At 65.9% G+C, this 99,574-nt stretch carries 91 protein-coding genes (1 of these 91 only partly in view); 50 read left to right on the plus strand and 41 right to left on the minus strand.

The window, feature by feature from the left end; translation table 11 throughout:
* Window positions 1-1,323, minus strand: the 5' portion of a protein-coding gene (locus tag C566_RS20545; protein WP_018772639.1) for an ABC transporter ATP-binding protein. It extends 570 nt beyond the left edge of the window; the window shows 1,323 of its 1,893 coding nt (coding positions 1-1,323); the start codon lies at window positions 1,321-1,323; the stop codon falls past the left edge of the window.
* Between the two features lie 207 nt (window positions 1,324-1,530).
* Here C566_RS20545 and C566_RS0101945 point away from each other — a divergent pair, with 207 nt between their 5' ends.
* The gene (locus C566_RS0101945; RefSeq protein WP_026266281.1) at window positions 1,531-1,842 is read left to right on the plus strand and encodes an MmcQ/YjbR family DNA-binding protein; all 312 of its coding nucleotides are present in this window, start codon (window positions 1,531-1,533) and stop codon (window positions 1,840-1,842) included.
* Window positions 1,843-1,962: 120 nt separating this feature from the next.
* On the opposite strand, the gene C566_RS0101950 is transcribed toward C566_RS0101945, so the two are convergent.
* The 5 genes from C566_RS0101950 to C566_RS0101970 form a co-directional block, all read right to left on the minus strand.
* Window positions 1,963-2,589, minus strand: coding sequence for a malonic semialdehyde reductase (locus tag C566_RS0101950; protein WP_018772641.1), 627 nt, complete (start codon window positions 2,587-2,589; stop codon window positions 1,963-1,965).
* A gap of 59 nt (window positions 2,590-2,648) precedes the next feature.
* Window positions 2,649-4,178, minus strand: coding sequence for a bifunctional 3-(3-hydroxy-phenyl)propionate/3-hydroxycinnamic acid hydroxylase MhpA (gene mhpA / locus C566_RS0101955; protein ID WP_018772642.1), 1,530 nt, complete (start codon window positions 4,176-4,178; stop codon window positions 2,649-2,651).
* Between the two features lie 61 nt (window positions 4,179-4,239).
* The gene (locus C566_RS0101960; RefSeq protein WP_043465906.1) at window positions 4,240-6,129 is read right to left on the minus strand and encodes an acyl-CoA synthetase; all 1,890 of its coding nucleotides are present in this window, start codon (window positions 6,127-6,129) and stop codon (window positions 4,240-4,242) included.
* A gap of 5 nt (window positions 6,130-6,134) precedes the next feature.
* Complete coding sequence (locus tag C566_RS0101965) at window positions 6,135-7,073, minus strand: fumarylacetoacetate hydrolase family protein (RefSeq protein ID WP_018772644.1); 939 nt, start codon at window positions 7,071-7,073, stop codon at window positions 6,135-6,137.
* Window positions 7,070-8,212, minus strand: coding sequence for a VOC family protein (locus C566_RS0101970; RefSeq protein ID WP_018772645.1), 1,143 nt, complete (start codon window positions 8,210-8,212; stop codon window positions 7,070-7,072). The genes C566_RS0101965 and C566_RS0101970 overlap by 4 nt, the downstream gene beginning before the upstream one ends.
* Window positions 8,213-8,342: 130 nt before the next feature.
* On the opposite strand from C566_RS0101970, the gene C566_RS0101975 reads away from it, so the two are divergent.
* A complete protein-coding gene (locus C566_RS0101975; RefSeq protein ID WP_018772646.1) occupies window positions 8,343-9,059 on the plus strand; it encodes a TetR/AcrR family transcriptional regulator in 717 nt (238 codons plus the stop codon).
* Between the two features lie 45 nt (window positions 9,060-9,104).
* Here C566_RS0101975 and C566_RS0101980 read toward each other — a convergent pair whose 3' ends face one another.
* The 3 genes from C566_RS0101980 to C566_RS0101990 all read right to left on the minus strand — a co-directional run bounded on the left by C566_RS0101980 (window position 9,105) and on the right by C566_RS0101990 (window position 15,205).
* Window positions 9,105-10,331 carry a right-handed parallel beta-helix repeat-containing protein gene (locus tag C566_RS0101980; RefSeq protein ID WP_155846709.1) on the minus strand — a complete coding sequence of 409 codons (1,227 nt, stop codon included), beginning with the start codon at window positions 10,329-10,331 and terminating at the stop codon, window positions 9,105-9,107.
* Window positions 10,332-10,500: 169 nt separating this feature from the next.
* The gene (locus tag C566_RS0101985; RefSeq protein ID WP_026266282.1) at window positions 10,501-11,547 is read right to left on the minus strand and encodes a zinc-binding dehydrogenase; all 1,047 of its coding nucleotides are present in this window, start codon (window positions 11,545-11,547) and stop codon (window positions 10,501-10,503) included.
* Window positions 11,548-11,983: 436 nt separating this feature from the next.
* Entirely contained in the window at window positions 11,984-15,205 is a 3,222-nt protein-coding gene (locus tag C566_RS0101990) for a bifunctional cytochrome P450/NADPH--P450 reductase (protein WP_018772649.1), read from the minus strand.
* A 242-nt stretch (window positions 15,206-15,447) separates the two neighbouring features.
* On the opposite strand from C566_RS0101990, the gene C566_RS0101995 reads away from it, so the two are divergent.
* Window positions 15,448-16,065: a TetR/AcrR family transcriptional regulator gene (locus tag C566_RS0101995; protein WP_018772650.1), complete on the plus strand. Its 618-nt coding sequence runs from the start codon at window positions 15,448-15,450 to the stop codon at window positions 16,063-16,065.
* 153 nt (window positions 16,066-16,218) lie between these two features.
* On the opposite strand, the gene C566_RS0102000 is transcribed toward C566_RS0101995, so the two are convergent.
* Window positions 16,219-17,124, minus strand: coding sequence for an amino acid-binding protein (locus tag C566_RS0102000; RefSeq protein ID WP_231386228.1), 906 nt, complete (start codon window positions 17,122-17,124; stop codon window positions 16,219-16,221).
* A 243-nt stretch (window positions 17,125-17,367) separates the two neighbouring features.
* Between C566_RS0102000 and C566_RS0102005 the strand changes: the two genes are divergently transcribed.
* A complete protein-coding gene (locus C566_RS0102005) occupies window positions 17,368-17,982 on the plus strand; it encodes a TetR/AcrR family transcriptional regulator (protein WP_018772652.1) in 615 nt (204 codons plus the stop codon).
* Window positions 17,983-18,061: 79 nt separating this feature from the next.
* Window positions 18,062-18,751, plus strand: coding sequence for a nucleoside/nucleotide kinase family protein (locus C566_RS0102010; RefSeq protein ID WP_018772653.1), 690 nt, complete (start codon window positions 18,062-18,064; stop codon window positions 18,749-18,751).
* Between the two features lie 180 nt (window positions 18,752-18,931).
* Here the strand turns inward: C566_RS0102010 and C566_RS0102015 are convergent, their stop codons facing one another.
* From C566_RS0102015 to C566_RS0102030, 4 genes are all read right to left on the minus strand, one after another.
* Complete coding sequence (locus tag C566_RS0102015) at window positions 18,932-19,777, minus strand: alpha/beta fold hydrolase (protein ID WP_018772654.1); 846 nt, start codon at window positions 19,775-19,777, stop codon at window positions 18,932-18,934.
* 75 nt (window positions 19,778-19,852) lie between these two features.
* Complete coding sequence (locus C566_RS0102020) at window positions 19,853-20,470, minus strand: RraA family protein (protein WP_018772655.1); 618 nt, start codon at window positions 20,468-20,470, stop codon at window positions 19,853-19,855.
* Window positions 20,467-21,129, minus strand: coding sequence for an RraA family protein (locus C566_RS0102025; protein WP_018772656.1), 663 nt, complete (start codon window positions 21,127-21,129; stop codon window positions 20,467-20,469). The genes C566_RS0102020 and C566_RS0102025 overlap by 4 nt, the downstream gene beginning before the upstream one ends.
* Entirely contained in the window at window positions 21,129-21,797 is a 669-nt protein-coding gene (locus C566_RS0102030; RefSeq protein ID WP_018772657.1) for an RraA family protein, read from the minus strand. The genes C566_RS0102025 and C566_RS0102030 overlap by 1 nt, the downstream gene beginning before the upstream one ends.
* Window positions 21,798-21,876: 79 nt before the next feature.
* Here C566_RS0102030 and C566_RS0102035 point away from each other — a divergent pair, with 79 nt between their 5' ends.
* Window positions 21,877-22,758, plus strand: coding sequence for a LysR family transcriptional regulator (locus tag C566_RS0102035; RefSeq protein ID WP_018772658.1), 882 nt, complete (start codon window positions 21,877-21,879; stop codon window positions 22,756-22,758).
* Between the two features lie 88 nt (window positions 22,759-22,846).
* Here the strand turns inward: C566_RS0102035 and C566_RS0102040 are convergent, their stop codons facing one another.
* Window positions 22,847-23,401: a putative immunity protein gene (locus C566_RS0102040; RefSeq protein ID WP_018772659.1), complete on the minus strand. Its 555-nt coding sequence runs from the start codon at window positions 23,399-23,401 to the stop codon at window positions 22,847-22,849.
* A gap of 417 nt (window positions 23,402-23,818) precedes the next feature.
* Between C566_RS0102040 and C566_RS22870 the strand changes: the two genes are divergently transcribed.
* From C566_RS22870 to C566_RS0102055, 3 genes are all read left to right on the plus strand, one after another.
* The gene (locus C566_RS22870) at window positions 23,819-24,751 is read left to right on the plus strand and encodes a hypothetical protein (RefSeq protein WP_196802319.1); all 933 of its coding nucleotides are present in this window, start codon (window positions 23,819-23,821) and stop codon (window positions 24,749-24,751) included.
* A gap of 32 nt (window positions 24,752-24,783) precedes the next feature.
* Window positions 24,784-25,038, plus strand: a complete 255-nt coding sequence (locus tag C566_RS23430) for a DUF1801 domain-containing protein (protein WP_442852613.1) — start codon at window positions 24,784-24,786, stop codon at window positions 25,036-25,038.
* Between the two features lie 566 nt (window positions 25,039-25,604).
* Window positions 25,605-25,994, plus strand: coding sequence for a hypothetical protein (locus C566_RS0102055; RefSeq protein ID WP_018772663.1), 390 nt, complete (start codon window positions 25,605-25,607; stop codon window positions 25,992-25,994).
* A 100-nt stretch (window positions 25,995-26,094) separates the two neighbouring features.
* Here the strand turns inward: C566_RS0102055 and C566_RS0102060 are convergent, their stop codons facing one another.
* The 3 genes from C566_RS0102060 to C566_RS0102070 all read right to left on the minus strand — a co-directional run bounded on the left by C566_RS0102060 (window position 26,095) and on the right by C566_RS0102070 (window position 29,123).
* Window positions 26,095-26,985, minus strand: a complete 891-nt coding sequence (locus C566_RS0102060) for a phosphotransferase (protein ID WP_231386229.1) — start codon at window positions 26,983-26,985, stop codon at window positions 26,095-26,097.
* Between the two features lie 568 nt (window positions 26,986-27,553).
* The gene (locus C566_RS0102065) at window positions 27,554-28,102 is read right to left on the minus strand and encodes a TOPRIM nucleotidyl transferase/hydrolase domain-containing protein (RefSeq protein WP_018772665.1); all 549 of its coding nucleotides are present in this window, start codon (window positions 28,100-28,102) and stop codon (window positions 27,554-27,556) included.
* A gap of 79 nt (window positions 28,103-28,181) precedes the next feature.
* On the minus strand, window positions 28,182-29,123 hold the full coding sequence (locus C566_RS0102070) for an AraC family transcriptional regulator (protein WP_018772666.1): 942 nt from the start codon (window positions 29,121-29,123) through the stop codon (window positions 28,182-28,184).
* 273 nt (window positions 29,124-29,396) lie between these two features.
* Here C566_RS0102070 and C566_RS0102075 point away from each other — a divergent pair, with 273 nt between their 5' ends.
* The 7 genes from C566_RS0102075 to C566_RS0102105 all read left to right on the plus strand — a co-directional run bounded on the left by C566_RS0102075 (window position 29,397) and on the right by C566_RS0102105 (window position 36,715).
* The gene (locus tag C566_RS0102075) at window positions 29,397-30,743 is read left to right on the plus strand and encodes an ABC transporter substrate-binding protein (protein ID WP_018772667.1); all 1,347 of its coding nucleotides are present in this window, start codon (window positions 29,397-29,399) and stop codon (window positions 30,741-30,743) included.
* Window positions 30,744-30,769: 26 nt separating this feature from the next.
* Window positions 30,770-31,738: a carbohydrate ABC transporter permease gene (locus C566_RS0102080; protein WP_018772668.1), complete on the plus strand. Its 969-nt coding sequence runs from the start codon at window positions 30,770-30,772 to the stop codon at window positions 31,736-31,738.
* Complete coding sequence (locus tag C566_RS0102085; protein WP_026266287.1) at window positions 31,735-32,652, plus strand: carbohydrate ABC transporter permease; 918 nt, start codon at window positions 31,735-31,737, stop codon at window positions 32,650-32,652. The genes C566_RS0102080 and C566_RS0102085 overlap by 4 nt, the downstream gene beginning before the upstream one ends.
* Before the next feature lie 50 nt (window positions 32,653-32,702).
* On the plus strand, window positions 32,703-33,764 hold the full coding sequence (locus C566_RS0102090; protein ID WP_018772670.1) for an NAD(P)-dependent alcohol dehydrogenase: 1,062 nt from the start codon (window positions 32,703-32,705) through the stop codon (window positions 33,762-33,764).
* A 25-nt stretch (window positions 33,765-33,789) separates the two neighbouring features.
* On the plus strand, window positions 33,790-34,758 hold the full coding sequence (locus C566_RS0102095; RefSeq protein ID WP_018772671.1) for a carbohydrate kinase family protein: 969 nt from the start codon (window positions 33,790-33,792) through the stop codon (window positions 34,756-34,758).
* Between the two features lie 77 nt (window positions 34,759-34,835).
* Window positions 34,836-35,867 carry an NADPH:quinone reductase gene (locus C566_RS0102100; RefSeq protein WP_026266288.1) on the plus strand — a complete coding sequence of 344 codons (1,032 nt, stop codon included), beginning with the start codon at window positions 34,836-34,838 and terminating at the stop codon, window positions 35,865-35,867.
* Window positions 35,868-35,941: 74 nt separating this feature from the next.
* Window positions 35,942-36,715 carry a type 1 glutamine amidotransferase domain-containing protein gene (locus C566_RS0102105; protein WP_018772673.1) on the plus strand — a complete coding sequence of 258 codons (774 nt, stop codon included), beginning with the start codon at window positions 35,942-35,944 and terminating at the stop codon, window positions 36,713-36,715.
* An 82-nt stretch (window positions 36,716-36,797) separates the two neighbouring features.
* Here the strand turns inward: C566_RS0102105 and C566_RS0102110 are convergent, their stop codons facing one another.
* Together C566_RS0102110 and C566_RS0102115 are read right to left on the minus strand one after the other, a co-directional pair.
* Window positions 36,798-37,937, minus strand: a complete 1,140-nt coding sequence (locus tag C566_RS0102110) for an amidohydrolase family protein (RefSeq protein ID WP_018772674.1) — start codon at window positions 37,935-37,937, stop codon at window positions 36,798-36,800.
* Window positions 37,937-39,310: a glutamine synthetase family protein gene (locus C566_RS0102115; protein WP_018772675.1), complete on the minus strand. Its 1,374-nt coding sequence runs from the start codon at window positions 39,308-39,310 to the stop codon at window positions 37,937-37,939. The genes C566_RS0102110 and C566_RS0102115 overlap by 1 nt, the downstream gene beginning before the upstream one ends.
* 262 nt (window positions 39,311-39,572) lie before the next feature.
* On the opposite strand from C566_RS0102115, the gene C566_RS0102120 reads away from it, so the two are divergent.
* Window positions 39,573-39,992: a nuclear transport factor 2 family protein gene (locus C566_RS0102120; protein WP_018772676.1), complete on the plus strand. Its 420-nt coding sequence runs from the start codon at window positions 39,573-39,575 to the stop codon at window positions 39,990-39,992.
* Between the two features lie 57 nt (window positions 39,993-40,049).
* On the opposite strand, the gene ligD is transcribed toward C566_RS0102120, so the two are convergent.
* Window positions 40,050-41,294 carry a non-homologous end-joining DNA ligase gene (gene ligD / locus C566_RS0102125; RefSeq protein ID WP_018772677.1) on the minus strand — a complete coding sequence of 415 codons (1,245 nt, stop codon included), beginning with the start codon at window positions 41,292-41,294 and terminating at the stop codon, window positions 40,050-40,052.
* 48 nt (window positions 41,295-41,342) lie between these two features.
* Between ligD and C566_RS0102130 the strand changes: the two genes are divergently transcribed.
* Window positions 41,343-41,735: a VOC family protein gene (locus C566_RS0102130; RefSeq protein ID WP_018772678.1), complete on the plus strand. Its 393-nt coding sequence runs from the start codon at window positions 41,343-41,345 to the stop codon at window positions 41,733-41,735.
* A 23-nt stretch (window positions 41,736-41,758) separates the two neighbouring features.
* Here C566_RS0102130 and C566_RS0102135 read toward each other — a convergent pair whose 3' ends face one another.
* Together C566_RS0102135 and C566_RS0102140 are read right to left on the minus strand one after the other, a co-directional pair.
* Complete coding sequence (locus tag C566_RS0102135) at window positions 41,759-42,796, minus strand: LacI family DNA-binding transcriptional regulator (RefSeq protein WP_018772679.1); 1,038 nt, start codon at window positions 42,794-42,796, stop codon at window positions 41,759-41,761.
* 153 nt (window positions 42,797-42,949) lie between these two features.
* Entirely contained in the window at window positions 42,950-44,398 is a 1,449-nt protein-coding gene (locus tag C566_RS0102140; RefSeq protein ID WP_018772680.1) for a sugar porter family MFS transporter, read from the minus strand.
* A gap of 298 nt (window positions 44,399-44,696) precedes the next feature.
* Between C566_RS0102140 and C566_RS0102145 the strand changes: the two genes are divergently transcribed.
* Complete coding sequence (locus C566_RS0102145; protein WP_026266290.1) at window positions 44,697-45,740, plus strand: Gfo/Idh/MocA family protein; 1,044 nt, start codon at window positions 44,697-44,699, stop codon at window positions 45,738-45,740.
* Between the two features lie 15 nt (window positions 45,741-45,755).
* Here C566_RS0102145 and C566_RS0102150 read toward each other — a convergent pair whose 3' ends face one another.
* The gene (locus C566_RS0102150) at window positions 45,756-46,340 is read right to left on the minus strand and encodes an HhH-GPD-type base excision DNA repair protein (protein ID WP_018772682.1); all 585 of its coding nucleotides are present in this window, start codon (window positions 46,338-46,340) and stop codon (window positions 45,756-45,758) included.
* 104 nt (window positions 46,341-46,444) lie between these two features.
* Here C566_RS0102150 and C566_RS0102155 point away from each other — a divergent pair, with 104 nt between their 5' ends.
* Together C566_RS0102155 and C566_RS0102160 are read left to right on the plus strand one after the other, a co-directional pair.
* Window positions 46,445-47,908, plus strand: coding sequence for a protein adenylyltransferase SelO (locus tag C566_RS0102155; protein WP_018772683.1), 1,464 nt, complete (start codon window positions 46,445-46,447; stop codon window positions 47,906-47,908).
* Window positions 47,909-47,920: 12 nt separating this feature from the next.
* On the plus strand, window positions 47,921-48,244 hold the full coding sequence (locus tag C566_RS0102160) for a hypothetical protein (RefSeq protein ID WP_018772684.1): 324 nt from the start codon (window positions 47,921-47,923) through the stop codon (window positions 48,242-48,244).
* A 30-nt stretch (window positions 48,245-48,274) separates the two neighbouring features.
* Here C566_RS0102160 and C566_RS0102165 read toward each other — a convergent pair whose 3' ends face one another.
* Window positions 48,275-48,613 (minus strand): hypothetical protein, encoded by a 339-nt coding sequence (locus tag C566_RS0102165; protein ID WP_018772685.1) that lies wholly within the window; start codon window positions 48,611-48,613, stop codon window positions 48,275-48,277.
* A gap of 123 nt (window positions 48,614-48,736) precedes the next feature.
* Between C566_RS0102165 and C566_RS0102170 the strand changes: the two genes are divergently transcribed.
* Both C566_RS0102170 and ppsA read left to right on the plus strand, forming a co-directional pair.
* Complete coding sequence (locus C566_RS0102170; RefSeq protein ID WP_018772686.1) at window positions 48,737-49,555, plus strand: pyruvate, water dikinase regulatory protein; 819 nt, start codon at window positions 48,737-48,739, stop codon at window positions 49,553-49,555.
* A gap of 151 nt (window positions 49,556-49,706) precedes the next feature.
* On the plus strand, window positions 49,707-52,112 hold the full coding sequence (ppsA, locus tag C566_RS0102175; RefSeq protein ID WP_018772687.1) for a phosphoenolpyruvate synthase: 2,406 nt from the start codon (window positions 49,707-49,709) through the stop codon (window positions 52,110-52,112).
* A gap of 129 nt (window positions 52,113-52,241) precedes the next feature.
* Here ppsA and C566_RS0102180 read toward each other — a convergent pair whose 3' ends face one another.
* On the minus strand, window positions 52,242-52,931 hold the full coding sequence (locus C566_RS0102180) for an HAD family hydrolase (RefSeq protein WP_018772688.1): 690 nt from the start codon (window positions 52,929-52,931) through the stop codon (window positions 52,242-52,244).
* A 272-nt stretch (window positions 52,932-53,203) separates the two neighbouring features.
* On the opposite strand from C566_RS0102180, the gene C566_RS20555 reads away from it, so the two are divergent.
* A complete protein-coding gene (locus tag C566_RS20555) occupies window positions 53,204-54,124 on the plus strand; it encodes a VOC family protein (RefSeq protein ID WP_331271111.1) in 921 nt (306 codons plus the stop codon).
* Here the strand turns inward: C566_RS20555 and C566_RS0102190 are convergent.
* Entirely contained in the window at window positions 54,093-54,872 is a 780-nt protein-coding gene (locus C566_RS0102190; RefSeq protein ID WP_018772689.1) for an ion transporter, read from the minus strand. The genes C566_RS20555 and C566_RS0102190 overlap by 32 nt on opposite strands.
* A 399-nt stretch (window positions 54,873-55,271) precedes the next feature.
* Between C566_RS0102190 and C566_RS0102195 the strand changes: the two genes are divergently transcribed.
* Genes C566_RS0102195 through C566_RS0102205 form a run of 3 tightly spaced genes read left to right on the plus strand, consistent with a single transcriptional unit; the run spans window position 55,272 to window position 59,358 of the window.
* Window positions 55,272-56,396 (plus strand): S-(hydroxymethyl)mycothiol dehydrogenase, encoded by a 1,125-nt coding sequence (locus C566_RS0102195; protein WP_018772690.1) that lies wholly within the window; start codon window positions 55,272-55,274, stop codon window positions 56,394-56,396.
* Window positions 56,393-57,013, plus strand: a complete 621-nt coding sequence (locus C566_RS0102200; RefSeq protein ID WP_018772691.1) for an MBL fold metallo-hydrolase — start codon at window positions 56,393-56,395, stop codon at window positions 57,011-57,013. Before C566_RS0102195 ends, C566_RS0102200 begins: the two co-directional genes overlap by 4 nt.
* The gene (locus C566_RS0102205) at window positions 57,010-59,358 is read left to right on the plus strand and encodes an FdhF/YdeP family oxidoreductase (RefSeq protein WP_018772692.1); all 2,349 of its coding nucleotides are present in this window, start codon (window positions 57,010-57,012) and stop codon (window positions 59,356-59,358) included. Before C566_RS0102200 ends, C566_RS0102205 begins: the two co-directional genes overlap by 4 nt.
* A gap of 164 nt (window positions 59,359-59,522) precedes the next feature.
* On the opposite strand, the gene C566_RS0102210 is transcribed toward C566_RS0102205, so the two are convergent.
* Genes C566_RS0102210 through C566_RS0102225 form a run of 4 tightly spaced genes read right to left on the minus strand, consistent with a single transcriptional unit; the run spans window position 59,523 to window position 65,418 of the window.
* Entirely contained in the window at window positions 59,523-62,030 is a 2,508-nt protein-coding gene (locus C566_RS0102210; protein WP_018772693.1) for a GcvT family protein, read from the minus strand.
* A 22-nt stretch (window positions 62,031-62,052) separates the two neighbouring features.
* Window positions 62,053-63,051 (minus strand): formyltetrahydrofolate deformylase, encoded by a 999-nt coding sequence (gene purU, locus C566_RS0102215; RefSeq protein ID WP_018772694.1) that lies wholly within the window; start codon window positions 63,049-63,051, stop codon window positions 62,053-62,055.
* Window positions 63,052-63,074: 23 nt separating this feature from the next.
* Window positions 63,075-65,033: a BCCT family transporter gene (locus C566_RS0102220; protein ID WP_018772695.1), complete on the minus strand. Its 1,959-nt coding sequence runs from the start codon at window positions 65,031-65,033 to the stop codon at window positions 63,075-63,077.
* Between the two features lie 34 nt (window positions 65,034-65,067).
* Window positions 65,068-65,418: a bifunctional 3-phenylpropionate/cinnamic acid dioxygenase ferredoxin subunit gene (locus C566_RS0102225; protein WP_018772696.1), complete on the minus strand. Its 351-nt coding sequence runs from the start codon at window positions 65,416-65,418 to the stop codon at window positions 65,068-65,070.
* Between the two features lie 249 nt (window positions 65,419-65,667).
* Between C566_RS0102225 and C566_RS0102230 the strand changes: the two genes are divergently transcribed.
* The gene (locus tag C566_RS0102230) at window positions 65,668-66,903 is read left to right on the plus strand and encodes an NAD(P)/FAD-dependent oxidoreductase (RefSeq protein WP_018772697.1); all 1,236 of its coding nucleotides are present in this window, start codon (window positions 65,668-65,670) and stop codon (window positions 66,901-66,903) included.
* 82 nt (window positions 66,904-66,985) lie between these two features.
* Window positions 66,986-68,122, plus strand: a complete 1,137-nt coding sequence (locus C566_RS0102235; RefSeq protein ID WP_018772698.1) for an aromatic ring-hydroxylating oxygenase subunit alpha — start codon at window positions 66,986-66,988, stop codon at window positions 68,120-68,122.
* A gap of 57 nt (window positions 68,123-68,179) precedes the next feature.
* On the opposite strand, the gene C566_RS0102240 is transcribed toward C566_RS0102235, so the two are convergent.
* Together C566_RS0102240 and C566_RS0102245 are read right to left on the minus strand one after the other, a co-directional pair.
* Window positions 68,180-68,989 (minus strand): IclR family transcriptional regulator, encoded by an 810-nt coding sequence (locus C566_RS0102240; protein WP_018772699.1) that lies wholly within the window; start codon window positions 68,987-68,989, stop codon window positions 68,180-68,182.
* A gap of 179 nt (window positions 68,990-69,168) precedes the next feature.
* Window positions 69,169-70,524, minus strand: a complete 1,356-nt coding sequence (locus C566_RS0102245; protein ID WP_018772700.1) for a LuxR C-terminal-related transcriptional regulator — start codon at window positions 70,522-70,524, stop codon at window positions 69,169-69,171.
* A 135-nt stretch (window positions 70,525-70,659) separates the two neighbouring features.
* Here C566_RS0102245 and hxlB point away from each other — a divergent pair, with 135 nt between their 5' ends.
* The 12 genes from hxlB (at window position 70,660) to C566_RS0102305 (ending at window position 81,345) form a co-directional block, all read left to right on the plus strand.
* Window positions 70,660-71,262 (plus strand): 6-phospho-3-hexuloisomerase, encoded by a 603-nt coding sequence (gene hxlB / locus C566_RS0102250; protein ID WP_018772701.1) that lies wholly within the window; start codon window positions 70,660-70,662, stop codon window positions 71,260-71,262.
* Window positions 71,263-71,321: 59 nt separating this feature from the next.
* Window positions 71,322-71,945 (plus strand): 3-hexulose-6-phosphate synthase, encoded by a 624-nt coding sequence (gene hxlA / locus C566_RS0102255; protein WP_018772702.1) that lies wholly within the window; start codon window positions 71,322-71,324, stop codon window positions 71,943-71,945.
* Window positions 71,946-72,135: 190 nt separating this feature from the next.
* Window positions 72,136-72,339: a hypothetical protein gene (locus C566_RS0102260; RefSeq protein ID WP_043435465.1), complete on the plus strand. Its 204-nt coding sequence runs from the start codon at window positions 72,136-72,138 to the stop codon at window positions 72,337-72,339.
* Window positions 72,340-72,465: 126 nt separating this feature from the next.
* On the plus strand, window positions 72,466-73,071 hold the full coding sequence (locus tag C566_RS0102265; protein ID WP_018772704.1) for a DUF1326 domain-containing protein: 606 nt from the start codon (window positions 72,466-72,468) through the stop codon (window positions 73,069-73,071).
* A 105-nt stretch (window positions 73,072-73,176) separates the two neighbouring features.
* The gene (locus C566_RS0102270; RefSeq protein WP_155846712.1) at window positions 73,177-73,839 is read left to right on the plus strand and encodes a DUF2182 domain-containing protein; all 663 of its coding nucleotides are present in this window, start codon (window positions 73,177-73,179) and stop codon (window positions 73,837-73,839) included.
* Window positions 73,840-74,151: 312 nt separating this feature from the next.
* Window positions 74,152-75,213, plus strand: coding sequence for a hypothetical protein (locus tag C566_RS0102275; RefSeq protein ID WP_026266293.1), 1,062 nt, complete (start codon window positions 74,152-74,154; stop codon window positions 75,211-75,213).
* A 124-nt stretch (window positions 75,214-75,337) separates the two neighbouring features.
* Entirely contained in the window at window positions 75,338-77,332 is a 1,995-nt protein-coding gene (locus C566_RS0102280; protein ID WP_018772707.1) for an aconitate hydratase, read from the plus strand.
* A 6-nt stretch (window positions 77,333-77,338) separates the two neighbouring features.
* Window positions 77,339-78,424 carry a DUF3616 domain-containing protein gene (locus tag C566_RS0102285; protein WP_018772708.1) on the plus strand — a complete coding sequence of 362 codons (1,086 nt, stop codon included), beginning with the start codon at window positions 77,339-77,341 and terminating at the stop codon, window positions 78,422-78,424.
* A 207-nt stretch (window positions 78,425-78,631) separates the two neighbouring features.
* Window positions 78,632-78,940, plus strand: coding sequence for a hypothetical protein (locus C566_RS20560; RefSeq protein WP_018772709.1), 309 nt, complete (start codon window positions 78,632-78,634; stop codon window positions 78,938-78,940).
* 74 nt (window positions 78,941-79,014) lie between these two features.
* Complete coding sequence (locus C566_RS0102295; protein WP_018772710.1) at window positions 79,015-79,530, plus strand: hypothetical protein; 516 nt, start codon at window positions 79,015-79,017, stop codon at window positions 79,528-79,530.
* Between the two features lie 129 nt (window positions 79,531-79,659).
* On the plus strand, window positions 79,660-80,931 hold the full coding sequence (locus C566_RS0102300) for an MFS transporter (protein WP_018772711.1): 1,272 nt from the start codon (window positions 79,660-79,662) through the stop codon (window positions 80,929-80,931).
* A gap of 96 nt (window positions 80,932-81,027) precedes the next feature.
* Window positions 81,028-81,345, plus strand: a complete 318-nt coding sequence (locus C566_RS0102305; protein ID WP_018772712.1) for a hypothetical protein — start codon at window positions 81,028-81,030, stop codon at window positions 81,343-81,345.
* Here the strand turns inward: C566_RS0102305 and C566_RS0102310 are convergent.
* On the minus strand, window positions 81,290-83,050 hold the full coding sequence (locus tag C566_RS0102310) for an alkaline phosphatase D family protein (protein WP_018772713.1): 1,761 nt from the start codon (window positions 83,048-83,050) through the stop codon (window positions 81,290-81,292). The two genes, C566_RS0102305 and C566_RS0102310, sit on opposite strands and share 56 nt — an antisense overlap.
* 71 nt (window positions 83,051-83,121) lie before the next feature.
* Window positions 83,122-83,901, minus strand: coding sequence for a potassium channel family protein (locus C566_RS20565; RefSeq protein ID WP_018772714.1), 780 nt, complete (start codon window positions 83,899-83,901; stop codon window positions 83,122-83,124).
* 198 nt (window positions 83,902-84,099) lie between these two features.
* Here C566_RS20565 and C566_RS0102320 point away from each other — a divergent pair, with 198 nt between their 5' ends.
* From C566_RS0102320 to C566_RS0102330, 3 genes are all read left to right on the plus strand, one after another.
* The gene (locus C566_RS0102320; protein ID WP_018772715.1) at window positions 84,100-84,951 is read left to right on the plus strand and encodes an MIP/aquaporin family protein; all 852 of its coding nucleotides are present in this window, start codon (window positions 84,100-84,102) and stop codon (window positions 84,949-84,951) included.
* A 36-nt stretch (window positions 84,952-84,987) separates the two neighbouring features.
* Complete coding sequence (locus tag C566_RS0102325) at window positions 84,988-86,889, plus strand: primary-amine oxidase (RefSeq protein ID WP_026266296.1); 1,902 nt, start codon at window positions 84,988-84,990, stop codon at window positions 86,887-86,889.
* Between the two features lie 90 nt (window positions 86,890-86,979).
* Window positions 86,980-88,191, plus strand: a complete 1,212-nt coding sequence (locus C566_RS0102330; RefSeq protein WP_018772717.1) for an alanine racemase — start codon at window positions 86,980-86,982, stop codon at window positions 88,189-88,191.
* Window positions 88,192-88,194: 3 nt separating this feature from the next.
* On the opposite strand, the gene C566_RS0102335 is transcribed toward C566_RS0102330, so the two are convergent.
* The 3 genes from C566_RS0102335 to C566_RS20570 all read right to left on the minus strand — a co-directional run bounded on the left by C566_RS0102335 (window position 88,195) and on the right by C566_RS20570 (window position 90,708).
* Window positions 88,195-88,479 carry a hypothetical protein gene (locus C566_RS0102335; protein WP_043465938.1) on the minus strand — a complete coding sequence of 95 codons (285 nt, stop codon included), beginning with the start codon at window positions 88,477-88,479 and terminating at the stop codon, window positions 88,195-88,197.
* Between the two features lie 488 nt (window positions 88,480-88,967).
* Window positions 88,968-89,648: an FMN-binding negative transcriptional regulator gene (locus C566_RS0102340; RefSeq protein ID WP_018772719.1), complete on the minus strand. Its 681-nt coding sequence runs from the start codon at window positions 89,646-89,648 to the stop codon at window positions 88,968-88,970.
* Between the two features lie 61 nt (window positions 89,649-89,709).
* Window positions 89,710-90,708 (minus strand): DMT family transporter, encoded by a 999-nt coding sequence (locus tag C566_RS20570; RefSeq protein ID WP_081627229.1) that lies wholly within the window; start codon window positions 90,706-90,708, stop codon window positions 89,710-89,712.
* On the opposite strand from C566_RS20570, the gene C566_RS0102350 reads away from it, so the two are divergent.
* Entirely contained in the window at window positions 90,707-92,122 is a 1,416-nt protein-coding gene (locus tag C566_RS0102350) for an aminotransferase-like domain-containing protein (RefSeq protein WP_026266297.1), read from the plus strand. The two genes, C566_RS20570 and C566_RS0102350, sit on opposite strands and share 2 nt — an antisense overlap.
* Window positions 92,123-92,137: 15 nt before the next feature.
* On the opposite strand, the gene C566_RS0102355 is transcribed toward C566_RS0102350, so the two are convergent.
* Both C566_RS0102355 and C566_RS0102360 read right to left on the minus strand, forming a co-directional pair.
* On the minus strand, window positions 92,138-92,542 hold the full coding sequence (locus C566_RS0102355) for a type II toxin-antitoxin system VapC family toxin (protein ID WP_018772723.1): 405 nt from the start codon (window positions 92,540-92,542) through the stop codon (window positions 92,138-92,140).
* A gap of 33 nt (window positions 92,543-92,575) precedes the next feature.
* Window positions 92,576-92,914 (minus strand): YnfA family protein, encoded by a 339-nt coding sequence (locus C566_RS0102360; protein WP_026266298.1) that lies wholly within the window; start codon window positions 92,912-92,914, stop codon window positions 92,576-92,578.
* Window positions 92,915-93,137: 223 nt separating this feature from the next.
* Between C566_RS0102360 and ribA the strand changes: the two genes are divergently transcribed.
* From ribA to C566_RS20575, 5 genes are all read left to right on the plus strand, one after another.
* Window positions 93,138-95,066 carry a GTP cyclohydrolase II RibA gene (gene ribA, locus C566_RS23300; RefSeq protein WP_018772725.1) on the plus strand — a complete coding sequence of 643 codons (1,929 nt, stop codon included), beginning with the start codon at window positions 93,138-93,140 and terminating at the stop codon, window positions 95,064-95,066.
* A 43-nt stretch (window positions 95,067-95,109) separates the two neighbouring features.
* The gene (locus C566_RS0102370) at window positions 95,110-95,907 is read left to right on the plus strand and encodes a dioxygenase family protein (protein ID WP_018772726.1); all 798 of its coding nucleotides are present in this window, start codon (window positions 95,110-95,112) and stop codon (window positions 95,905-95,907) included.
* A gap of 118 nt (window positions 95,908-96,025) precedes the next feature.
* The gene (locus C566_RS0102375; protein ID WP_018772727.1) at window positions 96,026-96,883 is read left to right on the plus strand and encodes an SDR family oxidoreductase; all 858 of its coding nucleotides are present in this window, start codon (window positions 96,026-96,028) and stop codon (window positions 96,881-96,883) included.
* Between the two features lie 100 nt (window positions 96,884-96,983).
* On the plus strand, window positions 96,984-97,490 hold the full coding sequence (locus C566_RS0102380; protein WP_018772728.1) for a universal stress protein: 507 nt from the start codon (window positions 96,984-96,986) through the stop codon (window positions 97,488-97,490).
* A 272-nt stretch (window positions 97,491-97,762) separates the two neighbouring features.
* Window positions 97,763-98,896: a hypothetical protein gene (locus C566_RS20575; protein ID WP_155846713.1), complete on the plus strand. Its 1,134-nt coding sequence runs from the start codon at window positions 97,763-97,765 to the stop codon at window positions 98,894-98,896.
* A gap of 60 nt (window positions 98,897-98,956) precedes the next feature.
* On the opposite strand, the gene C566_RS20580 is transcribed toward C566_RS20575, so the two are convergent.
* A partial coding sequence (locus C566_RS20580; protein WP_043465671.1) for an NAD(P)/FAD-dependent oxidoreductase occupies window positions 98,957-99,574 on the minus strand: 618 nt, incomplete at its 5' end.

Consider the following 99,574-nt stretch of genomic DNA (forward strand, 5'->3'; position numbering starts at 1 on the left):
GTAGAGGCCACCGATCACGGACAGGAGGGTCGACTTGCCGGCGCCGTTGTCACCGAGCAGGGCGATCCGCTCGCCAGGGGTGACGGTCAGGTCCACGTCGGTAAAGACCGGGCCGCGGCCGGTGCCGTAGTCCAGCACGACCTTGCGCAGCTCGATGCGGCCGTCGGCGCGGGCCGGCAGCGGCTCGTCGGTGCCTTGGTGGTCGGTGGGCTGGTCGAGGATGTCGGCGATCCGTTGTGCGGAGGCGGCGCCCTGGGTGAAGCTGGGTGCCAGCTTGGCCAGAGACTTCATCGGCGAGAGCATGGTCTTGAGGTAGCTGGTGACGACCACCAGCACCCCGACCTGCCACCAGCCGTTCAGCGCTCCGTAACCGCCGACGAACAACACCAGCGCGGTGCCCACGGCGGCGACCAGTTGCAGGGTGGGGGAGAACTTGGCGCTGATCTTGACCGAGCGCAGCGACAGGCCGAGCACGTTGTCGTTCTGCGTGGCGAACCGCTGGTCTTGCACCCGCTGGCTGCCGAACGCGTGCACGGTGCGGATGCCCATCAGGGATTCGGTGACGAGCCCGGTTAGGTAGCCGGTGGCGGCGCGCTTGCGACGGGCATACTGCCGGGTCAGGCCGGCGAAGTGGTTGGCGGTCAGGAACATCAGCGGGGCGACGACGAGTCCGATCAACCCGAGGCGCCAGTCCACCGCGACCATCACGGCGGCGGTACCGGCCAGGGTGAGCACGGACGGGACGAGGTCGGTGCCCACATCCCGCAGGGTCGATTCCACCGTTGACGTGTCGGAGACGACCCGGCTGGTCAGCTCGCCAACGTTCTGCCGGTCGTGGAAGGCCATCGGCAGCCGCTGGGTGTAAGCGAACACATCCGCGCGGATGCGCGAGGTGATCCGCTGGCCGGACCCGTTCATGTACATGTCGCCCAGGTAGGAGAACATCCCCGCGGCAGCGGTGATCACCACCACGGCGCTCGCCGCGACCAGCAGCATCGCCATCGACGAACCGCCGAACCACCCGGCGACGGTGTGCAGGATCCCGCTCTTGCCCTGGCCGTTGCCTTGGCCCTTGTCCTGGAGCAGGTCGTTGATGACCAGCGCCAGCGGCCAGGGGGCGGCCAGATTGGCGGCCATTTGCCCGCCGTTCATCAGCACGCCCAGGACCAGCGACTTTCGCTCCGCCCGGCCGTAGTCCTTGAACCGCCACAACTCGCGCAGAGTGCTGAGATCCCAGCGCGAACGCCCACCGGCGCCGTGTCTTTGGGGTGCGTCGGCGTCTTCCGGGTTCGATGGCAGATCGTTCGTGGAGTGTACGGTCATAGGTTGCTCCTCTGTACAGGGCGGTATGGGCAACGGCGTCGACGATGCGGGATGCACCGCAGAAACATACGTTGTATGGTAGTTCAACCATACAGCGTATGGAAGGTGGGCCGCAATACCGACCGCCTGTGGGCGAAGCAATTCTTGGGGGTCTTCCGAGGGAGGGCAGACGTTGCCCGGCCAGGGGCTCCGGTGCCACAGTGAACCATGGCCACAGAGGAAGATGTTCGGCAGATCTGCCGTGGACTGCCGGGGGTTAGCGAGCGGTCCAGCTGGGGCCGGCCGGCGTGGTTCGGAAAAACCCTGATGGCACGCATCTGGGAAGATGGCGTCCTCACCGTGAAAACCGAGGAGCGGGAAGCGCTCGCAGGGACCGGCCCCGGCACCTACTTCTGGACGCCCCACCACGAACGGTCACCGAAACTGGTACTGGTCCGCTTGGAAAGGATCGACGTCGAGGAACTGGACGAGCTGCTTCAGGAGTCGTATCGCATGGCTGGCGGGGGAGCAGGCAGGTAGGCGCCGGGCCGCCGGTGCCAAAGCACGGGCTCCCCGACGGGGCCTGTGCTGCACAAAAGGCAGGGTTTCTTCTTCGCTGCGGCGAAGGAGAAATCCCTGCCTGTTGGGGAATGCGGCCAGTTAGACGGTTCGTACGGCGATGTCGGCGGAGAGGCGGGGCAGCCGTGGGAACCAGGCGTCCTCGCCTGGTTCCCCGACGTTGACCACCATGAACGCCCGGTGTGTCGTGCCGGCGTTGAAGTCAGCGTCGACGCCGGCGGCGTCGAATCCACCCATGGGGCCTGCATGGAGTCCGACTGCGCGTACCGCCATGATGAAAATTCCGGATTGGAGCCATGCGTTGTTTTTGCCGATTTCAGCGCGCATGGTTGTGTCGCCGTCGAACATTGCTTTGCGTTCGGGTGCGGGTGGGAAGAACGTCGGGAAATGTTCGTGCCAGTCGCTGTCGTAAGACAGCACCGCAACTGCCGGGGCGGTGCGGGTCTTTTCCTGGTTACCTTCGGCCAGGTGCGAGGCAAGGCGTTCGCGGCCTTCGGATGACTGGACCCAGGTGATGCGCAGCGGCTGGTTGTTCATCATCGTGGGGCTCATCTTCGTCAACTCGTAGATCGCGGCTAACGTGTCGGCTGAGACGGGTTTGGAGGAGAAGCTATTGGCGGTCCGCGCTTCGAGGAAGAGCCGTTGGGTGCTGTCGAAGTCGATGGCGAGATGGTCCTCGTCTGTGGCTGCGGTTGTTGTGGGGTTCATGGTGTTCCTTTGATGTTCGGGTATGGGAGCGGTTGATCCCGCGGGGTGTGACGCCGACCTCAGCCGGGTCTCACCTTGGCGGAGTGGAACGACGGCAGCCGGGTGAGGCTCCCGGCGACGGAGGCGGAGGTGAACATCACGGCGCGATCCGGGCGGACAACCGCAGCAGCGATCCGATGCCGGACGAGCCACTGGTGGAGCTCGGATCCGGGGTCGGGGACGACGGGCGACGCGCCCTCGTGCAGGATCTGTTCGCGCTCCTCGGCGGTGATCGCGTGAGCTAGCAGCGCGAATCCGTTTCCGGCGACGTCATCGAATCGCTTGGCGTCCGGGGTATCCGAGGTGCGGGAGTTGGGGCAGATACGTCCGACGGCGGACGTGCGGGCGAGTGCAGAGAGCTGAGAGCCGAGGGGGTTAGCTGTCCATGACTGTGCGGGAAGGCCCGCCACGAGGTGCAGGCCCGGAGCGAGGAACCGCCGCAGGGCCGTACCGATGCGACCACCCGCGGTCATGGTGAGGCCGAACAGCTTTGCGACGGTGATGGTTCTTCTCGCGTGCCGCTTGCGCTCGGTCTGGTAGCTGGCCAGCGTGGTTGCGGGGAGGTCGCCGGCGAGAACAGCGGCGAGCTTCCAGGCCAGGTTCATCGCATCTCGGAGTCCCGCCCCCATGCCCTGGCCGATGAAGGGAGGACTCAGGTGAGCGGCGTCGCCGAGGAGGAAGACCCGGCGGTCGCGCCACTTGTTGGCGACCTGGGCGCGGAAGGTGTAGTCGGCGACCCGGATCACGCGCAGATCGTCCGCCGGGACGTCGCCGGTCCACGGCCGGATCAGCTGATGGAGCGTATCCATCGTCGCAAAGTCGGCGGCAGTCTCGTTGGGCAGCAGCCGGAACTCCCAGCGGTAGCGGAGCTCTCCGACGCGCATGTAGGTGCCGGCGCGGTGGGAGTCGCAGAGCTGGTGGATGCCTTCCCACTGGTTCAGTTGCGCCGAGGTGTCGACGTCGACAACCAGCCAGCGCTGTTCGAAGCCCAGGTCCTCCATCTCCGCGCCGATGGCGCCCCTCACCATGCTGCTGGCACCGTCGCAGCCGAGGACGTGGCTGGCACGGACTGACTCGCGTGCGCCTGTGGCACGATCCGTGAAGTCCACCTGCACTGCCGCGTTGCCTTGGGTCACGCGGAGAACCTCGACATTTTCTCGCAGGGTCACCGTAGGCATGATCCGGAGGTTGTTGCGCATGAGCTGCTCGAGGTCCGGCTGGTCAAACATGTTCGCCTGGGGATAACCGTGGGCGCCGCCGTCGGCCGGTCGCTGGAACTCCGCGAGCACCCGGTGGTCGGGTGCGAGCAAACGTAGCCCGTGTGCAGGGCGGCTGAGCCCAGCGAATTGCGTCCCCACGCCTAGACGGTGGAGGATGCGGTAGACCTCGTCGTCGAGATGCACCGCCCGTGGTAGCGGGTAGACGCCCTCCCGTCGTTCCAGGACGAGGCACTCGACGCCGTACTGGCCGAGTAGGGTGGCGACAGCCAGTCCGGACGGGCCGGCGCCGACGACGACCACGGGCGCCGCGCCGTCGTTATGGGCGCTCATACTATTGCCGCCGTAGCGAGCATGATGAAGCATCCAACCAGCGCTATCGTGAGGATGACGATCATCGTTCCGCCTTTCGTGCGGGCCGATGCGTGATCCGCCATCGGACGCCGTATTCGTCCAGGGCGCACTTGACGGCCGCATGGGATGCCTCGTCAGCACTCACGGTGACGACTATCGTTCCGTCCTCAATCTCGGTCTCCACGGCGTGGACGGCTGCTGTCTCCCGCAGGGCCTCACCCAGCGCTACCCTGGTGGCGTCCGCCCGGAGCGCGAGCTTGTAAAGTTTGCCGACGGCGGTGACCGGAAGCTGGTCGACGACTGTGACCGACTTTGGCGAGGACGCCCGTTCCCCGACCCGGTCATCCGCCCAGCGGACCAGGTCCTCGGACCTGGTGGTTGCACCCGCGGCCAAGGTTACGTAGGCGACAGGTACCTCTCCCGCATACCGGTCGGGTCTGCCGACCGCAGCCGCGCCGGTCACGTCCGGGTGGGTGAGGAGGGCGTCCTCGACGATTGCGGGGTCGATGTTGTGGCCGCCTCGGATGATCAGATCTTTGGCGCGACCGGTGAGCTGGACGAATCCGTCCTCATCGACCTGCCCGAGGTCGCCGGTGTCGAGCCAGCCGTCCCGCAGTTTTCCGAGGCCGTCGAGCAAGGGGCCGCCGGGGCCGCTGCCGATGACATAGCCGGGAAAGACCGTCGGGCCCTTGATCACCAGCTGCCCGCTTCTGCCCGGTCCCACATCATGCCAGTGCCCAGCGTCGTCGACGTGCACCGCCTTGATCTCTTGGTAGGGCAGTCGGGCGCCGAGCGAACTCCCGGTGGCGCCTGGGAAGCTCCGTACGCTTACGCATGTGGCTTCCGTCAGGCCATACCCTTCAATGAGGGCGACGCCGGTGGCTGTCTCGAAGCCAGCACGCACGGCCGCGGGCAGGGGACTGGCTCCGACCATGGCGTGGCGCAGGCTGCTGATGTCGGCATTGACTTCAGTCGCGGCGAGCGTGGCGTAAACGGTAGGGACGGCGCTCATGGCTGTAAGCCGGTGGTGCTCGACGAGCTTCCAGAAGACGCGGTAGAGGGCAGGGTCGCGGTAGCCCAGCGGTCCGGACCACACGACCGTCTGGCCCTTGAAAAGGGGGGCGAGGACGGTCACCACGAGGGCATTGACGTGGAACAACGGCAGGGCGGCGAAGTACACGGCGTCCTCGTCGGGGAGGTCGTTGGCTGCGAGCATCCAGGCGTCGGCGACCTCGTTGGCTTGGGTGTGTGCCGCCAGCTTCGGGGTGCCGGTCGTGCCGCCGGTGTGGAAGAGTGCCGCAAGATCGCCTGGTCCCGGCTGGACACCGTGGAACTGTTCGGATGACGCGTTTGCTGCCCGACGTCTCAGGTAGTCCACGCTTGCGGATCCGACTCTCGAGGCCGGGCCGGCGGATGCCTGCCCGGTTGGTGACATGAGGAGCACGTAGTCCAGCAGGCCCTTCTTCGCGAGGCTGAAAGCGGCCTCGGTGACGACGGGATCGAGATCGGGCCCGGCCGCCACCAGCACACGCGCGCCCGAGCGCTGGAGCAGCTCGGCGATGTGGTTCTGGGCCAAGCCGGGATTGATGGGGACGGCGATGCCGGCAGCCTGGGCGGCGAGGGTCGCGGAGATGAGCTCCTGGCAGTTGGGCGAGAGCAAGGCCACGGTGTCGTGGCGGCCGACCCCGATTTCTGCCAGCAGGTTCGCCATCCGGTTCACATCGGCGAGAAGCTCAGCGAAGGTCAGCTTGACGGTTTCCTGCCAGCGCTCGGTGTTGGCGAGTACTGCCGCCGCCGTCCGATCCGGCCACAGCCGGGCGGCTCGGCACAGCAGCTCGTATGTCGATGCCGGAAGCCCGCGTTCGGAGAGGGGGGTCCTCTCGATGTCGACAATGTCATCTGGGCTCGAGTACCGCGGCCAGAGAGGCATGCCGTTCACCGGCTGTTCCTCACGGTCGTGCGCTGGCGCCCCAGATCGATCTTCCCGTCGTCGGTACTGACGTCGATCTCGATGACGTCACCGCTCTTGAGGTACTTTCGATTGCGGCCCTGGGCCTTGAAGAACAGGCGCCACTTAGTGGCCGGGGGCAGCAGATTGCTGATGATCTCGACTGGCTTCGGTGGTGCGCTCAGTGCGGTGCCCACAGGGGTGCCAGTCAGGACCAGGTCGCCGGGGGAGAGGTGCTGGAAGCGGGTGAGAGCCTGCAACGCCTGGACGGGGAGGTAGATCATGTCGGCTACCGTCATGTCCTGGCGGATCTCGCCGTTCACCCACAGCCGCAGCCGCAGCTCAGCAAAGCGGTTCCAGTCCTCGGCGTCGAAGAGCACGAGCGTCGGTCCGGTGGGCGTGAAGCTCGGGTAGGACTTGGACTCGTAGAACTGGGTCTTCGGGAGTTGCAGGTCGCGGGCCGAGACGTCGTTGGTGATCACGAGCCCAGCGACGTGATCGGCGATCGTCTCAGCGGTGATGACGGAGCCGACCGGGGTCTCTTGGCCCATCACGAGACCGATCTCAGCCTCGTAGTCGAGGAACCGAACGTGCGAGGGCCGGACGACGTCGTCATGGGGCCCGCTGATCGAGCCCGAAGACTTGCGGAAGAATGTCAGTGGGATCTTCTTAGGATCCAGGCCGGCGTCGCTCACGTGTGAGGCGAAGTTCGTCATCTGGGCCACCACGCGGCACGGCACTGTGATCGGCGAGATGAGGTCGAGGCTTTCCACCGGCACAGTTTCGCCGCCGCCGATCGCGGCGTGGATGGCCGCCCGATCGGCGATCAGCTCGCCGGTGGTGGTCGCAGGAGTGGCGATACGGGCGGCGCCGGTGGGCGTGTGGACCCACCAATCGTCGGCGGTACGCAGGATGGAGACGGTCATGAGGTGGCTACTTTCATCAGGCCGCGCAGGCGCGTGAAATCGAACTCGTTGTCGTCGCGGAGCGCGGAGACCATCGAGGCCAGCTCACGCAGCGACTCTCGGCCAGGGGCCATGCCGAGGAAGTCCTTGGTCGCCGGAGGACCCCACTGGGCGAGATTGGAGGCGGACATTTGTGCCCAACCGGGCTCGAGGGTGCAGTCGAACATGTCCCCATCGGTGAAGTGCTCGACCAGGAAACCGTTGGGATCCCGCCAGTAGTCGAAGATTTGGCTGCCCTGGATGTGGCGGCCGATCCCCCACGAACGGTGGTACCCAAGGTCGTTCAGCAGCTCACCGCCGGCGGCAAGGGCATCGAGGTCAGCGACCTGGTATGCCGAGTGCACGTAGCGATTCGTCGGTCCCAGCGTCATGGCGATGGTGTGATGATCGGTCGGTGTCGAACCCCGGTCGCAGCGGATGAAGCTCATTGTCGGACCGCGTTCGCGCTGGCCCGGGTAATAGAGGAAATCACTGACGATCAGGCCGAGGTGCTCCAGGTACCAGTCGAGCGTTTCACGGTACTTTGTGCTCTGCAGCACGACGTGGCCGAGGCGCTGGACCGTCGCTGGTTGCCGCAATGGCCGCTGGGTCTGGTTGGCCCGCGCCAGCCCGTGGCCGGTGTTGAACGTGAGGGGCGTCTGGGCCGGCAGCGACGGGAGTTTGTGCGTGTCTGCGACGACGCGAATCGCAGCGCCGCTCGGATCCACGAGGTCGACCCCTATGCCACCGATCGTCTCCGGTAGCTTTTTCGAGGTCGCGCCCGTCGCGCCAGCCAGGCGAAGGACGTCCGAGGCCGCGGCCGCTGTGAACGCGGCACCCAGGTATTGCGACCTCGGTCCGCGCCGTACGATCACGCACGGCGCCCCGGTGTCGGTGCCTCGCAGGTGCAGCTCGTCAGGGGTGCGCAGGCTGGTGGCGAAGCCGAAGGCGTGCGCGAAGGTCTCTGCAGCGAGCAAGTCTGGTTTCTGGAACTCTAGCCAGGCGATGTCATGCACCTTGATGATCGGGTTTGCCGCCCGTCCGGGGTGCTCGCCTCGCAGCGCCCCGTGCTCACTGTGCAGGTCGCTGTGGATCCCGGCGTGGTCATGGTGGTCATTCATGGATGTCCTCACTTTCTGAATATATGTTCTGTTATGAAGATATCGTCAGTCAAGAGGAGTTGAAGATTTCTTCACTATTGTTGGTGCGCTGGTAGGATTGCGATGACCGGATGACTTCAAGGAGCCAGTGATGACCCAAGCCCCAGCCTCGTCCCCGGAACCCACCCGGTCGCATCGGCGGAAGGCGCAGACTCGCGCCGCACTGGTCCGCGCAGCACAGTCCTTCCTGGCTCAAGGACAGACCAACACGCCGGTGCTGGAGATCACTCAGGCCGCGGATGTTGGGATCGGCTCGTTCTACAACCACTTTGCGTCGAAAGACGAGCTGTTCGAGGCGGCGGTCGAGCACGTCATGGACCTCCTTGGTGCTGTCCTCGACGAACTCACGACGGACGTTGACGACCCGGCCGTGGCGTTTGCGACCAGCTTCCGGTTGACCGGTCGCTTCCACCGCCGTGAACCTCAGCTCAGCAAGGTGATCCTGCACAGCGCCCTCGACCTCCTCGGCGCGCAGAAAGGACTGACGCCGCGGGTCCGGCGTGACATCGAGGCGGGCATCGAGTCCGGTCGGTTCACGATGACGGACGTCGACGTCGCCGTGGTGTGCGCCGTCGGCGCGGCAACCTTTCTTGGACAGCTCATCCATGCCGAACCGGACCGCGACGACGCCGAGGCGACGGATCGGGCGGCCGAGGCGCTGCTGCGAATGCTGGGTGTGCCTGCCAATGAAGCGCGTGCAATATGTCGCAGTCCACTCCCCGAACTCCATACTGCCGGGCTGCGCGGTGCCGTCGACGAGCGCGGTGCCGTCGACGAGGTGACGGCGAACGGAGGCGCTGCCCGCTGAATTGCCCGACCTCGGGATGACGACGGAACGCGACCGACGGCCGGGCTAATTGCGCTCTGGATCCTCGGGTGCTCTCCGGGATTCGAGTTTTTGAAGGCCGTCCGCAAATTCGCAGTTGTGAATTAAGAGTTCGGTGACGTCAAACCCGCTCATTTCCTTACTGCCTGCAAATATGTTCTTGTCGAACGTGCAGTTCATGAATGACAGGGATTTGGGCCGCTGATACGTGGCGAAGCTAAAGCTGCCGTCTTCAAATCGGCAATCTTTAAAGGTCAGGGACACGGCGTCGCGGCTTTGTTCCAAATTTTCAAATGTTGTTCCGCTGAAAGTGCATCGGCTGAAGTCGATTCGACCGTGACCGCTGCCGTTTTCGTCGACACTGTATCTGATGGTGCCGCCATGAAACACGGAATCCTGGAACAGAAGATTGCCCATATCCAACTGCAGATCGGTCAGGTCGACGCTGCCGGCGGCCATGTACCATCTGGTCATGAACCCGATGTCATAGTCTCCACGGTCCTCGGCGCGGACGCCCCGGAGGTCCAGCTGTGCGCCATTGACGTATAGGTCGGGAATGTTGGACGGAGCCTGATAAGCCATGTTGATGTGCAGCCCCCAGTACCGTCCCTCCGCGAGCCCTGCTTTTAGGCGGCCGAGGATGGTCGCGGTAATGACAGAGCCTACATCCGAAAGATTATCTCTGTCCTTCTTCGCCAATCTTAAAAATTCAGTCAAAAGACTTACACAGTTTTGCCGCTCAACTTCGTTGCGCTGCGCCCACCATTCATCGGTCAGGGACTCGATTGAATGGACGCCAGCAATGGCGAGGGGGAGTTTTTTGCTCCCGAGCTGTTCTGCTGCAAGTGAGTAACGGTCCCTAAGGTCGGAGACCACCTGGGTATCGTGCTGCCGTTGCTGTAGTTCCAAAAGGCTGTTAGTAATCGAGAGGTTTTCCTCTGTCGCTCGTTGACGCCGGTAGGTGAGTAGGAGCGTCACACCAACACCGAGCGCAGCCGCTGCTGTCACGGCGTTGCGAAGAATGCCGGCCTGTTGATCAGCCGTCAGCGTCTGCTGGTGGCCCAGGGGTGTCAGGCTCTGCGTGGTGTAGGCGGCGAAGACGTAGGACAGCGCCGAGATCAAGGCCAGAGAGGCGAGAAATCCGAGAAGGACCAGCCCCCATAGGCTGACTTTTTCCTTCGGAGCAGCCGTCGGTGACTCGCGGCGTTTCCAATACATGGCATCCTCTGTTGTCTCGAATGTTGAGCGGTTCACAAGGTCTATATGTGCGCTGAACAAGGTTCGTTGCTGCCTCGGTGACGCTTACGTGGGGCTGAAGACCTGGGATGAAATGACAGTCCACGAGACTGGCGCCGGCGCTCCCTCAAGCGCCGGCGCCCACTGGCTCCTGCCGAGGTGGTCTAGATGAACTTCTGTTCGCTTGTCAGGGCACCAGGATGAGGCGGATCGGGTCGCCGATCTTGTTCGCCAGCCGGTTCACCGCGTCGGCGGCCTCGGCGAGCGGGAAGTGGTCGGTGATCGAGGGGGCGAGGTCCAGGCGACCCACCTCGGCCAGCCGAACCAGCTCGCTGACGGACTCGGGGGTGCCACCGTAGTGTCCGCGCACCTGCTTGCCGAGGTAGTTGAAGGTCAGGCCCTCGGTGATGGTGAGGGGCCTTGGGCTGATGCCGACCAGGATGAGGGCGCCGTTGAGGCCGAGTACGGAGGCGGCCTGCTCCCGGACGGCGGGCACGCCGGCGCAGTCGAAGGCGAAGTCCAGGCCACGTCCGCCTGTGGCTGTGCGGATCTGGTCGACGAAGTCGTCGGCGGCAGGGTCCAGGGCGAAGTCTGCACCGAAGGCCAGGGCACGCTCGCGGGCGCTGGGCAACGGGTCGACGGCGATGACCGGCGCGGCGCCGGCCATGCGGGCGACGCGGACGTTGTGGGCGCCGACTCCGCCGACGCCCCAGATGCCAACGGACTGCGCGGGGCGCACCCCGGCGGTGGCAACGACGGCGGCGTAGGGGGTGGAAACCGCGTCGGGGATGATCGCTGCCTGATCGAAGGGGAGGTTGTCGGGGATGGGGATGAGCGTGTCCTCGCGGGCGACGGTGTACTGTGCCCAGCCGCCGTCGTAGTCAATGCCGGCGGTGAGCATCTGGGTACAGGGGCGGTGGCGCACGCAGCCGGTGCACTGGCCGCAGGTCTTGCCCGCCTCAAGGGTAACGCGGGTGCCGACGGTCAGGCCGCGCTTGAGGTCAGGGCCGAGGGTGTGGATCACACCGGCGACCTCGTGGCCGACGGTGACTGCGTCGGAGGTGGCGAACATCGGGACGAGCGAACCGTCGAGTAGGTGGACGTCCGACAGGCAGACACCTGCTGCCTTCACCTCGATCAGGATTTCACCGGGGCCAGGAACGGGGATGGGAACCTCCTCCACGGCGAACTTCTTGCTGTCCAGGTGGAAGCGTCCGGCGAGCATGGTAGGCATGGTGATCTGCTTTCTCTGAGCGGCAATTCCTGGCCAATTGGGCCGATGGCTGCCGTGTGGTTGTGGTATTTCGCAATTGGGTGGCGGCCGGGAGGGTGCGGTGAAGGGTCTGCCGCACCCTCCCGGCGTCTGGGGATCAGGCGAGGGTGTAGGCACCGCCGCTGTTTTCAGTCAGGTGCGGTGTCGCAGTACCAGCCGGCCCAAGGCGCATGGGTCAGCTCGCAAGCCCGCCGGTGCTCAAGGTGGGCGGGCGAAAGTTGCGGTGGCGGTAGAGGTGTTGCGTTGGTTTTGCCGGTGGCTGTCAGGATGCCTCCTTGAGGGGCGGCCGTGGCCTGGGTTTCCGTCGCCATGGTGACTCCTTTGTTGACGTGCTGGTCTCGGTAGTTGCAAGTCGGGCCCTCGGTGATGGTGACGGGCCTGCGGTGGGCGGGGGGTATCAGGCGAAGACGTCCTGCTGGTAGCGGGCATCGGCCTCGAGTTGGGCGAGCCACTGCTGGGCGGCCTCGTCGTCGCTGCCGGTCCGTTCGCGGTAGATCGCCGCGAGGGCATCGCGTACGGCGGGCGCCATGCGTCGGCCGTCACCGCAGACGTAGATGTGCGCGCCGTCGTCGATGGCCTGCCACACCGTGTCGGCGGCGTTGGCGATGGCGTTCTGCACGAACCGGGCCGGGTGGCCCGTCACCGCGGAGTAGGCGGTGTGCACCTCGGCGATCCCGGCCTGCTCCCAGTCCTGCATCTCCTGCCGGTAGAAGTAGTCGTGCTCCGGGTGGCGGCAGCCGACGAAGACCTGCGACAGACCCACTTCGGTGCCGTTCTCGTGCTGCGACGCGCGTTCCTCAAGGAAGCCGCGCAGTGGCGCGATGCCGGTGCCGGGGCCGATGAGGATCAGCGGCGTGGCAGGGTCGGCCGGCGGGGCGAAGGTCGGGGAGGGCACGCGCACGTAGCCGTAGAAGACGTCGCCGGGCTCCAGGCCACCGATGTAGGAGGAGCACGTACCCCGGTACTGGCCGTCACCGGAGAGGGCCGGGCCTTCCAGCAGGCCCACGGTCAGGCGTACGTGGCGGGGGTTGGCCAGCGGGGCGGAGGAAATGGAGTAGAACCGCGGGCGGATCGGGCCCATCATGTCCAGGAAGACCGCCAGCGGCAGCTCGACCGCCCGGAAGCGCTCCAGAAGGCCCAGCACGGAGACGCGCTTGCCCAGGATCTCAGTCTTATAGCGCTCCTCGGCTTCGGCAGTGTCGGCCGTGTAGGCCTGCAGCTGCGGCCGGGTCCATGGGCACTGGGTGTGCTCGGCAAGCGTCTGCATCTGAGAGCGGGTGGCCACGTCCTGCAGCTCCAGGAAGTCGGCGAGCAGCAGGCCTGCGGTCACAGGGGTGCCCACCGGGAGATGGGTGCGGCCGCCGTCGGGCTGCACCAGGCGCAGGACCTGATCGCGGTCGACGCCGAGCCGCGCGAGGGCGCGGTTCACCAGGGCCGGCTCGTTCTTGGCGAAGACGGCCAGGTGGTTGCCGGTCTCGTAGGTGACACCCTCCGGCAGCCCGATCGTGATGGACTTCGCCGACGGCCGCGGGGGCTCGAGGCTGAAGTCCCACAGGCCGGTCGCGTCGGCCACGAGTTCCTCGTTGGCCACCACCGTGAGGGGGTAGGCCTGCTCGGAGACGATCGCGGGGCGCACGTCCGCCTCGGTGAGCAGCTGCACCTGGAAGCGCGGGCTGTTCGCCTCGGAGGTGTCGGCGGCGTACTCCTCGGCCAGGGTGGCCCACAGGGTTTCCATCCACCGGGTGGCCATGCCGTCGAAGTCACCGGCGGCATCCGCGGCGCCGCGCTCGATGACGGGGGTGGCGCCGGCGGCCAGCAGGCCTGCCTCGATCCGCTTGGGGAAGCCCTGATAGGTGGCCACCCACTGGGTGTTGCCGGCCCCCAGCAGCGCGAACCGCACGTTCGACAGAGAACCCTCCGGGAGGCCGGAGGCGAGCAGGTCGTCGAAACGCTGAGCGTTGTCCGGGGCCTTGCCGTTGTAGCTGGAGGCCACCACCACAAGCAGGCCCTCGGTGGGCAGGTTGTCGACCAGCTCGTCCAGACCGACAAGAGTGGTGCCGAAGCCGGAGCGCTCACTGCGGTCGGCGATGGTCCGTGCCAGGTCCTCGCACGAGCCGAGGCTGGAGCCGTAGGCGATGGTCAGGTTCACCCCGACACCGCTGACCGCGGCCTGCGCCCGCGTGTCTTCGGTCTGCAGGTCCACTGCGCCGAACACGGTCCGCTCGTGCTCCTGACGGGACCGCACCTTCAGTTCGAAGCCGCCGGGCTTGCGCGTCAGCGCCTCCTTGACGTCCATCCTGTAGTCGTTGGTGTCGGCGAACTTGAACTTCTGCAGCACCAGCGCGAGGGCCAGGCGGGCCTCGGTGAGCGCGAACTGCCGGCCGATGCACGCACGCACGCCGTTGCCGAACGGCTTGTAGGCGTGCGGGTGGTGGTTGCCCCGGTTCTCCGGCAGCCACCGGTTGATGTCGAACTCCTCGGGCCGGTCCCATGCTTTGGGGTGGGTGTGCAGGGGGCCCTCGAGGATGTTGACCCGCGCTCCCTTCTTCAGCTCGTAGCAGCCGCCGATGACGGTGTCCTCCAGAGGGGACTTGCCGATCATTGGGATGGGAGCCCACAGGCGCAGGGTCTCCTCGAGGATGCGCGGGATCACGTCCATCTGCATGATCGTGTCGTAGTCCGGGACCGTGTCGCCCGGCAGCAGCCGGTCCACCTCGGCGTAGGCCTGGGCCAGCACTTGCGGGTTGCGCATCAGAGAGTACGTGGCGAACGCCAGCAGACCGCTGGTGGTCTCGTGACCGGCGATCAGGAACGTCACCACCTGGTCACGGACGTTGTCGTCGTCCAGCCCCCTGCCGGTCTCCGGGTCAGTGGCCTCCAGCATCAGGCCCAGCAGGTCATCCTCAGCGGTGCTCTTCCCCTCACGGCGCTCCTTGATCACCTTTTCGACCAGGTCCCGCATCAGCTGGATGTTCGCGCGGTACTTCTCGTTATCGGCTTTGCGCAATTTGGTCATCATCGGCAGTTCCTGCGTGCGCCGCAGCGATTCAACCAGCGCCTCCAGCAGCGCGTTGAGGAAGGGGTGCAGATCCTCCTTGGCGAAGGAGTCGAACCGGTAACCGAACCCCGACAGGGCTATGGTGTCCAGAGTCAGCCGGGTGTAGTCGTCGGTGATGTTGACCGACTGGCCCTCTCTGCGCTCCCACTTGCCCACCAGGTTCTGGGCGATCTCCAGCATCTGCCCGTAGTAGCCCTTCATGGCACGCTGGCTGAAGGCCGGGAGAAGGACTCGATGCGCCATGCCCCATTCCTCCTCGTGCTGGTGGGCCGTGAACAGGCCGGCGCCAGTGAAGTCCCGGACATGGGCCAGTGGCGTCTTGTCGATCTGCTTGAAGAACCGCGTCTCGTCGCAGACCTCGGCCACCAGGTCCGGATCCCAGACGAAGATCTGCTCAATGTCGGCGATCTTCATGCCGTAGAGCCCCTCGGGGAACTGCTTGGTCAGTTCGCCGAAGTACTCCACCGGATTGGTGCTGGGGATCTGCGGCGTGTGGCCTAAGAGCGGGACCCCGCGCGGAGACGGGATCGGTCGCAGGTCGTTCTCGGACTGTGTGGTCATGGGTTGCTCCTTTGAACAGGGCGGGGATGGGCAATTGCGCCGGCGATGCGGAGATGCGCCGCAGAAACATACGCTGTATGGAAGCTTAACCATACAACGTATGAAACGATGGTCGCAACCCTGAATTTGGACGCCTGCGTCCCCCCGCATGGCCGAGGTTATTTCCATACGCTGTACGAATTTGATAGTGTCCGGGTATGGAAAAGACGAAGAGTTCCCCGCGGGGGACCAGGAAGAGAGAGGTGCCTCTGACCGAGGCCGGGATCTACGCCGCCGCCCTGCGGCTCATCGACGCGGACGGGGTTGAGGCGCTCACGATGCGTAAACTTGCCACCGCGCTCGATGCGAACCCGATGTCGCTCTACTACCACGTGCCGAACAAGGACGCCGTGCTGCGCGGTGTTGCGAGAATGGTCGGCGCCCAGTTCCGCACCGTGACGCTGGAGGACGCTCCCTGGCAGGAGCGCATCCGCCTGCTCGCCACGGAATTCCGGACGCTGGCGCACCGCCACCCCAGGTTCATGGGCTACTCGTTCAGCCTCCAGTCGGACTTCATCCAGCCCGACGACCCGTTCTGGAGTGAGCTCACCGCGATCCTGGACGCCGCAGGGGTGCCGCACTCGGAGCTCTCTCAATTCACCGCTCTCGTGGGCTTCGCCATGAACGGTGTCCTCACCGCCGAACTCACCGGCGCGCTCCACCGGTGGTCGAGCCTTAACCCCCCCAGTGTCGGCGAAGATGGGCTCACCCCTCCAGGCCGTGACGAGAACCGCGTCTTCCACCTGGCGCTGGACACAATCATCATGGGCCTGGAGGGCCAACTCGCCGCCGTCTCTACGGGCCGCGGCGCCGACCATTGATGGTGCGGTTCTGCAGTGTTGCCGCGATGGAACTCGCTGGCAGGCGTTGCGGGCCGATGTGGAAGATCCATCAACGGGGGGACGACGGCGGTGCCGCAGATCTCGCGCTCCTTCGATGCGGTTCCCGCCGCGAGGACGCAGCCTCCCGGTTTTCTAATGCCGGGGCCGTACCGGGTGTTTTCGTGTCAATGCAGTGAGCTGGGCGAGCTCGGCTAGCCGGTGGGCACGGGCGGATTCGGCCGGGGTGAAGGGCGTCCGGGGACGGGAGAAGCCGAGCGGTCCATGCCGGGGGGATGGTATTTTCAGGACGGTCCCATCACACGCCGGTTGGCTGTCGCCGCTGGGAGCCTTGACGGGTTCGGCGTCGAGCAGTTCGGCGACCGCGAGTTGGAGTTCGCCCGGGTCCTCCACGACCCGCAGGGCCAGGGCAAGGGCCTTGGTCTGGCCGTCCGCCACGGTCAGGGCTGTCGCCGACCATGCTCGGACATCCCGTCCTCCGCCGCCCGCGGTCGCAGCGAGCAGTTCCGCGTGGGTGACATGATCGGGCGCGGAGACGACCAGCTCGTCCAGCATCCCGCCCGCAACGGTGTGATTCCGGCGCACGAGGATCTCGGCGTCGACGCGGGAGATGGCGTCCACCAGTTTCTCCTGGGCTTCGTTGCTGTCATCGATCAGGGTGCGGACCCGCCACAGGGCTGCAGAGTTATGCAGCCGGCGCCGGTGGCGCAGGGCCGGTGCGTGCAGCCAGGCCCGCAATGCGCGCCGGACAGAAGGCTCGGCGACCCAGATCACCAGTACCGTGGCCGTCAAGGTCAGGACCAGTACCTTCAGAACATCAGGCAGTGCCGCGTTCACTACAGCGGCGTGAACCAGCAGCTCAATTGGCAGCATGGCTGTGACGTTGGCCAGGGTAAGGCGAGTCTTCGAGGGGTGGGGCAGTTGGCCGCAGGAGTCGCACAGCAGCGCCTTGATGGGGTTCGTTCCAGGCGTTGGGGTGGCTGGGCTGTGGACGCGCGGAGGCTGGCTGAGTGGGAGGTCGTTCGTGGAATGTACGGTCATAGGTTGCTCCTCTGTATAGGGCGGTATGGGCAACGGCGCCGGCGATGCGGATGCACCACGGAAACATACGGCGTATGGAAGCTCAACCATACAACGTATGGATTGATGGCCGCAATCCGGAGCCATGCGGGCGATTGTCATTCCACCCCGGGGCGAGGCCATTTTTCATACACTGTATGAATCTGGTACCGTCCGGGTATGGAAAAGGCGAAAAGTTCCCCGCGGGGAACCCGGAAGAGAGAGGTGCCTCTGACCGAGGCCGGGATCTATGCCGCCGCCCTGCGGCTCATTGACGCGGACGGGGTCGAGGCGCTCACTATGCGCAAACTCGCGACCGCGCTCGATGCGAACCCGATGTCGCTGTACCACCACGTGCTGAACAAGGACGCCGTGCTGCGCGGTGTGGCCAGAATGGTCGGCACCCAGTTCCGCACCGTGGCGAGGGAGGACGCTCCCTGGCAGGAGCGCATCCGCCTGCTCGCCACGGATTTCCGGACCCTGGCGCACCGCCACCCCAAGCTCATGGGCTACTCGTTCAGCCACCAGGCGGACTTCATCCAGCCCGAAGACCCGTTCTTGGTTGCGCTCACCGCGATCCTGGACGCCGCAGGGGTGCCGCGCTCGGAGCTCCCGCAGTTCACCGCTCTCGGGGGCGTCGTCATCACCGGAGTCGTCACCGCCGAACTCAATGGCGCGCTCCGCCGGTGGTCGAGCCTCAAACTCCCCACTGTCGGCGAAGACGGGCTCACCGTTCCAGGCCGTGACGTCCGCGTCTTCCGCCTGACGCTGGACACGATCATCATGGGCCTGGAAAGCCGACTCGCCGCCGACGGTGACTTCCAGGGCGCCGACCATTGATGGTGCAGTCCTATAGCGTTGCAGCCACAGAGCGCCCGTGGTCAGGCGGGTCCCAGGCCAGAGGAGGAAAGAAGAAGCGATGAACACTCCATTGCACCTGCGCTGGGACGAATCGGGCCGGCAGCAGCTCCTCGCCCGGGCTGAAGCGTTGCTCGAGCGGCGCGGACGGTGCCTGCTTGGAATAGCCGGGGCCCCTGGTGCCGGAAAATCCACCATCTCTGAATGGCTGCTGGAGCATCTGCTCACCAACCATCCCCGGCAGGTCGCCCTGGTCCCCATGGACGGATATCATCTGGCGCAGGCGCTGCTCGAGTCCCGCGGGCTGGAGCACCGCAAGGGCGCTCCGGACACTTTCGACGGTGTCGGCTACGTCGCGTTGCTCCGCCAGCTGCGCTCGGAGACTTCGCGGGAGATCTTCGCGCCGGTCTTCCGCCGCGAAGTCAACGACGCGATCGCCGGGGCCATCGCCGTCCCGCCGGAAATACGCCTGGTCATCACCGAGGGCAACTACCTGCTCTTTGACGAGGCCCCATGGAACGAGGTCGCATCTCTCCTGGATGAAACCTGGTTCGTGGAACTCGACCAGGGCGAACGCCTGCGCCGGCTCACCGCCCGGCACCTGAAGTTCGACAACGACGCCGCCATCGCCGAATGGCGTGCAACCGGCAATGACGAACGCAACGCCCGCCTGGTAGCAGCAGGAAACCAGCGGAGCACACTCGTCATCGAGCACACACCCGCGACCGTCTCGGCGTCCGGCCTCGAATAGCCGGAAACCGCGCTCCGGCTTGACGGTGGCCGGGTTTCCAGCATTCTCTTGGCCTGTAGCAAGGAAGCGTTCGCGGCCAGGCACGTGAGGCCACGGTGGCGACCAAGTCCGCGTCGCTACCTTGGTACCACGCGCCAATGGCGCCGTCGGCTTCCTGCTGGAAAGCCATCTGTTGTCCAACTATGTCTTGGGCGACGGACGCAAGGGCTGATTGACGGACATGCTCCCAGCGGGGGCCTGGAAGGTGGCGATCCGTCGCCACATTTCCGGGGCGTTGGAGTACATGGGGAAGTGGCCGCTGTGCGGGATTTCCGCCAGCTCGACGCCGTTTGAGGCCAGACGGGGGAGGTAACTCAGGGTGTTGTTCTGTTCGCCGTACATGAACATCCGGGGGAAGGGCAGGGCCAGGAATTTGTCCATCAGGTCTGCGTGGTCGGAGAGTTCCACCATGGATTCAAAGATTCCGCGGACGGCACCGGCGCGGACTTTGTAGCGGACACTGCTGGCGTACAGCGGGCTGGAATAGAAGGGCGCCGCCCAGTTCCGGGCGATGAAGTCCTCCATGAACTGGTCCGGGTCCTCGTGCGGGTGAAGGAAGATCTGGCGGCTGAGGAAGCAGTCCTCAGGTGCGACGTTTCCCTCGATGTCGGTGAAACTCGCCACGCGTCCCGCTTCCTGGTGTGCGAGCATCAGCGACGTCAGTCCGCCCATGGAATGCCCCACCAGGTCGAACCGTTCAATGCCCTGTTCGGCGAGTGCTGCCAGGGCTGTTTTGACCAGGAACGGGATGGAGATCCGGTTCAGGTCGGAGCATCCGGACTCTCCGCAGCCAGGGGCGTCGTAGGCGAAGATCGGTCTGCCGGCGAAGGCCGGGTGCAGCGCGGCGTCGGCGTAATCCTCCTTTGTGGAGCCGAAGCCGTGCAGGAACACGAGGGGAAGCCCGGTGCCCTGCCGGCTGCTGCAGGAAAGATGCACTTGGGTGCCGTCGATCGTCAACGGCATCCAGTGCCTCGTCAGGGTGTTCATTATGGTCAAAAGTTCTTCCTTGCAATGGACCGGGGGAGCGTTCGGTGTGAAGGTCCCCCGGGGTCCAGAAACGATTTAGCGGGAGGTGAAGGTGCCTTCGGCCCGCAGGTTGTAGAGCTCTAGGGTGGTTTTGCCAGCCCTGATCTCGGCAATGATCCGCTGCTCATCGGCGACGCGCTGGTCGGCGCGGCTGATGATGGCTGCGGCGGAGTCCTGGGGTAGCACGACGACGCCGTCGGCGTCGCCGACCATGATGTCGCCGGTGTGGACCACGATGCCGCCAACCCGGACGGGGGAGCGCAGGTCACCGGGGTAGTCCTTGACGGTGCCGACGACGGTGACGTGCCGGGCGAAGACGGGGAAGTCCATGGCGGCCATCTCTTCGGAGTCGCGGACACCGCCGTCGACGATGAGCCCGGCGATGCCGCGGTGCTGCGCAGCGACGGCGAGCACTTCGCCCCAGTGGCCGAAGGGCGCGCCCTGAAGGTCCACCACGAGTACGCTGCCGGCAGGTGCGGCGAGGACGGCGTTGTGGAGGGCGAGGTTGTCCCCTCCGATGCCGCGGACGGTGAACGCCGGCCCGGCGACTTTTGCACCGGGCCAAGCAGCGCGCAGGCCCGGGTCGCAGGCGCAAGGCAGCTTGGCGGCTTCGTACAGGGTGGCTGCGGAGTGTCCTCCCGCTGCGGCGCTCATGCTTTCCTCCACTGGAGGTCGTGGTAGCCGAGGTCGGCGCGGGCCTGGACCAGTGTGGATCCGGCCTTAACGGCCTCGATGATCCGGGCCTCGACGTCTTCGATGCGTTCGGCGATCTCTGCGATCTCTTCTGCGCGTGCCGCGGGAACGGCCAGGGCGCCGTCGGCGTCGCCACAGATGATGTCCAGCGGGGAGATCTCGACGTCGTTGATGGTCACCGGGGCGTTGACGGCGACGAGCCGGACACGGTCCTTGCCGGTGCGCATGAACCGGCCGCGGCTGAACAATGGGTAATTTTGCCGGAGGGCGGCGTTCAGGTCGCGGCAGACGCCGTTGATGACGGTCCCGCCGATGCCGCGGGCGGCGGCGATCTCGGTCATGATGCCGCCCCAGACGGTGACGTCGGTGCGGGCGTGGTTGTCGATGAGCACGATGGCGCCGGGCGGGACGTCGTCGAGGAAGTCGCCGACGCTGCCGCGTTCGGAACCGGCGGCTTCGTACTGGACGGTGAAGGAGGGGCCGCCGATGCGGAAGTTGTACGTCAGCGGGGCCAGTCCGTGCAGCGTGCCGTGAATGCCGAGGGAATCCATGGCGTCGGAGATGGACGCCGTGGGGATCGCCTTCAGGCGGGCCGCGATGTCGGAGGTTGCGGTATTCATCAGTGTTCCTCAGTGGCTCCGGCCAGGCGCGCATCGCGCATGGCTTCATGGAGGGCGACGCCGGCACGCAGGTCCGCGGCGATGCCGCGTTCCCGCTCTGCCACGGCCTGAGCGTTTTCCAGGACTTCGTCGGCGAAGGCGCGGGGCACCACCACGACGCCGGTTTCGTCAGCGAACACCACATCCCCTGGGGTGACGGTAACGCCGCCAAGGCGGACCGGTTCGCCGGTGGAGCGCTGCTGCAGCCGGCCCCGGGCGGTAGCCGGGATCCGCCCCTTGGAGAAGACCGGGAAGCCCATTTCGCGGGCTTCGCTAACGTCGCGGCAGGCGCCGTCGGCCACCACGCCCCGGACGCCGTTGAGTGCCGCGCCCAGACTCAGGAGTCCGCCCCAGCAGGAGACGTCGGTGCGGCCTTCGTTGTTCACCACGATGACGTTCTCGTCCGAGGCCGCAGCGACGGCTGCGGAGCCGATATGTGCGCCGAAGGGCCCGGGGACGTACGGCTCGAGCTGGACGGTGACGGCAAAGCCAACAATTTTGGGATGGCCCCAGACCGGCAGGAAACCGGCCTGCCCCGACGGAAGGTCCAGGGCGTCCAGGGCGTCCGAGACGGCGGCGGAATCAAGCTCCGCGTAACCGGCAAGCAGGGAAGTATTTGAATCGGTCATGCTTCAAGTAGACCGGACGAGGTTGATAGAGTGAAGGTCTAATCCCGTATAGCTGGTAGACGAAGGGCGACTAGATCCATTGGTCGAAGTAAGGCAGGCCCGCTACTTCATCGCCGTAGCCGAGGAACTGAATTTCAGCCGCGCGGCCGACCGGCTCAAAATGTCACAGCCGCCTCTGAGCCAAGCCATTCTCCAGCTGGAACGCCAGCTGGGCACCACGTTCCTCAACCGGTCAAGCCGGAGCGTGCAGCTGACCGAAGCCGGGCGCCTGTTCCTGGAGCAGTGCAGGCTCCTGGTGGGGGCATCCGAACGTGCCCATGAAGTGGCGGCGCTGGCCAATGGGGGACTGACAGGCACCCTCCGCATCGGTGCGGTAACGTCGGCGTTCAGCGAAACGCTGCCGCAAATCCTGCAGCGGTTCCGCGCCACCCGGCCGCTCGTGAAACTGCAGGTGCAGGAGATCGACTCCCACCACGGGCGCGACGCGCTCGAGCGAAGGGAATTGGACGTTGCCATCATCCGTCAGACCGTGACGGGCCGGCGCCTGAAGTCGGTTCCGCTACGGCGGGACCATTTTGTGGTCGCCATGCCCGAAGACCACAGGTTGGCGGGCGGTGAAGGACCGGTCAGCCTCGCCGAGTTCCGGGACGAGCCATGGGTGTGGCTGCGAAGGCCCATCTCCCCAGACTACCATGACGAACTCGTGGCAGCCTGCCGGCAGGCAGGTTTCAGCCCCGAGGCCCAGCACTACGCCAACTCCATCAACTCCCAACTGGCCATGGTCAAATGCGGGCTGGGAGTAACACTCGCACCCGAGTCCTCTGTCAGACAGCAACCCCAGGACCTCGTCTGGCGGGAGCTGCGCAGGCGCGTCGACCTGGTGGAGCTCTCCGTCGTGGTCCGCTCGGGCGACCACGAACCTCTCGTCGAACACTTCATCGCCTGCTCCGCCCCTGATTGATCAGGTCAGTACCTGTATCGTCCTTTCCCGCAGCGCCAGTGCGGGCAGATGGTGCCGCAGTAGGGGACCCGGCTGGCCGGTGGCAGATTCAGCTGGAGGAGGCAGTCCGGTCGGGGCGGGCCAAGTCGGCCTGGATCGTGCGGATGATCGAGGCGAGGATTCCGGACGTCAGAAGTCCTGGCCCCAGCGGACCGGCGGAATTCCCGCCCAGCGGTGGCAGGCGCCGGAGCGCGGACCGAGCTTCGGCGCTCATGTGCTCGAGTTGCCAGTGGACCTCGTCGTCGATCGTCTGGGGCCGATCGGGCGCCGCCAGTCCGGCCGCTTTCGCGGCATACGCGGCTGCTCCCAAAGCGTGCGCTCCCATGTGGGCGACGGCGGCGGCTTGCGCGGCAGACCGGGCGGCAGCCACCGCGGCAGGGCGATTGACCTCGTGTGCGGCACGGCCAGCCACAAACCGCCGGCGGATCTCTTCGGCGGCACTGAGCTCACCGCGAGCGAAAGCCCGGGCTCGGGCGATGGCGTCGCGGGGGCGATCATCTGCCGGCGCCTCTGCCTCAAATAGGGCCACGACCCGCTCGCAGTCTGCGGCCCAAGCCGCGATGATACGGCGCTCGGCCTCGCTTAGCGTCTGCGGAGAAGCCATACCAGTACCGTACACACGGCTCACAGACCGATCGGCTTAAGGGCAGTGCGATGCGCGCGAATCTCGATCTCGATACTTGGGCATGTCTGGACTCTCGGCCGGAACCCTGGACGTGACTTGCGTGTGCCGGACCCTCCTCCTACGCAATGCGGCCTGTTCCGGTCCACGTGCGGGGACTTGCGTGGCTGCATGAACAGCCGAATATGGGCCTTTGGACGACTGAATCCAGCACGCGGAGAGGCTGCGCTGGAGGTCTCTACCGGGCGGGTCGCAACATGGTTTCCGATCGGATTGCGACAGAATCGGAATCGGGTTCACCGAATGTTCAGCCTGTGGACCCACCGACGGTAGCGGAAACTCCCAGGCTGGCCATAGTCGACTTGATTCGATCGACCGCCACGACGAAAGCGGGTCATTGTGGGCATCTTCAGGAAGAAGTCTCCCGAACCGGAAACGCCTGATTCGCACCTTACTTTCTTCACGGTTTCAGGCGCCAACTATTTCCGAACGATCACGCGCGAAGTTTTCGCCGAGATGGGACTCGAAGTCCATGTTCAGCCTGGTCACGCTGTCGATGACTCCGGGCGTGAATTCGGATTTTGGAATGTGGCCACCGCTTGTGCTGACCAGCCGCAATCCGTGTGGCGGGACCTGATACGCGAACATCTTCAGCGCGTTCTGGCGGGCTTCGACGGACCCGATCCGTTCGACATCCTTGACCCTGCTGATGTAGCGAGGCAGACTTTCGCACGCCTTTATGATGAAGCGAGCGTGCCAGGGATCGACGGCTACCCGCATAGGGAGTTCGCGCCGGGCATCGTCGAGATGATCGCGCTCGACCTCCCGGACACAGTTTCGGTTTTCAGTCACAACAACGCAGACAAATTCGGCGGGTTCGGAGCCCTCAGAACCCAGGGGATTGCGAACCTTCGCGGGCTGGAAGTCGAAAAACTCGAAACCCTCCCTGCGCCGGGAGGGGGCTCGTTCACAGCTTTATTAGGTGAATCTGTCTATACCGCGAGCCGGGCTCTGCTTCTTCCTGACTTGGCCTCAGACCTTATGGGCAAGCGCGTCCGAGAAGAGTTCGGCTGGCTAATGAGCGTCCCGAATCGAAACCAAGTCGTTTGGCACATCATCGAAGACGCCACCGTCATTCCAGCGGTTAACGGAATGGCCCGATTCGCCGCCATGGGATACAGCGATTCACCTACACCGGTGAGTCCGCACGTCTTTTGGTGGAACGGGACGAGCTACGAGCAACTGACCGAGGTGTCCGACGATGGTGGCCTGGCGATACGAGTAAGTCCAGCATTCCAGGCCGTCCTGGAATCGATAACTGCGGACAGATAGAGACTTCCCCGAGGAGTCCGATACGGCGCTCAGTGAAGTGGGGCATGTCGTACTACGGTGTGGGCGATGGGTGGTGCTTCAGCGGCGGCGGTTTTGTTGGCCACGTCAAGCTCATGTTTGTTAGTGGCGCGGCGCTCGAGCCTGTACCGCCGGTGACACCGGTGGGGATGGGTAAGTCGACGCGGGGTGTGGAGCTCGAATCCATGGACGACGTCGACGAACGCCAGATCGCGGCGTGGATGAAGCAGGTCGCGTCCGTGCCGGGTGTCGGGGGCAAGAAGCGTTGAACCGGAGGCTTACTCCGGGGCCGCGCAATGCGAACCGCGCACAGCCTCACCTTTTAGTCGCTGGGTAATGTCCCACGCACGAGTCCCTCGCACTGGTGCGCACCGTGACCGCTTTCGTACCGGAACCACCACCCAAGAACTCTGGCCCGAAACCGCCAGGCCGACGTCAGTCCGGCTCGTGCAGGGGGTCGACGAATGGCTCATGCTCATCTCCACAGGACAAGCCATCGGCATGTCCTCAGAGGCCACCGCTGCACAGAATCCACGACCCGGCATCGCGTACCGGCCCGTCCGCGATGCCCCGCCAATCTCCGTGTTCCTTGCCTTCCGGCGCGACGATCCGTCAGCCCTCGTCGCAGACTTTGCCGCCATGCCCAGGAGGTTTTCTTATCCTGAGGACCCGGCTCAAACGGTGCCGAGTCCGCAGTGATTCAGCGTGGACCAAAGGCCGAGACTTTGAATTGTTCCGCCAAAAGTACACCGCACTTTCGGTGAGGAATGGGAGGATAATTCTGCCTACTGGTCAGGTCCAGAAGTTCAGCCGGGACCGTCAACGGAGAGATGACATGGGTGATTTCATCGCTTACCTTGATACCTCCGACGTCCGGGCGGGCAAACTTGAGGAGCTCAAGGCAGCCATGGCCGAGCTCGCCGCGTTCGTTGAACAGAATGAGCCGCAGATCATCTCCTACTGCGTCTGTTTCTCAGAGGACGGCTCCGTCATGAGCGTCCTGCATTTTCATCGTGACGTAGCCTCGTTGGAGCTGCACATGAAGGTGGCGGGTCCCAAGTTCGTGCCAGTGGCGCCGCTCATCAAGCTAAGAACGATCGAGGTATTCGGCCGACCAACCGAGGACCTGGTGGCGCAACTTCGAGCGAAGGCACAGCTCCTCGGCTCCGGAACCGTCATAGTCCGTGACGTTCACGCCGGCTTCGCCCGGTTTACCCGCGGCTAGCCTTCTCTGCCGTACCGGTTCCTGTCCGGAACGGGGATCGACTGGCGCCGCTGGGCAGCCCGCCGTCGGTGCGGGAGATGCCGTCATCTGGCTGGGTCACTCACTGTCTCAACTCCTGCGCGGCCCGTTCCGCAAGCACGGCGATGGCCAGGGAGAAGCGGCCAGGTAACGGAGAAAGTGCCACTCGAAGCCAGATGACGTCCGAGTACGCATCGAACCGGACCGGACTGACGTGCAGTTCCTCGGCGACGGCCAGCACCTGCGTGTGAGCCGTCAGATATCGTGCGCGCGTCATGCGGTTGTTTCGTAGATGAAGTTCCAGGCGGACGTCCAGGCCGGCCAGATCCCGGGCGGCCTCGTGCCGGGCCGTACTGTCAAAGTCCAGCAATCCGGGCGGGATGTCGCCGTCAGGAACGATGATTTGCCTGTCGTAGAGGTCTCCGTGGGCCCATACCATCGGGTCCGGTGCCGTCCGAAGCAGGTTCGTGGCCACTCGTTCTGCGGCGGCGCGCAAGGCATCGCGCTGAGACGACAGCTCCGGGACGTTTTCATTGTGCCGCAACCAGTCGTCCACCCGTCGCCACATCTTTGTGACTTCCCATTGCGGTGGGCGGAGCGGAAGGCTATCAAGGACGCTTTGTGCTGCGGGACCCCGGGAGCCGTTGAGTTCCGCGACCCAGGCGCGCGACCATTTCTCCCACGCCCTGGCGAACGCTTCATCGCAGCCGGCGCCCTGCTCCCGGCCTAGCTCGTTCAGAGTCGGTCCCGCGATGGCGCTGAAAACGATGACGTCCGCCCGGGAGCTCTGACGGAGCATTCTGGGTGTTGTGAAGTTGCCGTCCAGGAGGACGTCCATTTGTGCGCAGCGCTCGGCCGGTACGACGGCGCCGCCGGGCCCGAAGATCTTTATGTAGCAGCCATCCGCCCGGACGACCGCTTGGCGGGAGGGCCAATACGAAATCAATTCACCCTTCTGTGCTTCCTCCCGCAAGGCGGGCAGTCCCGGATCGTCCAGCGGGAGGAGCTCGAACTGCCCCTGACGCAGATGGGCTCCCCGGACGCCGGGCCGTCCCGGTGTCAGGACTTCCAGGACAAATTCTCCTGGCGTCTTGTCTGGCCACGCCCGCTGTACCATCCAGGATGTGCCGGTATCGTCGTCGGCAGTCGCCGGAACGGGGGAGGGCCAGTCCATGGAATCAATTCCAGGATCCGGCGGAGGTACCATGCTCCGTCCATCCATGCCCCCTCCTCGCCATGCGCAGGCGCTTCCGGCGCAAGCCGGTTCGTGCGTCCAGCATGAACTACAACAATGAGGCGCGGATGAAACGTTCATGAGGAAAATTTCATCAATGCTTTTTCCCGTCCGCTCCGCGTCCCATAAGACAGTCCTTGGACTCTTGCGGTGATTGCGACACTTAGCGGATGGGTTCCGCTGTTATTTGGGTGTTCGACGACGGCGGGCAGGGGCGTGCCTTGATCACCGCGAAGGCGTCGGGGGCGCCTCGGCATGACGTGGCTGGACACGTTGAAGGCATTCGACCGTTTCTTGGGCGGCAGGATCACAGTGAGAATGATGCAACGAGGCGGGCGAGTGGCGGAGGCGCATGTCCGGCCGGCAGCGCGTTGACCAGCAGTGGCGCGTAGCGGACCTTGTTGCCGCTGCGTCCTCCGAAGAACCGGCGTAACTGCGCCGGTATTGGCCGCTGCCGCAGGGACGGCTGGCGCTGGAGGAGCCGGAACGACGCGAGCTCGCCTTGAGCAGCGATGACTTTGAGCACGGCATCGATTCCCAGGCAGCGGATGAGTTCGTCCTCCAGATCGGCGTGACAGACATGGAACCCAAGCTTGGCCAGCGAACCGGACCCGATCCCTGCCCGGCCGAGCGCGCGTGCGATGCCACGAGATTCCCCTGCATCACACAGGCCCAACAGCCGGTGGCCTGCGCCATTCGGTCCGTAGCGGTCGAGGAAGTGGACGATGCTGGTCGCGCCGCCCATCGGTACGACCGACACCCGCAAGGCTGCCAGGTCGTAGCCAAAGCGAAAGGCCAGCGTCTCAACCGCCAGCCGGTCACTCTCACCCTCGACCAACACCGTCGTCGCCTGCATAAAACTAGTATGTCGAACGCCCAGCCGCGGCGGCTCGTGTCATCGAGCGGTGCCGCTCGGGTACCATTCCCCGGGACTGTCAGTTCTGCGTTCGCTGGCGGTACTGCCGCGGGGTTTCGCCGGCGTCGTTGAGGAAGTGACGGTTGAAGTTGGACAAATTGGAGAAACCCACTTCGTAGCAGATATCGGAGATGGGTTTGTCGCTCAGCTCCAGCAGCCGGCGGGCGTGGGCCAGGCGAAGTTTGCGCACCAGATCACTGAAGTTCTGGCCGGTGGCGCGCTTGAAATACTTCGAAAATGTCGGTTCCGACATGCCCACCAGCGCCGCCGCTTCGGACATCTTGACACTGCCGGCGTGGTTGCTGAAAACGTACTCCAGGACGATATCGACGACGGCCGCAGCCTGGCCGTCAAGTTGCGGCCTGAACCATTCTTCAGCAAGGTAGCGCCGCTCCACTTCTGGCGCACGGGCCAGTGTCGCCAACAGCTCAAAGAGATGCTGAAGCCGCGCCAATCCGGTGGAGGTGCCCATTGCCTCGATGCACGCCGCTGCCGTCTCGGCTGAGCGGCCAAGGAATTCGATTCCCCGGGCGGACTGTTCCAACAATGGCCTGACCTCGGCCATCTCCGGGACAATGGATGCGGCCTGCTCGACCCACTTCCCGTCGAACTGGATGATGGCGTCCCGGTTCTCCAGTATTTCGCCGGGTTCAAGGTCGCTGACCCAGTCGTGGGGGAGCCCGGACCCGACGAGGGAGACGTGGCCGGCTTCGAACGTGCCAATGTGGTCTCCGACGATGAACTTTCCGGTGCCCTTCCGGATGAGGTGGACCTCATACTCTGGGTGGTAATTCCACCGTGCCACGGGGCTCGGGTAGTCGTGCTGGTGCCACCGAACCGAATGGTGCGGGTCCTCCGGGATGACCTCCCGGTTGGCCCGCATGCCCAGCAGCCTCTCAGCCAACCGTGCGGCGGCACTGTCAGGGAGGTCTGCTCCGTTGGCGGGATCCGCCGTGCTCATCGTGGTTCTCCCTGCGTTGGGGTTATGAAATCTGGACAGCGCTTTGGTTGCCTTCTCCCAGAGTAGCGCCCACCCTGAGAGCACTCAGGAAAATTAGTATCAGAATTCAGCAACCACGGCGCTAGTTGTGCCTTATCCCACAGGCCTAATCTTGAGGGACATCGACGAGGTATCCGGCTTCCAGCCCCTTCGTCCCGCTCTCGGCCCCGCACCCCCGACGCAGCAGTCGGAGCAGGGCAGCATCGCACCCCCTGAAGAACAAAGGAGTCCTAAATGCGCGCAAAAACACGCGCCGCCGCGTTGGCCGCAGGCGCCCTGTGCGTGGCACTCAGCACCTCGGCCTGCGCGGGCGCCGGCGGCGGCAACTCCGCAGGAGACCCGAACAGCATCAACGTCCTGATGGTCAACAACCCCCAGATGGAGGACCTGCAGCGGCTCACCGCGGAGAACTTCACCAAGGAAACCGGCATCAGGGTCAACTACACCGTCCTGCCGGAAAACGACGTCCGAGCCAAGATCAGCCAGGAGTTCTCGAGCCAGGCCGGCCAGTACGACATAGCGTCGCTGTCCAACTACGAGATCCCGTTCTATTCCGCCAACGGCTGGCTTGCGCCTCTGGACAACGTTGCCAAGGACGCAGCGTTCAACCAGGCGGACATCCTGCCGGCCTATACGGCGTCGCTGACCGGCAAGGACGGCAAGCTCTACGGCGAACCTTTTTACGGCGAATCCTCCTTCCTGATGTACCGGAAAGACATTCTGGCCGCCAAGGGACTTTCGATGCCGGAGAATCCGACGTGGGACGAAGTCGCAGCCGTGGCGGCCAAGGTCGACGGCGCCGTCCCCGGCATGAAGGGCATCTGCCTGCGCGGCCAGCCCGGCTGGGGCCAGGTTTTCGCGCCGCTGACCACGGTGGTGAACACCTTCGGCGGAACATGGTTCGACAAGGACTGGAACGCGAAGGTCGACTCTCCGGAGTTCACCGCGGCTGTTGATTTCTACACCAAACTGGTGCGCGACCATGGTGAGGCGGGCGCCGCCCAGGCAGGATTCACCGAATGCCTGAACAACATGAGCCAGAGCAAGGTCGCCATGTGGTACGACGCCACCTCCGCGGCCGGCGCCCTGGAAGCCGAGGCCTCTCCTGTGAAGGGAAAGATCGGTTACGCGCAGGCTCCGGTCAAGGAAACCAAGTCCTCGGGCTGGCTATGGACCTGGTCCTGGGCTATGCAGGCGGCCTCCAAGAAACAGGACGCTGCCGCCAAATTCATCGCCTGGGCCAGCTCGAAGAAGTATGAGGAACTGGTCGCCTCGAAGCTCGGCTGGTCCAAGGTCCCGTCCGGCAAGCGCATCTCCACCTACGAGAATACCGAGTTCCAGCAGGCCGCACCGTTCTTCAAGGCCGAACGCTTTGCCATTGAGAACGCCGATCCGACCAACCCCGGTGTCCAGCCGCGGCCGGCGGTCGGCATCCAGTTTGTCGGTATTCCCGAGTTCGCCGCCCTGGGCACCAGGGTGTCCCAGGGCGTGAGCTCCGCCATCGCCGGCCAGGGCTCGGTCGCCGACGCGGTGGCCAAGGGCCAGGAAGCCGCACAAAAAGTCGGCGACAAGTACAAGTAACCACAACCCAACCGCAGGAGAACATTATGACTACCGCAACGGCGCGCGTCTCCCGGCACGGGAGCAGCACAGCCAAACCTTCCAAGAACACCAGGGCGCGGGAACGTGCAGTTTCCTGGGCACGGCGGGCACCGCTGCTGCCGGCCCTGATCTTCCTCATCGTCGTCACCCAGCTTCCGTTCGTGGTGACCCTGATCATTTCGTTCATGAACTGGAACAGCCTGAGCCCGGACACGACCGGATTCGCCGGGTTCGAGAACTACATCCAGGTGGTCACCGACCCCTACATGCTCCAGGCAATCCTCACCACCATCGTCGAGACCGTCTCGGTGGTCCTGGTCAGTCTGGTCCTCGGACTCGGGCTGGCCCTGCTCCTGGACAAGAAGTTCATCGGCCGCGGACTGGCCCGGACCCTGCTAATCGCACCCTTCCTCATCGTTCCGGTCGCGGCGGCGCTCATCTGGAAGCACGCCATCCTCAATCCCGTCTACGGCCTGATCAACGGCTCCCTCACCTGGATCTGGTCGCTCTTCGGCTCCGACAACCCGCCGCAGCCGGATCTGCTGTCTTCGGCGCCCCTGATGGCCATCATCGTCTCGCTGGTCTGGCAGTGGACCCCGTTCATGATGCTCATCCTGCTCGCCGGCCTGCAGTCCCGTCCGATGGACACCGTCGAAGCTGCCCAGATGGACGGCGCCACTCCCTGGGCAATTTTCCGCCACCTTACCCTGCCGCACCTGCGCCAGTACCTGGAACTAGGCGGACTGCTCGGGGCCATTTACATCGTGCAGAACTTCGACGCCACCTTCGTCATCACCTCCGGAGGCCTGGGCACGGCCAACCTGCCCTACGCCATCTACGAGACGTTCTACTACGCCAACGAATATGGCCTGGCCTCAGCGGCCGGCGTCGTGGTGGTCATCGGCACCATCATCGTGGCGACCTTCGCACTCCGCACCGTATTCTCGCTCTTCAAGAAGGAGGCAGCACGATGAGCACCCTCACCCCCGCCGGGCCCAGGTCATCAGTCCCCGCCCCGTCCACCCCGACCACGGGATCACGACGTCGAGGCAAGTCACGCATGGACCCCACCCGCAACAACACCGCCGCCGGCATCGCCGCCTGGCTGCTGGCCCTGCTGTTCGCGGTGCCGGTCCTGTGGATGATCCTGACCTCGTTCCACTCCGAAATCGACGCCGCCACGAACCCGCCGTCCATCGCCGCCGACCTCAACCTGGATGCCTACAAGGAGTTCTTCGGCGCAACGTCCGGCGTCAGCCCCTGGCCCTCGCTGATCAACTCCGCCACCGCCTCGATCTTCTCCACCGTCCTGGTCCTGCTGCTGGCCATCCCCGCCGCGTACGCCCTGTCGATCCGGCCGGTGAAAAAGTGGACCGACGTTCTGTTCTTCTTCCTCTCTACGAAGATGATGCCCGTGGTCGCCGCAGTCCTGCCGCTCTACTTGTTCGCCAAGACCGCCGGCGCGCTGGACAACATCTGGTTCCTGGTCCTGATGTACACCTCGATGAACCTGCCCATCGCCGTGTGGATGATGCGGTCCTTCCTTGCCGAAGTGCCGGTCGAAATGCTCGAGGCTGCCCAGATCGACGGCGCCACCTTGCTGCTCACGCTCCGCAAGGTCATCGCACCCGTGGCGATGCCCGGCATCGCCGCGACCGCCCTGATCTGCTTCATCTTCAGCTGGAACGAACTCCTCCTGGCCCGGGTCCTCACCGGCGTCGTTGCCGGCACCGCCCCGGTCTTCCTCACCGGCTTCGTTTCGGGCCAGGGCCTGTTCATTGCCAAGGTCTGCGCCGCCGCCGTCGTGATCTCCCTGCCGGTGCTGTTCGCCGGTTTCGCAGCACAGGACAAACTCGTCCAGGGCCTCTCCCTGGGCGCCGTGAAGTAGCGCCGTCATATAGCCCGCCACACCTCTTCGAACCGCAAAGGATTCCTCCGATGACCACATCAACCGCCCAGTCCCGCACCCCCGGGCATCCCGAAGTGCCGGCCACCATGCGCGCCGCCGTCCTCAAACGCCAGGGCGACATGGCCATGAAGGCCCTGCCCGTCCCGCAGCTGGACGCGGACCAGGTCCTCGTCCAAGTCGCCGCCGTCGGCGTGTGCGGCAGCGACGTCCACTACTACGAACACGGCCGGATCGGCGACTACGTCGTGGACCACCCGCTGATCCTCGGCCACGAACTCTCCGGACGTATCGCCGCCGTCGGCAGCGACGTCGACCCCGCCCGCATCGGCCAGCGGGTCGCCGTCGAGCCCCAGCGGCCCTGCCGCACCTGCAAGCAGTGCAAAGCCGGACGCTACAACCTCTGCCCCGACATCGAGTTCTACGCCACGCCGCCGATCGACGGGGCCTTCACCGAATATGTGAGAATCCAGAGCGACTTTGCCTTCGACATCCCGGACAGCGTCAGCGACGAGGCGGCAGCCCTCATTGAACCGCTCTCCGTCGGCCTCTGGGCCTGCGAACGCGCCCAGATCAAGCCGGGCAGCCGGGTCCTGATCGCCGGCGCCGGCCCCATCGGCATCATCGCCGCCCAAGCCGCCCGCGCCTTTGGCGCCACCGAAATCTACATCAGCGACATTGCAGAGGACCGGCTGGCTTTCGCCCTCCAACACGGCGCCACCCATGCCTTGAACGCCTTGACGGACAGTGTCGAAGGGCTCGACGTCGATGCCTTCATCGACGCCTCCGGCGCCCCGCAGGCCGTCCGTTCCGGGATCAAAGCCGTTGGACCGGCCGGCCGGGTCATCCTGGTAGGGCTCGGGGCCGACGACGTCGAACTCCCCGTCTCCTACATCCAGAACCGGGAGATCTGGCTCTCCGGCGTGTTCCGCTACACCAACACCTGGCCCCTGGCCATCCAGCTCATCGCCGACGGAAAGGTGGACCTGGACATCCTGGTCACCGGCAAATTCGCCCTCGCCGAATCCGAAGATGCGCTCCAGGCCGGCAAGCAGCCCGGCCAGCTCAAAGCCGTGGTCTACCCGGGCCGCTGAGAAGAAGACTGCGAGGAAAGCAGCTATGCCAGCAAGTGAAACCATGGTGATCGTCATCGGCGAATCACTCGTCGACATCATCAGCGACCCCCGCCGGCCGGAAAAGATCCAGGCCCATCCCGGAGGGAGCCCGCTCAACGTGGCGGTGGGGGCGGCCCGCCTGGACCTGCAGACGACCCTGGTGACCCACTACGCCGAGGACCGATACGGCCTGATGATCGATCAGCACCTCCGGTCGAACAACGTCCGGGTAATTAACGGAGGGACCTCTGCGACGTCGACGGCCCTCGCGGCCCTGGGCACTGACGGTGCCGCCCACTACACCTTCTCCATCGACTGGGACATCAACGGGGCGTCCCTGCCCGCCCTGGCCGCCGTTGAAGGCTCCACCCACGTCCACACCGGATCGATCGCCACCATGCTCAGACCGGGGGACAAGGCCACCTTGGCCTTGGTGAAGGCCGCTCGGAAGCACGCGACGGTCAGCTACGACCCGAATTGCCGGCCCGCTATCAGTCCGGACGTTGCGGAGGCGCGTAACCGGGCGGAACTGTTCGTGACGGCCAGCGACATCGTCAAAGCCAGCGACGAAGACTTGAGCTGGCTCTACCCGGACCGGACCCCGGAGCAAACCATGGCAGCATGGCTGGAACTCGGCCCCGCGATCGTAGCCCTGACACGCGGCGCCTCCGGCCCAGTCGTCCTGGCCCGCCAGGGCAGGGTGGAGATGGCCGCCGTACCCATCACTGTGGCGGACACCGTTGGGGCAGGCGACTCCTTCATGGCAGGCCTGATCTCCGGACTGTCCCAACTCGACGCGCTCGGCGCCAGCGGCAGGCAACGACTCGAAAACCTCACTCCGGATGAGATGAATGCCCTCGCCGCGTACGCCAACCGCGCCGCGGCCATCACCTGCTCCCGGCAGGGCGCCAATCCGCCACGGTCCGCCGAGCTCGGCCCGATGCCCGTCCCGTCAGCTGCCCAGCAGGCCTGATCACGCAGCCGCTCGATAGCATCACCGTTTCCGCGCACGGCGGGAATTTTCGGTGAGGGCCGGTGTTTGGTCTGAGTATGAAAGCAATCGTGTACCGTGCCACCGGCGATCCGTCTGTTCTCGAGCTCGTCGACCGCGAGATCCGCGACCCGGGGCGCGGGGAGGTGCGCGTGCGGATCATGGTCTCCGCGGTGAACCCCACCGACTGGAAGTCGCGCCGCGGCGCCAAACCGGGCGAGGCCTTGCCCTTCGCGGAGGTCGTGCCGAACCAGGACGGCGCCGGAGTGGTGGACGCCGTCGGACCCGGCGTCGAGCATCTCGATGTCGGTGACAGGGTCTGGCTGGCCCTGGCCGCCTACCAGCGCGCCGACGGCGGGACAGCGCAGGAGTTCGCCGTCCTGCCAGCCGAGCGGGTTTTTCCGCTGCCGGAGATCGCCGGGTTCGAGCTCGGCGCAAGCCTGGGTGTTCCCGCAATCACCGCCCACCGGGCCCTGACCATCGCCGAGGACGGCCCGCGGCGGCTGGACCCGGGAGCCTTGGACGGCAAAGTTGTCCTCGTCGCTGGAGGGGCAGGCGCCGTAGGCCATGCGGCGATCCAGCTAGCCAAGTGGGCCGGCGCCGCTGTGATCACGACCGTGAGCGGTCCGGCGAAGGCTGCGCTGGCCACGGCTGCCGGCGCCGATCACGTCATCAATTACCGGGAAACCAACGCGGCCGCGGAGATCCGCCGGATCGCTCCTAACGGCGTCGACCAGATCGTGGAGGTGGCACCCGCGCAGAACTCGGAACTGGACCTGGCGGTGATCCGCAACCGCGGCTCCGTCGCCGTCTACGCCAACAACGGCGGCGATCAGGTGAGCCTGGACGTGCGCCGGCATTTCAGCCTCAACGTCCGCTACCAGTTTGTGCTGCTCTACACGGTTGGTATGGCGGCTGTGCAAGCCGCCGCCGAGGACATCAATGCGGCCATCGCCGACGGCGCCCTTCCGGTGGGAGAGGCCGCGGGCCTTCCGCTGCATCGCTTTGACCTGGCTGACACGGCGGCGGCCCACACGGCCGTGGAAGAGGGCATCGTCGGCAAGGTGCTGATCGATGTGTCAACGAACTAGCCGACACCGTTTCGGGCGCTGAGGGCCCGAAGTGGGCTGGGCGTAGGGTGGAAGCTGGACGAAAGGAAGAATTCATGAAGAAAATCCTCATGGTACTGACCAGCGTTTCCGAGATCGGCGATACCGGAGAGAAGACCGGCTACAACGTGGCCGAGGCCGCACATCCGTGGAAGGTCTTCAAGGATTCCGGGCATTTCGTCGACTTCGCGTCCATCCAGGGCGGCCAGCCCCCGCGCGACGAGGTGGACTCGGAAGATCCCATCCAGGTCGCCTTCACGGAGGACGAGACCACGCGCGCCGGTCTCTATAACACTGCCCGCGTCGACGTCGTTGATCCCGACCAGTACGACGCCGTCTATCTCGTGGGCGGCCACGGCACCATGTGGGACTTCCCGGACAGCAAAGGCTTGCAGGATCTGGTGGCCAGCGTCTACAACGCCGGCGGCCTGGTGGGCGCGGTTTGCCACGGACCGGCCGGCCTGCTGAACGTGGAATTGAAGAACGGGCTTCGCCTTGTCGAGGGCCGTAAGGTGGCCGCCTTCACCAACGACGAGGAGGTAGCTGCGGGGAAGGACAAGGTCATTCCGTTCTTCTTGGCCGACCGGCTTGAGGAACAGGGCGCCACCCACGTCGCCGCTGCTGTCTTTGAGGAGAAGGTTGTGGTTGACGAGCGGCTGGTGACCGGGCAGAACCCGGCCTCAGCCGCCGGCGTGGCCAAGGAGATGGAGAAGCTCTTCGCAGAGGTCATCCACCAGGAAAAGGCCGAGGAAAAGCACGACGCGGAGGCTCTTCGCGCCGAGAAGGACGCCGAGAAAGACGCCAAGAAGGCGGCAGACACCGAGCACTAGCGCAGCCGTTGAGTGACAGCAAAACCCCTCGTCAGAGGGGTTTTTGCTTTAACGTGTGGACAATGACCGTGGTGGAGTCCCGTTACGGCAGTCCGTAGACCCTTCGGGCGTTCTCCCGCGCGACAAGCTCCACAACGCGGCGGGCATCGGCGTCCGACCACTCGTCGTCGTCAATCCACTGGCCGAAGATGGCTGCAATCGCGTTGCGCCACAGCCGCGCGCCGAGGTAGTGGAGCTCAGCCGGGCCGATGGCATCGGACGAGTAAAGGATCTTAGTGAAGGGGGCGAGTTCGAACGAGCGCGCGATGAGGCTCCGGCTCCGGACTCCGACGTGGTTCACCGCCAGGCCGACGTCGAGGTAGACGTTGTCGAAGGCCTGGGCGAGATAGCCGGCCTCACGCTCGAACGGGTAGCAGTGCAGGAGCAGGACGGGGACCCTGCTGGCTTGAACCGACCGGAGAAAGTCGAGCAGAAGCAGGGGGTTCGCCCGGTCAAGGTCCAGCTCCCGGTCCCCGAACCCGACGTGGAGCTGGAGTGGAAGCCCGAGCGAGATGGCGCAGTGCAGGCCGAAACGGATGAGGGTGAGGTCATCAAGACGCACCGGCCCACCGGACTCGATCCGCTGCCGCCACCGCTTCGCGGACTCAGCCACGTTGCGGTCGGCCGGCCGGGAGAGGTCGTGATTGAAGCCGGCCCGGTAGGCCAGAACCGACTTGGCCCCCACGACAATCCGGGGGCGGCTGGCCAGCAGCGCGGTGAACGCCTCCACGTAGTCGCCCGGATCCTGGCCGGATTGGATCAGGGTTTCGGCGAGGGTTTCCAGGCGTACGATCTCGCGGACGGTGGCCCCGGCAGTTTCCGCCATCCCGGGTGGATCGAGCATGGCCCCGGTGTTGAATCCGGCGTCGATGAGCCAGTGACTGACTCCGGCTGCCCGGGTCATCCGTCGGCTGATTTCCAGTTCGCCGAGTTCGCTGCGGCGCCGCCAGTAGAGCTCGGGCGAGACGTGCCGGGGCAGGTCGATGATCTCGGCGCACCAGCGGCGGAGGGCGAAGCCCAGTTGGGAGTCGTAGGCCGCCGACGGTTCGGTGAGGGGCTCGCTGTTGGCCTCGTTCAGCGAATTCTGAAAGCGGGTTTCGTCGCCGTCGACCCCATACGCGCCGTGAACGTGATGGTCGATGAGCCGTATGTCTTCGACAAATCCGGCGAACGACGTTCCCATCAGATCGACCAGGCAAGGCGGAATAGGGCCGCGAGTTCCTTGGGGTCCCGGGCCCCGTGGGTCTCCTGCTCATGGCGCCGCACCGCAACGGTGGCGTCGACCACCTCATTGCCCAGCAGTCTTCGGGCGGACGCGGAGTTTTCCAGGGACGTGATGATTTCCGACGGCGAGTCCGAGACGGTGCCGATCCCTGCGGCCTGCCTTTCCGCCGCGGAGAGGCGGCTTGGGTCGCCGGTAACTTCAGCAGGCAGGCGGCTGCCGCTCGTGATGCCCTCGAGAGCCAGGGCCAGGATGGCGGCGGAGGCCAGGTACACGTTGGCGGACCCGTCGATGACCTTGACTTCGACGTTGGCCCCGTGGGGATTGCCCACACCGCCGTCGATGAAACGGACGGATGCTTCACGGTTTTCCAGGCCCCAACACAAAGCGGCACCCGACCACGCTCCGGGCGTGAGCCTGATCCCGGACAGGATAGAACCGGTGAGCAGTCCCTGCACCTCGGGAAGCCCTTGGATGATGCCCCCGATCGCGGCCCCGCCCTCCTCGGTGATGCCGTACGGGCCAGGGCCGCCGCTGAAGAGGGGTGCTCCGCCACGGGAGAGGGAGAAGTGCTGGTGGGCGCCACTGCCAACCGAACCGGGGAAGGGGGCGGGAGAGAACGAGGCCTGCAGCTTGTGGGCACGGGCGACCCTGCCGACAATGATCTTGGCCAGCACCACGGTGTCCGCTGCCGCAAGCGGGTCTCCCGGGGCAAGGGAGAGCTCAAACTGGTTGCGGCCGTATTCCGCGTGGAGCTGTTCAACCTGAGCGCCCGAATCCTCCATGGCGGCCAGCAGGTCGGTGAGGAATTGCTCCCGGTCAAGCAACCCGGTCAGCCCGTACGGGGCCCAGGGGGCGTCGTCGAGCGCCGTACCGTCGGCGGCGACAAGCACGAACTCCAGCTCGTGGCCCACGAGTGCCCGATAGCCGGCGGTTGCGGCCCGCTCCTGGACTCGGGCCAGCGTGCCACGCGCGCAGGCCGGATCCCGGCTCCCATCCTGGCGGAACATGTCTGCGGGAGCCCACGCCAGGCCTCCGCCGAGACTGCGCAACCCCGTGGGATCGATCCTCAGGCGCAGGTCGCCGACGGCGCTGATGCTGTCGGTGAAGGCGATGGCGCCGTCAATACAGAAGACATGCCAGACCGGAGCGGCACCCATGCCGGCCCGGTGGAAGGCGCCGAGCCGGGCCACCGGGACACTCTTGGCAAGGGTGATTCCGGCCGCGTTCACCATCGTTCCGATGACCAGACGAACGTCGGCCTGTTGGAGCCGGTCCGCTGCCGCATCGAGGTCGGCCGCGTCGAAAGCGGGGAAGCCCGAGCCATCGCTCATAGGGATATTCTGCACCTTCCTCGCGAGCACGGAAGGCACAGCAGGAGCGATCCAGCTGGCCAAACAATCGGTTTGTGCTGCTGGAAGAACGGGGGAGGGAAGGTTGAACCGATGCGACCCGCGGTCCGGCTCCACTATGGCCAGGCCACGCCAGCCCTTGTGGCCACCACGAGGCAGGCTTAGGATGGCGGGGCCGCGATGGCCTGGACGGCGATGGACCTATCCGGCCGTTGACGGACAGTGTGCCCTTTGAAGGTCCGACGTGAGCGAGCGGGATGACTTCATGGCCTGGGTTGGCTCGCGTCTCAAAGACGCCGAGACCGCCCTGCATAACGGCGATGCCGCGCCGCGGTTCGCCATCTGGTCACGAAGAGAGCCCGTCTCCGTGCTCGGCGCGTGGATGTCCGGCAGCGGTGCCGAGGACGTGGGGCACATCTTCCGTCAACTGGAAGCATCGTTCTCGCATTGCACGTCATACACGCACGAAGTGATTGCTGCCGACGTGATCGGGGACATGGCCTATACCGTCGGCTACGAGCATACAAGCGCCTCGGTGAACGGAGAGCCCAGGGACTACACGCTGCGCGTGACTCAGGTCTACCGGCGCGAGGATGGCGAGTGGAAGGTCGCCCATCGCCACGCAGACACGCTGGCGCAGCCGGACAAGCCTCAGGACGCCTGAGCGCAGTCCGGTGGTGTCAGGAGCCGGTGTCAGGAGCCGGTGGTCAGGACCCAGTGGTCAGGACCCCGGGCGCCCGGGCCACTCTTTGCCCGCCCAGGGGTCGTAGTCTGCGATGAGGTCCTCCTGTGGCAGACGCTCCTTTTCCGGGACATGCTGCAGGTTCACCCGCACCCGGTACCAGAGCGAACTCGAACCCCGCATTCCGTCGACGAGTATGTCAGCGGGGTGCAGGCTCGGCAGGAGGTCCGCGTGGCGGGTCTTCCATTCCTCGAGCGCCGCCAGCGCCTCGGGCTTGGTCTTGGTCCGTGCCACCTCGATGAGCGGCATCACCGACTGCCGGCGGCCCAGCCCGTCGCCGCCGCGCGGTGGCTTCTCGGCGGGGCCGAGCTCGGCAGCCAGGGTGATGAGTCTGTCGAGCGCCCCAACCGCGTCGTCGATCCCGGCATGGGGGTCGCCCATCGCTGCGTAGCGTTCAAGCACCGTGGGCACCGTGAATTGTTCCGGCCGGGTGGAGGTAACCTCGTCCCACGTGAGCGGAGTCGAGACCCGGGCGTCGGGCAGGGGCCGGATCGAGTATGCCGATGCCACGGTGCGGTCCTTGGCGTTCTGATTGAAGTCGACGAACACACTCTCGCCGCGCTCCTCCTTCCACCACCGCGCGGTGGCGAGGCCCGGAGCGCGGTTCTCGACCTCGCGGGCGAGGGTCTCGGCGGCGAGCCGCACGTCGCTGTATGACCACTGGGGCGCGATGCGCACGAGGATGTGGAGTCCCCGCGAACCGCTCGTTTTCGGCCACCCCACCAGTCCCACGTCGTCGAGCACCTCCCGCGCGACATAGGCGACGTCAACGATCTGCGCCCACTCGACCCCCGGCATCGGGTCGAGGTCGACCCGGAGCTCGTCGGGATGATCAAGGTCCTCGGCACGCACGGGGTGCGGGTTGAGGTCCAGGCATCCGAGATTCACCACCCACGCCAAGCCCGCAGCATCCCTGATGACGGCCTCCTCGGCTGATGTGCCTGACGCGTAATGCAGCGTCGCCGTGTCGATGAAGTCGGGGTGGTTTTCGGGCACGCGCTTCTGAAAGAACGGCTCGGCACCGATCCCCTTCGGGAAGCGCTTGAGCACCATGGGCCGTCCGCCTGCGCCACGCAGCGCACCGTCGGCGACGGTGAGGTAGTAGCGGACCAGGTCGAGCTTGGTCAGCCCGGGTTCGGGGAACACCACCTTGTCCGGACTCGAGATGCGGACCTCGTAGCCGCCAATGGTGAGGATCTCGGCGGGGGCCTTTGACGGGTTCATTCCGCCACGCTAGTTCCGGCCGGCTGCGCTTGGGAATAGCATTCCGGCATGGACGCCAAGTTATTCGCCTATCTCAGCTACAGTGACGCACCCGCAGCCCTGGACTGGCTCCAGGAAGTGGGCTTTGACCTCATTCACCGGCTGGACGGCGCTGCAGGGACGGTGCTGCACGCCGAGATTTGCATGGGGGAGGCCGTGCTAATGGTGGCAAGTAACGACGCCGAGTACCGGCGGCCGCCACTTGTCGGTCGATCGACCGGCCAGGGACTATATCTGCTGGTTGAAGACGTCGACGCATTTCATCAGAAGGCCCTCGCCGCGGGCGGAACCTCAGTGATCGGGCCCGAAGACACCCAATGGGGCACGCGGCGCTGCCGGGTGCTCGATCCCCAAGGACAGGAATGGAGCGCCGGCACCTACGAGCCCGGAAAGGGCTCGTGACTCATTCTTGCTCCGGCCGCCAGTCAGGTGTGGGCAGGGGGAGCGGTGGTGTTTCGAACGACGAGGCGCGGGACCAGCACGTCGGTGCGTGGCGGCAGGGAGGGGTCGGCGATGCGGGCGAGGAGAAACTCCGCGGCGCGGATGCCTACGTCCCGGCTGACCGGGTCGACGGTGGTCAGAGAGACGTGCCGGATCCCGGCGAGATAGGTGTTGTCGTATCCGACCAGTGAGAGCTGTGCCGGGACGCTGATGCCATGCTCGTCGGCGGCTGAGAGCGCACCGACGGCGAGGATGTCGTTGGCGGCGAAGACCGCTGAGGGGGGTAGGCCGCTCTCGATAAGGCGGCTCATTGCCTCAAAGCCGGAATGTTCACTCAAGTCCGTGGCTATCACCCGGATGTAGTCCTGCAAGCCGTGGCGGGTCATCGTGTCCCTGTAGGCGTCGGCCCGCACGGCAGCGGACCCGGTGGGGGCGGTGAGGAACGCAATGTCGCTGTGGCCGAGTCCAATCAGGTGTTCGACGGCCATCCGGGCGCCGGCGGCGTCGTCGTTGGTGACGCGGTCCGCCGCCGGGAGGTCGAAGGCGCGCGTGCCGGCGACGACGGCTGGCGTGTGCAGTGTGGCGCGTGTGAGGTCTTCATCGGGGTTGAAGTCTCCGGCGATGACGAGGCCGTCGACGCGCAGTTCCATGAAGGCGGACACCGGGCTTTCCCCCGGGCGGGCCAGATAGCGGGGATCGCCGAGGACCATCCGAAGGTTCTGTTCCCGGAAAATGTTCTGCATGCCGTCGAGGAGCTCCACGAACCAGGGATTGGCGAGGTCGTCCAGCAGGACTCCCACTGTTTGCGTCCGTCCGCTGGCGAGCGAGCGGGCCGCATTGCTGGGCCTGTAATCGAGTGCGGCTATCGCGGTGGCGACAGCGTCTCTTTTTTGTTCACTCACCTTGGGTGAACCCCGCAGCACCAGGGAAACGAGTGCGCGTGATACGCCGGCTTCGCGCGCCACATCCTCAATGGTGGCGCGCTTGGCCGCCCCATGCTGGTTCAGTTCGCTCCTGGACAAATGGCCTCCTGCCGGCAAGCGTACCGCGGGAAACACAGCAGTTCCGGCCGCCGCCCCCATGGGCACGCGCACCGGTTCCGCTGCTGCCTGACGCCGGCCGCATGCCGGTCCCGTGGGGAGGTATCGGCGGCTACGGCTGCGGACGTTCAATTCTCAGAGGGATACCGCCTTCTCGCCAGGTGCCGCGGGAGGCGCGATGATTGGGATGCCTCCGGTGCGGAAGTGCACCTCCAGTTCTTCCAAGGATTGCCCCTTCGTCTCCGGCACGAATTTCGCCACGAAGATCAGGGAAACAATGTTCACCAGCACAAACACGGTGAACGTCCCCGTTGAGCCCAGGGCGACGACCAGGATCGGGAACAGGAAGGAGATTGCCGCGTTCACGGTCCAGAGCGCGAACACCGCAATGCCCATCGCGAAGCCGCGGATGGCCAGCGGGAAGATCTCGGAGAGCAGTAGCCACACGCAGGTGCCGATGAAGCACTGCACGAAGGCCACGAACAGCATCATCGCCGCCAGAATGGTGTAACTGACGAGGTCCGACTGGGGGAGCGTGAAGACGACGGCGAGGAGTGCCTGCGAAGCCACGACCCCGGAGAAGCCAATGACCAGCATGCGGCGGCGCCCGACGAAGCCCAGCAGCCAGATGCCCAGGACGGTCATCAGCACCGACGTCACACCGACGGCGATGGTAGCGACGAGCGAGGCGCTCACACCGAGGCCGCTGCGCTCGAGGATCGTGGGGGCGTAATAGTTCACGGTATTGATGCCCGTCGCCTGCTGGGCCACGGCGAGCCCGATGCCGACCCAGAGAAGCCGGCGCATCCAGGGATTGTTCTTCAGGTCGCGCCAGGCACTGGAGCGCTCATTCCGGGCAGTGGTCGCGGACTCGACGATTTCCTTGTACTCGAAGGCGGCTTCCTCCGGGCTGCGGCTGAAGTTGAGGATGCGCCGGCTCTCGTCGAGCCTGTCGCGGATCGCGAACCAGCGTGGTGATTCGGGCAGGGCGAGCATGCCGATCAGCAGTGCGATGGCGGGGATGGACGCAACCCCAAGCATGATGCGCCAGACCTCAGAGTCGTGGATGACGGCGTCGAGGAGTGCGTTGATGGCAAAAGCAAGCATCTGGCCGGTAACGATCATCAGTTCGTTGATGGTGACCATGCGCCCGCGCAGATGTGCGGGCGCCATTTCTGCCAGGTAGAGGGGGCACGTTACGGCGGCGGCGCCGACGCCAAGACCGAGGATGACGCGGGCCACGACCATGAACCCAACCGTCGGTGCGATGGCGCAGCCTATCGCCCCGACGAGAAAGAGCAGCGCGCAGACGAGCAGCGTGCCGCGCCGCCCGAGCTTATCGGCGAGCTTGCCGCCGCTCAGCGCGCCCACCGCGGCGCCGGGAAAGAGCAGTGCGCTGACGACGGTGGCCTCTTCGACCGGGCTCATGCTCAGGGAGTCCTGCATGTAGAGCAACGCACCGGAGATCACTCCGGTGTCGTAGCCGAACAGGAGTCCGCCGAGTGTGGAGATGACGGTGAGACGGGCGAGATACCCGCGGTGTTTCGAGCCCGATGCGGGCGAGCTTGCTGTGTGCAACGACATTGTTGACTTCCTCGATTCGGCCGACCTGAACGGCGGACTTTGAATTGGGAGCGTTCCCGGGAGTGTGCTGGATCACGCACCTTCAACGTTAGAGCGCTCTAACAGCCTCGTCAATAGTTTGTATTGACATGCGCTCAAGGTATCCACCGGTGCCCTGGAGTCGGACGGCTATGGGCGAACCCGTGATTTCCTCAGGGGCTTTTCCCGAATAAACCGGTTTGTTATTATGTCAGGACAAATCTAGGAAAGGGGCAGTGACTCTCATGCGAATCGATGTCAACACCATGGCGGCCCGCACATGACCGGGATCTCCTCACTCCCGGTGTCCCGGGTCCCGGATTCCCGAGCCGCACCCCCGCTCCGCTGGGGGATTATGGGTCCCGGCTGGATTGCGGAGCGCTTTACGGAATCCGTCCAGGCGCACACCTCGCAGGTGATTGCCGCAATCGGGTCCCGCTCGCTGGACCGTTCCGAAGCCTTTGCCGGACGGCACGGCATCACCGCTGCCTTCGGCAGCTATGAGGAGCTGGCGGCCGCCGACGTCGACATCGTCTACGTGGCCACGCCGCACAACTTCCACTACGAGGCCGCCCTCATGGCGCTCGACGCCGGCAAGCACGTTCTGGTCGAAAAGCCCATCGGCATCAACCGCGCGCAGGCGGCCGGGATCGCCAAACGGGCCGCCGACGCCGGTCTGTTCGCCGCCGAAGCCATGTGGACATTTTTCCTGCCCAAGTTCGACGTCATCCGACAAGTGCTCGACTCCGGAATGCTCGGGGACCTCACTACGGTCTTCGCCGAATATGGTGAGCACTTTGACCCCAGCCACCGGATCTTCGACGCGGCGCTGGCGGGCGGGCCATTGCTGGACCTGGGCACCTATCCGCTCTCACTCATCACGTCCGTCCTGGGCGAACCGGACCATCTCCTGGCGCTCGGTGAACCGCATGTATCAGGAGTCAATGCCCAGCTTTCGGCCGTCATGTCCTTTGCCGGCGGACGCCAGGCCATGATGAACACGCAACTGCACAACTTCACGCCGACGTCGGCCACCATTGTGGGCACCGAGGCTTCACTGACAATTGACGGGCCCTTCAACATGCCAGGCAACTTCAGTGTCCGCTTCCCGGACGGCACCCGGCTGGTCTATGAGGAGCCGGCCGGAGCGCACTTTGAGGGCCTGCACTACGAGGCTGCCGCCGTCGCGCGTGCCATTGCGGCAGGGCAGCTGGAGGTTCCACAGCGGCCGCTCGCCGAATCCATCGGGACCATGGCCGTCGCCGACGCCATCAGGAACCAGCTCGGAATCGTGTTCCCCGGCGAATCCATTGGAAGCCTTTGATCCAGGCCCTCCGAATCAGCGCTCGGACGCCTTCGCGGCTTTGATGGCGGCCTTGGCTGCCTGCTTGCTGGCGCGCACTCTTTTCAGCGACTCGGGGTCCACGATGTCGGCGACCGAAAGAAATGCGCTCTCCTGGCCATAGGGGCCGGCAGCCTCACGCCAGCCTTGCGCCTGCAGGCCGCACTGCTTCCCGAGCAATGCAAGGAAGATCTTTGCCTTTTGCTCACCGAAGCCGGGCAAGCCCTTCAACCTTCGCAGCACTTCCTGGCCGTCCGGGTCGTCCTGGTTCCAGATGGCAGTTGCGTCCCCATTCCAATCGCGCTCTACGGTCGCGGCGAGGTCCTGGACCCGGCTGGCCATGGAGCTAGGGAAACGGTGGATGGATGGACGCTCCTTGAAGATCTCCACGAAGCCTGCCGGGTCATATTCGGCGATTGCGGCCGGGGCCATCGACCCGATGCGCGTCCGGATCTTTTCGGGGCCGGCAAACGCAGACTCCATGGTCACCTGCTGGTCAAGCAGCATGCCAACGAGGAGTGCGAACGCGTCATTGCTGAGCAGTTGGTCGGCGGCGGTGTCGCCCGTGATGTGCAGTTCCATGCGCCAATCCTCCCACCAGCTCCGTGCCGCGTCATGGCACCGGCCCGAATCTGCTCTGCCAGGTCCAGCAGCATTGCTGACGGTGCCGCCGGTATCCTTGAAGGATGAGTGGCACAGCGCATGCAACCGTCACATTTGATGGCCGCTTCGCCCGGGAGTTCCAGGAGATGGCCATTCCCTGGCGCGCGGAGGAGGCCCCCGAGCCGCACCTTCTGGTGCTCAACGAGCACCTCGCCGCCGAGCTGGGTCTCGATCCGGCCTTTCTCCGGAGTCCTGAGGGTCTGCGCCTTCTGACCGGGAACGCCGTCCCTGCCCAGGCCAGTCCGGTGGCGCAGGCCTACGCCGGCCACCAGTTTGGCTGGTACGCGCCCCGTCTCGGCGACGGGCGCGCGCTCCTGCTGGGCGAGATCGGGCACGCCGACGGAGAGCTCCGCGACATCCACCTCAAGGGATCAGGACGCACGCCGTTTGCGCGAAACGGGGACGGCCAGGCAGTGGTTGGTCCTATGCTGCGCGAATACATCGTGAGCGAGTCGATGCACGCGCTGCACATACCAACGACCCGTTCCCTCGCCGTCGTCGGGACGGGGCGTTCGGTGCAGCGCGAGACGCTCCTGCCCGGCGCCATTCTGACCCGGGTTGCCAGCAGCCACCTGCGGGTGGGCAGCTTCCAGTATGCCCGGTCCACGGGCGACATCGGCCTCCTTCGCCGGCTTGCCGATTACGCCCTGACCCGTCACCACCGTGCCGCCGCGGAGGCTTCGAACCGTTATCTCGCACTCTTCCAAGGCGTCATCTCCGCCCAGGCTTCACTGGTGGCCAAGTGGATGCTCGTAGGGTTCGTTCACGGTGTCATGAACACCGACAACATGACGATCTCGGGTGAAACGATCGACTACGGGCCGTGTGCCTTCATGGAAGGCTTCGATCCGGCCGCCGTCTACAGTTCGATCGACGAGAGCGGGCGCTACGCCTACCGCAATCAGCCGGTGGTGGCGGAGTGGAACCTTGCCCGGCTCGCGGAGTCGCTTCTGCCCCTGCTCCACGATGACGAGGAGCTGGCGGTGGAACTCGCGGTGGAGGCACTCGGCGAGTTCCGCCGGCAGTACAGTGAAGCCTGGTCGGCAGGCATGAAGGCCAAGCTGGGGTTCCGAGACGGGCTCGACGACGACGTGACCTCGCCTCTCGTGGACGAACTTGTGGCCTTGATGCAGGAGTCACGGACGGACTACACATCGTTTTTCCGGCACCTCGGCAAAGCCGCCCGCGGCCAGGCTGACGATGCGCGGAACCAGGTTCCGGACACGGCAGGTTTCGATGCCTGGCTAGGGCGCTGGCGTGCCTTGGCGCCGGATGCTGACGCCATGGACCGGGTCAACCCCGTCTACATCCCGCGGAACCACCTGGTGGAGGAGGCCCTGACGGCCGCTACCGGCGGAAACCTGGATCCGCTGGCACGGTTGTTGGACGCAGTCGCCGCACCTTTCGACGAGCGGTCCGGGCTCGAGCGCTACGCCGCGGCCGCCCCGGAAAGCTTTGGCCCGTACCGGACCTTCTGCGGAACCTGAGGGGAGCTCATCATGGATACCGAATTTGCCGAGGTCGTCGATCATGACGTCACCACCATCACCTGCGTTTGCGGTAATACCGTAAGCAACGAGGGATTGATCCAGGCCAACTCACAGGGCATGCCCGTTCACATCGGCGGAAATGTTCCCGTGCCCGCGGGGCTGGCTGCGTGGCCTGAGGACGAGGATCTCTACACCCTGTGTTCCTCATGCGGCCGCGTTTACCATGACGCGGTCATCGAAGAAACTGGGACCGCGCCCGTTGCTTTCCGGATCGATATCACCGCCGGACCGGTTGCCGAGGCAATCCGGGTCCACTGGGACCTCAACACGTAGCACTATGACCGTGTCCGGGATCAGTAAGCCCTACACGGAGTCCGGCCGCTGGTCTCCCTTGTGGCTCCGCAGATTCTCCTGCACCTTGCCGAACAAATCCTTGATGGTCGTCTCCGTATTGGTGAGCATGTCCGGCTGTACGTAGACCTGCTGGGCGGGAGGCAGGCTGTAATGGGACGCCAGGCCAGCCGTACCGTCCACCCCTGCCAGCGCGATGGTCACACCGCCCTCCTTGCGCGCAATGGCACCAATGCGGCCGAAGACCACGGTAAATTCGTCCGGCTGGAAGCTCACGGTCAGTCCGACATGTGTCCGATTAAGGTCACTTGCCGCGACGGCCTTCTCGTTGCCGGTCCCTGCATAGTTCATGTCGATCTCCCAAATAGCTGGTGGCGTCGTAAGCGAGCAGTCTACGTCCGGGACCGGAGGCCGGGTAGGGACCCGCCGGCTGCCCGATACCGGACCGGTCCCAGCGTGGGGGAGAATGCGTTCATGACCAAAGACGATCTGCGGCCTGTCTACTTCCTTTCGGACAGCACCGGCATCACCGCGGAAACGCTCGGCAACACGTTGCTGACGCAATTCCCCGCGAACCACTTTGACCGCATCACGGTCCCCTTCATCACCACGGTCGAACAGGCCCGGACGGTGGTCGGCACTATCGACAAACTGGCCGCCACGGGCCTGCAGCCGATCGTCTTTTCCACCGCGGTAAGCAGCGATATCCGCCAGGTCCTGGCGACGTGCCAGGGAATCATCGTGGATCTCATCGGGACCCATGTCGGACAATTGGAGCAGGCCCTCGGTTCCCCGGCCAGCGGCGAACCCGGCAGGGCCCACGGCCTGGGCAATGCGGAGCGGTATCAATCCCGGATGGCCGCCGTCGAATACGCCATGGAGCACGACGATGGCCAAAGCCTACGGGCGCTGGAAAAGGCCCAGGTCATCCTGGTGGCGCCGTCCCGTTGCGGAAAGACGCCCACCACCATGTACTTGGCGCTGCAGCACGGCATCTTTGCCGCGAACTTCCCGCTGGTGGACGAAGACTTTGAACGGGAAGGGCTCCCCAAGCCGCTGCGGCCTTTCGTTGAGAAGTGTTTCGGGCTCTCTTCCAACCCCCTGCGCCTGAGCCAGATCCGCACCGAACGGCGCCGCGGCTCGCCCTACGCGTCGTTGCGGCAGTGCGGCTTCGAGCTGCGCAGCGCCGAGCAGTTGTACGTCTCCCATAGGATTCCCTACCTGAATTCGGCCACGGTGTCCGTAGAGGAGATGGCGGCCACCATCCTGCAGCGGATGAACCTCAAGCATTAGGGAAAAGTTTCACAAACTGAGTGTGGCGCACGTCATGTGGCAAGTGTGCCGGAGACCTGTCACTGTGGACAGGACTTGCGCCCATCAACCGGCCATCGCCGCGAGCGGGGCGCCGCACTTGCATGCCATCATCTGCAAAGGAGCAGTAACTATGACGACAGACATCCTGTGGTTCTCAGAACTCGGACTCAAGGACCTGGACCGGGTGGGCGGAAAGAACGCCTCCCTCGGTGAGATGGTGCAGAACCTGACCTCCGCCGGCGTCCAGGTCCCCGACGGCTTCGCCACCACCGCGGATGCCTACCGCAACTTCCTGGCGGAGTCGGGCCTGGACCAGAAGATCGCCGACCGGCTGGTCGGCCTGGACACCGATGACGTCACCGCCCTGGCAGCCGCAGGGCAGGAAATCCGGGCCCTCATGCGCGAGACGCCCTTCCTGCCGGACTTCGAAGCGCAGATCCGCGCCTCTTACCAGCAGTTGGTGGACAAGCACGGCGGCTCTGAGGACCTGTCCTGGGCCGTCCGGTCCAGCGCCACCGCGGAAGACCTCCCCGATGCCTCCTTCGCCGGGCAGCAGGAAACCTTCCTGAACGTCCGCGGCATCGAGAACATCCTGCTCGCCATCAAGGACGTGTTCGCGTCCCTCTACAACGACCGGGCGATCGCCTACCGGGTGCACCACAAGTTCGAGCACGCGGAGGTGGCGCTCTCGGCCGGCATCCAGCGCATGGTGCGCTCCGACGTCGGCGCCTCCGGCGTCATGTTCACCATGGACACGGAGTCAGGGTTCCAGGACGCCGTGTTCGTCACGTCCTCCTACGGCCTCGGCGAGGCCGTAGTCCAGGGCGCCGTCAACCCCGACGAGTTCTACGTCTACAAGCCGGCGCTGCAGGCCGGCCGGCCCGCCATCCTCAAGCGCGGACTGGGCGAGAAGGCCCTGCAGATGACCTACACGAGCAGCCGCGAAATCGGCCGCACCATCGACTTCGTGCCGGTCGAGGCGTCCTTGCGGAACCAGTTCAGCCTCACTGACGACGACGTCGAGCAGCTCGCCCGGCACGCCGTCGCCATCGAGAACCACTACGGCCGCCCCATGGACATCGAATGGGGCAAGGACGGGATCGACGGCGGCCTGTACATCCTGCAGGCGCGCCCGGAGACCGTGCAGTCCCGCCGGGCTTCCGGCAGCCTGAGCCGTTTCCGGCTCAACGGGACCGGCCGGGTGCTGGTCGAGGGCCGCGCGATCGGCCAGCGCATCGGCGCCGGCAGCGTCCGCATCCTCACCGCGATCGACCAGATGGCCGCCTTCAAGACCGGCGACGTCCTGGTCGCCGACATGACCGACCCGGACTGGGAACCGATCATGAAGCGTGCCTCCGCCATCGTGACCAACCGCGGCGGGCGCACGTGCCACGCCGCCATCATTGCCCGGGAGCTGGGGATTCCCGCCGTCGTCGGCACCGGGGACGCCACCGATGCCCTCTCCGACGGCCTCGACGTGACCGTGTCCTGCGCCGACGGTGAGACCGGCGTGATCTACGAAGGGCTCTTGGACTTCAGCGTCGAGGAAACCGAGATCACCCAGTTGCCCGAGGCTCCCGTCAAGGTCATGATGAATGTCGGGACCCCGGAGCAGGCGTTCACGTTCGCGCAACTGCCCAACCACGGAGTGGGCCTGGCCCGGCTTGAATTCATCATCAACCGCCAGATCGGTATCCACCCCAAGGCACTGCTGAACCTGGACGAGCAGCCGGCGGATGTCGCCGCGGAAATCCGTGAGCGGATCGCCGCGTACGAGAGCCCGCGGGACTACTACATCAAGCGCCTGGCCGAGGGCGTGTCCACCATCGCGGCGGCCTTCGCGCCGGAACCCGTGATTGTGCGCATGTCCGACTTCAAGTCCAACGAGTACGCCAACCTGATCGGCGGCCCTGCCTACGAGCCGCACGAAGAGAACCCGATGATCGGCTTCCGCGGCGCCTCACGGTACCTGGAGCCGTCCTTCCGGGACTGCTTCGACCTTGAATGCGAGGCCCTGTCCTTCGTCCGCAACGAGATGGGGCTGACCAACGTCAAGCTGATGATCCCGTTCGTGCGGACCCTGGACGAGGCCCGCGGCGTGATTGAACTGCTGGCGGAGAACGGCCTCACCCGCGGCGAGAACGGCCTTGAGGTGATCATGATGTGTGAGATCCCGTCCAACGCACTGCTCGCCGACGAGTTCCTGGACTACTTCGATGGGTTCTCCATCGGCTCCAACGACATGACCCAGCTTGCCCTGGGCCTGGACCGGGACTCCGCGATTGTCTCGGGCGGCTTCGATGAACGCGATCCGGCCGTCAAAAAGCTCCTGAGCATGGCCATCGCGGCCTGCAAGGCGCGCGGCAAGTATGTCGGCATCTGCGGCCAGGGTCCCAGCGACCACACGGACTTCGCCGAGTGGCTGGTCGGGGAAGGCATCGATTCAGTCTCCTTGAACCCCGACACCGTGGTGGACACCTGGCTCCGGCTCGCCGGCCCGGCCGTCGAAGCAGGGGTCGGCGCCGAGGCGAACTGACCGCCGCGCCCACAGGTAAAGAGCCCGGGTCAGGTCAGGCAGGACACCAGACAGGGCAGCACGGACTGTGAATTCCAGTCCGTGCTGCCCTGTCGGCTGGCGGTTCAAGCGACGGACGGTGTGCCGCCGTTAGGCGCTCAGTTTTCCAATAGCGCTGCGTTCAAGGTTCTCCAAAAGGTGCCGCGGATTGTCGTAGACCTCGGCGGCACCGGCTTCCCGCAGTTCGGCTTCGCTGATTCCGCCGCAGGTCAGGGCAATGGCCGGAACTCCGATTGCCGCGGCGGCCAACACGTCCCAGACGGCGTCGCCAACAAACACGACGTCCGCCGGGCTGAGTCCAAGCTTGTCCAGGCACGCCAGGAGAATGTCGGGAGCAGGCTTGCTCTCATTAGCGTCGTCGGAACTGGTCCACGCATCGATGGACGTGCCGGCGTCCAGGAGGCGCCGGGTGACGTCCAGGTCGCGCTCCTGCGCTGATGATGCCAAGCCCACGGCCAGCCCGGCGCCGGAGCACGCGGCTAGGAGGTCCCGGGCAGAGTCGAAGGGCCGCAGGGAAGGCCAGAACGTCGAGAACACGGCGCCGTGGGCGGATTTGAGGCCTTCCTGCATGTCTTTGGTGCACCCGGGAACCAAGTGTTCGATGAGCTTGTCGCCGCCCATGCCGACGCAGCGGTGGATGGCGGAGATCTGGATGTCCAGCCCCTCCCGCCGGAACGCCTGCCACCAGGCAAGGGCGTGGAAATAGCTGGAGTCAATCAAGGTCCCATCGACGTCGAAAAGGACGCCGCGCTTCTTTCCGGGTTTTGAACCTGGCACCATTGCTACCCCACCTTCAGTTGAGGGCGGCCGCATGCGCCTGACCTGGCAAGGGCTCGGCCCATAACGGATTTTTCCGGCCCGGGGTCCGAAGGACCTGTCAAGGACTCCTCAGCCTCCACGATCAGAACGCCGCCACCACTCGCCAGGGAGTCCACCAACTCCAAATGTCCGGCCACTATGACCTCCTCGTCTCTGCTGGAAGCGTGCATAGTAAGACTACTTAATAGAGAAGCTGGGCGCCCGGCCGGGCCCCTGCTCGCTAGGCTATGTCCATGGACGGGAGCCAGACCCAGCGGACCTACCCTCAGGGCGTACCGTGTTGGATCGACACCGAGCAGCCCGACGTCGAGGCGGCCGCCGAATTCTATGCCGGCCTCTTCGGCTGGACGTTCGAGGACGCCGGGCCGGCGGGAGCGCCGGCCCGATACTTGATAGCCAAGCTCGACGGCCAAGACGTCGCCGGGATGGCGGGCACCCGGGGTGCCGCGGCGTGGAATACCTACGTATCCGTCGAGGACGCCGATACCGCAGTGCAGCGGCTGGTCGCCGCCGGCGCCACGGTGCGATCAGCTCCTGCCGATGCGGGCGAGGGCGGACGCGGTGCGGCGCTGACCGATCCAGGGGGCGCCGAGATCCGCATCTGGCAAGCCAAGCGGCGCTTAGGGGCACAGGTGGCCAATCAGCCGGGGACCTGGAATTTCAGCGATCTCCACACGCCCAACCCCGGCGCGGCCATCAAGTTCTACGAGGACGCGTTCGGCTGGCAGGTCGACGACCTCGGCTTCGCGAAGATGATCCGCCGGCCCGGCTACGGTGATCACCTTGAGGCGACAGTCGATCCTGGGATCAGGGCGAGGCAGTCAGGGCTGGCCGCCCCACCTGGCTTCGAGGATGCGATCGCCTGGATCGCGGCCACCGCCCCCGACAAACTGCCGCGCTGGCACGTCTCGTTCACTGTCGCCGACCGGGACCGAGCGGTGGCTGATGCGAAGCGACTCGGCGCCCAAGTCCTTCGCCAAAACGACACCGAGTGGACGCGCACGGCACTGATCCGCGACCCAGGGAGCGGAGTTCACCGCCAGCCAGTTCACGCCCCCGCCGGGATGAGCGAACCTTCAACAGAGGCGCCGGGCCTGATGGCGCCGGCTGTGGCACAAGCGTTCACTGGGTTGGCCCGGCAAGGAGCTTTCTGATCTCGGCGAGCTTTGCCTCGGACTCCTCGAGGCTCAGGCGGAGCCTTTCGACCGTTGCGGGACTCGTGTCAGCCGCTTTGACCGGGGGTGCGGAATCCTTTTTCTTGGGAGCGAGGAAGAAGTTGGCCAGGTAGCCGGTGAACGTGCCGAAGATGCCGACACCGACGACGATGATGCCTGTCCCGATCATGCGGCCCGCATCGGTGACCGGATATTGGTCACCGTATCCGACTGTCGAGATCGTGACGATCGTGTACCAGAGGGAGTCCGAGGCCGACGTGATGTTGGCCCCCGGGGCGTTCTGCTCGACGCTGAGAACCGCAAGGCTCCCGAATTCCAGCACGAAAATGCCCATGATCAGCAGGATGTACAGGGAGCTGCCGGCCCGATCTTTGAGCAGCGCGCGGCCAACCGTGTGGATGCCGACATCGCGGAGCAGGCGGTACACCCGGGCAAGCCGGAAGACGCGCAGGATCTTGAACTGCGCCAAAGGCACGCTGGCCAACAGGTCGGCCCAGCCGAAGTGCTTGAAGAAATAGGCGCCCGCCGATGGCGCGGTGAAGATCCGGAAGAGGAAGTCGGCGACGAAGATCATGCTGAACAGGGCGTTCATCGCCCTGAGTACGGTGTCGAGCGACTCGTCCTGCGCGGCATACAAGAGGACGAGATTGACGATCGACAGGATCGAAAGGATACCGATGAAGATTTCGTATCCGATGCTCTTCAGTTCATTGCGTTCCTTGCTCATGTGAGGATTCTGGCACGCGGTCAGCGATGTAGCCGACACTTTTTGCCCACGGTGCTGGCGCGTACAAGAGGGATCTGCGTGGAGTTCCGTATGGTGTCGCGCGCCGCACTGATGTCACGCCAGGTACGCGGAGGTCGCACTGCGGGAATCTATTGACACCCCCGTGTGATGACTGCCATATTTTCACAGTACGCGCTATGTGCATCTTGTTGTGTAATACGCAATTAGATGGCAGGTGTGGGACGCGCCCTCACCGTCAAAGCACAGGACAAGCGCTTGGGGGGCACGGGCAGACAATTTCGAGCCGCAACGGGTGGGCCGAAAATGGCATCGCGTGTCCGTCGCCAGAGAGTCCCGCCAAAGAGTCCCTCGCGGACTCAGGAAAGGAACACAGGAATCATGGTTCACAAAGTAAAGGCGGTCATCGCCAAGGAAAAGAATGCCCCGGTCTCGGTGGAGAACATCCTCGTGCCGGATCCCGGGCCCGGTGAGGCGCTCGTGGACATTCTGACCTGCGGCGTCTGCCACACGGACCTGCACTACAAGCAAGGGGGAATCACCGATGATTTCCCCATCCTGCTGGGCCATGAGGCCACCGGCGTGGTCAGCGCCGTCGGCCCGGACGTCACCGAAGTGGCTCCCGGGGACCGCGTGATCCTGAACTGGCGCGCCGTGTGCGGCGAATGCCGCGCCTGCGCCAAGGGGCAGCCGCAGTACTGCTTCAACACCCACAATGCAACGCAGAAGATGACTCTCGAGGACGGCACGGAACTCTCGCCCGCGCTGGGCATCGGCGCCTTCGCCGAGAAGACGCTCGTCGCCGCCGGGCAGTGCACCAAGGTTGACGACGACGCCGATCCCGCCGCCGTCGGGCTGCTCGGCTGTGGTGTGATGGCGGGCATCGGCGCGGCCATCAACACAGGTGAGGTCCAACGGGGCGAATCCGTCGCAGTGATCGGCTGCGGCGGCGTGGGCATTGCCGCGATCGCCGGCGCGAAGCTGGCCGGTGCCACGACGATCATCGCCGTGGACATCGACGCCAACAAGGTGGAGATGGCCAGGTCCCTCGGCGCCACGCACGGCGTGGACTCAAGCAAGGAGGACCCGATCGAGGCCATCCGGGCGCTGACCGGAGGCAACGGTGCCGACGTCGTGATCGAGGCGGTGGGACGCCCCGAAACGTACAAGCAGGCGTTCTACGCCCGGGACCTCGCCGGCCGCGTGGTGCTGGTGGGCGTGCCGACGCCGGACATGTTGCTCGAGCTGCCGCTGCTGGATGTCTTTGGCCGCGGCGGGTCCCTGAAGTCCTCCTGGTACGGAGACTGCCTGCCGTCCCGCGACTTCCCGATGCTGGTGGCGCACTACAAGCTCGGCAATCTGGACCTGGACGCCTTCGTCACCGAACGCATCACCATCGACCAGGTGGAAGAGGCCTTCGGCAAGATGCACGAGGGAAAGGTCCTGCGCTCCGTGGTTGAAATCCGGCCGGCCGCCGATCTCGCGTCGGTGGCGGCGTCCGCATGAGCGTCACCATCGAGAACCTGGTGACATCGGGAACGTTTTCGCTCGACGGCGGCACCTGGGACGTGGACAACAACGTCTGGATCGTCGGCGACCGCGAAGAATGCGTGATTATCGACTCCCCGCACGACGCAGCCGCAATCATCGACCAGGTCCGCGGCCGGAAGGTCCTTGCCATCCTGCTCACCCATGCGCACAACGACCACATCGGCGCGGCCCGCGAGGTGGCCGCGGCGGTGAATGCCCCCATCCACCTGCACCCCGATGACCTGATGCTCTGGGAACAGGTTTATCCCGACGTCAAGCCGGACCGTGAGCTTGCCGATGGCGAGGTCTTCCGCGTAGGAAGCGCGACTCTGAGGGCCATCCACACCCCCGGCCACTCACCCGGATCCACCTGCTTCCTGCTGGCGGGGCAGGGAACAGTGTTCACCGGCGACACGCTGTTCAACGGGGGCCCGGGGGCGACCGGCAGGTCCTACAGCGACTACCCGACCATCCTCGCCTCGATCCGGGAACGGCTGCTGACGCTCCCTCCCGAAACCGTGGTCCGCACCGGGCACGGCGACAGCACCACGATCGGGGCGGAGCGGGAGACGCTGGCCAAGGTGACGCTGTGAAATTGGGCAGGCAGCCGGCGCCCGTCGCGGACATCAACGAGGACGAACTGGAGGTCCATAAACCGAAGAAGCAAGCAGCCGGCGTCAAGGCAGTGATGGTTGCGCTGGAGCGCGCCGTGGCCCAGGCCGGGGTAGCCCGGACGGCCCACTCGCTGCTGCGGCTGAACCAGCGCGGCGGATTCGACTGCCCGGGTTGCGCGTGGCCGGAATCGGATAAGAAGCGCAAAACGGCCGAGTTCTGCGAGAACGGCGCCAAGGCGGTGGCGGAGGAGAACACCCTGCGCACGGTCGGGGCGGAGTTCTGGGCCCGGCATTCCATCGCCGAGCTGTCCGGGAAGACCGAGTACTGGTTGGGTAACCAGGGCCGGCTCAGCGAGCCCGTGGTGATCCGCGAAGGGGAGACGCACTATTCGCCGATCTCCTGGGCGGACGCCTTCGAGCTCATCGGCTGCCACATCCGGGCCAGCACGCCTGACCGCTGTGTCTTCTACACCTCCGGCCGCACGGCCAACGAGACCGCGTTCATGTACCAGCTCTTCGCGCGGGCTCTGGGCACCAACAACCTGCCGGACTGCTCCAACATGTGCCATGAGTCCTCGGGCTCGGCGCTTAACCCCACCATCGGCATCGGCAAGGGCACCGTGTCCCTGGACGATATCCATGACGCCGAGCTCATCTTCGTCGTCGGGCAGAACCCCGGCACCAACCATCCCCGGATGCTGTCGGCGCTGAAGGAATGCAAGGACAACGGCGGGAAGGTGGTGGCGGTGAACCCGCTGCCCGAGGCCGGGCTGTTCAACTTCAAGGATCCCCAGACCTTCTCCGGAGTGGTTGGAAACGGCACACCGCTGGCCGACGAGTACCTGCAGATCAAGGTGGGCGGGGACCTGGCCTTGTTCCAGGCCCTGGGCCACCTGCTGCTGGCCGAAGAAGATCGGGCACCCGGCACCGTCGTCGACCGGACTTTCGTCGAGGCGCAGACGGACGGCTTCGACGCCTACCGCGACGCCCGCCGGGAGCTGGACTGGGACGAGACCGAGAAAGCCACCGGCCTGGCCCGGAAGCAGATCGAGGAGGTGGCCGGAGTGCTCATCCGGGCCAAGGCCACGATCTTCTGCTGGGCCCTCGGCGTCACGCAGCAGCCGCACTCCGTGGACACCATCAAGGAAATGGTCAACGTCCTGCTCCTGCAGGGCAACTTCGGCAAGCCCGGCGCCGGCGCCTGCCCGGTCCGCGGGCACTCCAACGTCCAGGGCGACCGGACCATGGGCATCTGGGAGAAGCCCAAGGAATGGCTGCTCGAAGCCCTGGACAAGGAATTCGGGATCACGTCTCCGCGCGGCCACGGCTTTGATGCAGTGGAGGCCATGGAGGCCTTTGAGCGGAACGAGGTGGATGTGTTTGTGTCCATGGGCGGCAACTTCTCCCTCGCCTGCTCGGACACAGAGACGCTGGAAGCCGGGATGCAGCGGATCGGCCTGACGGTGCACATCTCTACCAAGCCGAACCGTTCCCACGTGGTGCACGGACGCACCTCGCTCATCCTGCCCACCCTGGGCCGGACGGACAAGGACGACAAACACCCCAAGGGCGCCCAGTTCCTCTCCGTGGAGGACTCCATGTCCGTGGTCCACTCGACACAGGGCCGGCTGACGCCCGTCTCCGAGCACCTGCTCGCGGAGCCTGTGATCATCGCCCGGATGGCCGACGCCACGTTCGGCGAGGACCATCCGGTGAACTGGAAGGCCATGGCCGGGGACTACGACGTGGTCCGGGACCACATCTCCCGCGTCATCCCGGGCTTCCAGGACTTCAACGCCCGGATCCGGACCAGGAACGGCTTTGTGCTGCCCAACCCGCCGCGGGACACCCGGTCCTTCAAGACGGACATCGGCCGTGGCCGGTTCACGGTCAGCCCGCTGGAGTACCTGACTCCGCCGGACGGCCACCTCGTGCTCCAGACCATCCGCAGCCACGACCAGTACAACACCACGTTCTACGGCGTGGATGACCGGTACCGCGGAATCTCGGACGGTCGCCGGGTGGTCCTGGTCCATCCCGAGGACCTGGCCGAGCTCGGCTTCCAGGACCGGGACCTGGTGGACGTGGTGAGCACGTTCCGGGGTCACGACCGGCAGGCGGACAAGTTCCGGCTGGTGGCCTACCCGACGGCCAAGGGCTGCGCCGCGGCGTACTTCCCGGAGGCCAATGCCCTGGTCCACAAGGAAAACGTGGCCCGCGAATCCAACACCCCCGGCTTCAAGGCCATGTTCGTCCGGTTCGTGCCGCACCCTGCGGAGCATTCCGAGGCGGCCGGAGTGCTTGGGACGGCCACAGCGAGCTAGGCACCATGACGGAATGGCCCCGCTTCCTGGTTGGAATCCAGCCAGGCAGCGGGGCCATTCTTTTAGGCCCTATCTTTCGAAAGCGTGTGTCTAACCAAGGAACGAGCGAGGACGCGTGAAAAGCCGGGGGTTGCCGGTCTCTAGCCGGCAACCCCCGGTTCGCGTCAGCCGCGCAGCCGCTCCATGCCGGGATCGAACAGCGGCTCGGCCGTGACAGTCGCGGCGATGCGCTTGCCGAAGTACTCGACCTCCACGGCGTCGCCCTCGGTCACCGAGGCAGGCAGCCAGGCATAGGCGAGGGGCTTGCGGACCGAGTAGCCGTAGGCGGCGCTGGTGACATAGCCGGCGGCCTCGCCGTTGACGTACACCGGTTCCTTGCCCAGGACCACGGACGTGCCGTCGTCCATGGTCAGGCACCGCAGCGCCCTGGTGGCGGGCTGTTCCTTGCGGGCTGCCAGCGCTTCGCAGCCCACGAAACCTTCCTTGTCCTTGGCGATCGAGAATCCCAGGCCGGCCTCGTAGGGGTGGTGCTGGGAGGTCATGTCCGTGCCCCACAACCGGTAGCCCTTCTCGAGCCGCATGCTGTTGAATGCGCCACGCCCGGCGGCGATGATGCCGTGTTGCTGTCCTGCCTCGAAGAGGAGGTCCCAGAGCTTCAGCCCGTATTCCGCGGTGGTGTAGAGCTCCCAGCCGAGCTCACCCACGTAGGAGAGCCGCATGGCGGTGACAGGGATGCCGCCCACCGAGATGTCCTTGGTGCGGAAGTACTTCAGGCCCTCGTTGCTGAGGTCGTCCGTGCTGAGCTTGCCGATCACTTCACGGGCCAGCGGCCCCCAGAGCCCGATGCAGCAGGTGCTGCCGGTGATGTCGGATACGTGCACCCACCGGGCGGGATCCGCGGCCGACTGCTTCCTGGCCTCGACGCGGAGGTAGTCAAAGTCCACGTTGCTGTTCACGCCGAGCTGGAACTCTTCCTCCGCGAGGCGGGCGACCGTTACGTCGCTGCGGATGCCGCCGTCGTCCGCCAGCAGAAGGCAGTACGTCACGGCACCCGGCTTCTTTGCGATGTTGCCGGTGCTCAGCCGCTGCAGCAGTGGCAGCGCCCCGGGCCCCGTGACCGCCAGCCGCTTCAGCGGCGTCATGTCATAGAGCCCGACGGCGGTACGCGTTTTCCACGCTTCGGCCGCCGAGATGGGGGAGTGGAACATCGCGGACCACTCGTCCCGCTCGGGTGCCTGCCACTGCACCGGCAGTTCGTCGAGCAGGGCGCGGTTGGCCTCGAACCAATGCGGGCGCTCCCAGCCAGCGGACTCCAGGAAGAACGCGCCGAGCTCCTTCTGACGGACGTTAAAAGGGCTGACGCGCAGGTCACGCGGGGATTCCTTGGGCTGCAGCGGGTGCAGGACGTCGTAGATTTCCACGAAGTTCTGCTGGGACGTTTCGCTGACGTAGTGGTCGCTGGTCTGGACCTTCTCGAAGCGCGTGAGCTCGCAGCCGTGCAGGTCGGTGCGGGACTGGCCCTCGATGAGCAGCTCCGCCATGGCCCTGGCCACGCCGGCTGAGTGGGTCACCCAGACTGCCTCGGCCACGAAGAAGCCGTCGACGTCGGGGGACTCGCCCATCAGCGGGCCGCCGTCGGGAGTGAAAGAGAAGATCCCGTTGAAGCCGTCGTCGATCTGGGCCCCGTGCAGGGCCGGGAGGAGTTCCTTGCTGTCTTCCCAGGCGGGCAGGAAGTCCTCCATCGTGAAGTCCAGGCGGGAGGGCATGCGGTGATCCGACATCTCCTCCGCGCCAACGCTGGGCAGCTGCGCCATGTCCACGGGCATCGGTCGGTGCGCGTAGCTGCCGATGCCGATCCGCTCGCCGTGCTCGCGGTAGTAGAGGTCCTTGTCCTGGAAGCGCAGGATGGGCAGTCGGGCGCCGTTGGGAAGTTCGTTCCGGCCCTTCAGCTCCGGAAGTGGCGTGGTCTTAACGTACTGGTGCGCCAGAGGCAGCAACGGCACCTTCATGCCAACCATCTTGCCGAGCTCGCGGCCCCAGAACCCGGCGCAGGACACCACAAGGTCCGCCGGGATCACGCCGTCGGCCGTTTCGACGCCGGTGACCCTGCCCGAGGTCTGTTGGATGCCCGTCACGGTGGTGGAGCCGAGGTAGGTCACGCCGGCTTGCCGGGTGCGGCTGATGAGCAGCTGGACGGCGCGGGCCGCGGAGGCCAGGCCGTCCGTGGGGACGTAGAGGCCGCCGAGGACCTCGTTGCCGTTCGCCAGCGCCCCGGTGGTCAGCAGCGGGTAGTGTTTCCCGCACTCGTCGGGGTCGATGATCCGGCCTTCAATGCCCCAGGAGGTGGCGTACCCCAGCTTGCGCCTGAGGTCCTGCAGCCGCGCCTCGGTGGTGGCGAGCTCAAGGCCGCCGAGCTGGTTGAAGCAAGACACCCCGTCGGCGCTGAGGGAGAGCAGCTTGTCCACCGTGTAGCTGGCGAATTCCGTCATGGTCTTGGACGGGTTGGTCTGGAAGACCAGGCCGGGGGCGTGCGAGGTGGAACCGCCGGCCAGTTCCAGCGGACCCTGTTCGACGACCGTGATGTTGTTCCAGCCCCGGCTGGCGAGTTCGTCCGCGAGGTTGGTGCCGACAATGCCGGCGCCGATGATGACGACGCGTGGTGATGCGCTCATAAGTTGTTCTCCTGGTTTCGCGTTAGCGGAATACGACAGTGCGGGTGTTGTTGAGCAGGACGCGGTGCTGGCAATGCCACTTCACAGCCCGGGACAGGGCCTGTGATTCGGCGTCCCGGCCAATCGTCACCAGGGCGTCCGCATCCAGGCTGTGGTCCACCCGGAAGACCTCCTGCTCGATGATGGGTCCCTCATCCAGGTCCGGCGTCACGTAGTGCGCCGTGGCCCCGATGAGCTTCACGCCGCGGTCATAGGCCTGGTGGTACGGCTTCGCGCCCTTGAAGCCCGGCAGGAAGGAATGGTGGATGTTGATGGCCCGGCCGCGCAGGTTTGTGCATAGATCGTTGGACAGCACTTGCATGTAGCGCGCCAGTACCACCAGATCGGCGTCGTACCCGGCCACGAGTTCCAGGAGCCGTGCCTCGGCTTCCGGTTTGGTGCCGGGGGTCACTGGAACATGGATGAACGGGAGCCCGGCGTTTTCGGCCATAGCGCGAAGGTCCTCATGGTTGGAAACCACGACGGCGATCTCCGCGCCCAGGCTGCCCGCGCGCCACCGGTAGATCAGGTCGTTCAGGCAGTGGCCGAATTTGGAGACCATGACCAGGAGGCGCTGCGGCCGGCCGTCGTGGAAGGTGAAATCCATGCCAAACTCGGCGGCCGTTGCCGCGAAGCCGGCCGTGAGGAGTTCCATGTCCTTGGTGTCGAGCTTGTGGTTGAGACCGTCGAAGCCGGGGTCCCGCCGGGCATGATCACCGTGGCCGGAACCACCGCCACTAAAGGCCGTGCGCAGGAAGAGGTTCCCGCTGACGTGGTCATCGAACTGCTGATGCTCCACGATGTCGAAGCCGCGGTCGGCCAGGAAGCCGGTGACCGCCCGGACGATGCCAGGCCTTTCCGGACAGGCCAGGGTGAGGACAAATTCTGCCGTGCGGGTCCCTGGTGTCGAGCGAGCGGCAGCGGCCTCGGATGTCACGGGGGCAATGGCGCCGGCGTGGCGGCTTTCAAGAATTGTGGTCACGATTGACTCCTGGTTGGTGTCGACTAGTTGGTGGCGCCGGTGGGGTTGCTGCTCTTGGCCTCGTTGTCTTTGGCGTCGCCCGGGCAGCGCGTGCCCTCGGCACAGCGTCCGTCGCATTCATGTTTGGTCACCAGCTCGAACTGCACGCCCCCGTGCTGTTCCACGCCGGTACGGATGGCGCGTTCGACGACGGTTGTGGCGAGCCGCTGCCGCAAGGCCAGCGGATCGCGGCGCAGGTCACGTGCCAGCGCGACGCATAGCAGCAACATGACCACTACGAAGGGCAGGGCGGCTACGATCGTGATGCGTTGCAGGCCGGACAACGCCTCGGACGGTTCGTCTCCGCCGGCAAGGAGCATCACGGCGGCCACTCCGCCGGTCAGCAAACCCCAAAAGATCACGAGCCCGCGGCGCGGTTCGCTGGATCCGTTGGAACTCAGGGAGGCCATGATTATGGAGGCTGAGTCTGCTCCGGTGATGAAGAAGATTGCCACCAGGACCATGGCCAGGACGATGACTGCAGTGGTGGCCCAGGCGGGCATGTTCAGGTTCTTGATCAAGTCGAACAGGGCGCCGTCGAAGGATATGGAGGGTGCGCCGTCGACCATTTTGACGAGGCCGTCGGTGGGGTCCTGCGTCTTGTCGGCCTGCTGCTGGATGCCAAAGGCAGTGCCGCCGAAGATGCCGAACCAGATCACGCTGACAATGCTCGGTACCAGCAGTACCCCGGTGACAAACTGCCGGATGGTGCGGCCCCGGCTGATGCGGGCGATGAACATGCCCACGAACGGCGTCCAGGACAGCCACCAGGCCCAGTAGAAGATGGTCCAGCTGGACATCCAGCTCCGCAGTGCCTCGTCTCCCACGGCTTCGGTCCGGGAGGACATTTCCGCCAGGTCCCTGGCGTAGTCTCCCACCGCGGCGGGGATCAGGTTGAGGATGAAGAGGGTGGGGCCAGCAACAAAGACGATGAGAGCCAGGACGACGGCCAGGACCATGTTGATGTTGGAAAGCCACTGGATGCCGCGGCTGATGCCGGATACCGCGGAGGCCACGAAGCAGGAAGTCAGGATGGCGACGATCACCACGAGCACGGGGGTGCCGATTTCCCCGACCCAGCCGTTGGACGTCAGTCCGCTGCCGATCTGGAGGGCGCCGAGGCCCAACGAGGCAGCGGTACCGAACAGCGTGGCGAAGATGGCCAGGATGTTGATGAACTTGCCGACGGGCCCTTCAACCATCCTGATGCCAAAGAGTGAGGTGAAGGCCGCGGAAATGAGTTGCCTGCGGCCCAGGCGGTAGGTGCCGTAGGCCATGGCGATGCCCACCACTGCGTACATGGCCCACGGGTGCAGGGTCCAGTGGAAGATGGAGGTGGCCATGGCGGTCTGGATGGCTGCGGGGGTCCGTCCGTCCACGGTTCCGGGTGGCGGCGAAATGTAGTGGTAGAGCGGCTCAGCCACGCCATAGAACATGAGCCCGATGCCCATGCCGGCGGCAAACATCATGGCCACCCAGGAGATGGTGCGGAATTCGGGTTTTTCGCCGTCCTTGCCCAGCGGGATGTTGCCGAACTTGCCGAGCGCCAGCCACAGGACGAAGACCACGAAGAGAGAAGCCAACACCATGAAGAGCCAGCCGGTGTATTCCATGACCCAGTCAAGAACGCCCTGTGACGTGGCAGAGAGGCTGTCCCTTCCGAGGAAGCCCCACATCACGAAGGCGATGGCGCAGGCTCCCGTGATCCCGAAGGTGACCTTGTCGAGGGTGAGCTTGCGGTTCCGGCGTTCCGTCACGGCCCGCTCGGTCTTGCTCTGACGCAGTTCCTGCAGGAGCTCGTCATAGTTTTCCGCGTCCGGGACGGATGCGGAAGGGCGGGGGGCGGTTGGGGGACGGTCCGGAGCATTGGTGCCGGTGTCCGCGTCGATGTCACTGTCTATGCCGATGTTACTGTCTGTGCCGATATCACTGTTCAATGCCATGAGGAAGTCCTTTGTTCGGATTCATGGGCTGGTGCTAGATGTGGCCATCCACTGTCAGGCCTGGAGGGAGGTTGGGAACCTCGTCGGATTCGGTGATCATGATGTCGCCGTCAATCACGCTGACCTCGTGTCGGCGGACGGGCAGCTTGGCCGGCGGGGCGTCCACGCCGCCCGTGCGCAAATTGAACCTGGAGGCGTGCAGCGGGCATTCAACCCAGCAGTCCTCCACCCAGCCGTCGGCCAGGGAGGCGTCCTGGTGCGTGCACGTGTCGTCGAGGGCAAAAAGCTCGCCGTCTTCCGTGTGGAACACCGCGATGGGCGGCGACGTGTTCAGGCGGAGCGCTTCCCCGGGTGCCAGTTCGCTGAGCGGGCATGCCTTGTGCATGGAGGGACCTCTTCTTCGGTCGGGATCCTTGGCTGTGCAACTGCTACTGGTGGAGTTCCGTAGTGAACAACAGCAATCGCAATAAGCAACAGAGTGCGATAGCTCACAATGCTTGTCAAGACTTTTCCTCTCTATTGCGGACCCGCGTCTTCTCAGCAGGAAGACCCTTGACAGTGCCCGTGACATACCTCACTCTGTTGCATATAGCGATTGTTGTTGCGTCACAAGCAATTGAAAGGAGGCGCCGAAGTGCAGACACTTGCGATTGTGGGAGCTTCCCTGGCAGGTCTTTCGGCCGCCCGGGCAGCCCGCGCCCAAGGCTTCAGCGGACGGTTGGTCATCATTGGCGATGAGCCGCACCGTCCGTATGACCGGCCGCCGCTGTCCAAGGACTTCCTGCTGGGCAGCGTCACGGCGGAGGACTTGTTCCTGGAGGCCGACGCCGACGAGCTCCAGGCTGAATGGGTGCTGGGCGCCGAGGCCGTGTCCCTGGATGCTTCCTCGCGGACCATCGTTCTTAATGACGGCCGCACCGTGCAGGCGGACGGCATTGTCATTGCCACCGGCGCGAGGGCCAGGCAGCTGCCCACCCTGGCCGGTCTAAGCAACGTTTTCACCCTGCGCACCCTCGCGGACGCACAGAGCCTTGCGCCCGAGCTAGTGCCCGGGAGCAGGATGGCCGTGATAGGTGCCGGTTTCATCGGCGCGGAGGTTGCCTCGGCTGCCGCATCGCGAGGCATGGAAGTCACCATGATCGACACCAAGCCGGTCCCGTTCGCCGCCCAGCTCGGTGCGGAGATGGGCGGCGTGGTGGCGGGGCTTCACGCCGCCAACGGCGTGGAACTCATTTCCTCCGCCGTAATCGAGGACTTCTACAGCGGCGAAGGCAACGTCACCGGACTCCGGCTGGCCGGCGGACGCTACGTGGGCGCCGACGTCGTGGTGGTCGGCATTGGAGCCGAGCCAAACACGGAGTGGCTGGAGGGTTCCGGTCTGGAGCTTCGCGGTGGAGTCCTGTGCGACGCCATGGGCCGCACCGGTGTCCCTGGCATCGCCGCCGTGGGGGACTGCGCCGCCTGGTTCGACCATGCGGCGGGCACGCACCGCCGGGTGGAGCACTGGACCGGCGCCGTGGAGCGTGCCGCACTGGCCGTTGAGGCGCTGCTGGACTCTGATGCCGCGCCGAGGCCGGCCAAACCGCACTATTTCTGGTCCGACCAGCACGGCGTCAAGCTGCAGTTCGCAGGCCACTGCGCCGGCTACGACCGGCTGGAGATCGAAGTCGGCGACGCCCTGACGCACAGCTGTCTTGCCGTGTACTACCGCGAGGACGTCCCGGTGGCGGTCCTCGGGATGAACCAGCCGCGGCTGTTCACCAAGTGGCGGCGCCTGCTCGCTGCACCCGCCCGGCCACTGGGCTCACCCAGCGGGCAGGCTGCCTGTGCGGACGCCTCCGCGCTGGTGGGCGCAGCCGCCGTGTCCTGACAACCGTGCCTGAAACCTGTTCCCAAATATCCCGTCCCTTCAAGTTCCAGCTTCGTTGATCTTTGTTCGTTAGGAGGACAAATTGTCTCTTGAGGTAAGCGCCCCGAGCCTGATCCCCACCCTGCCCGGTTACACCTACGTGGATGAGGCCGTGTTCCGGGCCGAGCAGGAGCGGATCTTTGAGCAGATGTGGTTCTGCGCCGTCCGCTCCGCCGACTTGGACAAGGCCGGCGCATGGCGGACAGTCCAGGTCGGGCGGGAGAGCGTGCTGATCAGCCGCACCCGCAAGGGCGGAATCCGTGCCTTCTACAACATCTGCCGGCACCGGGGCGTCAAGCTGTGCATGGAAGAGCAGGGCGAAGCCGCACGCTCGTTCCAGTGCCCGTACCACGCCTGGACCTATGACTTCGAGGGAAAACTCATCGCGGCGCCCAACCTGACCAAAATGCCGGACATCGACCGGGACGAGTACGGCCTGGTGAAGGTCCATATCCGCGAATACCTGGGCTACGTCTGGGTGTGCCTGGCTGACGAGCCGCCGTCGTTCGAAGAAGAAGTAATGGGTGCCATCGAGGAACGGCTCGGCGACCTCAAGGCGATCGAAGGCTACGACGTGGCCAACCTCAGCCTCGGCCGCCGGATCCGCTATGACGTAAAGGCGAACTGGAAGCTGATCATCGAGAACTTCATGGAGTGCTACCACTGCGCCACCATCCACCCGGAACTGACCGAGGTCCTGCCGGAATTCGCCGACGGCCTGGCTGCGCAGTACTTCGTGGGCCACGGCGCCGAGTTCGGCGAGGACGTCAAGGGCTTCACCATCGACGGCTCGGAAGGGCTGGACCTGATTCCGGGGGTGGGGGAGGACCAGGACCGCAGGTACTACGCCATCACCATCAAGCCCACAGTGTTCGTGAACCTGGTCCCGGACCACGTGATCATCCACCGTATGTTCCCCATGGCCGCGGACCACACGATCGTGGAGTGCGACTGGCTCTACGTGCCCAGCGTCGTGGAGAGCGGCAAGGACGTCAGCGCGTCCGTGGAGCTGTTCCACCGCGTCAACCAGCAGGACTTCGACGCCTGCGAACGGTGCCAGCCGGCCATGGGCTCGAAGGTCTATGCCAAGGGCGGCGTGCTGGTGCCGAGCGAGCACCACATCGGCGCCTTCCATGACTGGGTCCAGCAGAAGGTCGGGGACGTTACCCCCGGCCATTGAGGCATGCTACCAATGGAGGACCCGCTGGAACCGTTGGTTTCGGCGGGTCCTCCGCTGTTAACGCCCGGTGTAGCCCATCTTCGTGCTGATCTGCAGCCCCGCCTGTTTCAGCGCATCGAGGAGTCCCGGCGCCGTCTCCGGATCAAAACGGAAGGCCGGTCCGGAAATGCTGACCGCGCCGATCACGGCTCCCACATGGTTGTACACCGGCACGGACATCGAGTTGAGCCCGATTTCGAACTCCTCCCGGACCACTCCGTAGCCGTCACGGGCGACGTCGATCAGCTGGCTTTCGAGCTTGTTCCTGTTGGTGATGGTCCGCGGCGTCCGGGCCGGAAGCCCGGTCTCCTTCAGGACGCGGTCCCGCTCGTCCGCGGACAGTGCAGCCAGCAGCACTTTTCCGCTGGAGGTCGCGTGGAGCGGCGTCAGGCTGCCCACCCAGTCGTAGGTGGCCAGCGTTGACGGGCCCATGGCCTGGTCCACGTTGACGGCGTAGTTGGAGCGCAGGACGGCCAGGTTCACCGTCTCCTTGAACTCCTCTGCCAGGCTTTCGAGTACGGGCCGGGCCTCGCGGACCAGGCTGAGCCGCCCGGGGATGGAGCTTGCCAGCCTCAGGATGCCGAAGCCCAGCTGGTACTTTCCGCGCTCACTGTTCTGGTGGACCATTTCCCGGCTCACCAGCGAACCCAGCAGCCGGGAGACTGTTGACTTGTGGATGCCCATCTCGTCGGCGATTTCGCTCACGCCCGCGTGGCCGTCCCGCGCCAGGATTTCCAGGACCATGAGCGCCCGGTCCACTGACTGGACACCCCCGTGCTGGCCCGACTCCGCATCGACGTCGGACTCGGGGTCATTTTTGGAAGCCATGATCCATACTCTCAAGTAGTTTCTGCGGCCTGCTTGCCCGCCACAAGGCCGCCTGTAGCGTCCTCTCGGTTAGTTCCACAGTTTCGATCCTATGCCGTGAGGTGTGATGGGGCCGACATTGGGTTAAGTGGATTGACGTAGGTCCATTTCGTGGAGTCCTCCAGTTCCCCGGTCCGGGTCTATCGCAGTCCGTTGCTGTGGGCCATCGCGATGGCTTCGGTGCGTGAGGTGGCGCCAACTTTCCGGTAGATGTTCCGGAGATGGAACTTCACGGTGTTCTCGCTGATGTGCAGTTCCGCCGCGATGGCCCGGTTCCGCTGTCCTGCGGCCAGCAGCTGCAGCACCTGGAGTTCACGCTCGCCAAGCTTCCAACCGGAGACGTCCGCCAGGTGGCGGGCCGGCGGATCGAGGGGGAGTGAGACGGCGACGTCGGCTCCCCAGCCGGGCATCACATCCACCGACATTCTTCCGTCAAGTGCTTCGACACGTTGGGCGAGGCGGGCCATGGTCGGTGCCGCGGCGGACAGTTCGCCGGGACCGTCGTCGCGGACGTTGACCAGGAGGTTCTCTCCGTCGCAGTCCCACTGCGTACGGATCCGGCGGACGCCGGACTGGTCCACCATGGCAAGCACCAGCCCGCGGACAATTGCCCGGGCCGCGTGGGCCACTTCGCCGGGCAATGCCCGGCCGGTGACGGGAGGTTCGATGAACTGTACGTCGATGCCGCTGAAGGTCATGAGCGGTTTCAGGTCCTCGCGGAGGCGTTGGAAGGCGGTGGCGACGGGTTCCTCGACCAGTTCCGTGATGCGGTCGTTGAGAGTGCGGAGACTGACCAGGGCCTTGGCGGCGACCTCGGTGGCGGACTTCCGTGCCGCGTCGTCGCCCAGCGCGGGGGACCGCAATGCGGCGAGCAGGGTTTCGAGGGTGGTGGAATGGCGGTCCACCAGTTCGGCGGTCACCCTGACCCGCTCGGCCGAGGCCGCGCGGGATTCAATGAGGTACGACGGCGGTGCGTCGGCCACCTTCTCCCGGATCCGCTCGGCTGCCAGCATCCAGAGGTAGCGGAGCAACCGCCCTGCCGCCGCGTGCTGGGTGGGGTCCTGCAGAGGCTGCGGATCGGCGACCACCAGCAGGGCATTGCTCGGTGAAGACAGGGCCAGGACCGAATGCGGCTCGCCGCCAAGCACCGCTTCGCCCTGCCAGGATTCAGGGCCGGCATCCTCGCCGCCGGAGCGTCCGCCGTTGGAAAGTGACGCCCGGATGTGGTCGAGTTCGGCGATGGATACGCGGCTGATGATCGACTCGTCGCCGGCCTTCTTCTGCGGCCGTCCCGTGCAGTCCTCAGTGAAGATGACCAGCGCGGTACTGCCCAGATAGGGGAGTGTGGCTTCCCACAGCCGCCGGGCAATGGTGGCCAGCGGCGCGGTCGACACGGCGGCGACGGCTTCGAGCAGGGGCTGCGCCTCGTCGACAAGCCGAGGTAGGTCGGGCCGCGGAAGAGAGTCGGTGTTGGATGCATCGGTGAGTACTGCCACCTGCCCAGTTTACGACGTTTCGGGAATCCTACTATCCCATTGGGTAGTAAAGACCATTCGATCATGGCGTTGGGCCCACTCAACGGGTGGGCGAGGATGAATGTGTAATGACTTTCGTGAAGGAGGAACCCCACAATGAGCGTCATCGCAGAGACCGGCCCGGCCGCCCTGGCCGATACGTCCAGCTCTTTCAGGCGCAACCGCGTCCTTGTCCAGGACGAAATCACCGATGTGTTCCAACGCGTTGACCCGGCGCAGGTTGCGGCCCTGGTGACCGAGCTCAGGCTGGCCGACAGGATCTTCGTGACCGGCGCCGGACGCAGCGGCCTTGTCCTGAAAATGGCGGCCATGCGGCTCATGCACCTGGGGCTGACCGTGCACGTCGTCGGGGAGACGACGGCGCCGGCCATCAGCGCCGGCGACCTGTTGCTCGCAGCCTCCGGTTCCGGGACCACCGCCGGCGTCGTCAAGGCGGCGGAAACCGCGGCCGGCCTGGATGCGCGGGTCGCTGCCTACACCACCAACTCCGGCTCCCCGCTCGCGGCTGTTGCTGCCGCCGTCGTCCTCATCCCGGCTGCCCAAAAGGCGGACCACGGCTCGGCCGTGTCCCGGCAGTATTCGGGCAGTCTCTTCGAACAAGTGCTGTTCGCCACCACCGAAGCGGTGTTCCAAAGCCTCTGGGACGAGGACGCGGCGGCGGCTGAGGACCTCTGGCAGCGCCACGCGAACCTCGAATAGAGCAGCCGCACCGACCAAACCGTTCCCCATCCCTTACCCAACCCGAAAAGAGACCCCGCATGAAACTGCAAGTCGCCATGGATGTCCTGACCGTCGACGCCGCCCTCGAGCTGGCCGGCAAGGTTGCCGAATACGTGGACATCATCGAACTCGGCACGCCCCTGGTGAAGAACGCTGGCCTGTCAGCCGTGACCGCCGTCAAGACCGCCCACCCGGACAAAATCGTGTTCGCGGACATGAAGACCATGGACGCGGGCGAGCTGGAAGCCGGGATCGCCTTCCGCGCCGGCGCGGACCTGGTCTCCGTCCTCGGCAGCGCCGACGATTCCACGATCGCCGGGGCGGTCAAGGCGGCGAAGGCCCACAACAAGGGTGTGGTTGTTGACCTGATCGGCGTTGCGGACAAAGTGACCCGCGCCAAGGAAGCCCGTGCCTTGGGGGCCAAGTTCGTCGAGTTCCACGCCGGCCTTGATGAACAAGCGAAACCGGGCTACAACCTGGAAGTCCTGCTCAGCGCAGGGGAGAAGGCCCGCGTTCCGTTCTCCGTGGCCGGCGGAGTGAACATCTCCACCATCAACGCCGTGCAGCGCGCCGGAGCGGACGTCGCCGTCGTCGGCGGGTCCATCTACAGCGCTGACGATCCCGCGCTTGCCGCCAAGGAGTTGCGGGCAGCGATCATCTAGGCAGTAACGCCCGGCAGCAGTCGGGAACCTACGACGGCGCCCCGCACCACAGGTGCGGGGCGCCGTCGTCCCCCAACCGGCAAGCATTCGGTGCATTGTGGTCAGCGACTCCCGGATCCGTTCCCGGAGCGCCTCCCAGGAGTAGGGTTTGCCTTGGCAGACGAAGGGGTCGGCAGACGAAAGGGTCCAAATGAGCTACAAATATCGAACCGTCCGGGTTCGCGGCACTGACCTGGTTGGAACCATCGCGCGCAAACACGGGGGCGCGCCTGAGATCTACGAAACCTCGAAGGACCCGAGCACCTCAGTCGTTCCAGTGTTTTTCCAGGCGACGGGTGAGGTCAGATTCTTCGACAGGTCAATGCTGGAGGACGTCGTGACGCCGGCCAGTTAGCGGCGGCTTTACACCGCCGGGCAGACGTAAAAGTCGCCCCGGGCATGGGTGTCCGCATGGCGTTGACACTGTTCAGGGCCGCGAGGAGACTTTATTTTTGGGGGGCCTCTTCGAAAGGAGCCCTAAATGCCGTGGCATCTCGAAGGTACCTATTTTGAGAACTGCAACTGCGACATGATCTGCCCGTGTACGGCATCAGGGCAGACCGCACCGGCGGACAATGACCGCTGCAACGTGGCCCTGGCCTTCCACGTGGAAACCGGCGAAGTGAACGGTGTCGACGTCGGCGGTCTGACAGTCTGCGTCGTGGCCGATACCCCGGCCCTGATGAGTGACGGGGGCTGGAAAGTCGGTGTTCTGATGGACGCCGCCGCCTCAGCTGAGCAAGCCGAAGCGCTCGGTGCAGTCTTCGGTGGCCAGCTCGGCGGACCGATGGAGGGCCTCGCTCCCTTGATCGGTGAAATGGCGGGCATGGAGTCCCTGGACATGGCCTACGCCGACGACGGGCGTGTCCACCAGGTGCGTATAGGCAGTGCCGTCGACATGGTGGTCGAGGACTTCATGAATCCATTTGATTCCACAGGGCGAGGAGTGAAAATCAGCGGGGTCGGATTCCCGGCCGACACCCTGGCAGCCGGCACGTCCACCACCGCCCGCGTCGACGTGTTCGGGATGACCTGGGATAACACCGGGAAGAACTCATTCTCAGCCCCCTTCGCCTGGTCCGCCTAGGTGCCGGGCAGGAGCCGCCTGACAGCCGGCCACCATGCCGGCGAGTTGGCGTTGATCGGATGCGCGGCGCTGGCCTGGTATCTGACCTACTTAGGCCTTTCCGACATGTCCACAGGCCCGGGAACGATGGGACTGCGGCTCTGGGGTTTCCTGGCGGTGTGGACGCTGATGATGGCAGCCATGATGCTGCCGGCGCTGGCGCCCCTGACTTCGACGTACCTCAGGTCCATCCGTGCCGTACGCAGCAGCCGGGTCAGGGCCATCCGGACAACGGCCCTGGTAGGCGGCTACCTTCTGACATGGATCGGATTCGGCGTCCTTGCCTACGCGGCCGCGGCGCTGTCTGCGCTGCTGGCTGAGAACGCGGCGGATATCGCACCTTGGGTCGGGGCCGGGGTCCTTGTGGCGGCCGGAGCCTACCAGTTGACCCCGCTGAAGGATTTCTGCCTCAGGCACTGCCGGTCGCCCATAGCCTTTCTGTTGCACGTCTCCGGATACAAGGGCCGCCTGCGGGATATCCGCGTCGGCATGTACCACGGCGTGTACTGTGTCGGCTGCTGCTGGGGGCTCATGGTGGTGCTGATTGCCGTCGGCGTGATGAACCTGGCGTGGATGGCGGTGCTCACGGTGGTGATCTTCCTGGAGAAGACGTGGAAATACGGGCCCGCCTTCAGCCGGATCACTGGAGTCTCACTTATCGTTTTCGCGCTCTTCGTCCCGGCTCACCCGGAGCTGCTGCCCGGGCTTTACATGCCCGCGCCCATGTAAAGGAAGCTAACCGCCGTCGTCGAATGATCCTCCGGGGATCGACGTCGGCACGGGCCCCGCGCCCGTCAGCCTTCTAAGGCGTTGGCCCGTGGGCTGGGCCGCGCGAAAACGTCACCTCCCGCGATGCGGCATAACCCGTCGGCAAAAACCGCCGGCAAAACCAAAGAAGGCTGAGGGAATCCAGCACTGGCGGGCGGAGACCGGCAGGTCCAAGCTTTAACCATTCGACGCGGGGCCGGATGCGGTGGGCGTCCCGGCCTCCCGGGACAGCGTGGCCAAGGGGATGGCACGGCGAGTGCGAGGAGAGTGGCGATGGTTGACACGGCAGCACAGACTCTTCGGGCAGGGGCGCGGAACGATCTTGTGACGGAACTGCTGGGCATCTGGCTCCTCCTGGCCGTCTTCCTTGACGGCTGGGCCCACCTGCACGTTCCCGGGTTGGAAACCTTCTTCACCCCCTGGCACGCGGCACTTTATTCGGGCCTCGTGGCCACTGCCGCGTGGACGGCAAGCCTGATCTGGAGGAACCGTGAGCCCGGACGGCCATTGACCCGGTCGGTACCGGCCGGCTACCAGGGCACAGTCGTCGGATTGGTCCTGTTCGCCGTCGCAGGCGTTCTGGACCTGGCCTGGCACGAGATCCTGGGCATCGAAGTCTCCCTCGATGCGCTGGTGAGCCCCACACACTTGCTGCTGGGGTTCAGTCTTTTCCTTATCCTCGGCACCGCTATCCGTAGTGCACGGGCCGCCAGCGGCTCAGAGGCCTTCAAATGGACGCCGCCTGCACTGTTGTCTCTTGCCCTGATGACCGGCTTGGGAGCCTTCTTCCTCATCTACTGCTCGGCGTTCGTCCGGACCCCGCCGGCCGTCCCATATCTGCAGACGCCAATCGGCAGCCCCGGGCACACCCAGGCGGAGTTGCCCCCGGCCCTCGGACTGGCCAGCTATTTGGTGACCACAGCGCTGATTATCGCCCCCTTCCTCTACACCTTTTCCGGAGCCCGAAGGCCGCCTTTCGGTATCGCCACCATCCTGGTCGCCGTGGTGGCGTGGCTGCCGCTGGCCATGTCGGGGCTGCGGCCGCCAGCGGTCGCCGGTGCGGCCGGTGCCACGATAATCGCGGCAGTGGCGGATGCGCTGCTCGCCCGCCGGCCGGGGCCGGGGCTGAGGCGCAGGTTGCCGGCGGTCACCGCGGTGCTCGCGGCACTCATCTGGACGGGCCAACTGGCTGGCATCGCCCTGGCGTCATCGATTCAATGGCCCGTGTCGATGTGGCTGGGAGCCGTTGTGCTGAGTGCGGGATTGGCTGCGGCACTGGCCTTCCTCAGCTCGTGGAACACCAGGAGCGTCCCGGGGCCGGCAGCGCTGCGATGAGCGTTGAATCCCCACTGTTCGCGGCGCCCGGAGTGGGCTAATTTGGGGATAAAGGGGAGTGCCCGGCGGCCGGTTCGTTGCCGACGGAGGCGTCCGGCCTCGCCATCGAGTAAGGAAGCCCACCGTGGCCTACAACGTGGCCCAAAAGCTCATCGCATCCCATCTGGTGGCCGGGGAGATGATTCCCGGCCGTGAGATCGGCCTGCATATCGATCAGACCCTCACCCAGGACGCGACCGGGACAATGGTCATGCTTGAACTGGAGGCCATTGGGCTCGACCGGGCACAAACTGAAGTCTCCGTGCAGTACGTGGACCACAACCTGTTGCAGGCTGACAGCAGGAACGCGGAGGACCATGATTTTCTCCGCTCGGCCTGCCGCCGGTTTGGCCTGTGGTTCTCGAAGGCCGGAAACGGGGTCTCCCATCCGACGCACATGCAGCGGTTTGGTCGGCCGGGCAAAACCATGGTCGGCTCCGACAGCCATACCCCGGCCGCAGGGTCACTGGGGATGCTGGCAATCGGGGTCGGCGGCACCGAGGTAGCCCTGGCAATCGCAGGCGAGCCGCTCTACCTGAAGATGCCGGAGATCTGGGGCGTGCGGCTAACCGGCAAACTGCCACCGTGGACCAGCGCCAAGGACGTCATTCTCGAAATGCTTCGCCGGCACGGCGTGAAAGGCGGCAAGGACCGGATCATCGAGTACTACGGTCCCGGCCTCGCCACGCTGAGCGCGATGGACCGGCACGTGATTGCCAATATGGGCGCCGAACTCGGTGCGACGAGCACGGTCTTCCCGGCCGACGACCAGGTCCGGGCCTTCCTGCGCTCCGAACAGCGCGAGGGCGACTTCACCGAACTCCTCGCCGATTCCGATGCCACCTACGACGTGACCGAAGAGATCGACCTGGCCACGATCGAGCCGCTCATCGCCCTGCCCAGCTCGCCCGGCAACGTCGTTCCGGTGCGGGAAGCCGCAGGCAGGCCGGTGGCGCAGGTCGTGATTGGGTCCTCAGCGAACCCGGGCCTGCGCGATTTCGCCATCGTCGCCGCCATCACGAAGGGGCGGCAGTGCCACCCCGGACTCTCCTTCGACGTCAACCCGAGTTCCCGGCAAATCCTGCAGGACCTCACCAAGATGGGGGCCACGTTTGATCTGATCAGCGCCGGAGCCCGGCTGCATCAGACCGGATGCATGGGCTGCATCGGGATGGGACAGGCCCCGGCGAACGGAAGCAACAGCCTGCGCACCATGCCCCGCAACTTTCCCGGCCGTTCGGGCACGAAGGAGGACTCGGTCTACCTGTGCTCACCGGAAACGGCCGCGGCTGCCGCACTCACCGGGACTATCACCGACCCTCGGGACCTAACGGAGCTCTTCGACCTTGAGTACCCCGAGATCAAACTTCCCGAGGTGTCGAGCGTGAACGTGGCCATGTTGGAGGAACCGTTGGCGCCGGAGGAAGCCGCCAACGTGGCGCTGGTCAAGGGCGAAAACATCTCCTCGCTTCCGGTCTTTGGTCCCCTCGCCGACCGCATCGAGGCACCAGTGGCCCTGGTGGTGGGCAATGACGTGTCGACGGACGAGATTCTGCCCGCCGGTGCCCGCGTCCTGCCCTACCGCAGCAACATCCCCAAACTCGCCGAATTCACCTTCGACCAGCTCGACCCCACCTACGCCGCCCGCGCCGCACGAACCCGCGACTCGACAGGGCACATCCTGGTCGGCGGCACGAACTACGGCCAGGGATCCTCCCGCGAACACGCAGCTATCACCCCGCGCTTCCTCGGGCTGCGCGCGGTGGTGGCCGTCTCGTTCGCGCGGATCCACTGGCAGAACCTGGCCAATTTCGGCGTCCTCGCCCTCGAGTTCACAAATGCGGCCGATCACGACCGCATTGAACAGGACGATGTGCTCGCGCTGACAGGGATACACGACGCCCTCGTCACAGGCAAGGAGATCCTCGTGCAGAACCAGACCCGCGGCGAGGTCTACCCTGTGCGGCACAGTCTCTCCAGCCGCCAGGTGGACATGCTCCTGGCGGGTGGCCTCATCCCTTGGCTGCGGGAACGGAAAGCGCGGGAAAAGCTGCCGATCACCGCTGATGGGGATGGGTGATCCGCGGTGAGCGGATGGCCGCGGCCGGACGAGCCCTCCGGCGAAATCAGCCTCGTACTCGACCAGCGCAGCACCCTGGATCCGAAGGATGACCTCCGCGACGGGTTGTCCGCGGTCGCCCGGCAGGGTTCCCACCTGTGGGTCGCCAATGACGAGACGACCAGCCTCGAGCGGCTCACCCTGGAGGCCGGCGGCCAGGCCCGCACCCACCGCAGCTTCGATCTCACCCACATCCTTGAGCTGCCCGGGGACAGCGGTGAGATGGACATCGAGGGCCTCGATGTCCAGAACGACACGCTGTGGCTGGTCGGATCGCACAGCTCAGCCCGCAGACAGGTCAAGAACAACGCCACGCCCGCAGAGGCGCAGAGATCCCTGGCGACAGTGGAGGTCAGCCAGCGCCGCCGGGTGTTGGCGCGCCTTTCGACTAAGACCCTCCTCGATCCGGACGCCAGCCCGACGGGTCAGCAGCAGCGCCCCGCCGTGCTGGGCCTCGGCCGGGGCACGGACCTGGTCGATCTCCTGGCCGATGACCCACACCTTGGCGGCTTCATCCACTCCTCGAAGACCGGCCGCCCGATTCCGGGCAAGGACAACGGCATTGACTGCGAGGGCCTCGCCGTAGCGGGCGACCGGGTCTTCATCGGTCTGCGCGGGCCGGTGCTGCGTGGGTGGGCGATGATCATCGAGCTCCAGGTTGGTGACGGGGCCGGCCTGGAACCGCAGCCGATCGGTCCCGGGAACCGTCGCTACCGCAAGCACTTCCTTCGCCTGCACGGTTTGGGCGTGCGGGATCTGTGCCGTCACGGCGAGGACCTGCTCGTCCTGGCCGGACCCACCATGGAACTCGACGGGCGCGCGGCCGTGTTTCGCTGGCGGGGCGCGCTCACGTCCCATGCCGAGGCCGTCCTTGCGAAAGACGACCTGCATTGCGAATTCGACGCGCCGTTCGGTGAGGACGAGGACCATGCCGAGGGGATCACCGTTCTCGACGACGACAGGTCGGCCTTGGTGCTGTACGGGACGCCGGCGGGCAAGCGCAAAACCGGACGCCACGCGATCAAAGCGGACGTCTTCCGCCTCAGAAACTAGGGCACCAGCGCCGCGACGGCCCCGCGGCGTTGTGGACGTTCCCATTGCGTAGTCGGCCGCGATTACCCGATAGGACTGCGAGAGACGCGACACCAGATGGGGCCCGAGGTCCGGATCCGCGCCCCACTCCTGCTCTGGCGCACACGGGCGCAGGGGGCGAGAATGGGGTCGTGCTCACCCTGATCGAACCCCACGGGAAGGACTTTCATGACGCTGTATCAGCCTGAACCGGTCGAAATCTCAACGAGGATGCGGCCGGGGGAGTGGACCGAGGAAAGCCTGGCGATGCTCGTCGCGTCATATCGCGAGCAGCTGTCGCGCATGGGGGCGGCCGCCTCCGAGATCGACATCGTGATCGATCGCGACGACGGAGGCGGGGTCAGCGTGGTGGCGTCCTGGCTCAAGCCTGACGTGGCGCAGGAACTAACAGAGGTGACGGACGACGCCGGGCTCGTGGCGATGGATCCCGACGCCGGGTCAGTGCGGCCGGCGCACGACGATTCCGCGCCCCGATAGAACTTCTGGGCCCGCCATGCCCTCCGGTAGGGTGATGTTTCCCGAAGCAACCCTTCGATCAGAGTGGAGCATTCATGGCACCGCAGATTTCCGGAAAAATCGATAAGAAATTGTTCGGGCTCTACCTCTCGGACCACCTCGCGGGAGCCACAGCGGGGCAGGGCCGCATAGAGCGCATGGCGCGCGACTTCACGGACACTCCCTTCCACGCCGAACTTGCAGCGCTTGCCACCCAGATCAGGGAGGAGCGGGAGTACCTGCGCGGACTAGTAGGCGATTTTGGCCTGCCACGGCGAACTCCGCGGCGGGTGGCGGCGTGGGTCGCGGAGCGTGCCGGCCGACTCAAGCTCAACGGGCGGGTGGTGAGCCGCTCACCGATGACGCTGGTGCTGGAGTCCGAGGTCATGCGGTCGGCGGTGATGGGAAAACTGGGGCTGTGGCAGACGCTGCAGGACCTCTCTGGCGATCTGGGGCTGGACGGTGCCAGGTTCGACGGACTGGCCACCACGGCACGCGAGCAGATCGCCACCCTGGACCGGGTCCATGAATACGCCCGCCGGCGGTCGTTCTACACCAACCAGGGCACCTGAGCCGGCCGGGCACCTTCGGCTCGATCGTTTCGCGTCATGCCCGGCGCCTGATGTGCACTGGCGCGCGGCGGCAGCGGAGACGAGAATGGCCTCGTGCTCCCTCCTCGCCCCGGCGGGGACGGCGATACGATGAACGCCGCCGCCCGAAAGATTCAGCGCATCTATCTCACGTTGACGCTGGGCAATACCCTTGCGGCCTCGTTCATCTGGGGGATCAACACCCTCTTCCTGCTCGACGCCGGACTCAGCAACTTCGAGGCGTTTGCCGCGAATGCCTTCTTCACGGCCGGCATGGTGTTGTTCGAGGTGCCCACCGGGGTAGTTGCCGACGGTTGGGGCCGGCGCGTCTCGTTCCTGCTCGGAACCGTGACCCTCGCCGTCTCGACCTACTTCTACTACCTGCTCTGGCAGTTCTCCGCCCCGTTCTGGTGGTGGGCGGTAGTGTCGGTCCTGCTCGGCCTCGGCTTCACCTTTTTCTCCGGAGCGGTGGAGGCCTGGCTCGTCGATGCACTGCGCTTCTCGGGGTTTGAGGGCGGGATGGAAGCAGTGCTTGGACGCGGCCAGATGGTCTCCGGGGTCGCGATGCTCGCCGGCTCCGTGGCCGGCGGCGTGATCGCACAGGCCACCAATCTGGGCGTGCCGTTCCTGATGCGCGTGGGCGTGCTGCTGGCCATGTTTGCGGTGGCCTTTGGGCTCATGCGCGACGTCGGGTTCACCCCCGAACGTTCGACCCATCCCCTCCAGGCGACCCGGGCTGTACTTGCCGCCTCGATTGAGAATGGATTGAAGAATCCGCCCGTACGTTACGTGATGCTGGCCGCGCCGTTCACCTTCGGCGTCGGGATCTATGTGTTTTACGCCCTGCAGCCGTACCTGCTTGAGCTCTATGGGGACCCCCACGCGTATTCCGTCGCGGGCCTGGCGGCGGCCATCGTGGCCGCGGCGCAGGTGCTCGGCGGCTGGATGGCTCCCCGCGTCCGGCGCCTTGTCCGCCGGCGCACCACCGTGTTGATCCTGAGCAGCGTCGTGGACATGGTGATCCTGGTGGTGCTCGGGTTCACCCACGTGTTCTGGGTGGCTCTGGTGCTGTTGGCACTCTGGGCAGTGGTGTCGTCGGCGGGCATCCCGGTGCGGCAGGCGTACCTGAACGACATGATCGCCTCGAAGCAGCGCGCCACAGTGCTCAGCTTCGATTCACTCATGGGCTCAAGCGGTGGCGTGGTGGTCCAGCCGCTTCTCGGCCGGGCGGCAGATGTGTACGGCTACGGGGCGTCGCTGGCGATAGGCGGCGTGATCGAGTTGATCGCGGTGCCGTTCCTGATGGCGAGCCGCCGGCAACGCCACCAGGCCGATCAGTCCAACGCCCCGACCAGCACCAACACCGGAACCCAGCCGGCATAAGACGCCAGCCGGAATAACACTTCGGCCTCGCTCCTTACTTGGCGGGGCCTTCCGGGCCTACAGTGGGCGTGTAGAACCGTCGACAGGAGCGCCTCAGTGATTACCCTGCAGATCGAACACCAGGTCCGGGATTTTGACATGTGGCGGAGGGCTTTTGACAGCGATCCGCTGGGCCGCGCCGCGTCGGGCGTGCGGTCATTCCGGATCTCGCGCCCGCTTGACCAGCAGGATTACGTGATGCTGGAGATGGACTTCGATACGCAGGCGGCGGCGGTGGACTTCCTGGGCCGGCTGCAGAACGATACGTGGAAAACGGGTGTGACGGCGCCGGCGCTGGTCGGTGAGCCATCCACCAGAATCATCGAAACCGTCGCCATCGAGAACGTGGCAGCCCCTGAGCGCGATCTTCGGTAGAACGTCCGGAGCCTGCGTTTCCCTGCTGTCCCTGGACGGGGTCCTGCGCACTCCGCGGAGACACCGTGAGGGTAGCGACGCGTTCCAGCCTCGGATGCAGGTGGTCGCCGTCGTCCACCACCCCGGTCTGCCACCACAATTTCAGCCCTTCCGGTACCACCTCCAGGTAGGCCACGTTGTTTTGGAACCAGGGCCCCCGGATGCCGGACCAGTGGAACGGCGGGTCCGGCACCTTGGCCGATCGCGCGACCAAAGCGCCCACCGGCGTGGCCAGGCCGTAGGACATGATGGCCGCGAAGGACCTCATCAGCCGGGGCAACGGGTTGCGGATGGGGGAGCAGACGGCCTGCAGGATCCGGCTGCCCGAGGCACGGTCCACCTCCGCAACGTAGGAGTAGTGGACGTCCCCGGAGAGGAAGGTGATTGTTTCCGGCGCCGGGCCGCGATTGCCGTCGGCGACCTCGATGGCCATGGCCGCCAGTTCCCGGAAGCTGTTTTGGAACGCGCCCCAGTGTTCAAGGTCCAGCGCCTGGCGCAGCTTCTCGCCGGCCCAGGCGGCACGGTTTCCCCACGCACCTTCAGAGACCGCCTCATTCCACGACTCGACGTAGTGCAAGCCCATCGGCAACAGGAAGGGCAGGGACGTCGCCACGAGCAGGTGGCGGAAGCCGCCTTGCATCCGGTCATCCAGCCAGGCCATTTCCGCCGCATCAACCAGCGCCCGGTCGTCCGGCGTCAGGTCCCGGGCTGCGCGGGAGTCAACCACGATCAGCCGGGAGTCGCCGAAGTCGCGGCAGTAGCTCCACCGATAGGATTTCGGGTCCCGATCAGCCCGCTCCGCGAAACTGTCCAGCTCGGCGCCCACATCGACCTCATCCTCGCCTGTGTGCCCGGTGATCCGCTGCCAAACGGCATCCTCCGCCCGTTCCTGCGGTGACTGGTTCCCCAGATGCTGGTAGACCCAGTACGAGGCCAGCCCCGCGACGATCCGCCCATGCCACCAAGAGGTCGCCTCCATCTTCTTCTTCCAGCTCAGCGAGGTATTCCAGTCGTCGCGGATGTCGTGGTCATCGAAGATCATGGCGCTGGGCAGGGTGGACAACAACCACCGGTTCGCGGGGTCTGACCAGGCCAGGAAGTACAGGTGGGCGTACTCCTCGTAGTCCTTGAGCTCTTCGCCGGGGGGTGCCTTGATGTCGCGCCGGGTGCGGATGAACTCCTGCATCTGCTCGCTGGTCAAGTCGGCGTACACCTGGTCCCCAAGGAAGGCCAACAGATCCGGCCACGGCAGGTCTGTGCCGGAGGCCATCTTCAGTGCGTAGGCGCGCAGTGAGTCGACGCCGTGGGTCCGGTTGCCGGATGCATCGTGCGGGACGCTGGTCCTGCACGAGCCGTACGCCATCCGCAGCGGCTTGCCGGTGGCCAGGGTAGCGATCATGGACGGCGGAAACCCCGACGAGGGGTCGGGCCAGACCTGCGTTCCGTTGACATCGAGGGCGTACGGCGTAACCGTGCCCGGCTCCAGTCCGTCCAATTCCACCAGCGCGTAGTGGTGGCCGTGAACTGCAAACGTGCGGGCCTCCCAGTCCCGGCCTCCGGCGCGGATGGAAACCCGGGCAGCGGCTTGGGTCTCCACCCAGACACTCGCCGACGTCTCATCCACGTACCGCATCATGGGGCCGAGCACCAAGGCAGAGGTGGTCATGAACTAGTTGTACCCGCTCCGGCCGGTTGCGGCCATGGCGTCAGGAAAGTCCAAGCGGAGAGTTAGCAGCGTCATTGCCCCCGGCGTGGTTCCTTGGGTGCCCCTCCAGCATCCGGGCCGCTGCCGGATTCGCCCGGTCCCTGGGCCAGCTGGTCATGGAGCCGGTTGATCTGGGCCACGAGGCGGGCGCGTTCCTCGCTGCCAATGCCGTCGCCCGTTCTCTTACGCAGTCTGGTTGCTGCGCTCACACTTTCAACGAGCCAGGAGGACACCACCGCGGTGACCATGCTCAGGACTGCAAACCCGCCGACCATCAGGGTGGCCGCAGCCCACCGGCCAGGAACGGTGACGGGGTAATAATCGCCATAACCAATCGTTGTGATGGTGACAATCGCCCACCACAACGAGTCACCCATCGAGGTGATGTTCGCGTTCGGCGCGCCCTTTTCGAAATTGAAGACGCTCAAGGCGACTGTGTAGAGCAGGAGGATCGCGGAGACAATGACGTAGGCCAGGACGCGGGTCCTGATGGCGGTGCCCGGGGCCCGTTCCATGACGCGGCGCAAGGTGAACGGACGCAGGAGCCGCAATGGCCGCGCTACCGGAAGCACCACCATCAGCAGGTCCAACGGATGGCGGACGAACCACCGGCCCCGTTGGGGCGCCAGGAGCAACTTCACAATATAGTCGACGCCGAAGGCGACCCACGTTGACCCCACGACGATTCCGAGGAGGTCGGCGTAGGGCTGCGGCGGTTCGACAATGACCAGGACGGAGTAGGCCGCCAGAAAGATAAAAGCCGCACCGACGAGGGGCCACTCGGAATACTTCTGCCAGGTTTCTTGCCTCATGGCTGAATGCTAGGACTTTGACCCGCGGATGTCCTTACGAAATTGCCATACTGTCCCTAAGCCAGCCACCAATGGGCAGCGAGCCACCCGCGCAGCGCTGACAACCGTCGCCGGTAGCGGTACATTGGCCTTCTGAGGTGGCAGACCGAGGCTGGGTACGGCAGACCACATGGCCAGTACCTGCGGAGGCGGAGAGCCATGGCGGCAAATCAAGACAAAGAGGGCGCTGGCCAGGACCACGCGCATCACCGCGCCATCCCCAACGTGCTCGGAACAGTGGAGCAAAGCGTCCTGCAGCGGATTGAGGACTTCAATGATCCGCGCCAGGAATGGCGACGCCTGTTCTCAGAGTTGTACGGCACGTTCCTGCTCGTGATCGTCGCAGCCGGCGGCGGCATGATGGGCCAGGCGTTCCCCGGTGTCATCAGCCGCACGGCGGCCGTGGTGGCCCCGGGCCTGATGGTGATGGGCATCATTTTGTTCATGGGCAAGATCTCCGGCGCGCATCTGAACCCTGCGGTTAGCATTGCGTTCGCGCTCCGCGGTGACTTCCCGTGGCGCCGGGTGCCGGGCTACATCGTTGTTCAGCTCATCGGAGCGACGCTCGCCTGTCTGCTGCTGCAGGGCGTGATCGGGGTCTCCGCCACCTACGGTTCAAACTATCCGGCGGCGGGTTACACGGCCGGCGCCGCGTTCCTGATGGAGGCACTGCTGACGATGGTGCTGGTCAGCGTCATCCTGGGAACCGCCTCCGGGGCCCAGAACGTCGGGCTGTTTGGGGCGTTCGGGGTCGGCGCGTACATTGCCCTGGCAGGCCTGTGGGGCAGCCCCATCTCCGGCACATCGATGAATCCGGCACGAACGTTCGGGCCGGATCTCGCCGGCGGAAATTTCAGCGACTACTGGGTGTATGTCGCCGGGCCGCTGGTCGGCGCGGCGGCCGCCGTCGGTATCGCGTTCATCCTGCGCGGAGCGGGCGGCGGGAGGTCGGGCTCGGGAGCGGCGCAGGGTGCCCTCTTCACCGAGGCCGCCGAGGAAGAGAAGCCGTAGCGGGCCGTGAACGTGATCTCGGAGAAGGAGAGCGCCGTGAGAAGGTCCGCCCCGTTTCATCCACTGGATCCGCTGAGCGAGGACGAGTTCCGTGCAGCTGCGGCCCTGCTCGCCAGCGCACAGGGCGTCGCGTTTCCAGCGTGGCGGCTTGCGGCCATCGAGCTGATCGAACCGGAAAAGGCTGCCGTCGTCGCCTTCGAGGCCGATGCGGACGCGCCGACTCCGGAACGGATCGTCGGCGTGAACTGCTTCGAGCGGTCCTCAAACAAGACCTACCAGGCGCGGCTGTCGCTGACCCGCGGGGTTGTCGTCTCTTTCACCCATATCCCTGGCGTTCAGGCGAACATGACCGTCGACGAGTGGGAAGAAGCTGACGCAGCGCTGCGCAGCCACCCGCAGGTGATCGCTGCGCTTGCCAAGCGCGGCATCACTGATCTGTCCCTGGTCTTCATGGACGTGTGGACCTATGGCCTGTCACTGATCCCGGAGAGGTACCAGGGGCGCCGGATCGGCTGGTCCGATACGTGGGTCCGTGCCCGTGCGGGCGCCAACCCCTATGCGGGGCCGGTCAACGGGTTCCACTGTGTCATTGACCTGGCTTCTATGGAGCTGCTGGACATCGAGGACACTTTTGCGGTCGACCGTCCCGAAATCATGGGCGAATACGTCCCGGCGCTGATCCCGGACCGGCTCCGCGGCGCAAGCACCCGTGAACCGCTGAAGCCGCTGGACATCGTCCAGTCCGAGGGCGTTTCCTTTCAGATGGACGGCAACAGGATCAGCTGGCAGAACTGGTCCATGCGCATCGGGTTCAACTACCGCGAAGGCCTGACCATCCACCGGGTCAGCTATCGCGACGGCGGCCGCGAACGGCCAATCGCGAACCGCCTGTCCTTCGCCGAGATGGCCGTTCCCTACCGGGATCCCGGTGATGACCACTACAGGCGCACCGCGTTCGACGTCGGCGAATGGGGTCTGGGATTCATGACGACGTCGCTGGAACTGGGCTGCGACTGCCTCGGGGAAATCCGGTATTTGGATGCCGTCATGCACAATTCTGCGGGGGAGCCCTACACCATCAGGAACGCCATCTGCGTCCACGAGGAGGACGCAGCGGTGTTGTGGAAGCACATCGACCACGACGGCGGCATGGAAGTACGCCGTATGCGTCGACTGGTGATTTCCTTCCATGTCACCGTGGCCAACTACGAATACCTGGTCTACTGGCGCTTCTACCAGGACGGGAACATTGAGTGCGAGGTAAGGGCCACGGGAATCATGGTGGTTAGCCATTTCGGCGAGGGCCAGCAGCATCCGAGCGGAACGCTGGTGGACAACCGGACCTACGCACCATTCCACCAGCACTTCCTCGTGGCCCGGCTCGACCTGGACATCGACGGCACGGCAAACACGGTTTACCGTTCGGAAACCGCGATGGTCCCGATGGGTCCGGACAATCCGTACGGGCTCGCCCTGCATCAAAACAAGACCCCCATCACGACCGAGGGGCACGACGACTATTCCTGGGAGACCCAGCGGGCCTGGACGGTGACGAACGACAACTCGGTCAACGGACTCGGGACCCCGGTGTCGTACAAGCTGGTGCCCGGCGCAGCTTTCCCGCCATTCTTTGACCCGGCATCCCCGGTCTTCCAGCGCGCGGAGGTCATTGGGCACACAGTATGGGTGACACCCAATGATGCCAAGGAACGCTGGCCGGCGGGCGAGTTCGTGAACCAGGGCGCCGGCGGGCTGGGCATGCCCGAGTGGGTGCGGCAGGGGCGGGCCGTGGAAAACACCGACCTCGTCCTTTGGTACGTCTTCGGCATTCACCACATCCCGCGGCCGGAGGAGTGGCCGGTCATGCCGGTGGACACTGTCGCGTTCTGGCTCAAGCCGGCCGGCTTCTTCGACCGGAACCCGGCGCTGGACGTATAGGCGGCCCCGGCCAGTTCCGCCAGAGGCACGTCACTCCAGTAGATTTGGCGGAGTCGAGGCAGCATTTGGACCGAAGAACAGGGGATACGTGTGAGCAGGCTGAGCGGAAGATCGGACGGAACCGTTGCAGATACGCCGGCAACGTCCCTCACGGCGCCGGCGTATCCGCAACTGCGGCTCAACAGCGCTGCGCTCGAGAACAACATCGGCATAATGGCGGCGTGGTGCCTGGAGCGGGGCGTCGAGCTCGCTCCTCATGTCAAGACGACGATGTCGGCACCGATCATCGAGCGGCAGCTGGCTGCCGGCGCGGTCGGCGTCACCGTCGCCACCGTGGATCAAGTCGCCTCGGCACTGCGCTGGGGTCATCAGCACGTCCTCGTCGCCAACGAGATTGTCGACCGGTTCGGACTGACTCGTGTCCGTGCCTGGCTTCAAGAGGATCCTGCCCGGGAAATCCGCTGCTTCGTCGATTCGGAAGCGGGCGTGAAGGTGGCGGCCGAGGCCTTCGAAGGCGCGGCGGCCGACCTGGAGGTGCTGATCGACGTCGGAACCCCCGGCGGGCGCACCGGCATCCGCAGCCTGCCCGAGGGGCTGCGCCTGGCCGGGCTGGTCCGTGCCACGCCGGGACTGAGGCTGGTGGGTGTTGCCGGGTACGAAGGTGTCGCGCCGAACAGCCGCTCTGAGGATACAATCGCAGCGGTTGACCGGCACTGCCGGCTGGTGCGGGACGTCTATCTGGAAGCGGCGGAGTTCTTTGAGACCGCCACTCCCATCTACTCCATGGGTGGGTCTGCGTTCCCGGACCGCGTGGTGGAGTTCCTTCCCGGCCGCGGCCAGGTGCCCGGGACGCGGACGCTCCTCCGCTCAGGGTGCTACGTCACCCACGACCACGGCACCTATGCCGCCGTCAGCCCCGTTCCGGGACTCATTCCTGCGCTGTCCGTTCGCGCGATGGTCCTGTCCACCCCCGAAGACGGGATGGCCGTCGTCGGTGCCGGCAAACGGGACCTTCCCTACGACGCCGGACTGCCCAACGTCCTCTCGGTCCGGACCGCGGAGGGAGCCCTCAAGCCCGGCGCAACCGCAGCAGTGCGCAATCTCTTCGACCATCACGCGGTGCTCACCGGGGTGACCGGTTTGGATGTCACCGACACGGTGGACTTCGGGATATCCCATCCCTGTTCCGCGTTTGACCGCTGGCCCGACTACGTCCTCACGGACGCGGAGGGACAGGACACGGACGTGTGGCAGACCGACTTCCGCCGGTCCTCCCTGGCCCCTGGCTTCGGCACGTCCTGACGATCAGTCCTTGAGCTGCCTGGTCAGCACTTCGAATTCCTCCACGCCCAGGATTTGCATGTGCTGCTCGGCGCTGGTCTCGGTGCGGATCTTGGCTGCGGCCTCCTGGCTGCCGACGAGGGCCTGCTCATCCTCCCACAGCGTGATCGACAGTGACTTCTTGTCCTTCCCCAGCAGGTAATAGATGCCCAGGCATCCCGGAAGCTGGAGCACCCGGTTGACGGTGTCCTCTAATGGTGCCCCCGAGCTGTCCGGGCCGGGCTGGTAGGTGCTGACGCGAGCGAACATTTCCATCCTCCTGGATCCGAGAGAGCCGGAGCGCGTGCCGCTCAGGCCCTTGAACGGGGGACCGGCCCTCCACTGTGGGCGGCCCTGGCGGGCGGTGGCCCGCGCTCCTCCCACCAGTAAGGACCCGGGGGCACAGAAGCACAAGGCTCCTGTGCTGGTATACCGCCCTAGTCCGCCGGGTGCCCCGGTGACGGCGACGACGGCATCCTGGTCGATGCTCAGCACCGGGCTTGCTGAACCTCGGCCAGGAGATGGCAAGGGATTCCGCTACGGAACCGGACGCGTGACGCGGAGAAGGTCCGGCGCTGCGGGTATACCCGTAGTGCCGGACCTTTTGCATGGCACCGGCCCGAATTCGTAGCGAAAACCTAGCGAAAACGGGCAACCGGGGCACTGAAGGTGTGTTCCGGTGGCGTCCAGCCGGAGCCAGGCTCAGATGCCGGGGTCAGCCAGCAGCCATCAAGTTATAGGCCCGGCCGGTGCCAGGATCATGAAGCAGGACCGGCCGCGGTGTTGTCGGAGTGCGTGCATCGCATCTGTTCCGCGGCCCGTGCCCGCGCGTTCTCGACGTCGTTGGCGCTTTCGAGGTCACCGCGGTCACGCAGCCCGGCCACCACACCGTCAACATCGGCGTCGGGCCGGTTCTGGCTGAGTTTGTGCTTCGCCTCGATCCGCGTGATGAGAAGCTCGACGCCGACGATCGCGCGCAGCTGGCCGGCAATGTAGCGCTCCGGGGCATCCTCGACGGTCCAGGGCCGTTCGGAGCCGGCCTCGTTGTGGTTGCTCAGCCGCCTCACATGGCTGGCGAGCCAGGCGGGATCGTCGTGGATGACCAGGGTGCCGTATACGTGGGCCGTGGAGTAGTTCCAGGTCGGCACCACGCGTCCGTGCTCTGCCTTGGACGCGTACCACCGCGGCGAGATGTAGGCGTCCGCGCCCTGGATGATGGCGAGCGATTCGCCGAGGGCGGGTTCAGACCATTGGGGGTTGTTGCGGGCCAGGTGCCCGTGCAGCGCGCCGTGTTCACCGGCGGCGGGCTCGAAGACGAAGGGCAGCAGCGTGGCAAGCATGCCGTTCGCGGTGGCGGTGACCAGGTTGGCCGCGGACGGCCGTGTGAGCAGATGGCGGACAGAATCGGGGGTGGCGGCGAAATGTGCGGGGATGTACACGGAACTTCCATTCGGATCGTGGATTGGTCTTGGGGCTGGGCGCCTTCGGGGGCGGGGCAGGTCAGCCGGGTTGTTTCACTTTCTCGGTGTCGTCCTTCGCGTTGTCCTTCACTTCCGCTATGTTTCCCGCCGTCGTCCTCGCCGCACTTGGCCGGTACCGGACGGCCAGTCCGGCGCAGAGAATAACCGCGGTGCCGCCGATGATGGTCGCCCAGGTCAAGTCTTCGCCCAGTATGAGGGCGGCCCAGCCGATGCTCAAGACTGGCTGGACGAGCTGGATCTGGCTGACCTGCGCCATGGGACCGATGGCCAGGCCGCGGTACCAGGCGAAGAAGCCGAAAAACATGCTCACCACGCCCAGGTACGCGAAGGCCGCCCACTGCGCGGGAGTAGCGGAAGGAGGCTGGCTGGCCACGGAGAACGCCGCTATGGCCACCATGAGCGGAGAGGCGAGAACGAGGGCCCAGGAGACGGTCTGCCACGAGCCGAGTTCGCGGGCCAGCAGGCCGCCCTCGGCGTAGCCGATCGCAGCGGACACGACGGCGCCGAACAGCAGCAGGTCGGCCAGCTGCAGGTCTCCGGTGCCGCCGGACTGCGCGGCGGCGAAACCGAATGCAGCAACCGCGCCGGCGCCGGTGATTATCCAGAAAGTCTTGGGCGGCCGTTCGTGGCCGCGGATCACCGCCATTGTTGCGGTCGCCGCGGGGAGCAGAGCAATAACAACCGCGCCGTGGCTGGCGGGAACGGAGGTGAGGGCGAAAGAGGTCAGCAGCGGGAATCCGACCACCACTCCGCCGGCGACCACTGCAACGCGCGCCCACTGGACGCCCCGGGGCAGGCGCTGCCGGGTCAAAGCGAGGGCGAACGCGGCGAGAACGGTCGCCACAACAGCCCGGCCCGATCCAATGAACAAAGGAGACAACCCCGCAACCGCCACCCGGGTGAACGGCAGCGTGAAGGAAAAGGCGGCGACGCCGACCAATCCCCACCACAGTCCGGTGGCCGGCCGGGACGATAACGGGTGATCAATTTGCAGAGTAGCGCTACTATTGTATCTCATGTCCTACGATAGCACTTCACTCATGGCGGCGAAGCTCCGGGAATGGATTGCCGCCGCCGCGCCGGGCGCCCGGCTGCCTTCCACCCGGTCCCTGGTCGCCGAGTACCAGGCCAGTCCCGTGACCGTGCAAAAGGTCCTGCGGACCCTCTCCGCGCAAGGGCTGATCGAGAGCCGCCCCGGCGTCGGGACGTTCGTACGGGCCGTTCGGACAGCCCGGCCGGCGGACTACGGCTGGCAGACGGCGGCGCTGGGATCGCCTCGGGCGCCCCTCCGCCCCGTCTCCACTGCAATGCGCAGCGCCCCGAACGACGTCATCGCCTTCCATTCAGGCTATCCGGACCGGGAACTGCTGCCCGAGCGGCTGGTGAGGGCGGCCCTGGCCCGGGCTGCCCGGGGTGAGGCTGCCCTGTCACGTCCGCCTGCCGCGGGCCTGCCCGACCTGCAGTCCTGGTTCGCGCACGAGCTCCGGGCTTCCACGCCGGCCGGCGTCACCCCGCCAACGCCGCGCGACGTGATCGTGCTCCCGGGGAGCCAGGGCGGGCTCAGTTCCGTGTTCCGGGCGCTGGTCGGCAGCGGGCAGCCGCTGCTGGTGGAATCCCCGACCTACTGGGGGGCGATCCAGGCCGCGGCGCAGTCCGGGGTCCGGGTTGTTCCGGTACCCAGCGGTCCCGAAGGCCCGGACCCCGAGGACCTGGCCCGCGCCTTTGACGAGACGGGCGCGCGGCTGTTCTACGCGCAGCCGAACTATGCGAATCCCACCGGCGCGCAATGGCCCGCCCGCCGGCGCGAGCAGGTGCTCGACGTGGTGCGCGAATACGGTGCGTTCCTGGTGGAGGATGACTGGGCCCATGATTTCGGCATCACCACCGAGTCCGTGCCCGTTGCCAGCCTCGACGATTCCGGCCATGTCGTCTATCTCCGCTCGCTGACCAAGAGCGTGTCCCCGGCCATCCGCATTGCCGCGGTGATCGCCCGCGGCCCGGCACGTGATCGCATCCTGGCCGACCGGGGCGCCGAGTCCATGTATGTCAGCGGCGTGCTCCAGGCGGCCGCCCTCGACGTCGTGACGCAGCCGGGATGGCAGACGCACCTGCGCGGACTGCGGCTGCAACTCCAGTCCCGCCGTGATCTCATGCTCAGCAGCCTGCGGGAACTTGCCCCGCTGGCCCACGTTGAGCACGTGCCCACGGGCGGGCTCAATCTCTGGGCCCGCCTTCCTGACGGAACCGACGTCGACCAGTTCGTCGGGGACTGCGAGGCCGCGGGGGTCATCATCGCGGCCGGTACCGAGTGGTTCCCGGCCGAACCCGCCGGACCGTTCATTCGACTGAACTTCGCCGGACCCAATCCGGGTGCTTTCCGGGAAGGCGCGCGGATCCTCGGCCAGGTGCTCGAACGCACCGCCGGGCAGTAGGCGGCCGCTGCTGCCCTAAGCCGGGGCGAGCAGCGCCTGGGGTGCAGCGAGCGTCACGAGGCCCTCCACGGCCCGGGCAAGCCCGGCGTCGAGCGTTACAAGGGCGTCTGCCTGAAGCCGGGCCAGGGCCACGTATTCGGCGTCGAAGGTGTCATCCCAGCCAAGTTGCTCGGCGAGGCTCCACGCGTGGCGTTGCAGGACGCGGTCGCCGAGGAGCCGGATGCGAAGGCCCCGGACGTAGTCGAGCTGACGACCGGCATCGGCCTGCGTCACGTCGCCGCGCCGGACTGACTGGTACAGGAGCGCAAGCACCTGCGAGCGAAGGAGCGTCGGCGCCACCAGCTGGTGCTCATCTGCAACCGCCGCCCCGTCCCGGGCGAGAAGAAGGGCCACGTCCGGGCCAATCACGAATCGGGTCATGGTTTCTGGATCCTTTCCTTGGTGCAGCAGCGGTCATCCGGCCTCGCGGGGCGCGAACATGATGACGGCGACCCCGAGCAGGCAGATCACCGAACCCAGGACGTCCCACCGGTCAGGCCGGAAGCCGTCGAAGATCATGCCCCAGGCGAGGGAGCCGGCCACGAAAACGCCGCCGTACGCGGCGAGAATACGCCCGAAATGAGCGTCCGGCTGCAGCGTCGCGGCGAAACCGTAGATGCCCAGCGCCACGACCCCCAGCCCGGCCCACCACCAGGCCCGGCCCTCGCGGACGGACTGCCAGACGAGCCACGCCCCACCGATTTCAGCAACGGCGGCGAGGACGAACAACAGGATAGTTTTCGGGATAGTCACGCCCTCATGATGGCACCGCCCCGCGGCCTCTCCACGCGGGTGGGCGCCGACTCGCCTGCCCGGCCGTCATGCGGGGTCATCGCTTGCATGCCAGCCGCCCGGCCGATAACTTTAAGCTTCAAGTAAACGTGGCCGGCAAGGCCGCGTGACTCGTTGCCGCCTTGCCGGGGGATTCCGCGCCGGCCAACGCCTGCACTTGTTGCCCAATACCTGAGGACCCGAGATGACCCTTGCACCAGAATCCACTGCAACTACCAAGGCCGCGGCACCTTCGGCTGCGGTGCGCAGCCGCGTCTTAGTGCCGCTGCGTTTCCCGGACGGATTCGAGGCCGTGGCCGAGGTGCTGACCTTCAGCGGGCTCGCCGACGGGAAGGAACACCTGCTGCTGGCCCTCGGCGAGTGGGAGCAGGCGCTGCACGGTGCGGCGCATGGCGGCGCCGGGCCCCTGGTGCGGCTGCACAGCGAGTGCCTCACCGGCGACGTATTCGGGAGCCAACGCTGCGACTGTGGCCCGCAGCTGCGGGAGGCTTTGGAGCGGATTGCCGCCGAGGGAGGCTTCCTGCTCTACCTCCGCCAGGAGGGCCGCGGCATCGGCCTATATTCGAAGCTTGACGCCTACGCCCTGCAGGATGACGGCCTGGACACCTACGCGGCGAATCTGGCCTTGGGCCACGGCGAGGATGAGCGGGACTACACGGCGGCGGCCCAGATGCTGGAGGCAATGGGTGCCGGCACGCTGCGACTGCTCAGCAACAACCCGGACAAGGCGGCCCAGCTGACCGGCCTCGGCCTCGAGATCTCCGGGCAGATCGCCACCGGCGTCCATGCGTCGGCGGCCAACCTCCGGTACCTGGCCGCAAAACGCGACCATACCGGCCATACGCTCGTGCTCCCGTCCGACGCCGGATCCGTCGCCGGCGCGCCGGGAGCCGCCGCCGGCGCCACCGCCGGCGCCACCGGCGGCGCGAGCGCGGGCGCGCCCGGCGCCACGGCCGTCCCGACCCATGACGACATGCTCACCCGGGCCCAGGAGCTCGTGGCCGGCCTGCGCGAGCGGGCCGCGGAAACCGAGGAGCTCCGGCGCATTCCGGACGCCACCATGGCGGAGCTGCACGCGGCCGAAGTCTTCCACATGCTCTCCCCGAAAGGAGTCGGCGGATTCGGCATGGGGCTGGAAACCTACGTGGAAGTGGTGCGCCGGCTCGCCCGGGGGTGCGCCTCCACGGCGTGGAGCGCCGGTCATCTGATCGAACATGTCTGGATGCTCGCGCGGTGGCCCCAGGAGGCACAGGACGAGGTCTTCGCGAACGGGCCGGCTCCCTTGGCGGCCGCCACCGGGGCCCCGCCGGGACTGGCCAGGAAAGTGCCGGGAGGCTACTCCATCTCGGGCCGATGGACCTTTGCCTCCGGGGTCATGCATGCCCAATGGGCCTTGCTAGCTGCGCAGCACGGCGACGTGCGCCTGCAGTGCCTGGTGCCGCTGGCCGACGTCGAGCTCCTCGACGTGTGGCAGACGGCCGGCCTGCGGGGCACCGGGAGCAATGACATTCAGGCGGCGGACCTGTTCGTCCCGGAGCATCGAACGCTGGACTGGGAACTCCTGGGCGCGGAAGACAATCCGGGGAGCCTGCTCCATGCGGATCCGCTGATCCACACCCCCATGGGTGCGCTGCTGAACATGGTGGCTCCTGCCGCCGCCCTGGGGTCTGCCGAATACGCGCTCGACCTGTTCCGCGAGCTGATCATGGTCCGGAAGGTCAAGCACACCGTGGAGAACCGCCAGGCGGACTCGCCGCTCGCGCAAGTCCGGTATGCCCACGCCTTCGGGCTGGTCGCCACCGCGCGGCTGCATTGGCAGGAAGCGGTCCGGGTGGTCTCCGCCGCCCATGCGCGCGGGCCTTCGACCATGACAGAGCCGGACCGCGGGCAGTACCGGCTGTCCCTCGCCCTGAGTGGCGAGGCGTCGGCCGAGGCCGTTCGCCTGATCTTGCTGGGATCCGGCGGGAGTGTCCACCGGCTGTCGCATCCGCTGCAGCGGATCCAGCGCGACGTCAATGTCCTGATGAACCATGCGGCGCTGACGAGGGATCCGGTTCTCGAGCAAGCCGGCCGGGGCCTTCTGGGGCTCGGGTTCACCGTGCCCTCGTTCTGACAAGAAACTTGAAGCTTCAATCAAAAGGAACTATGATGGTGCCATGACTCAGACCACTGACCGCCCCCCGGTTCTCTTCCTCAGCCATGGCGCGCCGCCGCTGGCCGACGACTCGACGTGGACCCGCGAACTCCACGACTGGTCCGGCACCTTCGGCAAGCCCCGGGACATCCTCATGGTCTCCGCCCACTGGGAGAACGCCCCCGTGACACTCAGTGCCACCGGGCGGGATCCCGGCCTGGTCTACGACTTCGGCGGCTTCCCGCAGAAGTACTACGAGGTGGCCTACGACGCCCCGCAGGCACCAGAGCTGGCTGCCGAAGTGGAGAAGCTCGTCGCCGGCCACGGACACCACGTGGAGCGCGATGAAAGCCGCGGGCTGGATCATGGCGCCTACGTTCCGCTCAAGGAGATGTACCCCGACGCCGACGTGCCGGTCGTGCAGATGTCCATGCCGACGCTTGATCCGCAGGGATTGTTTGACCTCGGCATGTCGCTGGGACCCCTGCGCGACCGGGGCACGCTGATCGTCGGGTCAGGATTCACCACCCACAACCTGCGCTGGTTCAATCCCGCCGGGGGGCCGGACACCGCCCCGCCCGCAGCCTCCAGCGAATTCGACCACTGGGCCGAGGAAGCCATGGCCCGCGGCGACGTCGACTCCATCCTCGACTTCCTGAACAAGGCACCCGCCGCCCGCGAGGCTCACCCCCGCAGTGAGCACTGGGCGCCGCTCTACGTTGCCCTCGGGGCGGCATACGGCGCGGGAGACATCCAGGCCAAGACGGCGATCGACGGCTTCTGGTTCGGGCTGTCCAAGCGCTCGTGGACCCTGACGTAGCGGTCGCACAACGTAACACGGGGAATGAACCGGACCGGGGTCCGGTTATGCCCGCCAGCGCCGGATCGCCGGCGGACCAAAACGTGACGTGGACTTGACCACTGATGAGGAGCGCAACATGACCATTGCAGTAACGGGTGCCACAGGACAGCTGGGCCGGCTGGTCCTCGATGAGCTGCTCACCAGCCAGGAACCGGATTCGCTCGTGGCCATCGTGCGCGACGCCGCGAAAGCCGGGGAACTGGCTGCCCGTGGCGTCCAGGTGCGCGTCGCGGACTATTCCGATCCCGCAGCGCTTGAGGTTGCCCTGAGGGGCATCGACAAGCTCCTGCTGGTCTCCGGCAGCGAAGTGGGCTCCCGGGTGGCGCAGCACGGCAACGTCATCGACGCGGCCAAGGCCGCCGGCGTCGGGTTCATCGCCTACACATCCGTCCTGGCCGCGGACACCACCGAGCTGATCCTGGCGCCCGAGCACAAGGCAACGGAGGAGCTCATCCGGGCGTCGGGACTCGACAACACCATCCTGCGCAACGGCTGGTACACCGAAAACTACGCCCAGACCGTGGAAACAGCCAAGCAGACGGGCGCCGTCGTGGCCGCTGCCGGTGACGGCCGGGTGGCCAGTGCCACGCGGGCCGACTACGCGGCCGCGGCCGCGGCGGTGCTCAGCTCCGCCGGGCACGAGGGCCGCACGTACGAACTTTCCGGCGACTACGCCTGGGACTTCAAGGAACTGGCGACGGCGATCACCCGGATCGTGGGCAGGGAAGTTGTCTACCAGCCCGTCTCGGCACCGGAACTGGTTAAGGTCCTGACCGCTGCCGGCCTCGACGAGGGCACCGCGGGATTCCTCGCCGCCCTGGACACGGACACCGAGGCGGGCCTGCTGGCCACCGTCACGGGCGAGCTGTCCCGGCTGATCGGACGGCCGACGACGCCGCTGTTGCAGGCTCTGACGTCCGCCGCCGCGAGCTAATACGCACTAGGCCGGGAGTAGGCATAATGAAGGCGTGGATTCCCTCTGCACCCTCAGGGACTAGACGCCCGGCACGTGCGGGCCTCGACTGACAGGACCCATGGAAACTCCCGGTAATTTTGAGCAGGGCGGGGCCGGCCAGTGGCCGGACGGCCCGCTGGTTCTCGGCGTTCCGTGGGAATTCGAAGAGCAGCTGGTACGCACCGCCGCCGGGCTGGCCGCAATCTTGGGGGCGCACTTGATTTGCGCTTTCGTGGACCCGGCGAGCTATCTCACGGAGTGGGAGCCCGCCGGAGTCCTGGATGCCACCTCACTGGATCCTGCCCCGAATGTCGAAGCCGAATACCCAAGCTCGCAGGTGCTCAGCGGCCTCGAGTGCATCCTCGGCCCTCCCGGCGGGGCCTGGTCTTTCCGGGTGCTGAACGGGGACGTGGCCCATGCCCTGGGCCGTCTGGCGCAAAGCGCGGACGCGGCTGCGCTGATAGTCGGCGGGCAGCGGCCGGGGCGGATTGCCCGGATGGGCCGGCTCCTGGAGGGGTCGGTCGGCGTGTCCCTGACCCGCCTGCAGGCCAGGCCCGTGCTGATCGTTCCGCATACGGGCCGGTGACCCGCCCGGGCCGTGCGGCGGTCCGGCGAAGTCGGTCCCGCACGGCCCGCGGCGCGGGTTCATTGGGCGCGGGTTCATCGGGCGCGGGTTCATCCGTTCTGGGTGACGGCCCCGCACCGCCGCGGCCCTAGCGTTGGAGTACCGCCGGTGTGCGAGCGCCCGGGATGCGCAGATTCCGGAAGCGGATGTGGCCCGAGCCCATTGCTGCAGCAGAAGGAACTGCCGCTGACGGCGGAAGTGCACGAGCCGTCAACGCCAGCGAATCGAAGTGAGTGATGGTAGACCCGAACAAGCCAGCAGCCGTCACGTCAGAGTCGCGGGCGCTCTTCATTGGCAGCGCCGCCTTTCTCGTCCTGGGCGGGCTCGCACTTCTGCTGACCGGGCGGGAACCGGTCCCGTTGTCCGGACGGGGTTCGGTCGGTGACATTGCGGCGATCGGCACGGCAGTGGTGGGCGCCGGGGCGGTGGTGGCCGGTTGCCTGCAACGTCGTCCGGCTGTCACACCGGAGGCCCGCGGCGGAGGCCGGATCCGCACGTCCATCGACATCGCCGCACTCGCGCTGGCCCACGCCTGCATTTTCCTGCTCGGCTGGCTGGCGCTCTTTTCGCTGTTCCAGCAGGCGTTCATCGGTGCAGTCGTCTATCCCTTCGCGGCCGCAGTCCTTGTCGGCACCACGGGAGCCATCAGCGCCTACATCGCCTACCTGTCTGCGCTCAGCATGACCGCCTACCGGCTCGCCGCCCTCCTCGCCGGCTTCCTGGTCACCGGCCTGCTCACGAGCATGCTCACTGCAGAGAATCCGCTGTGGTGGCAGGAGAACCTCAGCGCCCTCGGCATGAGCTCCGATGTCTCTGGGGTGGCGTTCAACTTCACCCTGATCGTCGCCGGCGTCGTCATCTCCACGCTGGCGGGATATGCGACGGCGACCCTCGCGGCGACTGCGAAGTCCCTGGCCGCGCTGCATCGGGTGCGGTTGCTCGAGGGCGGGATCGCCCTCATCGGCGTATTCCTCGCCTGCGTGGGATTGTTCCCCGTCGATGAGCGCTTCGGGCTCCACACCCTGGTCGCTTCCGGCATGGTGGTGATCTTCGCGTCCCTCATTGTCCGCATCCGCACGCTGGTTCCGTCCGTCTCGGCGACCTTCGCCGCGCTCGGGTGGCTCTTCCTGGCGGTCATCGTCGTCGCCGCGGTGCTGTGGTTCCCGGTGGGCTACTACAACCTGACCGCGGTGGAGCTCATCGCGGCGTCGCTGATCTTCGCCTGGCTCATCATCCTGATCCGCAACCTTGCAGCCGCCGATGCCGACCAGCTTGAGGCGAACCCGCCGGGCCGGCCGCTGCCACCGCCGGCTGAGCCTGCGGCCCGGCCAGTTTCCGCAACAGACAGCGCGGCGACCGAGCCGTAAGCGCCGCGGGACCGGGCGGTGCCTGGGAGTGCCGTCGGGAGGGACTGCTTCACGGGTGGCCTAGGAGTGCGTGGGTTCTTCCACCAGCGCGGTGGCGATGCTGTCGGCGTCGTCGAGCGCGGACAGGAAGCGTTCGGCGTCCAGGGCCGCGGCGCAGCCGGTGCCGGCGGCGGTGATGGCCTGGCGGTAGCGGTGGTCCACGGCGTCGCCGCAGGCGAAGACCCCGGTCAGGTTGGTGACCGTGGTGGGGGAGTCGACCTGGATGTAGCCGTCGGCATCGAGGTCCACCTGCCCGGCCACGAGGTCGGTCCGGGGCACGTGCCCGATCGCGACGAAGATGCCCGTGGCGGTCTGCTGCCGGGTTTCGCCGGTGCGGGTGTCGGTCAGGGTGACGCCGGTGACCTTGCCGTTGCCGTGGATCGCGGTGACGGCGGAGTTCCAGGCGAACCTGATCTTGGGGTTGTCCTTGGCCCGCTGGGCCATGATCCGGGAGGCCCGCAGTTCGCCCTTGCGGACCACCACCGTCACGGATTTGCCGAAGCGGGTCAGGAACGTCGCCTCCTCCATGGCGGAGTCTCCGCCGCCGACCACGATGATGTCCTGATCCCGGAAGAAGAAGCCGTCGCAGGTGGCACACCAGGAGACACCGTGGCCGCTGAACTTCTTCTCCTCCGGAAG

This window comes from Arthrobacter sp. 131MFCol6.1 (assembly GCF_000374925.1).
Taxonomy (GTDB): domain Bacteria; phylum Actinomycetota; class Actinomycetes; order Actinomycetales; family Micrococcaceae; genus Arthrobacter.

Coding starts and splice junctions, on each gene's coding strand:
- C566_RS0101945 (WP_026266281.1), top strand. CDS start 1,531: ATGGCCACAGAGGAAGATGTTCGGCAGATCTGCCGTGGACTGCCGGGG.
- C566_RS0101950 (WP_018772641.1), bottom strand. CDS start 2,589: ATGAACCCCACAACAACCGCAGCCACAGACGAGGACCATCTCGCCATC.
- mhpA (WP_018772642.1), bottom strand. CDS start 4,178: ATGAGCGCCCATAACGACGGCGCGGCGCCCGTGGTCGTCGTCGGCGCC.
- C566_RS0101960 (WP_043465906.1), bottom strand. CDS start 6,129: ATGCCTCTCTGGCCGCGGTACTCGAGCCCAGATGACATTGTCGACATC.
- C566_RS0101965 (WP_018772644.1), bottom strand. CDS start 7,073: ATGACCGTCTCCATCCTGCGTACCGCCGACGATTGGTGGGTCCACACG.
- C566_RS0101970 (WP_018772645.1), bottom strand. CDS start 8,212: ATGAATGACCACCATGACCACGCCGGGATCCACAGCGACCTGCACAGT.
- C566_RS0101975 (WP_018772646.1), top strand. CDS start 8,343: ATGACCCAAGCCCCAGCCTCGTCCCCGGAACCCACCCGGTCGCATCGG.
- C566_RS0101985 (WP_026266282.1), bottom strand. CDS start 11,547: ATGCCTACCATGCTCGCCGGACGCTTCCACCTGGACAGCAAGAAGTTC.
- C566_RS0101990 (WP_018772649.1), bottom strand. CDS start 15,205: ATGACCACACAGTCCGAGAACGACCTGCGACCGATCCCGTCTCCGCGC.
- C566_RS0102000 (WP_231386228.1), bottom strand. CDS start 17,124: ATGACCGTACATTCCACGAACGACCTCCCACTCAGCCAGCCTCCGCGC.
- C566_RS0102010 (WP_018772653.1), top strand. CDS start 18,062: ATGAACACTCCATTGCACCTGCGCTGGGACGAATCGGGCCGGCAGCAG.
- C566_RS0102015 (WP_018772654.1), bottom strand. CDS start 19,777: ATGAACACCCTGACGAGGCACTGGATGCCGTTGACGATCGACGGCACC.
- C566_RS0102020 (WP_018772655.1), bottom strand. CDS start 20,470: ATGAGCGCCGCAGCGGGAGGACACTCCGCAGCCACCCTGTACGAAGCC.
- C566_RS0102025 (WP_018772656.1), bottom strand. CDS start 21,129: ATGAATACCGCAACCTCCGACATCGCGGCCCGCCTGAAGGCGATCCCC.
- C566_RS0102030 (WP_018772657.1), bottom strand. CDS start 21,797: ATGACCGATTCAAATACTTCCCTGCTTGCCGGTTACGCGGAGCTTGAT.
- C566_RS0102040 (WP_018772659.1), bottom strand. CDS start 23,401: ATGGCTTCTCCGCAGACGCTAAGCGAGGCCGAGCGCCGTATCATCGCG.
- C566_RS0102055 (WP_018772663.1), top strand. CDS start 25,605: ATGGGTGATTTCATCGCTTACCTTGATACCTCCGACGTCCGGGCGGGC.
- C566_RS0102065 (WP_018772665.1), bottom strand. CDS start 28,102: ATGCAGGCGACGACGGTGTTGGTCGAGGGTGAGAGTGACCGGCTGGCG.
- C566_RS0102070 (WP_018772666.1), bottom strand. CDS start 29,123: ATGAGCACGGCGGATCCCGCCAACGGAGCAGACCTCCCTGACAGTGCC.
- C566_RS0102075 (WP_018772667.1), top strand. CDS start 29,397: ATGCGCGCAAAAACACGCGCCGCCGCGTTGGCCGCAGGCGCCCTGTGC.
- C566_RS0102080 (WP_018772668.1), top strand. CDS start 30,770: ATGACTACCGCAACGGCGCGCGTCTCCCGGCACGGGAGCAGCACAGCC.
- C566_RS0102085 (WP_026266287.1), top strand. CDS start 31,735: ATGAGCACCCTCACCCCCGCCGGGCCCAGGTCATCAGTCCCCGCCCCG.
- C566_RS0102090 (WP_018772670.1), top strand. CDS start 32,703: ATGACCACATCAACCGCCCAGTCCCGCACCCCCGGGCATCCCGAAGTG.
- C566_RS0102095 (WP_018772671.1), top strand. CDS start 33,790: ATGCCAGCAAGTGAAACCATGGTGATCGTCATCGGCGAATCACTCGTC.
- C566_RS0102100 (WP_026266288.1), top strand. CDS start 34,836: ATGAAAGCAATCGTGTACCGTGCCACCGGCGATCCGTCTGTTCTCGAG.
- C566_RS0102105 (WP_018772673.1), top strand. CDS start 35,942: ATGAAGAAAATCCTCATGGTACTGACCAGCGTTTCCGAGATCGGCGAT.
- C566_RS0102110 (WP_018772674.1), bottom strand. CDS start 37,937: ATGGGAACGTCGTTCGCCGGATTTGTCGAAGACATACGGCTCATCGAC.
- C566_RS0102115 (WP_018772675.1), bottom strand. CDS start 39,310: ATGAGCGATGGCTCGGGCTTCCCCGCTTTCGACGCGGCCGACCTCGAT.
- ligD (WP_018772677.1), bottom strand. CDS start 41,294: ATGAACCCGTCAAAGGCCCCCGCCGAGATCCTCACCATTGGCGGCTAC.
- C566_RS0102130 (WP_018772678.1), top strand. CDS start 41,343: ATGGACGCCAAGTTATTCGCCTATCTCAGCTACAGTGACGCACCCGCA.
- C566_RS0102140 (WP_018772680.1), bottom strand. CDS start 44,398: ATGTCGTTGCACACAGCAAGCTCGCCCGCATCGGGCTCGAAACACCGC.
- C566_RS0102145 (WP_026266290.1), top strand. CDS start 44,697: ATGACCGGGATCTCCTCACTCCCGGTGTCCCGGGTCCCGGATTCCCGA.
- C566_RS0102150 (WP_018772682.1), bottom strand. CDS start 46,340: ATGGAACTGCACATCACGGGCGACACCGCCGCCGACCAACTGCTCAGC.
- C566_RS0102155 (WP_018772683.1), top strand. CDS start 46,445: ATGAGTGGCACAGCGCATGCAACCGTCACATTTGATGGCCGCTTCGCC.
- C566_RS0102160 (WP_018772684.1), top strand. CDS start 47,921: ATGGATACCGAATTTGCCGAGGTCGTCGATCATGACGTCACCACCATC.
- C566_RS0102165 (WP_018772685.1), bottom strand. CDS start 48,613: ATGAACTATGCAGGGACCGGCAACGAGAAGGCCGTCGCGGCAAGTGAC.
- C566_RS0102170 (WP_018772686.1), top strand. CDS start 48,737: ATGACCAAAGACGATCTGCGGCCTGTCTACTTCCTTTCGGACAGCACC.
- ppsA (WP_018772687.1), top strand. CDS start 49,707: ATGACGACAGACATCCTGTGGTTCTCAGAACTCGGACTCAAGGACCTG.
- C566_RS0102180 (WP_018772688.1), bottom strand. CDS start 52,931: ATGGTGCCAGGTTCAAAACCCGGAAAGAAGCGCGGCGTCCTTTTCGAC.
- C566_RS20555 (WP_331271111.1), top strand. CDS start 53,204: ATGGACGGGAGCCAGACCCAGCGGACCTACCCTCAGGGCGTACCGTGT.
- C566_RS0102190 (WP_018772689.1), bottom strand. CDS start 54,872: ATGAGCAAGGAACGCAATGAACTGAAGAGCATCGGATACGAAATCTTC.
- C566_RS0102195 (WP_018772690.1), top strand. CDS start 55,272: ATGGTTCACAAAGTAAAGGCGGTCATCGCCAAGGAAAAGAATGCCCCG.
- C566_RS0102200 (WP_018772691.1), top strand. CDS start 56,393: ATGAGCGTCACCATCGAGAACCTGGTGACATCGGGAACGTTTTCGCTC.
- C566_RS0102210 (WP_018772693.1), bottom strand. CDS start 62,030: ATGAGCGCATCACCACGCGTCGTCATCATCGGCGCCGGCATTGTCGGC.
- C566_RS0102220 (WP_018772695.1), bottom strand. CDS start 65,033: ATGGCATTGAACAGTGATATCGGCACAGACAGTAACATCGGCATAGAC.
- C566_RS0102225 (WP_018772696.1), bottom strand. CDS start 65,418: ATGCACAAGGCATGCCCGCTCAGCGAACTGGCACCCGGGGAAGCGCTC.
- C566_RS0102240 (WP_018772699.1), bottom strand. CDS start 68,989: ATGGCTTCCAAAAATGACCCCGAGTCCGACGTCGATGCGGAGTCGGGC.
- hxlB (WP_018772701.1), top strand. CDS start 70,660: ATGAGCGTCATCGCAGAGACCGGCCCGGCCGCCCTGGCCGATACGTCC.
- hxlA (WP_018772702.1), top strand. CDS start 71,322: ATGAAACTGCAAGTCGCCATGGATGTCCTGACCGTCGACGCCGCCCTC.
- C566_RS0102260 (WP_043435465.1), top strand. CDS start 72,136: ATGAGCTACAAATATCGAACCGTCCGGGTTCGCGGCACTGACCTGGTT.
- C566_RS0102265 (WP_018772704.1), top strand. CDS start 72,466: ATGCCGTGGCATCTCGAAGGTACCTATTTTGAGAACTGCAACTGCGAC.
- C566_RS0102270 (WP_155846712.1), top strand. CDS start 73,177: ATGTCCACAGGCCCGGGAACGATGGGACTGCGGCTCTGGGGTTTCCTG.
- C566_RS0102275 (WP_026266293.1), top strand. CDS start 74,152: ATGGTTGACACGGCAGCACAGACTCTTCGGGCAGGGGCGCGGAACGAT.
- C566_RS20560 (WP_018772709.1), top strand. CDS start 78,632: ATGACGCTGTATCAGCCTGAACCGGTCGAAATCTCAACGAGGATGCGG.
- C566_RS0102295 (WP_018772710.1), top strand. CDS start 79,015: ATGGCACCGCAGATTTCCGGAAAAATCGATAAGAAATTGTTCGGGCTC.
- C566_RS0102300 (WP_018772711.1), top strand. CDS start 79,660: ATGAACGCCGCCGCCCGAAAGATTCAGCGCATCTATCTCACGTTGACG.
- C566_RS0102310 (WP_018772713.1), bottom strand. CDS start 83,050: ATGACCACCTCTGCCTTGGTGCTCGGCCCCATGATGCGGTACGTGGAT.
- C566_RS20565 (WP_018772714.1), bottom strand. CDS start 83,901: ATGAGGCAAGAAACCTGGCAGAAGTATTCCGAGTGGCCCCTCGTCGGT.
- C566_RS0102320 (WP_018772715.1), top strand. CDS start 84,100: ATGGCGGCAAATCAAGACAAAGAGGGCGCTGGCCAGGACCACGCGCAT.
- C566_RS0102335 (WP_043465938.1), bottom strand. CDS start 88,479: ATGTTCGCTCGCGTCAGCACCTACCAGCCCGGCCCGGACAGCTCGGGG.
- C566_RS0102350 (WP_026266297.1), top strand. CDS start 90,707: ATGTCCTACGATAGCACTTCACTCATGGCGGCGAAGCTCCGGGAATGG.
- C566_RS20570 (WP_081627229.1), bottom strand. CDS start 90,708: ATGAGATACAATAGTAGCGCTACTCTGCAAATTGATCACCCGTTATCG.
- C566_RS0102355 (WP_018772723.1), bottom strand. CDS start 92,542: ATGACCCGATTCGTGATTGGCCCGGACGTGGCCCTTCTTCTCGCCCGG.
- ribA (WP_018772725.1), top strand. CDS start 93,138: ATGACCCTTGCACCAGAATCCACTGCAACTACCAAGGCCGCGGCACCT.
- C566_RS0102370 (WP_018772726.1), top strand. CDS start 95,110: ATGACTCAGACCACTGACCGCCCCCCGGTTCTCTTCCTCAGCCATGGC.
- C566_RS0102375 (WP_018772727.1), top strand. CDS start 96,026: ATGACCATTGCAGTAACGGGTGCCACAGGACAGCTGGGCCGGCTGGTC.
- C566_RS0102380 (WP_018772728.1), top strand. CDS start 96,984: ATGGAAACTCCCGGTAATTTTGAGCAGGGCGGGGCCGGCCAGTGGCCG.